Source organism: Caballeronia temeraria (assembly GCF_001544795.2).
Classification (GTDB): domain Bacteria; phylum Pseudomonadota; class Gammaproteobacteria; order Burkholderiales; family Burkholderiaceae; genus Caballeronia; species Caballeronia temeraria.
On the sequence record NZ_FCOI02000011.1, the window covers coordinates 1 to 114819 of the forward strand.

A 114819-nucleotide genomic window follows, 5' to 3' on the forward strand; every position below is an offset into this window, starting at 1 on the left:
TGCTAACTCGTCCATCTCACTGCGTCCGCCACACGTTGGTTTCCCTTGCATGCCCGGCGGCAGCGCGTAGCGCTGTGCCGGAACTCTTTCGTGCTGAACCAGTGTGCTTAACGTTTTCGGGCGGCAGACCGTGCGCGATCCAAGCCGGGTCGGGCCTATGAGGGCACTTTTTAGGCGAGTGCCGCCGTGGACGAGAGAACTACCCAACGTGCGTGTGACCGCGGGCCTGAACGAGCTGCTTTCTTTGGTTACTTTCTTTGCAGCAGCAAAGAAAGTGACTGCCGCCCCGCACAGGGGCAGTGCTAATAGACCACAACGAAAACGGGATCCGGCGATCTAATTTTCCGCCTATCGTTAAGAGCGCCGAGAAGGATATCTGGCGAACACAAGCTATATCCGGGTAATTCCCGATCCACGCGTCGCGACCGAGACGTCCAAAACCCCATAAGGCGCACGAATTGCGCCACACCGCAGATGCCTTGACTTTCGCCCGAGCGAATACGATCATTCGATCACAGACAGAGCAAATGTTCACTTCACCCGCATTGGCCGCCATTGCGGGTCACTGCGACCAGCCGTCCGCGAAGAACGGGCGCACCGCCAATCAGAGGAAGAGACAACATGACTAGCGAAGCCAACGTGATCCTGCACATCGGCGCCGGGTCCTTTCATCGCGCGCATCAGGCGTGGTATCTGCATCGACTGAACGAGACGGGCGACACAAGCTGGTCGCTCGCCGTCGGCAATATTCGCGGCGACATGAACGCCGTGCTCGACGCCCTCGCCGCGCAAAACGGCGAATACACGCTCGAAACCGTCACGCCGAAGGGCGAGCGCGAGTACGAAACCATCCGCGCGATCAAAAAGGTCGTGCCGTGGTCGGCGGACCTGGCCGAACTCATCGCCGTGGGCGCGGACCCGAAGACGAAGATCGTGTCGTTCACCGTCACCGAAGGCGGCTATTACCTCGACGAGCACGACAAACTCGACACCGCGAACGCCGATCTCGCCGCCGACCTCAAAGGCGCAAAAACCACGATCTACGGCGCGCTCGCCGCGATCCTCGATGCGCGCATGAAGAACGGCGCGGGCAAAGTGTCGCTGCAGAACTGCGACAACCTGCGCAGCAACGGCGACCGCTTCAAGGCGGGCATGCTGGAGTTTCTGGAGCGGCGCGGCGAGACCGCGCTGCGCGACTGGATGATCGCGAACACATCGTGTCCGAACGCGATGGTCGACCGCATCACGCCGCGCCCGACGCCCGACGTCGCCGAGCGCGTGAAGGCCGCAACCGGCTTCGACGACAAAGCGCCGGTGATGGGCGAGAAGTTTATCCAGTGGGTGATCGAAGACAATTTCATCGCCGGGCGGCCCGCGTGGGAGAAGGTCGGCGCGGAAATGGTGGAATCGGTGCATCCGTACGAGGAGGCGAAAATACGCATCCTCAATGCGAGCCATAGCTGCATTGCGTGGGCGGGCACGCTCGTCGGCCTGCAATACATCCACGAAGGCACGCAGGACATGGAGATTCGCGCGCTCGCGGACGCCTACGTCACCGACGACGTCATTCCCTGCCTCACGCCGAGCCCGCTCGATCTGGCGAAGTATCGCGATGTCGTGCTCGACCGCTTCAGCAATCCGTACATCAAGGACACGAACCAGCGCGTCGCGGCCGACGGCTTCTCGAAGCTGCCGGGCTTCATCGCGCCGACGCTCTCCGAATGCTTCGCGCGCAAGGTCGATCCGGATTCGACCGCGATCCTGCCCGCGCTCTTCTTCCGCTTTCTCGAACGCTGGCACGAAGGCAAGCTGCCGTATGCGTATCAGGATGGCGTGATGGACCCGGCGGTCGCGCACGCGTTCTTCACGGCGCCCGATCCAGTCAAGGCGTTCACCGCCGACAAGCTCCTGTGGGGCAGCATGGCGCAGACCGAAGGGCTCGAGCGCGTGATGCGCAGCGCGATTTCGAAGGTCGATGCGTGGCTCGCCAATCGGCCATAAGCGCGACCATAACAGCGATGTTATCGCCACGTTAATCGCCAGCGTGAAGCGCGCGCCGCGCCGCTCGGGTAATGTGCTCATGGCGCGCCGTCGTGCATGGCGTTAAATTAGCGCCTCCCGCTGAATTGGCGTCACGCCTGGTTTCCGGCCGGGCTCGATCCCGGCAACGACAAAGGGTCCGTTCATGTACTTAGGCATCGACCTCGGCACCTCCGAAGTGAAAGTGCTGCTGCTCGCGAGCGACGGCAGCGTCATCGGCACGGCGGGCACGCCGTTCACCGTATCGCGTCCGAAGCCGCGCTGGTCGGAGCAGAATCCGCTCGACTGGTGGGAAGGCACGCGCGCCGCGCTCTTCAAGCTGCGCGAGAAGTTTCCCGATGCGTTCTCGCAGGTGCGCGGCATCGGCCTCTCCGGTCAGATGCACGGCGCGGTGCTGCTCGACTCGCAGGACAACGTGCTGCGCCCCGCGATCCTCTGGAACGACATGCGCAGCGACAAGGAATGCGCCGAGCTTTACGAACGCGCGCCGAACCTTCACGAGATCGCCGGCAATCTGGCAATGCCCGGTTTCACCGCGCCGAAGCTGCTCTGGGTGGCACACAACGAGCCGGAGATTTTCAAGCAGACCGCCTGCGTGCTGTTGCCGAAGGATTATCTGCGCATGCATCTGACGGGCACGAAGGTATCCGATCCATCGGATGCCGCGGGCACGCTCTGGCTCGATGTCGCGCGCCGCGACTGGTCCGACGAGTTGCTCGCCGCGTGCAGCATGTCGCGCCAGCAGATGCCGTCGCTTGCGGAGGGCAGCGAGCCGTCGGGCACGTTGCGGCCGGAGCTTGCGCGCGAATTCGGTTTGCGCGAAGGCGTGATCGTCGCGGCGGGCGGCGGCGACAATGCCGCGAGCGCGGTGGGCATCGGCGCGACCGATCCGGGCGATGGCTTTTTGTCGCTCGGCACATCGGGCGTGCTGTGCGTGATCGGCGATCGTTTCCGGCCGAACCCGGCGTCGGCGGTGCATGCGTTTTGTCACGCGATTCCGGATCGGTGGCATCAGATGAGCGTGGTGCTGTCCGCGGCGAGTTGCCTGCGCTGGGTGTGCAAGCTGACATCGACGGATGAGCCGACCTTGCTGGCCGAGATCGAAGCATTGCCTGCCGATGTGCTGCCTTCGGCGCCTTTGTTCCTGCCGTATCTGAGCGGCGAGCGCACGCCGCACAACGATCCGTACGCGCAGGGCGTGTTCTTCGGGATGACGCACGCGACCGATCGTGCGCTGCTCGGCTATTCGGTGCTGGAAGGCGTGACGCTTTCGCTGACGGATGGCCTCGACGCGCTGGAATCGGCGGGTACGCAGGCGCGGGCTTTGTCGATGCTCGGCGGCGGTGCGCGCAGCGCGTACTGGGCGCAGATGTTCGCCGATGCCTTCGATACCCCGACGCGCACGCACGGCGGCGGCGAGACCGGGGCGGCGCTCGGCGCAGCGCGGCTGGGGTGGCTTGCGGCCGGCGGCGATCCTTCGACCGTCCTTGCCAAGCCTGAAATCAAGCAGGAATTCACGCCGGATGCCGGGCGGCATGAGTTGCTGCGGCAGCGGTTGAAAGGGTTTCGGGAGTTGTATCAGCATGTCAGGCCGTTGTTTGATCCCGCGCGGCCTCGGTTGGCTTGATTTTGTGGTGCTGCTGGGCTTTTATGGAACGTACGGGTTTGCTAGTTTTGTTGGTGGTGGGTCCCGGTTTCTTTGTGGTCTATTAGCACTGCCCCTATGCGGGGCGGCAGTCACTTTCTTTGCTGCTGCAAAGAAAGTAACCAAAGAAAGCAGCTCGTTCAGGCCCGCGGTCACACGCACGTTGGGTAGTTCTCTCGTCCACGGCGGCACTCGCCTAAAGAGTGCCCTCGAAGGACTAACCGGGCTTGGCTCGCGCACGGTCTGACAAGCTATTCGTTTCAGGGCGCTGGTTCAGCACGAAAGTGTTCCGGCACAGCGCTGCGCGCTGCCGCCGGGTATGCAAGGGAAACCAACGGGACGCATGTGCGGTGAGATGGAAGCGTTAGCGAAAAAGCCTGGACGGACCCGATTGACCCATCGGTCGCGAAGCGGGCCGGAGCTATTTGGTGCTGAACCGGTTTGCTGTGCGGTGCGATGTGGCAGACCGTGCGCGAGCCAAGCCCGGTTGGGCCTTTGAGGGCGACACTTAGGCGAGTGCCGCCTGGGACGAGAGAACTACCCAAATTGCGTGTGACCGCGGGCCTGAGAAGCTGCTTTCTTTGGTTACTTTCTTTGCAGCAGCAAAGAAAGTGACTGCCGCCCCGCACAGGGGCAGTGCTAATAGACCAAAAAGAAAACGGGACCCAGCGACAAAAATAAACCACCTCCACAACCCCCAAAGAAACCAAAGCAAAAAAACCAAACACAGTGCCCAAATCCACCGAAAAACTTGATCTCGCGACGCGCGCAGCGTGGCTCTACTACGTCGCCGGCAACACCCAAAACGAGATCGCCGAAAAGCTGCAGATCTCGCGTCCGGTGGCGCAGCGGCTCGTCGCGTTCGCGGTCGAAAAGAACCTGATCCGCGTCCGCGTCGATCATCGCATCGCGGATTGTCTGTCGCTCGCGAAAGCGCTCAGCGACCGCTACGGTCTCGCGATGTGCGAAGTCGTGCCCATCGACGGCGATGCGCCCGAACAGGTCGACCGCAAGCTCGCCGTCGCGGGCGCGCAGGTCATGGAGCGCTATCTGCTCGAAGAAAAGCCGCTCGTCGTGTCGATCGGCAGCGGGCGCACGTTGAAGGCGTGCGTCGCGCAGATTGGGCAGATCGATCGGCCGCAGCATCGCTTCGTGTCGATGGTCGGCGCAATCGCGCAGGATGGCTCGTCGAACCGCTATGACGTCGCGCAGCAGCTATCGGAGAAAACCGGCGGCAAGCACTTCATGCTGCCCGCGCCGCTCATGGCCGATAGCGTCGCCGAGCGCGAGCAATGGGTCAGTCACCGGCTGTATCGAATCGTCGGCGAGCTGGCGCAGCAGGCGGACGTGGCGTTCGTCGGCATCGGCAATGTGGGCGTGAATTGCCCGCTGCATCAGGACGGCTTCATCACACGCACGGAAGTCGACGAAATGATGTCGGCGGGCGCGGTCGCCGAATGGCTCGGCCTGCCGATCGATGGCGACGGCCGACGCGTACAGTCGAAGACCGGCGCGCGCGCGACGAGCCTCGAACTCGACTCGCCACCGAAGCGCCCGACGATCGGCTTCGCCGGCGGCGAGCGCAAGCGCGAGGCGCTGATCGCGGCGCTGAAGGGAAAATGGCTGTCGGGACTCGTGACCGACGAGCTATGTGCGAAAGCGGCGCTCGAAGCCTGACGGCTCAGAAGTCGATTTCGGCTTCGACTTCCTGCCCGACTTCCAGCGCGACGCCCTCGCCTTCCAGGATGATCGCGTTCTTGCCGAAAGTGAGCGCGCCGTCGAACTGATCGCTGCCGCGATACGCGCTCATCGTGTCGAGCGGCTCATGCGGCCATGCCGGATTCGGCGCGCCCGTGTCCTGATCGATCGACGGAATCGGGCAGCGCGTGCAGAGCTTTACAAGCCGCAACTGCACGTCGCCGATGCGCATTTCGCCGACGTAGTCCTCTTCGTAGGCATCGAGTCCTTCGATCACGAGATTCGGACGAAAGCGATTCGCCGCGATGCCCGGCGCGCCTTTCACCGACAAGCGCGCATTCAGATCGTCGAGCGATGCCTGCCCGACCACCAGCAACGGAAACTGATCCGCGAAACGCGTGTGCGTGGCGTGCGGCGCGGTCCATTCGTCGCTGACATCGCGACGCGACGACGGCGCGAATCGCGCAAGACGCGCGGGCGCACCGAGGAACGCGCTGAACCATTGCGCGGTGTGCTCGCCCGTGTCGAGCGCATCGACCGTGTCGCGCCAGACCGTTGCGCGCATCGGCTTCGCATCCACGAGCGATTCGGCGCGCAAGGGCGTGCGCAGCGTCGGCATGCCGGGCGCATCGATGACGAGATCGCCGGCATCGAACGCGGTGCGGATCAGCGCCATGCGCGCATGCGAGCGCTGCGTGAACATGCCGCCGGCCGGGTCGGTCACCATCCAGTGACGATCGTATTCGAGGCCGGTTTCGAAAAGCATCGCGCGACGCAGGGAAATGCCCGCGCAGGACTTGATCGGATAGACGAAGAGTTCGTTCAGGACGGGCATGGCGATATCGGGGAATCGGCGCCGGTCATCGGATGTGGCCGGTCAGAACCGGGATTATCCTACGCACCAAAAAAACACGGCGCCGTCCTCTCGAACGGCGCCGCGTCTGCCAGATTTGCAAAACCCTTAAGCCGCCGTCGCATGCTCCCGCATCCACGAATCGACGACCTTGCGCGTATAAGCCTGCCCTTCCGCATTGAACAAATGGCAATGCTCCGGCGACGCGCCGAGCTTCAGCTTCTCCCCGCGCGCGTGCTTCTCCAGCGGCGGAATGCGCGAGATCAAACCATCCGGCGCGACTTCGGTTTCCGCGTACAGATACGCCGCATCGCCGAGCGTTTCGACGGTCATCGCCGTCGCGGAAAGGCCGTAATCGCCCGCTTCCGCCGAATTCGGCTGCAGATGCTCGGGACGAACGCCGACCGTCACCGCATCGCCCGGCTTCGCGTTGCCCGGCAGCACGCCGACGAGTTGCGTCTCGCCCGTCGCGTACTTCACGAGCACGCCGTCGCTCTGAATCTGCGCGATCGTGCCCGACAGAAAGTTCATCTTCGGCGAGCCGATGAAACCCGCGACGAAACGGTTCGCCGGCGCGTGATACAGCGCGTTCGGCGTGCCGACCTGCTCGATGTTCCCCGCCGACAGCACGACGATCTTGTCCGCGAGCGTCATCGCTTCGACCTGATCGTGGGTCACGTAGATCATCGTCGTCTTGAGGTCGTCGTGCAGGCGCGCGAATTCCAGGCGCATCTTCACGCGCAATGCGGCGTCGAGATTCGAGAGCGGTTCGTCGAAGAGAAAGACCTTCGGTTTGCGCGTGATCGCGCGCCCGATCGCCACGCGCTGACGCTGCCCGCCCGAAAGCTGCTTCGGCTTGCGATCGAGCAGATGGTCGATGTGCAGAATCTTCGCGGCGTTTTTCACGGCGGCATCGATGGCCGGCTTCTTCTCGCCGGCGAGCTTGAGGCCGAACGCCATGTTGTCGTAGAGCGTCATGTGCGGATAGAGCGCGTACGACTGGAACACCATCGCGATGCCGCGTTTCGCGGGCGCCAGTTCGTTCACGCGCGCGTTGTCGATCATCAGATCGCCGCCGCTGATGTCTTCGAGACCCGCGATCATGCGCATCAATGTCGACTTGCCGCAGCCCGACGGGCCCACGAACACGACGAACTCGCCGTCGTTAATATCGAGGTTGATGTTGCGCATCACCTCGGTTTCTTCATAACGCTTGCTGATGTTGCGCAGTGTCAGGCTAGCCATGGTGTGTGTCTCCAGTCTTCATTAGCGATGCGATGAACGCCGTCGCTATCTGAGTTCGAACGTCGCGTTCTGCAGCCATTGCTCGACGAGCGCAGGCAGCCGCGTCATGTCGTCGAATACCACGTGCGCGCCCGCTTTTTCGAGCGCGCCAATCTGTCCTCCGGTCGCGTGTCCGCCGCCGATGAAACCGAGCACCGGCATGCCCGCCGCCCGCGCCGCCGTCACGCCGGTCACGCTGTCTTCGACGACGAGGCAGCGCAGGGGATCGATGCGCATCGCGCGCGCCGCCGCGAGATACACGTCGGGCGCGGGCTTCGGGTTCGCGACCATGTCCGCGCAAAAACGCCGCTCGCCGAAGAAGCGTTGCAGGCCCGTGCGCTGAAGGACGGCATCGACATAGGTGGAAAAGCTGTTGCTCGCGCACGCCTTCGTGAACGGAACGGCCGCGAGCGCCTCGGCAATGCCCGGCACGGCCGGCGCCTCGATCGCCGCCGCTTCGACCGCGCGCCGGATCGCGACGACCTGATCGTGCGTCAGCGTGCGGTTCACCGTATCGGCGGCGCTCGCGAGCACGGCCTCGATGCGCAGGCCGAGCAGCGGCATCACGACCGGCGCGACATCGACGCCCGGCCACAGCGCCTGCAATTCGCTCACAAGCATGCGCGCCGCCACCGCTTCGCTGTCGATCAGCACGCCGTCGCAATCGCAGATCAGCAGGCGATCTTCGACGTTGGCCTCTCTGGATGGAGTGAGATTCACGAGAGCGTCCTCACTTCACCGCGCCAAACGTCAGGCCGCGAACAAGCTGCTTCTGCGAGACCCAGCCGACGATGAGAATCGGCGCGACCGCGAGCAGCGAAGCCGCCGAGAGCTTGGCCCAGAACAAGCCTTCCGGACTCGAATACGACGCGATGAACACCGTCAGCGGCGCCGCGTTCGAGCTCGACAGGTTGATGCTCCAGAACGCCTCGTTCCACGACAGGATGATGAGCAAGAGACCCGTCGATGCGAGACCGGGCAACGCCATCGGCATCAGCAGATAGACGATTTCCTGCCACGTCGTCGCGCCGTCGATACGGCCCGCTTCCAGAATGTCCTTCGGCACTTCGTTGAAGTACGTGTAGGCCATCCATACGGCAATCGGCAGATTGATCAGCGTGTAGACGATGATGAGCCCGGACACCGTATCGAGCAGGCCCGTGTTCTTCCACAGCAGATAGATCGGCACGAGCACGCCGACCGACGGCATCATCTTGGTCGACAGCATCCACAGCAGCACCGACTGCGTTTTCTTGGTCGGGAAGAAGGCCATCGCGTAGGCGCACGGCACGGCCAGAATCAGGCAGAGCAGCGTGACGCCGACCGAGATCAGCACCGAATTCCACGCGAAGCCGAAGTAATTGCTGCGCGCGAACACCTCGCGGAAGCTGTCGAGCGTCGGCGTGAAGAAGAGCGACGACGAATACGCCTGCTGCTCGGTCTTGAACGCGGTGATCGTCATCCAGAAGATCGGGAAGAACAGCAGGATGGAAAAGATCCACGCGACGATGCCAGGCACCACGTTCTTCACGTGACCGAGCGCGGTGGTCCGCGGACGGCCGTTGACCGATTGCGTGCTCATGACTCGTACTCCCCTTTGAGGTTCTTCGCGAGCATTCTCACGAGGAAGAACGCGACGATATTGGCGAGAATCACCGCGAGAATGCCGCCCGCCGATGCCAGACCGACGTCGAACTGCTGCAGGCCGAGCGCGTAGATCAGGTACGACAGATTGGTGGTCGCGGTGCCGGGGCCGCCGCCCGTCGTCGTATAGATTTCCGCGAAGATCGACAGCAGGAAGATGGTTTCCATCATCACGACGACGGCGACCGCGCGCCTCAGATGCGGCAGCGTGATGAAGAAGAACATCGCGAACGGGCCCGCGCCGTCGATGCGCGCCGCTTCCTTCTGTTCCTGGTCGAGCGACTGGATCGCCGTGAAGAGAATAAGGAACGCGAACGGCAGCCACTGCCACGCGACGATCACGATCACCGCGAAGAGCGGATAGTCGGCGAACCAGTCGATTGGCTGCATGCCCATCGAACGCATCAGGCTGGCGATGAGGCCGTACACCGGATGCAGGATCATGTTCTTCCAGATGAGCGCGGAGACCGTCGGCATCACGAAGAACGGCGCGATCACGAGCAGACGCGCGATGCCCTGGCCGAAGAACTTGCGATCGAACAGCACGGCGAGCAGCACGCCGCCCACGACCGTGATGACGAGCACCGAGATGATCAGCGTCAGCGTGTGGCCGATGGACGGCCCGAACGCCGGATCGGTGACGAGGAACTCGAAGTTGTCGAAGCCCGCGAAACCTTTGACATCGGGATTCAGCAGGTTGTAGCGCGAGAACGAAAACCAGATCGTCATCGCGAGCGGAATGGCCATCCACAGGAAGAGCAGTCCGGTCGAAGGCGAGATCAGCCATCGCACTGACTTCGCGCGCCGCTTGTCGCGTTCGGCGGCGGACTCCTCCAGATGATGATCGGTGATGGGGGGATTCAGTTGACTCATCGTTTCACCTCTCGATGATGCTTCGCGGGCCGCATCAGGCGACGCGGCCCGTCACGACAACAATTACTTCTGATAACCCGCCTGCTTCACGGCGCGATCCGCCGCCGCGTTCGCGGCCTTCAGCGCGTTATCGACGCTCGTCTGACCGGCGACGACACCCGCGATCGACTGGCCGACCACCGTGCCGAACGACTGGAACTCCGGAATACCGACGAACTGGATGCCGCTATACGGCACCTTGTGCAGCGTCGCGTCGTTCGGATCGGCGGTTTCGATCGCCTTCAGCACGAAGTCGCCGAACGGCGCGGCCTGCTTGTACTCGGGGCGCGCGTAAGTCGACTTGCGCGTGCCCGGCGGCACCGAGGCCCAGCCCTCGTCCTTGCCGACCATCTCGATGTATTCCTTCGACGTCGCCCACGCGGCGAACTTCTTCGCGGCGTCCTGCTGCTTCGACGTCTTCGGAATCGCGAGCGACCACGACCACAGCCAGTGCGAGCCCTTCGGCGTGACGGCGATCGGCGCGGCCGCGAAACCGATCTTGTCCGACACCTGCGACTGCGACTTGTTGTAGAGCATGCCTGCGGCGACGGTCGCGTCGATCCACATCGCGCACTTGCCGGAGGACATCAGCGTGAGATTCTCGTTGAAGCCGTTCGAGCTCGCTCCCGGCGGGCCGTCGCTCTTCAGCAGATCGGCGTAGAAGCCGACCGCCTTCTTCCACTCGGGCGTGTCGAGCTGCGCCTGCCACTTCTCGTTGAACCACTCGCCGCCGAACGTGTTCACGACCGTCGACACGAACGCCATGTTCTCGCCCCAGCCCGCCTTGCCGCGCAGGCAGATGCCGTACTGGCCTTTGGACTTGTCGGTGAGCTTGTCGGCGAACTGCTTGATCTGGTCGTAGGTCGGCTGATCCGGCATCTTCAGGCCCGCGGCCTGGAACAGATCCTTGCGGTAGTACGTCATCGAACTTTCGACGTAGAAGGGCAGCGCATACAGCACGCCGCCCGACGAGAGGCCGTCACGCGCGGTCTTCACGACATCGTCGAGATCGTAGTTGGCGGGCAGGCCGGTCATCGGCGAAAGCCAGCCGCGCTTGCCCCACTGCGGCGCCTCGTAGGTGCCGATGGTGATCACGTCGAACTGGCCGCTGTTCGTGGTGATGTCGGTGGTCGCGCGCTGGCGCAGCACGTTCTCTTCGAGAATCACCCACTTGAGCTGGATGTCCGGATTGGCCTTTTCGAACGCCGGCGCGAGCTTCTTCAGCTCGATCATGTCCGGGTTGTTCAAGGTTGCGATGGTGATGGTCGTCGCCGCATGCGCCGCGAGCGGCACGAGCGCCGCTGCCGCGAGCGCGGCGGACAGCGCCCCGGTCACGAACGGAGCGCGGCGCGCGCGCGGTTGTGCTCGAACGATGCGTTGAGTGCGTTTCATTTGAGTTTGTCTCCTTTTTGTTGGCACGGGCGCCGCGATGGTCTCGCTGCTTGACCGCACGCGCCGTGGATGCCGCTGCCTGCTTTTGAGGGTGCGCGATCGTGGATCGCGTGTTGCCGGGGTTATCCTTTGCCGCACTTGCCTTCGTCGCCGTGGCGCCATCGACTCGACGCCGTTTCACTATAGACGGTGCTGCACGCGAGTGCGGTACATCAACTCATCCAGTTGCCGCCGTCGACGTTGATCGTCTGCGCAGTGATGTAGTCCGAATCCGATGACGCCAGAAAGAGCGCCGCGCCCGTCAGATCGCCCGGCACGCCCATGCGCCCGAGCGGCACTTCCTCGCCGACGAGCCGCTTCTTCTCGCCGAGCGGACGATTCTCGTAACGCGCGAAGAGCGCATCGACTTCTTTCCACATCGGGGTATCGACGACGCCCGGCGCGATGCCGTTCACGTTGATGCGCTCTTTGGCGAGCGCGAGCGCCGCCGATTGCGTGTAGCTGATCACCGCGGCCTTGGTCGCGCAGTAATGCGACACGAGCGCTTCGCCGCGCCGTCCGGCCTGCGATGACATATTGATGATCTTGCCGCCGCGCCCCTGCTCCACCATGCGTTGGGCGACGGCCTGCATCAGGAAGAACATGCCTTTGACATTGACCGCGAAGAGGCGGTCGTAGACGTCCCAGGATTCGTCGAGGATCGGGCGCATGTCGAAGAGCGCCGCGTTGTTGAAGAGAATGTCGATGCCGCCGAAACGCTCGACGGTACTCGAAACGATGCGCGCGATATCTTCGCGCTGCGTGACGTCGGCCTTGAGCGCGAGCACGCGCGCGGAGACGTCCGCGAAGCGCCGGGCCATGTCGTCTTCGTTCTTTACGTCGACGACGACGACGTTCGCCCCTTCCTCCAGATAGCGCCGCGCGACCGCTTCGCCGATGCCGCTCGCGGCGCCCGTGATGATCGCGACCTTGTCTTTCAGTCTCACCGATGTCTCCGATTCTTTCGCTTCGCTCTTCGCGGGTGAGCGAACGCTCCGCGAATGAACAATTGCTCTCTGTTTGATCGAATGATCGGCGCTGCGCGTGATCGTGTCAAGGCATCGGCACAGGTTTCGATGTTGCGACGCGCAAACGTCAAAAAACCTCGGGAAAACCCGTCTGGCAAAGGCGTTTGGATACGCGTGTTCGATGTTTCGCCTGCGGGCAAGAAACGGCTCGTCGCGCTCGCGTGGCGCAGGACGCCCTTTCGCACCGAACCCGATACCAACGACGCGCCCGACGACACCGACCTCGCGTTCGGCCTCCCCGATGGCTCGGTGAAATGGCGAAACAAAGCGGCCTTCCTGAAGGCCTGGAATATCGACCTCGACGCGCGAAGCTTGTCCGGCGCCGAAGCGAAACACACACCGTCGTGACACTCCACGTGCATCCGTCGACGATACGTTATATCATCTCGGAAACATCCGACGAGCGCTCCGCGCGCTCGTGCTTCAACCCTTTGCAGGGGCCGCGTCCGACGCGGCCGACATGACATGACCGCATCCGTCGAAACCATGCTGGCGCGCGCCGAAGCGCTCGCCGTCGAGCGCGGCGTCGCGCTCACGCCGCTTCGCCGTCAGGTTTATGAACTCGTGCTGAAGGCGCACAAGCCGATCGGTGCGTACGACCTCATCGACGCCATGGAGCCGCAGCGCGGCGCGCGCGTGCCGCCGACCACCGTCTATCGCGCGCTGGAGTTTCTCGTCGACAACGGCTTCGTGCACCGGATCGAATCGAAGAACGCGTTCATCGCGTGCTGCGATGCCGGCAAGCCGCACGAGAGCCAGTTCCTCATCTGCGACGAATGCGGCGAAACGCTCGAAATCCAGGGCCGCGAGCTCGCTTCGTCGCTGTCCGCGAGTCCGCCCGCGCACGGCTTTCAGGTGCATCACCAGGTCGTCGAATTGAGCGGACTGTGCGCCGATTGCCAGCGCAAGCATCGCGACGCCTGAGGCGCTTCGCCACGATAACAACGCATCCACAAAGGAAATCGATGAAATTCGCGCACGTCCTGACCTGCTTCGCCATCGCGCTCGGCTTCTGCAACGCGGCATCGGCGCAGACCGCGCGCGTGCCGGTGGTCGCGGCGGAGAACTTCTACGGCGACGTCATCCGCCAGCTCGGCGGCGACAACGTGCAGGTGACGAGCATCCTCAACAATCCGGACGAAGACCCGCATCTGTTCGAAGCCAGCCCGAAGACCGCGCGCGCGTTGCAGCAGGCCGCGCTCGTCGTCTATAACGGCGCGGACTACGATCCGTGGATGGACAAGCTGCTCGCGGCATCGAAGAGCAATGACAAGCGCACGGTGATCGCCGCGGCGAAGCTCGTCGGCAAGAAGGCCGGCGACAATCCGCACCTCTGGTACGACCCGGCGACGATGCCCGTCGTCGCGAAAGCGGTGAGCGCGTATCTCGTGAGCGCGGACCCGTCGCACAAGAGCGACTACGACGCGCGCCTCGCGGCCTTTCTCGATTCGATGAAGCCGATCGATGCGACCGTCGCCCGGATGAAGTCGCACTACAAGGGCGTGCCCGTCACGGCGACCGAGCCGGTGTTCGGCTATATGGCCGATGCGATCGGCTTCGAGATGCGCAACCAGCGCTTCCAGCTGGCGTCGATGAACGAGACCGAGCCGAGCCCCTCCGATATCGCCGCGTTCGAGAAGGATCTCCGCGAGCGCCGCGTGCACGTGCTCATCTACAACAGCCAGGCGACGGGCGCGCTGACGAAGCGTCTGCTCAACGTCGCGAAGGACGCGCATGTGCCGAGCATCAGCGTGACGGAGACTTTGCCCGCGAAGAAGACGTATCAGCAATGGATGCAGTCGCAGCTCGACGCGCTCGCGGGCGCGCTGCAAGGATGGCAACGATGAACGCGACGGTGACGACGCAAGCCGCGCTCGAAGTCGATCGGGTGACGCTCGCGCTCGGCGGGCGCGAGATTCTCAACGACACGAGCTTCACAGTCAAGAACGGCGAGTTCGTCGGCGTGCTCGGGCCGAACGGCGCGGGCAAGACCACGTTGATGCGCGCGCTGCTCGGGCTCGTGCCCGTGAAGAGCGGGACCATCCGCGTGAACGGCGAGGCGGTCGTGCGCGGCAATGCGTCGATCGGTTATATGCCGCAGATTCGCACGGGACTCGCGAACCGGCGCGTGCTCGGCCGTGATTTCGTCGCGATGGCGGCGGACGGTCATCGCTGGGGTTTGCCGCATCGTAACGCGCGCATCCGCGCCGATGTCGAGCGCGTGCTGGAGCTTGTCGGTGCGCATCAACTGGCTTCGCGTCCGTTGTCGGAGCTTTCCGGCGGCGAGCGCCAGCGTCTTTTGCTTGCGCAATGTCTGCTCGGCAATCCGCGTCTGCTTCTGCTCGACGAGCCGCTCATCAGCCTCGATCCGCGGCATCAGACGGGCGTCGTCGAACTTGTGCGGCGCGTGCAGCGCGAGTTGAACATCACCGTGCTGTTCTCGGCGCACGAACTTAATCCGCTGCTCAATTCGCTCGATCGCGTGCTTTATCTCGGCAGCGGCCGCGCGGCGCTCGGCACGGTCGATGAAGTCATCTCGAAGCCGGTGCTATCGCGTCTGTATGGCTCGCCCATCGACGTGATGCGCGTGAACGGCCGCATCTTCGTGATGTCGGGCGATGTCGAGATCGACAAGCTCGATCACGCGCACGAAGAAGGCGAGGAGCACGAACACGAACACGATCATGGCCATGAGCACGCTCATGATCACGGCCATAGCCATAGCCACAGCCACGTCAAATAGAAAGCGCAATGTTCGAATACGACTTCATGGTGAATGCATTCGCGGCGTCGGGGATCGTCGCGGTGCTGGCGGGGATCGTCGGGTACTTTCTCGTCTTGCGCGGACAGACGTTCGCGGGTCACGCGCTTTCGCACGTCGGGTTCACCGGCGCGACGGGCGCGGTGTTGCTCGGCATGCCGCCGCTTTGGGGGATGGTCGGGGTCACGCTCGCGGCAGGCGTCGGAATGGGCGCGCTCGGCGAGCGTCTCTCGGGACGCGATGTCGCCATCGGTGTGATTCTGTCGCTATCGCTTGGCTTTGGTTTGCTGTTTCTGCATTTCTTCACCGCGTATGCGACGCAGGCTACTGCGCTGCTCTTTGGCAATGTGCTCGGGGTGAGTCATGACACGCTTGTCGTGCTCGCCGGACTTGCGATCGTTAGCCTGGGCGCGCTTGGGTTCATCATGCGGCCGCTGCTTTTTGCGTCGTTGCAGCCTGAGCTCGCGGAGGCCAAAGGGGTGTCGTTGCGGCTCGTCTCCGTGCTGTTTCTTGCGATCACCGCGTTGGCGGTTGCGGCGTGCACGCAGATCGTCGGGGTGCTGCTCGTGTTCGCGTTGATGGTCGGGCCGGCGGCGGCTGCGCAGAATGTGACGACGCGGTTATCGTCAGGGTTCGTGCTTGCTGCACTTTTTGCGCTTGGGCAGGCTTGGGTTGGGCTTACGCTCGCTTATTACTCCGATTGGCCTACGAGCTTCTGGATCACTATGCTTGCCGCGCTGGTTTATGGTGTGAGTTTGATCGGGCGGCGGGGGCATTGAGGGTTTGGGTTTGGGTTTGGGTTTGGGGTGTCGCCGGATCCCGTTTTCTTTTTGGTCTATTTGCACTGCCCCTGTGCGGGGCGGCAGTCACTTTCTTTGCTGCTGCAAAGAAAGTAACCAAAGAAAGCAGCTCGATACGCCCGCGGTCACACGTAGTTTGGGTAGTTCTCTCGTCCGAGGCGGCACTCGCCTAAGTGTCGCCCTCGAAGGACTAACCGGGCTTGGATCGCGCACGGTCTGCCGCTTCGCACCGCTTCACTTGCTGGTTCAGCACCAATAGCTCCAGCCCGCTTCGCGGCCGATGGGTCAATCGGGACTGCACGTGCTTCTCTACTAGCACTTCCATCTCACTGCGTCTGCCACACGTTGGTTTCCCTTGCATGCCCGGCGGCAGCGCGCAGCGCTGTGCCGATGCTATTCGTGCCGAACCAGTGTGCTTAACGTTTTCGGGCGGCGGACCGTGCGCGATCCAAGCCCGGTTAGTCGTCCGAGGGCACTCTTTAGGCGAGTGCCGCCTAGGACGAGAGGACTACCCAACGTGCGTGTGACCGCGGGCCTCAAAAGCTGCTTTCTTTGGTTACTTTCTTTGCAGCAGCAAAGAAAGTGACTGCCGCCCCGCACAGGGGCAGCGCTAATAGACCACAAAGAAACCGGGACCCAGCGGGCAAAAAAAAACAAACCCAAAACCATCACCGACACAAAACCCGCGCATGATGCGCGACATGCTCCCCGACGAAGGTAGAGATAAAGAAGTACCCGTGATCATACCCATCATGCCGCCGCAAGACCAAACTGTGCCCAGCCGCAACAGCATTGCGCTCCAAAACATCGGGATACAACTGCTCGGCAAGAAACGGATCCGCCAGCCCTTGATCGACGAGAATACCGCCGTCAAACCGCGCCGCAGCATCGCCTTTGATCAGCTCGCTGGCATCGTAAAGCTTCCACGCTTCGCGATCATCCCCGAGATAGCCTGAAAACGCCTTCACACCCCAAGGACACATCGACGGCGCCGCGATCGGCGCGAACGCCGACACACTCCGATAAATATCCGGATGACGCAAAGCGAGCACGAGCGCTCCGTGCCCGCCCATCGAGTGGCCGAATATCCCGATCCGATCCTCACGCACCGGCAACTCGGCAAGCACCGTCTCACGCAACTCCTGCGTCACATACGAATACATGCGATAACGCCGCGCCCAAGGCTCACGCGTCGCATCGACATAAAAGCCCGCGCCAGCGCCGAAATCCCACGCATCCTTCTCGCCCGGAATATCCGCGCCGCGCGGCGAAGTATCCGGCGCGATCAACGCGATGCCGTGCTGCGCCGCGTAACGCTGCGCGCCCGCCTTGATCGGGAACGTCTCTTCCGTGCACGTCAGACCGGCGAGATAAAACAGCGCCGGCACTTTCGACGACGACGCAGCAGCCGGCAAAAAGACCGAAAAGCGCATCGGCAAACCGATGACCTGCGATTCGTGCCGATAGATACGCTGCACGCCATCGAAACAACGATGTTCTTCCACGAGTTCCAGCATCGCGTTGTCCTCGCTCAGTGGCTCAATAGCTCAATAGATGACGACGGAACGGATCGACTCGCCCTTCTTCATGAGATCGAAGCCGTCATTGATCTGCTCCAGCTTGAGATGATGCGTGATCAGATCGTCGATATTGATCTTGCCTTCCATGTACCAGTCGACGATCTTCGGCACATCCGTGCGCCCGCGCGCGCCGCCGAATGCCGAGCCTTTCCATTCGCGGCCCGTGACGAGCTGGAACGGACGCGTGCTGATTTCCTCGCCCGCCGCCGCCACGCCGATGATGAACGACTGGCCCCAGCCCTTGTGCGTGCATTCGAGCGCCTGACGCATCAGCTTCACATTGCCGACGCACTCGAACGAATAATCCGCGCCGCCATCGGTCAGTTGCACGATGTAATCGACGACGTTCTCCACTTCCTTCGGGTTGATGAAGTGCGTCATGCCGAACTTCTTCGCAAGCTCGACGCGGCCCGGATTGATATCCACGCCGATGATCTTGTCCGCGCCGACCATCTTCGCGCCCTGGATCACGTTCAGCCCGATCCCGCCGAGACCGAACACGACGACATTCGCGCCCGCTTCCACCTTCGCCGAATACACGACCGCACCGACGCCCGTCGTCACGCCGCAGCCGATGTAGCAGATCTTGTCGAACGGCGCATCTTCACGCACCTTCGCCACCGCGATCTCGGGCACGACGATGTAGTTCGAAAACGTCGATGTGCCCATGTAGTGGAACAGCGGCTTGCCATCGAGCGAGAAGCGCGAAGTCGCATCGGGCATGAGGCCCTTGCCTTGGGTCGAGCGAATCGCCTGACACAGATTCGTCTTGCGCGAGAGACAGAACTTGCACTGGCGGCATTCCGGCGTGTACAGCGGAATGACGTGATCGCCCTTTCTCAGCGTGCCGACGCCCGGTCCGACATCCACGACCACGCCCGCGCCTTCATGCCCGAGAATCGCCGGGAAGATGCCTTCGGGATCCGCGCCGGACAGCGTGTAGTAATCGGTGTGGCAGATGCCCGTCGCCTTCACTTCGATCAGCACTTCGCCCGCGCGCGGGCCTTCGAGATCGACTTCCTCGATCGTCAACGGCTTGCCGGCTTCCCATGCGATTGCTGCTTTCGTCTTCATCGTTCAGCTCCCAAGGTTAAGAATGTTTCAGCGCACGATATTCAGGACTTCGTAACATGCGCCCATCGTGTGATAGTCGGTCTTTCCCGCCGGGCTTTTCTCGTCGCTGTACTGGCGATTGTCGCGAGTGAGGATGCGATACCACGCGCCCCATTTGTGATCGACGAAATGCTCCCAGCTATAAGTCCACAGGCGGTCGTAATCGTTCCAGTAGCGTGCGGCGAGCGCGGCGTCGCCATCGCGTTGCGCGCGATCCGCAAGCAGCGCCGCCGCCGCGAACGATTCCGCCTGAACCCAGAAATACTTGTCCTCGTCGTAGAACTTGCCTTCGGTGTCGAAGCCATAGACCATGCCGCCGTGCTCGTGATCCCACGACAGTTCCAGCGCGCGGTCAAACAGCTCGCGCGCACGCGTGAGATGCCACGCCTCGGGCCGATGACGATCCAGAATCAGCAGCAGCTTCGCCCACTCGGTCTGATGTCCCGGCTGAAAACCCCACGGCCTGAAGATGTTGCTTCGATCGCCCTTGTTGTAATCCCAGTCGATCGACCAGTCCGGCTTGTAGTGTTCCCAAACGAGCCCGCCCGCGAGCGCGGCCTGACGATTCACCATGTTGTCCGCGAGCAGCGCCGCACGATCCAGATAGCGCATTTCGCGCGTCGCTTCGAATGCGGCGAGCAGCGCCTCGCACGTGTGCATGTTCGCGTTCTGCCCGCGATAGTCCGAAACCTTCCAGTCCGCGCTCGCCTCGTCCTTGTAGAGGCCGTGCTGCGCGTCCCAGAAGTGCGTCTCCATCAGGTTCCAGGTTTCGTCGAGATACGCGCGCGCTTCGTCGAATCCGGCTTCGACGGCCTTCGCATACGCGAGCATCACGAACGCGAGGCCATAGCAATGGTTGGTTGCATCGGTGACGTCGCGGCCGTTCAGCGTCCACGCATAGCCGCCTGTTTCCGGATTGCGATGAAACGCGCGCAGATAGTCGATGCCGTGCGCCACGCCGCCGCGATATTCATCGAGGCCGAAGTGCTTGTACGCCATCGCGTAGTTGAAGACGAAGCGCGTGCTCGACACGAGATGACGCGACGTGCGGTCGTAGATCGTGCCGTCGTTCTTGTAGAAGTGGTAGAAGCCGCCCGCCGGGTCCATGCAGTGCGGATGATAGAAGGTCATCGTGCGCAGCGCGTGATCGAGCAGGAACGCGCGCGAGCGGAAATCGGGATGTGACGGTGACGGTGCGGGCATGGCTGAGTTCGATGGTGTCGTGACGAAGCGAGCTTCAGTTACCGCTCATATGAAGCGCCGCTTCATAGTCCCCGGCGCGCGTGGCATCGGGATCAAAGGTACGAAAGTTTAAGCGGACTCGCGTCCGATCGCGAACCAGTCTTCGGTGCGCCTGTACAGATCGATGAAACGCGCGTGCCGTTCATCGAGCGATGCATCCGGACGCGGCGTCGCGGCTAGCGTCGACGTCGGCGCAAGCGACGCGAGATCGCCGATGCGCCAGTGCCCCGCCGCGATGCCGCCGAGCAGCGCCGCGCCGCGCGTCGCCGCGTTCGGGCAATCGACGGCGTGCAGCTCGACGCGCAACGCATCGGCGAGCAACTGGCGCCAGCGCGGATCGACCGAGCCGCCGCCCGCGAGCAGCATCGCATCGAGCGGCGTGCCGTTCGCGCGGATCGCGTCGAGTCCCGCACGCAATGCGAATGCCACGCCTTCGAACGCGGCGCGCATCATCGTGCCGCGCGTGTCGTCGAGGCCGAGCCCGAGCCAGCCGCCGCGCGCGTTCGGGTTCATCCACGGCGAGCGCTCGCCGCTCAGATACGGCAGAAAGCTCACGGATGCGCTCGCGTTCGCGGCAAAGGCGTCGTCGTAGGCGTCGCGCCACGACGCGTAGCCGAGCCAGCCGCGCACCGCTTCAAGCGCCACGCCGACGTTCTGCATCGCCGCCATGCGATACCAGGCGCCCGTCGCCGCACGATACGTGTGCAGGCCGTGCACCGGCGCGGGCGCATCGGCGCACATGACGACGATCTGGCCGCCTGTGCCGGTGGTGAGGAGCGCGTCGCCATCGGCGGACAGGCCGCTGCCGAGCGCGGCGCACGGCGTGTCGCCCGCGCCGGTGGCCATCGGAATGCCCGCTGCGAGGCCGAGCGCGGATGCCGCCGCCGACGACAACGCGCCGCCGTTTTCATGCGATGCCGCGAGCGGTGCGAACCACGCGCGCGGCAGGCCGAGCCGGTCGATGAGCGCCTCGTCCCATTCGCCGGATGGCTTCGCGAGCGCGGTCGCGCACGCGTCGGATGCGTCGGTGACGAACGCGCCGCCCAGCTTCGCGCGCAGCCAGTCCTTCGGCTGTAAAGCCCAGCGCGTCTGCGCCGCCGTCTGCGGCTCGTGCGACGCGAGCCAGCGCAACAACGGCCCCGCCATGCCGGGCGCGACCGGATTCGGCTGCGGCTCGCGCCAGGCGTCGAGCAGATCGCGGGCGCGCGTGTCGGGCCAGAGCATCGCGGCGCGCAGCGCGTAGCCATCGGCGGCGGTTGGCACGACGCCGTGCATCTGCCCGGAAAAGCCGATGCCGCGCACCGCTGCACGCTCGTTCGCGGGCAAGCGCGACGCCGCATCGACGAGCGCGGCGTACCACGCATCGACCGGCGTTTCGGCCCAGCGGGGTTGCGCGCTCGTCACCGAGTAAGCCGCGCTCGACGACGCGATTTCGCGCCCGCTTTCGTCGACGATCGCGAGTTTGAGCGAGCCCGTACCGAGATCGATGCCTAAAAAACGCATGGGATTTCGAGTCTGAAAAGACGTTAGGGAAAACGCGTAAAACCGGGGTTAACCCCGCCATCGCGCGATGAACACGAAAAAAGGACTATACGCGCGCCGTGATGCACATCATAACGACCGTCCGAAGATCGCGGCCTTCCGTCAGACGACGAATTTCCCTTGATAAGCGTCAAACCCCTTGTGGCAAGGGCCTGCGCGCGTCTGCCCCACCCGTGGCGCGCGAAACCCATATCGGCTCGCGAACGCGACGTATAGCGCCGCGTGGTCTTGTTCATGCGTGCCGATGCACTTAACTTGGAGGCCATTCAAATGGAAGTAGACATAGGAGAGAGACATGGCTTCAAGTTCGGTGAACCCGTCCGTGCATCCGTGCGACGAGCGGCTGCCCGCCGGTCAACTGCTGACGCTCGGCATCCAGCACGTTCTGGTGATGTACGCGGGCGCGGTGGCGGTGCCGCTGATTCTCGGCGCCGCGATGGGCCTGCCGAAAGACCAGGTCGCGTTTCTCATCAGCGCGGATCTGTTCTCGTGCGGCGTCGCCACGCTGATTCAGACGCTCGGCCTGTGGATTTTCGGCATTCGCCTGCCCGTCATCATGGGCTGCACGTTCGCCGCCGTCGGCCCGATGGTCGCGATCGGCACCAATCCTTCGCTCGGCATTCTCGACGTGTTCGGCGCGACCATCGCGGCGGGCGTGATCGGCATCTTTCTCGCGCCGATGATCGGCAAGCTCTTGCGCTTCTTCCCGCCGGTCGTGGTCGGCACCGTGATCGCGGTGATCGGCCTCTCGCTGATGGGCGTGGGCATCAACTGGGCGGCGGGCGGCATCGGCAATCCCGACTACGGCAATCCGGTGTTCCTCCTGCTGTCGCTCGTCGTGCTGTCGCTGATTCTGCTCATCAACAAGTTCGCGCGCGGTTTCATCGCGAATATTTCGGTGCTGCTCGGGATCGTCGTGGGCTTCGTGATCGCCGCGATGCTCGGCCGCGTCAACATGGATGGCGTCGCGCATGCGCCGTGGGTCGGCATCGTGCTGCCGTTTCACTTCGGCATGCCGCATTTCGATGCGCTCTCCGTCGCGACGATGGTCATCGTCATGTTCGTCACGTTCATCGAATCGACGGGCATGTTCCTCGCGGTCGGCGATCTCGTCGAGCGTCCGGTGGATCAGAAGGCGCTCGTGCGCGGCCTGCGTGTCGATGGTCTCGGCACGCTGATCGGCGGCATCTTCAACTCGTTCCCGCATACGTCGTTTTCGCAGAATGTCGGCCTGATCGGCGTGACGGGCGTGAAGAGCCGTTTCGTCTGCGCGACGGGCGGCGTGATTCTCGTCGTGCTCGGCCTCTTTCCGAAGATGGCGCAGGTGGTGGCGTCGGTGCCGCCGTTCGTGCTCGGCGGCGCGGGCATCGTGATGTTCGGCATGGTCGCGGCGAACGGCATCAAGACGCTGTCGCGCGTGGACTTCTCGAAGAACCAGCACAACCTGTTCATCGTCGCGGTGAGCGTGGGGATGGGCATGGTGCCGGTCGTCGCGCCGAAGTTCTTCACGCAACTGCCGCATGCGCTGGAGCCGATCCTTCATAGCGGGATTCTGCTGGCATCGGTGACGGCGGTGGTGTTGAACATCGTATTCAACGGCGTGCGCAAGGAACGCGATGCGCGCCGTGAAGCGCATGAAGCCGCGCATGAGTTCGAAGGCGCGGCCCATGCGGGGGACGCGCACTAAAAAAGTTTGGGCTGTGCTTGCGTTGAGCGCCGCGGTGAGAGCCGCGGCGTTTTTTTTGTCTCTATTTCGCCGACGCCCGGGCGCCGGTGATCGAACGCCCGGGACGCGATGCGTCAACCGCGTGACGGCGAATCGCCATCCCGCGCATCCACCGCGCGCGGCACATCGCCCGTGCGTTCGATCCACCCGCCGCCCAGCGCCTGATACAAGCTCACGAGATTCGCCAGCCGCTGCGTGCGCGCGACGATCAGAATCTGCTGCGCCGCGTAGAGATCCTGCTGCGCGGTCAGCACGCCGAGATAGCTATCGACACCCTGCCGATACCGCAGCGCCGACAACTCCAGCCGGCGCTGCTGCGCGGCCGTATCGCGCTCCAGCGCGGCGATCTGCTGATCGTATGTCCCGCGCGCGGCGAGCCCGTCGGCGACATCGCGGAAAGCCGATTGAACCGCCTTCTCGTATTGCGCGACTTCGATCTTCTTTTCGATATTCGCGAGATCCAGATTCGCGAGGTTCTGCCCGCCTTCGAAGATCGGCAGCGTGATCGCCGGCGCGAAACTCCATGCCGCCGAGCCCGCCTTGAACAAGCCGCCGAGCGTCGGACTCAGCGTGCCGAAGCTGCCCGTCACCGAGATGCTCGGAAAGAACGCTGCCCGCGCCGCGCCGATATTCGCGTTCGCCGCGAGCAGATTCTGCTCGGTCTCCATGATGTCCGGGCGACGCAGCAGCAGATCCGACGGCAGGCCCGCCGGAATGTCGGCGAGCAGTTTCTGGCCGTCGAGCGGCATGCCGCCCGGCAAGTCATCGGGCATCGGTTCGCCGAGCAGCAGCACGAGCGCGTTGACGTCCTGCGCTCTCGCGCGCTCCTGCGCCTGCAGATTCGCCGCCGCGCTTTCCATCACCGTGCGCGCCTGGCTCAGATCGAGCTCCGACGCCGCGCCGTGATCGAACTGCAACTTGACGATGCCGTAGGAATCGCTCGCGCTCTTGAGCGTCTGCCGCGTGACGGCGAGCAGGTCATCGGCTTGCAGGACTTGCAGATACTGCGCCGCCACCTGCGACACCAGCGAAATCTCCGCCGCCTTGCGCGCATACGCCGTCGCGAAATACTTCGCGAGCGCCTGATCCTTCAGGCTCTGCACGCGGCCGAACAGATCGATCTCCCACGACGCATTCAGCCCCACGCTATACGTGTTCGAAATGGTGTGGTTCAAGAGCGACATATCCGCCGGCGTGCGCGACTTCGACTGGCTGCCTTGCGCCGCGAGCGCCGGGAACAAACCGGAACGCGCGATGCGATATTGCGCCTGCGCCGCCTGCACGTTGAGCATCGCGACACGCAGATCGCGATTGTTCTTCAACGCGATATCGATGAGCCGCTGCAGCCTTGCATCGACGAAGAAATCGCGCCAGCCGATATCCGCCGCGGCCACGCCGTGCGCGCTGCGCGCGCCGCCATCGCCTGCGCCCGGCTGGGTCGCGTAGACGCCGTCCGCCGGAAAGCTCGCCGACACGGGCGCCGCGGGACGCTCGTACTTCGGCGCCATCGTGCAGCCGCTCGCCAGCATGGCGACGGCCATTGCCATCAAGGAAAATCTACGCATATCAATGTCCTTCGTTGCCTTGTTGCGCGCGGCGCTGTGCGTCGTAACGCGCGAGCGCGGCATCCGCGTCTTCCTTGTCGCCGCCGAAGCGCGAGCGCACGACGACGAAGAACATCGGCACCATGAAAATGGCGAGAAAAGTCGCGGTCACCATGCCGCCGATCACGCCCGTGCCGATCGCGTGCTGGCTGCCCGAGCCCGCGCCGTTGCTGATCGCGAGCGGCATCGTGCCGAGAATGAATGCGAGCGATGTCATCAGGATCGGACGCAAGCGCAGACGCGCCGCTTCCATCGCCGCTTCGATCGGTCCCATCTTTTGCGAGAGCTGGAGATCGCGCGCGAACTCGACGATCAGAATCGCGTTCTTCGCCGACAAGCCGACCGTCGTCAGCAGGCCGACCTGGAAGAACACGTCGTTTTCCAGTCCGCGCAGCGATACGGCGAGCAACGCGCCGATCACGCCGAGCGGCACGACCATGATCACGGAGAACGGAATCGACCAGCTCTCGTAGAGCGCCGCGAGGCACAGGAACACGACGAGAATCGAAATGCCGTAGAGAATCGGCGCCTGCGAGCCGGACTGGATCTGCTGATACGACAGCCCCGTCCATTCGTAGCCGATACCTTCCGGCAGCTTCGCCGCGAGCGCTTCCATTGCGGCCATCGCCTGGCCGGTGGATTTGCCCGGCGCCGCGACGCCCTGGATTTCCATCGACGAGAGGCCGTTGAAGCGCTCGAGCTTGGGTGAGCCGAAGCTCCACTCGCCCGTCGCGAACGACGAGAACGGCACCATCGAGCCCGACGCATTGCGCACGTACCAGCTATTGATGTTCTCCGGCGACATGCGGAACGGCGCATCGCTCTGCATGTAGACCTTCTTGATGCGGCTGTCGGTATCGAGGAAGTTGTTCACATACTTCGACGCCCACGCGATCGAGAACGTCTGGTCGACCATCGCCGGATCGACGCCCTGCGCGAGCGCCTTCTGCCGGTCGATGCTCACCTTGAACTGCGGCGCGTCGTTCAGGCCGTTCGGTCGCACCTGCGCAAGCGCCGGGTCCTTCGCGGCCATGCCGAGCAGCATGTTGCGCGCTTCCATCAGCTTCGCGTGGCCGAGGCCCGCGCGATCCTGAAGCTCGAAGTCGAAACCCGACGCCGTGCCGAGTTCCGGAATGGACGGCGGATTCACCGGAAACACGAGCGCATTCTTGTAGCCCGCAAACGCGCCGTAGGTGCGGCCCACCAGCGCCTGAATCTTGTCGTTCGCGCTCGTGCGCTGGCCGAACTCCTTCAGCCGCACGAAGACGAGCCCCGAGTTCTGGCCGTGCCCCGCGAAGCTGAAGCCGTTCACGGTGAACACGGAATCGACGACCGCGCTTTCCTTCTTCAGCAGATAGCCCGCGACATCGTCCAGCGCGCGCTGCGTCATTTGCTGCGTCGAGCCGGCGGGCGTGGCCACCAGCACGAACATCGTGCCCTGGTCTTCATCCGGCAGGAACGCCTTCGGCAAGCGCGCGAACAGCATGCCGACCGCCACGATGAGCACCAGATAGAGGATGAGCCAGCGCCCCGAACGCCTGATGACGTGCGCCACGCCGCCGTGGTACTTCTGCTGGCTCTTCGCGAAGGTGCGGTTGAACCAGCCGAAGAAGCCCGTCTTCTTGTCCTCGTGCCCCTTCGGAAGCGGCTTCAGCATGGTCGCGCACAGCGCCGGCGTGAGCACCATCGCGGTGAGGACCGAGAGGCCCATCGCCGAGACGATGGTCAGCGAGAACTGACGATAGATCGCGCCCACCGACCCGCCCGTGAACGCCACCGGCACGAACACCGCCGCGAGCACGAGCGCCACGCCGATGAGCGCGCCCGTGATCTGGCCCATCGCCTTCTTCGTGGCTTCCTTCGGCGAAAGGCCCTCTTCCGTCATCACGCGCTCGACGTTTTCCACGACGACGATCGCGTCGTCCACGAGCAGACCGATGGCGAGCACGAGCCCGAACATCGACAACGTGTTGATGGTGAAGCCCGCCGCCGCCATGATCGCGAAGGTGCCGAGCAGCACGACCGGCACGGCGATGGTCGGAATGAGCGTCGCGCGCAGGTTCTGCAGGAACAGGTACATCACGAGGAACACCAGCACGATGGCCTCGATCAGCGTCTTGATCACGTCGGAGATCGACTGCTTCACGAACGGCGTGGTGTCGTACGGGTACTTCACGACGAGACCGTGCGGGAAGAACTTCGAAAGCTGGTCGATCTTCGCGCGCACGAGGTTCGCGGTGGCGAGCGCGTTCGCGCCCGTCGCGAGCTGAATGCCAAAACCGGCCGCCGGCTTGCCGTTGTACTGCGTCTCGAAGTTGTAGCTCTCGGCGCCCAGACCGACGCGCGCCACGTCGCGCAGGCGCACCTGCGAGCCGTCCTGATTCACCTTCAGCAGCACGTCGCCGAACTGCTCGGGCGTGCGCAGGAGCGTCGCCTCGGTGATGGTGGCCTGCATCGACTGGCCGGGCACGGCCGGCACGCCGCCGAGCTGGCCGCCGGCGACCTGCACGTTCTGCGCGCTCAGCGCGGTGTTCACGTCGACCGGCGTGAGGCTGTACTTGGCGAGCTTGTTCGGATCGAGCCAGATGCGCATGGCGTACTTCGAGCCGAAGAGCGTGACGGTGCCCACGCCGTTCACACGGCTGACCGGGTCCTGCACGTTCGACGCCACGTAGTTCGCGAGGTCGTCGCGGGTCATGCTGCCGTCTTCGGAGACGAACGCGAGCACGAGCAGGAAGCTGCTGCTCGATTTCGTCACGCTCGTGCCGAGCTGCTGCACGACCTGCGGCAGATTGGGCGTCGCCAGTTGCAGCTTGTTCTGCACCTGCACCTGCGCGATGTCGGCGTTCGTGCCCGCCGCGAAGGTCAGCGTGACGGTGGCGCTGCCGCTGTCGTCGGAGGTCGAGGACATATAGAGCAGATGGTCGAGACCGCTCATCTGCTGCTCGATCACCTGCGTGACAGTGTTTTCGACGGTCTGCGCCGACGCGCCCGGATACGTCGCCGATACCTGGATCGCGGGCGGCGCGATGGTCGGATACTGCGCGACCGGCAGCGTCGAAACCGACGCGAGTCCCGCCAGCATCAGAATGATGGCGATCACCCACGCGAAGATCGGGCGATCGATGAAGAACTTGGCCATGAAGCGTGTCCCCCGTCCTTACGCGCCGGCCGTGCCAGACGCAGCGGACGCGGCATCGGCCTCGGCGGGCGCGGCGGGCAGATGCGCGGGCACCGCCTTCACTTCCATGCCCGGACGCGCCTTGTCGATGCCCTCGACAATCACGCGGTCACCGGCGTTCAGCCCGCCGTCGACGACCCAGTTCTGACCGTGCGTGCCCGAGGTCACGAGCGAACGCACGGCAACCTTGTTGTCCTTGCCGACGATCAGCGCCTGCGCGGTGCCCTTCTGGTCGTGCGACACGCCTTGCACCGGCACGACGAACGCCGCCGGATTCACGCCCTCCTCGATGCGCGCGCGCACGAACATGCCCGGCAGCAGCACGCGGTCCTTGTTCATGAAGACGGCGCGCACCGTCACCGATCCCGTGGACGGATCGACGGTCACATCGCTGAACTGGAGCTTGCCCTGCTCCGGATAGACGCGGCCGTCCTCGAGGATCAGCGTGACCTTCGCGGCATTCGGGCCGCTCGTCGAAAGACGCCCTTCCTGCATCTGACGGCGCAGCTTGAGACCGTCGAGGCTCGATTGCGTGAGATCGACGTACATCGGATCGAGCTGCTGGACGGTGGCCATCAGCGTTGCCTGCGACGCCTGCACGAACGCGCCCGGCGTCACCTGCGAGATGCCGACCTGCCCCGACACCGGCGACGTGACATCGGTGTAGCCGAGGTTGATCTGCGCGGTGGCGATGGCGGCCCGGGCAGACGCGACGTCAGCTTCGGCCTGGCCTTGCGCGGCGATCGCGTTGTCGAAGTCCTGCTTGCTGACTGCGTTCGCCGCGACGAGCACCTTGTAGCGTTCGGCCTGCGCGCTCGTCGAAACGAGATTGGCATGCGCCTTGGCGAACGACGCCTTCGCGGTATTCAACTGCGCGAGGTACGGCGCCGGATCGATCTTGTAGAGCCGCTGCCCGGCCTTGACGAGACTGCCTTCGGTGAATTCGCGCCGCAGCACGATGCCGTCGACGCGCGCGCGCACCTGGGCATCGACGAAGGCGCTCGTGCGGCCCGTGAGTTCGGTGATGACCGGCACCGCGGCCGGTTCCATCGTGATGACGCCGACTTCCGGCGTGCGCTGCGGCATGGCGGGAGGCTTTTCCCCGCAGCCGGCCGCGAGCAAGGCAGCCGTCGTGACACCGATGAGGCGGTATGGAATCCGTTTGAGACGCATGGAACGCAAACCTCTGTGATTACTGGAGATGGAAGGCGCGCGCGTGCTCGCGTTCACGGCGGGCCGGAGACGGGACTGGCCGCTTTCATGGGAAAGCAACCATATTTTTGGGATAACTGAATGTAGTGCGACGAACGCGGCGCATTTCGTGAGCGACTGTTCCCAAAGGATCGATGGAAACGGCCGCGCCGCCATGCTTGCGACAAGCGGCCGATTATAGATATCGACCGCAGTGAGGAAGCCTAAACAACAGGCGTTTGTGTGAAATTTTGATGGAGTTCAACCAAATATGCCGAACCCGCGGAAGGAGGGAAACTTCGTTGCGACATCACTGCTCGCGGTCAGGAAAAGCGCACAAAAAAGCCCGGCGCGCGGCCGGGCTTCATTTGCATCACATCGAGTCGAATCAGCTCGCAGCCGGCGCCGACGCCGGCTGCGGCGCGCTTTGCGAGCCGTAATCGACCGGCGCATCGGCGGGACGCGGTGCATCGCCGGAACGCTCGATCCAGCCGCCACCCATGAACTGATACAGATCGACGAGGTTGGTCAGGCGATTCAGCCGCGCCGTGATCAGCAGTTGCTGCGCTTCGTACAAGGCCGTCTGCGCGGTCAGCACCGCGAGATAGCTGTCGACGCCATTGCGATACCGCAAATCCGACAACTCCAGCCGCCGGCTCTGCGAATTCACGAAACGTTCGAGCGACTTGATCTGCTCGTCGAAGGTGCCGCGCGCGGCGAGGCCGTCCGCGACTTCGCGGAACGCGGTCTGGATCGCCTTCTCGTAGTTGGCGATCTCGATGCGCTTCTGCACGTTCGCCAGATCGAGATTGGCCTTGTTCTGGCCGCCCTCGAAAATCGGCACCGAAATCTGCGGCGCGAACGACCACGCCGCCGACCCCGGCTTGAACAGACCGCCGAGCGTCGGCGAGAGCGTGCCGAAACTGCCCGTCAGCGAGACGCGCGGAAAGAATGCCGCGCGCGCCGCGCCGATGTTCGCGTTGGCCGCGAGCAGCGACTGCTCCGCCGCAGCGATATCGGGACGGCGCGTCAGCAGATCGGACGGCAGGCCGGCGGGAATGTCGGACAGCAGATTCTGCGTGTCGAGCGGCATGCCGGCCGGCAGATCGGCGGGCAACGGTTCGCCCACGAGCAGCACGAGCGCGTTTTCCGCCTGCGCGCGCAGACGCGACTGCGTCTGCAGATTCGCCTGCGCTTCCTCGACCACGCCTTCGGACTGACGCAGATCCAGTTCGGTGCCGGTGCCGTTCTCGTATTGCAGCTTGGTGATGCGAAACGACTCCTGCGCCGTCTTGAGCGTGTTCTGCGTGACGACGAGTTGATCGTCGTAGGCGAGCATCGTCAGATACTGGTCCGCCACCGACGACACGAGCGCGATCTCCGCCGCCTTGCGCGATTCCGCCGTCGACAGATATTGCGCGAGCGCCTGATCCTTCAGGCTGCGGATGCGCCCGAAGAAGTCGATCTCCCACGACGCGTTCAACCCGACCGAATACTCGTTCGAGATCGTGTTGCCGAAGAAGGACAGATTCTTCGGCGTGCGCTGCTTGGTCTGCGACGCGGCGGCATCGAGCGTCGGGAAGAGACCCGCGCGCGTGATCTGATACTGCGCGCGCGCGGCATCGACGTTCAGCACCGAGACGCGCAGATCGCGGTTGTTCTTCAGCGCAAGCTCGACGATCTTCTGCAGGCGCGCATCCGCGAAGAAATCGCGCCAGCCGATGTCCGGCGCGCTCTGCCCGTTCGCGGTGCGGCCGTTGCTCGCGCTCGAACTCGCATCCGGCTGGTGCGCGTACACGCCGCCTTCGGGAAAGGTCTGCGTGACGGGCTCGGGCGGGCGCTCGTATTTCGGCTGGAGCGTGCAGCCCGCGGCGAATACCGCCACGGCGGCCGCGATCAAGGAATGTTTAAGCATCTCAGTGTCCTTCCTTACCGTTCGTGCCTTCGATGCCGCCGGACGAACCCGGAGCCGGCACATCCTTGCCCTTACTGAACTTGCTGATAACGACGAAGAACATCGGGATCATGAAGATGGCGAGGAAGGTCGCGGTCAACATGCCGCCGATCACGCCGGTGCCGATCGCGTGCTGGCTCGCCGAGCCCGCGCCGTTACTGATCGCGAGCGGCAGCACGCCGAGAATGAAAGCAAGCGACGTCATCAGGATCGGACGCAACCGCAGGCGCGCCGCTTCCATCGCCGCTTCCACCGTCGACATGCCCTGAATCCGCAGTTCACGCGCGAATTCCACGATCAGAATCGCGTTCTTTGCCGACAGACCCACGGTCGTCAACAGCCCGACCTGGAAGAACACGTCGTTTTCCAGACCGCGCAGCGTCGCCGCGAGCAGCGCGCCCAGCACGCCGAGCGGCACGACCATGATGACCGAGAACGGAATCGACCAGCTTTCATACAGCGCCGCGAGACACAGGAACACGACGAGAATCGAGATGCCGTAGAGAATCGGCGCCTGCGAACCCGACTGGCGTTCCTGATACGACAGACCCGTCCATTCGTAGCCGATGCCCGCCGGCAGCTTCGCCGCGATCGCTTCCATCGCCGTCATCGCCTGGCCGGTCGATTTGCCCGCCGCGGCCGCGCCCTGGATTTCCACCGCCGAGATGCCGTTGTAGCGTTCGAGCTTCGGCGAACCGTAGGTCCAGTTGCCCGTCGCGAACGCGCCGAACGGCACCATCGTTCCGGCGCCATTGCGCACGTACCACTTGTTCAGATCGTCCGGATTCATGCGGAACGGACCGTCGCCCTGCACGTAGACCTTCTTGATCCGGTTGTCGACGTCGAGGAAGTTGTTCACGTACTGCGATGCCCACGCGACCGAGAATGTCTGATCGATGTCCGATACGGCGACGCCGAGCGCACTCGCCTTCTCGCGATCCACATTCACCTTGAACTGGGGCGTGTCGTTCAGGCCGTTCGGACGCACCTGCGCGAGCGTCGGGTCCTTCGCGGCCATGCCGAGCAGCATGTTGCGCGCTTCCATCAGCTTCGCGTGGCCGAGGCCGCCGCGATCCTGCAGCTCGAAGTCGAAGCCCGCCGCCGTGCCGAGTTCGGGAATCGAAGGCGGATTGACCGGGAAGATCATCGCGTCCTTGTAGGGCGCGAAGTGCATGAACATCCGCCCGACGAGCGCCTGCACCTTCTGGTCGCTGTGCTGACGATCCGCGTAGTCCTTCATCCGCACGAACACGAGACCGGAGTTCTGGCCGCGGCCCGCGAACGAGAAGCCGTTCACCGTGAACACCGATTCGACAATCGACTTCTCGTCCTTCAGCAGATAGTCCTGCACGTCCTTCAGCACGTGCGCGGTGTACTCCTGCGTGGAGCCGGACGGCGCGTTCACCAGCACGAACATCGTGCCCTGGTCTTCATCGGGCAGGAACGACTTCGGCAGGCGCAGGAACAGCATGCCCACCGCAACGATCACAACGATATAGATGATGAGCCAGCGTCCCGAGCGGCGAATCACGTGCTGCACGCCGCTGTGATACTTCGCCTGGCTCTTGTTGAAGTTGCGGTTGAACCAGCCGAAGAAGCCCTTCTTCTCGGGCTGATGCCCTTCCGGATGCGGCTTCAGGATCGTCGCGCACAGCGCCGGCGTGAGAACCAGCGCGACCAGCACGGAGAGCACCATTGCAGCTACGATCGTCAGCGAGAACTGTCGATAGATCGCCCCGACCGAGCCGCCCGAGAACGCCACCGGCACGAACACCGCCGACAGCACGAGCGCCACGCCGACGAGCGCGCCGGTGATCTGGTCCATCGCCTTGCGGGTCGCCTCGCGCGGCGATAAATGCTCTTCCGACATCACCCGCTCGACGTTCTCCACGACCACGATCGCATCGTCCACCAGCAGACCGATCGCGAGCACGAGACCGAACATCGACAGCACGTTGATCGAGAAGCCCACCGCCGACATGATCGCGAACGTGCCGAGCAAGACGACCGGCACCGCGATCGTCGGGATGATCGTCGCCCGCAGGTTCTGCAGGAACAGATACATCACGAGGAACACGAGCACGATACCTTCGATCAGCGTCTTGACCACTTCCTCGATCGACAGGCGCACGAACGGCGTCGTGTCGTACGGATACTTCACCACCAGTCCGTGCGGGAAGTACTTCGACAGGTCGTCGATCTTCTGGCGCACGAGCTTCGCGGTCTGCAGCGCGTTCGCGCCCGTCGCGAGCTGGATACCGAAGCCGGCCGTCGGCTGTCCGTTGTACTTCGTGTCGAAGTTATAGTTTTCGCCGCCGAGCTCGATTCTCGAGACATCCTTCAGCAGCACGCGCGAGCCGTCCTGATTCACCTTCAGCAGGATGTTGCCGAACTGCTCCGGCGTGCGCAGCAGCGTCGCTTCGGTGATGGTCGCCTGGAGCATCTGCCCCGGCACCGCCGGCGTCCCGCCGAGCGAACCCGCCGCCACCTGCACGTTCTGGTTCGTGATGGCGTTCTTCACGTCCACGGGCGTGAGCGAGAAGTTCGTGAGCTTGGTCGCATCGAGCCAGACGCGCATCGCGTACTGCGAGCCGAACAGCGTCGTCGTACCCACGCCGTCGATACGCGAGAGCGGATCCGCCACGTTCGACGCCACGTAGTTCGCGAGGTCGTACTTGCTCATGCTGCCGTCTTCGGACACGAACGCGAGCACGAGCAGGAAGCTCGAACTGGACTTCGTGACCTTCGTGCCGAGCTGCTGCACGACTTGCGGAAGCAGCGGCGTCGCGAGCTGCAGCTTGTTCTGCACCTGCACCTGCGCGATGTCCGGATTCGTGCCCGCAGCGAACGTCAGCGTGACGGTGGCCGTGCCCGAGTCATCGGAGGTCGACGACAGATACAGCAAGTGGTCGAGGCCGGTCATCTGCTGCTCGATCACCTGCGTCACCGTGTTTTCGACGGTGCTCGCGGATGCGCCCGGATAGGTCGCGCTGATCTGGATCGCAGGCGGCGCGATCGTCGGATACTGCGCGACCGGCAGCGTGAAGATCGACGCCATCCCCGCCAGCATCAGGATGATCGCGATCACCCACGCGAAGATCGGCCGATCGATAAAAAACTTTGCCATGTAACAGGCTCCCTTTTATTGCGCGCCCGATGCAGCGGGTGCAGCCGATGCCGCTTGCGCACCGCTCGCGCCGCTGGCACTGGCCGGTGCGGACGCCGCCTGCGCATCCGATGCGCCGGCTACGGGATACGGGAATTTCGCGTCGACCGGCTTCACCTGCATGCCAGGCTTCGCCTTCTCCACGCCGTTCACGATCACGCGGTCGCCCGGGTTCAGGCCGCTGTCGACCACCCAGTTGTTGCCGAAAGTGCTGCCCGTGACGAGCTGGCGCAGTTCCACCTTGTTGTCCTTGTTGACGACGAGCGCCGTCGGCGTGCCCTTCTGGTCGTGCGTGACGCCGATCTGCGGCACGACGAGCGCGTGGTCGTTCGTGCCTTCCTGAATCCGCGCGCGCACGAACATGCCCGGCAGCAGCACGCGGTCCTTGTTCTGGAAGATCGCGCGCACGGTCACCGAACCAGTGCTCTGGTCGACGCTCACGTCGGAGAACTGGAGCTTGCCCTGCTCGGTGTAGGTGCGGCCGTCTTCGAGCGTCAACGTGACCTTCGCAGCGTGAATGCCTTCGGTCTGCAGGCGGCCTTCCTGAATCTGGCGGCGCAGGCGCAAGCCTTCGACGCTCGATTGCGTCAGGTCGACGTAAATCGGATCGAGCTGCTGCACGGTCGTGAGCAGCGTCGCGGCGCTCGCCTGCACGTAGGCGCCCGGCGTGACTTGCGACAGACCGGTGCGCCCGGAGATCGGCGAGACGACGTCGGTGTAGCCGAGGTTGATCTGCGCCGTATCGACCGATGCCTTGCCCGCGGCGATGTCCGCCACGGCCTGGCCCTGCGCGGCGACGGCGTTGTCGTAATCCTGCTTCGACACGGCATTGGCCGCGACGAGGATCTTGTAGCGCGACACGAGCGCGTTCTGCGACGCGACGTTCGCCTGCGCCTTCGCGAGCGACGCCTTGGCGTTGTTCAGCGCGGCGATGTACGGCGCCGGATCGATCTTGTAGAGCCGCTGACCGGCCTTGACCTCGGCACCTTCCGTGAACTCGCGGCGCAGCACGATGCCGTCGACCCGTGCGCGCACTTGCGCGACCAGATAGGCGCTGGTGCGGCCCGGCAGATCGACGACGACCGGCACGCTCGTCGGCTGCACGGTGACGATGCCCACTTCGGGCGTTTGCGGCGGAGGCGCTGATTGTTTTTGCCCGCACGCTGCCAGGAACACGGCAGCCGTCGCGGCGGTGATTAAGCGGAGTGGAACCCGTTCGACGCGCATGGAGCGACCTCTGTCTAAGACTGAGAGTGAAGTTTGGGTGCGCGGCGGCCTTCCCCGGGCAATGCCGCGCACGAGCGTCCTTCAGGACGCTGTGAATACACCAACTTCTCCGACGAGTGAGCTGCGCCGTGAGACAGCGGACGGCGCGTTCATGCCCGTGCGCGACGCTCGGAGGCGTCGCCCGTGGCCAAAGGACGGCCGAACGGGCAATGGAAACGAAAGCTTATTCGAAATCCGCCCGCCGGATGAATTTGTGAATATTCGTGAACGGGTGGTATTGTATATACATTCACGAATGAATGTAAAAAACCGTACGTGTTTATCCCCATTGGCCGCGAGAGAAATTCGCTCAGGGGAATCGATTACGGTCGACGAACATTCGACAAAGCCGCGACTCAAGCGGCTCTCACAAGGCAGGCAGCGGGAGCAGACGGCCAACGGGCCGCAGGATATGGTCAGACGAACCAAGGAAGAAGCGCAGGCAACGCGCAACCGCGTGCTCGACGCGGCCGAGCGCGTCTTCTACGAGAAAGGCGTGTCGCGCACGACGCTCGCGGACATCGCTCAGGCGGCGGGCGTCACGCGCGGCGCGATTTACTGGCATTTCGCCAACAAGGGCGATCTCTTCAACGCGATGTTCGACCGCAGCCTGCTGCCGCTCGACGAGCTCGTCGCGACCACGCTCGACGGCAAGGAAGAAGATCCGCTCGCGCGGCTGCAAGAGCTTTTCGTCTGGTGCATGCGCAATATCACGGCCGACGAGCAGCGCCGCCGCGTCTTCGACATCCTTTTCATGAAGTGCGAATTCGTCGAGGAAATGGGGCCGGTGCGCGAACGGCATCAGAACAATATGCGCGACGGCATGGAGCGCATCGAGCGCGCGCTGCGCAATGCCGTCGAAAAGAAGCAGCTTCCCGCGACGCTCGACACGAACCGCGCGACGGCCATGCTCCACTGTCTTTTCACCGGCATCCTGCACGATTCGCTGATGCTGCCGGACATCGTTCATCCGGAGCGCGACGCCGAAGCGCTCATCGACGCATGTTTCGACGCATTGCGTTGCAGCGCGTCGTTGTTGTTGCCGGCGGGCGAATAGCGTCTACCGCGCCCCGACCTGCTGCGCGAAATACGCGAACAGCGCGATACACACGAGCATCGCCGCCCACGCCCAGACGGGCAAGCCGAGCGGATGCGGATCGTGAGAGTGATCGCGGTCATGATGCCCGAACCCGTGTCCATGCAACCGATGCCGCAGCACGCCGCTCGCGTGGGCATCGGCGGAAGGCGTGCGCATCGCGCCCGGACGACGCGAGAACGCCGCCGACATCACGCCCGGCCGCAAAAACACATGGCGGCGGCCGGCGCTCTCGTCTGCCGCGCGCATCGACGGCAAACCGTGTTTCGCGCGCACCACTTCGCAGAACTCGGCGAAGAATTCGTCGGCGCCCTCGCGCAACGCGTTTTCGATCTGGCGCGCGGGCAAGCCGGCGAGCGGCCCTGACACCGTCGCCCAGACCGTGTATTCGATCCACGTCGACGCGCCGTCGTCGTCGGGATTGAGCGCAACCGCGATCTGACCGCGCAACGAGCCGACGCCCTCGCCGCGCGCTTTGAAGCTCAGCGTGCGTGCGTAGACGGCATTGTCGGATTCGATGGTGTCGTCTGGCTCATGCGCCGCCTGACGCGTGCGCCCCGCGGCGTGCGCGCGGATCTCGTAGCGCGCCCGCAGCGCGCCGAGCGGCACGATCAGCGTGAGGACATATTCGCCGCCGGGCGTGCGCGTGAACGATTCGCAATTGTCGAGGCTCGCGCGCAGCAGCGCGAGATCGGACAGCGCCTCCCGGACGTGCGCCGGATCGAGCGGAACGCACAACGCATCGGTGACTTCCATTCGAGCCTCCGGGACCAGGATCGCATGCGTTCGTTATGTCTGAGCGGACGTCGGGTGTCTGTTCGGCTGCGCGCCTATGAAGTTTCGTCGATGCGATCGACGCGCGAACCGTAAAACGCGAGATAGCCCTTGATTTTCACGGCGGCGTCGAGCGGTGCTTCGTAGCTCCACGCGGCGTTTTCGACCGGGCCGTCCTCGGTCAGCAGATGATAGTGCGTGGCCTCGCCCTTCATCGGGCAATGCGTAATGTGGATGGAGCGCTCCAGACGCGCCATGTTCACGTCCGCGCGCGGGAAATAATGCACTTTCTCCGCGCCCGCCTCGACGAGCGTGAGCGACGCGTGCGTGTCGGCGTAGGTCACGCCCTGATGGATCACGCGGCAGCGCCGACCGTTCGGCGTGATCTCGATGTGCTGCGCCGTTGCATGCCCGTCGTTCAGTTCCGTGCCCATCGTGCCGCGCCTCCCGCGTGAGAACCGACATCTCAAGAAAAAAGCCACGAGTCATCGAGTACCCGTGGCTTGATTATGAGACAAACTTCCGATGCTGCGTGAGTGCTTTCGAGATGGCCCGGGCGTTTCCCCTTCGACGCCCGCGCTTATTGAATGTTCCAGTGGAACGCCGCCTTGGCCTTGCCCGGCCCGGCGACCGTCACCGCCTGTTTTTTCTCCTGATCCTTGTACTTCGCGTAGACCGTGTAGCTGCCCGGCGGGAGCTTGACGAGCATGTACGGTCCCATTGCGTCCGTAGCGAGCACTTCGCCGCCCTTGCCGCCGACGATGCGCACATGCACATCCGCCAGATAGTCGGCCGTCGGACCGGTGAAACGCAGCGACAGCGGCCAGTGCGCCTGTTCGCGCAACAATGCGCGCGATTCGTCCAGGCCGACGCCGCCGGAGGTGTACGAAACGTCGCCTTGCTGCTGGATCTGCGGCAGGCCGCCGCCGTTGGTGTTGCCGGCGCTCGACGAATCCGTCGCCGTGCCGCCCGCCGTCTGCGCCCAAGCGCCGCCCGCCATGCCCGTGCCGACCGCCGCAACGAGAAGTGCGGCCATCAGCTTGCCCGTGGTTCTGCTCGTCATGTTTTCGCTCCTTTATCCGATGCCGCCGCGCCGTTCAACGCCGGCGACGTCACGCCCGATGCGCCGACACGACGCGATGGGGCACCGGGAACCACAGAGCATGGTTCGTGCCCGCATCGCACGTGCCGGCGCCCGCGCGTCAGCCGAGATCGACCGGAACGAAGATCTGCGCATCGTCGCGCTGGATCAAGAGCGCGATGCTGTCGCCGGCGTGCTGAACCATCGTCTTCAACTGCTGCACCGATGTCACCGCCTGGCCGTTCACGGCGAGGATCACGTCGCCCGCCTGGATGCCCGCGTTCGCCGCCGCGCCGCCCGCCTGCTGCACGAGCAGCCCGCGCGAGAGCGAGTCGTTCTGCCGCTCCTCCGGCGTGAGCGGACGCACCGCGACGCCGAGACGCGCATCCTGCGCCGAGCCGCCGTCGTCGCCGCTTGCGTTCGCGCTCGCGGTTTTCGCGTCCTTCAACGCGCCGATGGTCACGCTCAGATCCTTCGATCCCTTGTCGCGCCACACCGTCACCTTGGCGGACGTGCCCGGCGCGAGACCCGCGACCTGCGACGGCAGCGAGGTCGAATCCGCCACCGGCACGCCGTTGAGCGCGGTGATCACGTCGCCGGGTTGCAGGCCCGCTTTGGCTGCCGGTCCGCCCGGCTCGATCGAGCTGACGAGCGCGCCTTGCGGCGACTTCATGCCGAACGAATTGGCGAGCGTCTGGTTCATGCCCTGCACGGTCACGCCGAGACGGCCGCGATCCACGTGACCCGTCTTGATGAGCGCGTCCTTGACCTTGATCGCCTCGTTGATCGGGATGGCGAACGAAAGACCCTGGAAGCCGCCCGTCTGCGAATAGATCATCGAGTTGATGCCGATCACTTCGCCTTGCAGATTGAAGAGCGGTCCGCCCGAGTTGCCCGGGTTCACCGGCACGTCGGTCTGGATGAACGGAGTGTAGTTCTCGTTGGGCAGCGCGCGCGACTTCGCGCTGATGATGCCCGAGGTCACGGTGTTGTCGAAGCCGTACGGCGAACCGATCGCGACGACCCATTGCCCGACCTTGCTGCCGTTAGGATCGCCGATCTTCACGGTCGGCAGATCCTTCGCGTCGATCTTCAGCACGGCGACGTCCGACTGCTTGTCCGCGCCGATGACCTTCGCGCGGTACTCGCGCTTGTCCGTGAGCTTCACGGTGACGATGTTGGCGTTGTCGACGACGTGCGCGTTCGTCAGGATGTAGCCGTCGCTGCTGACGATGAAGCCCGAGCCGAGCCCTTCGCTCGGACGATCCGCGTTCGGGCCGCCATCGCCGCCGCCGAAGCCGGGCATGCCGCCGAAGCGCTTGAAGAACTGGTAGAAGGGATCGTCGGGGTCCATCGGGACCTGATTCATGTTGCGGCGATTCGACGTCTGCTTCACGACATGCTTCGCGCTGATGTTCACGACGGCAGGACCATAGGTCTCGACGAGACCGGAGAAATCGGGAACGCCTGTCTTGGCCGCAGCTTCGGCGGGCATCATGGCCGCCGCCTGCGCGGGCGCGATGACCTGCGGCGCGGGCACATTGTTGTGTCCTGCCACGTAGCCCGCCGACAAGGCAACGGCAACAGCCGCCGCAACGGCGCTGCGGGTGAGAATCTTTGCTTTCATCGTGTGCTCCTGACGAGGGGATGCGCTTTGCGAAGAGCGCGCTTTATCGATGGAGCAAGATTACGGGGTGTCGCTTAAACCGCTCTTAAAAAATGAAAAAGGGCGTCTGTTCTTGTGAACGGACGCCCCTGGCACTGCGATTTGCTGCTACTGCTACTGCTACTGCGACATCTACTTCTGCTTCGGCCTGCATACTGCTGGACTACGTGGAACGTTACTGCGTGACTACTACGACTGACTTCAATTTCCCTACTGCGGCTTACTTCTACTGCGATTGCTGCACTACATGAAACGTCCTGCATTACTTCGACACCTCAACCAACTTCAACCTTCTAACTTCAACCTTCTTATGACTGCTTGCTGGTCCAGAACCCTCAACCAACAGGGAAGATAGTAGCGATTGGACATGCACGATCGAAGTGGAAAAATCTGAAAGAAAGCGTCGCTAAAAGAAACGGTGCGAACGCGATATCAAAACGTGACGGAGACCTTCAATCCGCCCGCCTGCGATTCCCCGAGCGCGACCGCCGCGCCATTCTGGTCCGCGATGCGCTTGACGATCGCGAGCCCGAGACCGCTGCCCGACACATCCGTGCGCGGCCGATTCGCGCTTTCGCCCACGCGATAAAACCGGTCGAACACGCGTTCTCGTTCTTCTTCGGGAATGCCCGGCCCGCTATCGGAGATGTCGACGACAGGATGCCCCTCGTTCGCCCTCAGACACACATCCACGCGGCCGCCGCGCGGCGTGTACTTCGTCGCGTTATCGATGAGATTGTTGAACATCACGCGCAGCGAATCGGGATCGCCTTCGACGGTCGCGGGTTCGCTCGCCTCGATGCCCAGATCGACGCCGCGTTCCTGCGCCACCAGCACATAGCCGCGCACGCACGATTCGAGCAGCGCGGCGAGATCCACCGATGCCAAAGCCGCTTTGCCATCCGGCTCCGATCGCGCCAGCGCGAGCAGTTGCTCGGCGAGCCGCGTCGCGCGCGCGATGCCTTCGTGCAAGTCTTTCAGCGCCTCGCGCCTTGTTTCGTCGTCCTGCGCACGCGCGACGAGCTGCGCCTGAATCTGCACCGCCGCGAGCGGCGTGCGCAACTCGTGCGCGGCATCGGCGACGAAGGCCTTTTGCGTATCGAGCGCCGCCGCCAGCCGCGACAGCAGCGCATTCAGCGCGCGCACGACCGGCCGCACTTCCTGCGGCAGACGCCGGTCGGACAACGGATCGAGCGCTTCGGGATGACGCGTGTCGAGCGCGCGCGTCACGCGCTGCAACGGTGCGAGCCCGAGGCCGACAATCACCCAGATCGCGAGCCCGAGCAGCGGCAGGAGCAGCACGAGCGGCCACAACGTGCGCCACGCGACGCCCGCCGCGACGCGGTTTCTGATCGACAGCGGCTGCGCGAGCTGCACGACGTTATCGCCGACGATCGCGCTATATACGCGCCATTCGCCGCGCGGCGTCATTTCGGTGGAGAAGCCGAGTTCCGCGTGCGGCGCGAGCGGCACGCGCGGATGCGAGAAGTACATCAGCGCGCCGTTGCGATTCCAGATCTGGATGACGACGCCTTCATCGCTTTCGCTGCGCGAACTGAGCACCGACGAAAACGGCTCCGACGGCAACGCGGCCGCGATCTGCTGCAATTGGTAATCGAAGAGTTCGTTGGCCTCGGCGAGCGCCTGCCGATAGATGAGCCAGCCCGCAAAACCCACGCCGACGATCACGAGCGCGAGCAGCCAGATCAGCAATTGCCGGCGGATCGACCGCATCAGGCGTCCTTCGCGACCATGTAGCCGAGGCCGCGCACGTTGCGGATGAGATCGGCGCCGAGCTTCTTCCTCAGCGAATGGATATACACCTCGACGGTGTTGCTGCCGATTTCCTCGCCCCAGCCGTAGATTTTCTCTTCGAGCTGGCTCTTCGACAGCACCGCGCCGGGCCGCGCCATCAGCGCTTCGAGCAATGCGAACTCGCGCGCCGACAGCGACACGGGATTGCCCGCGAGCGTCACCTGATGCCCGACGGGATCGAGCGTCAGTTCGCCGTGCCGCACGAGCGATTCGCCGCGCCCCGCATGACGGCGGATCAGCGCCCGCATGCGCGCGCCGAGTTCGTCGAGATCGAAGGGCTTGACGAGGTAATCGTCCGCGCCGGCGTCGAGTCCTTTCACGCGATCCGCGATGGCGTCGCGCGCCGTCACGATCAGCACCGGCAGCGAATTGGCGCGGGCGCGCAAGGTCTTCAGCACGTCGAGGCCGTCGCGCTTGGGCAGGCCAAGATCGAGCAGCATCAGGTCGTAGGGCTCGCCCGAGACCGCGGTGAGCGCGGCCTCGCCGTCCTGCACCCAGTCGACTGCAAAGCCGTCCGCGCGCAGCGCACGGCGCACGCCTTCGGCGATCATCCGGTCATCTTCGACAAGCAGGATACGCATGGCACTCGTCTGTTCGTGGTTATGTGGGGCAGCCTGAGAGCCTTCCGGGCTTCGACCCATTGTAGCCGCGCGGGCTCGCCACAGGCTTAAACGGGACTTAACGGCGCGGATCGTCCACTTTCAGAGGACAACCGCGTTGTCGCGCCCGAAGCGCCGAGCGTGGCGGATTTTTGCCCGTACGATTTCCGCAAGCCAGCTTGTCTACAATAGCCGCTTCCCGCGCGGCGCGATTCCGTCCGGCCACGCGCCGCCGCTCGCTATTCAGCCCAGAACAACGCTCGTCCATGCCGCTCGCTTTTCGTTCCGCTTCTCGTTCCTTGCCTCGTCGAATTTCTTCGTTCGCGCTCGCCGCGGCCTTCGCCTGCGCCGCGCTCGGCCCTGCGCCCCACGCCTTTGCGCGCGGCGGCGGCTCGAAAGCCGATTCGCAGGGTCACGCGCCGCAGCGCGCGGCCATCGGCGGAGCGAAGTCCAAGTGCGCCAAGGCCGAACGCGCCGCGAAAGCGAGCGTGCCGGCCGGCCCGCTGCCCGCATCGGTGATGACGGCGCTCGCGCGCGCGCATGTCCCGCTTTCGTCGATGAGCGTGGTCGTGCAACGTGTCGGCGCGCCGGTGCCGCTCGTCTCGGTCAACGCGAATGAGCCGATGCTGCCCGCCTCGACGATGAAGCTCGTCACCACCTTCTCCGGCCTTTCGATCCTCGGCCCGGACTATCGCTGGAAGACGACCGCGTACGCCGACGGCCAGGTCGACGCGCAAGGCATCCTGCACGGCAATCTGTACATCCAGGGCACGGGCGATCCTAAGCTCGTGCCGGAAGAGCTGATCGATCTCGTCGATCAGATCCGCAAGAACGGCATCACGGGCATCGACGGCGCGCTCGTGCTCGACAAGCGCTACTTCGACGCGTCGACGCGCGATCTGCCCGCGTTCGACAACGACGACAGCGCGCCCTACAACGTCGGCCCCGATCCGCTGCTGTATGCGTTCAAGTCGCTCTCCTTCACGTTGACGCCGAGCGCGGACGGTCAGGTGTCCATCGACGTGCTGCCGCAGCTCGCGCAACTTCAGATCGACAACGAACTGCGCGTCACGCGCGGCGCGTGCGTCGGCTCGCTTTCGGCGGCGTCGCCGAGCGTCGCGCAGACGCAGGGCGGCTTCGTGCAGGCATCGTTCATCGGCGACTATCCGCTGCGGTGCGGCTCGCGCACGATCAACGTCGCGGCGCTCGATCATTCCACTTTCTTCGCGGGCGGCTTCCTCGCGCTCTGGAAGCAGGCGGGCGGCACGTTCCAGGGCGCGACGCGCGAAGGCCCGACGCCGTCGAATGCGCGGCTCGTGGGCACGCATCGGAGCCCGGTGCTGTCGGATGTGGTCCGCGACATCAACAAGTTCAGCAACAACGTGATGGCGCGCAACCTGTTTCTCACGATCGGCGCGGCGCAACTGAAACCGCCCGCGACGACGGCGAAATCCGCGTCGGCGATCCAGACGTTCCTTAAGCGCAGCGCCCTGCCGATGGACGGCCTCGTGCTCGACAACGGCTCGGGCCTGTCGCGCGACGAGCACATTTCCGCGACCTCGCTCGCCGATCTGCTGATGGCCGCGAATGCGAGTCCGGTCGCGCAGGTGTTCGTGGAATCGCTGCCGATCGCGGGCGTCGACGGCACGATGCGCAACCGTCTCACCAACGCGGGCGCGCTCGGCAATGCGCACATCAAGACGGGCACGCTGCGCGACGTGCGCGCGATCGCGGGCTATGTCGGCGCGGCGAACGGCGAGAGCTATGTCGTCGTGAGCTTCATCAACGATCCGCGCGCCGAGGCTGCGCGCGCCGCCCACGATGCGCTGCTCGAATGGATTTACGAAGGCGCGCGCCGACCGGGCGCGGAGGACTGAACGGGCACGGGGAATCGGTCGGCACCGAAGATTTCTTCTACGAAGTCGCGTTCGGAATGACGCGCCGCGCGTGTACGCTGTCGGGCACGGCGCTCGGCCGGAAGCTTCGCGCGTCAGGACGGACGCGCGGCATCGCTTAAACTCGCAACTGGCGGCACGAAGACCGCGACGCGGTCGGACGCCGTAATCAAACTAGAAAACAGGTAAGTAGGGAGACGAGGTCATGAAGAAGCAACGCTCGACGCGCGCCGCACTGGTGCGCTTTGCCCAAGTCGCGACGGCCAGCGCGGCCTTTGCCCTGATCGCCGCGTGCGGCGGCGGCGGCGATGACAACAATTCCACGCCCGCGGGCGGCGTGAAACTGCAAGTAGTGTCGTTCGGCGACAGTCTTTCCGATGTCGGCACATATGCGCCGGTCGCGGCCGCGAACTTCGGCGGCGGGCGATTCACGACGAATCCGGGTCAGGTCTGGGTGCAGAACGTCGCGCAGTATTACGGCGATACGCTCACGCCGGCGATGACGGGCGGATTTGGCGTGGCGCCGCAGACGCAATCGGGTTTGGGTTATGCGCAGGGCGGCTCGCTGGTGACGAATCCGATCGGCATCAATCACGTGTCGAACGATCCGGCGAACTACACGGGCGCATTGACGGTGCCGATCGTGCAACAGGTGACGAACTATCTCACCTCACACGGCAGCTTCAATTCGGGGCAGCTCGTGATCGTCAATGGCGGCGGCAACGATATTCTCTATAACTTCCAGCTGGCCGTGGCCGGCGCGATCACGCCTGCTCAGGCGAGTGCGGCGATCGGCAAGGCGGCGATCGATCTGGCGGGCGTGATCGGCAAGATCGTGCAGAGCGGCGCGACGCATGTGCTGGTGTCGAACGTGCCGGACATCGGCACGACGCCGCAAGGCATGATGGTTTCGGCGGCGAACCGTGCGTTGCTCACGCAGGCATCGCTGGGCTTCAACCAGGCGCTTGCGGCGGCGTTGACGCAAAGCGGGCTGATGTCGAAAGTGATCTATCTCGACATCGTGCCGGTGCTCGCCAATGTCACGGCGAATTTTGCGCAGTTCGGCTTCACGGTGTCGAACACCGGAACGGCTTGTAACCTGCAGGCGATGGCGGCGGCGGCGCAGAAGTTCGGCGAGCCGAATCCGCAGGCGTTCGCGACTTCGCTGTTCTGCTCGCCCGAGACGCTGACCGTTGCGGGCGCTGATCAGACGTATATGTATGCGGACACCGTGCATCCGACGACGCATCTCGGAGCGCTCTACGCGCAGGCGGCGGAGCAGGTCGTGGCGAAGTCGGGGTTGGGGAAGTAAGGGGTCTGATTTAACGATGGAAAAAGCCGCTCGGTCGAGGAATCGCCGGGCGGTTTTTGTTTGACGTCGCGCAAGGTCGATCTCCGCCCGCGGGGGAATCCTCGCCGCGTCGCTCCGCTTCGCTGCGCGCCACGTCGACCGCTCAAGCCGGCGGCTGGGACGGCCATCGGATCGACGAGTGTCGAAACCGCACCGCCGGATAGCCAGCCATGAGAGGAGGCGATCGGGGTGCGTGGATGCCACTTCCAGCCGTTTCCGGGCTGCTGAAGCGGTCGCGAGACTTTCAGAAAGGCAAAAACTGAGCCGCCCGATAGCTCGACGGCTGGAAAAGGCGCGTGTTGAATTTGCGTGGAGATGCAGAATGACTCAAATGTTTAGCCCGCCTCACCCGGGCGCAACGCTTCGGGAGGACGTACTCCCGGAGCTCCATTTAACGGTGACTCAGGCGGCCGAGCAGCTCGGCGTAACGCGCGTCGCGCTGTCGCGCGTGTTGAACGAGCACGCTGGTATCTCGCCGGAAATGGCCCTTCGGATCGAGGGCTGGCTCGGCGTGGAGAACGGCGGCCGCGCGGATCTCTGGCTGGCTCAACAGACGGCCTACGACCTCTGGCAGGCACGCTCAAAGGGCATGCCGAAGGTCGAACGCGTTCACGCGTAACCGTCATCCATCACATCGGGGGCGCCGCGCGCGCCCTTTTTGGTGTATCTCCGCGCACGCGGAGGAACCCTGCTCACGGCTCGATTCCAAAAGACCACGTCGGGTCTATCTCCGCACACGCGGAGCAACCCCTAGATCATAACCCTTTGACCCAAAAGCAAAATCCCCACAACCCATCTTCACAAATCGGCGCGAAAACCCGCCTTCACTCCTCCGCTTCAAACGCGGCCGCCGCCCGTCCAAGCCTGTCGTTAACCGCGATCCACTCCACCGTCTCCGGCAGCTTCTCGATCAGAATCCGTTCGACATTCGCCCGATCCAGCGCCCGCAGCAACCCATAAAGATCCCGCGCATAACTCTGCGGATCCTCCGGCGCCGCCACAAAATGCACATTCGCCGCATGCGCCCACTCGCCCGCGCTCGACGCCCGCGCAACCAGCGCAACCTTCTTCCCGCTCGCCCGATCCTGCGCCGATAGCAGCGGCGCGATCAACGCAAACGGCAACAGCGCCAACGGCGTGCGCGGCGCGTAATGCGCCTTCAGCGTGCCCGATGCGCGCGGCGCCGTCGCATCCGATCCATCCGGCAACGTCGGCGCCACGCCGATCACATCCGCGATCTGCTGCGGACTCACATGCCCCGGCCGCAACAGCGCCGGAAAACCACGCGACAAATCCAGAATCGTCGATTCGATGCCGACATCCGCCGCGCCGCCATCGACCACGTGCACGGCGTTGCCGAACTCCTCGCGCACGTGTTGCGCGGTCGTCGGACTGACATGGCCGAAACGATTCGCCGACGGTCCCGCGACGCCGCCCTGCTTGCCCGTCCCCATCCGCCGCCGATGAAACGCCGACAACAACTGCTGCGCCACCGGATGCGACGGACACCGCACGCCCACCGAATCCTGCCCGCCGCTCACCGCCGCCGGAATATGCGCGGCGCGCTTCAGAATCAGCGTCAACGGGCCGGGCCAGAAGGCATCGATGAGCTTTTGCGCATCGGCGGGCAACTCGCGGACCCAATAGCCCGGATCGGCTTCGGGCGCGAGATGCACGATCACCGGATGATTCGCCGGCCGCCCCTTCGCCGCATAAATACGCGCGATGGCATCGGGATTCTCGGCGTCGCCGCCAAGCCCATAAACGGTCTCGGTCGGAAACGCGACGAGTTCGCCGGCATCGAGCAGGGCCGCGGCTTCGTCGATCTGCGCGGCGCTCGGATAGATGATGGTCATTGCTTCTACTACGAAATAACTCAGTCGAGCGAGATATGCAGCATGCGCGCGCAGTCACGCGCCGCCGTGCGCGCTTCTTCGAGCGTCGCCGCCGTGAAATTGATGTGGCCCATCTTGCGGCCCCGGCGCGCCTCTTCCTTGCCGTACAGATGCAGGCGCGCAGCCGGCATCGCCGCGACTTCGGCCCACGCGGGCGCGCGCGCCTTGGCGCCATCGAACCAGATATCGCCGAGCAGATTCAGCATCGCGGCCGGCGAATGCTGACGCGTGTCGCCGAGCGGCATGCCGGTCATCGCGCGCACCTGCTGCTCGAATTGACTGGTGGCGCAGGCATCGACCGTGTAATGCCCGGAATTGTGCGGGCGCGGCGCCATTTCATTCGCGATGAGCGAGCCATCTTCCAGCACGAAGAATTCGACGCACAGCACGCCGACATAACCGAGCTTCGCGGCGATGGTCAGCGCGGCGTCCTGCGCCTGCGCGACGAGCGCATCCGATGCATCCGGGGCGGGCACGACCGTCTTCGCGAGAATGCCGTTCACGTGCACGTTCTGCGCGAGCGGAAACACCGCCGATTTGCCGTCGCCGCCGCGCGCGATCAGCACCGACACTTCGTACTTCAACGGCATGCGCTTTTCCAGCACGCACGGCACGCCCGCGAGCGACGCATGCGCGTTGCGCACTTCCGCGACGTTGCGCACGCTGACCTGGCCCTTGCCGTCGTAACCCAGACGCGCGGTCTTGAGAATGCCCGGCAAGACGGCGGCGATCTTCTCGTCGGGCAACGCGGCGAGCGCTTCCGTCGATTCGATCACGACATGCGGCGCGACCGGCACGCCCGATTCCGCGATGAAACGCTTCTCCGCGACGCGATCCTGCGCGATCGCCACGCAGCTCGCCGCCGGACTCACGAACGTGCACGACGCGAGAAATTCGAGGCTCGCGGACGGCACGTTCTCGAATTCCGTCGATACCGCCGCGCACAGGCGGCCGAGCTCGGTGAGCGCGGCCTTGTCGTCATAGGCGGCGCGGATGTGGCGATCCGCGACGGCGCCCGCGGGGCTCGTCTCGTCGGGATCGAGGACGGCGACGCGATAGCCCATCGACTGCGCGGCGAAGCAGAACATGCGGCCGAGCTGGCCGCCGCCGACCATGCCGAGCCAGGCGCCCGGCAGGATGGGAGAAATCGGGGAGTTTTGTGGGTTCATCGTGGCTGAACGTGGGCTACGTGGCGAGTTGGGATCACCGCAGGAATTACAGCGGCGGCAGCGTCATGTCCCGCGCCGCCTGATTCTGCTTCACGCGGAAAGCGGCGAGCGCATCGGCGAACTTCGCATCGGTTGCGCTCAGCATCGATACCGCGAAGAGCGCCGCGTTCGCCGCGCCCGCCTCGCCGATGGCGAACGTCGCGACCGGCACGCCCTTGGGCATCTGCACGATCGAATGCAACGAATCGACGCCCTTCAGATACTTGCTCGCCACCGGCACGCCGAGCACCGGCAGCGTGGTCTTCGCGGCCAGCATGCCCGGCAGATGCGCCGCGCCGCCCGCACCCGCGATGATCGCCCGCACGCCGCGCTCGCGCGCGCTTTCCGCGTAGGCGAACATCTCGTCCGGCATCCGATGCGCCGAGACGACCTTCGCCTCGTACGGCACGCCGAATTCCTGCAGCATCGCGACGGCATGCTTCATCACGTCCCAGTCGGAGCTGGAGCCCATCAACACGCCGACGAGCGGCGCTTCGTTTTTGTGTGCTTCGTTCGTCATCGGTTCGAATCCCTTCAGTCGAGCGTCTTGCCCGTGAGACGCTGCAACGCCTCCTGATACTTCTCCGACGTCTTCGCGATCACGTCGTCCGGCAGCTTCGGCGCGGGCGGCTCCTTCTTCCACGGCTGGGTTTCGAGCCAGTCGCGCACGAACTGCTTGTCGAAGGACGGCGGATTCGTGCCGACCTGATAGCCATCGGCGGGCCAGAAGCGCGACGAATCGGCGGTCAGCACTTCGTCCATCAGATACAGATCGCCCTTGTTGTCGAGACCGAACTCGAACTTCGTATCCGCGATGATGATGCCGCGCGTCGCCGCGTACTCGGCCGCTTCCTTGTACAACTGGATGGAAATGCGCTTGATCGTCGCGGAAAGCTCCGTGCCGATGCGCCGTTCCATCTCATCGTAGGTGATGTTTTCGTCGTGATGGCCCATTTCGGCCTTGGCTGCCGGCGTGAAGATCGGCTCGGGCAGCTTCTGCGCGTTCTGCAGGCCCGGCGGCAGTTCGACGCCGCATACCGCGCCCGTCGCCTGATAGTCTTTCCAGCCGCTTCCTGCGAGATAGCCGCGCACCACGGCTTCGACGAGAATCGGTTCCAGACGCTTCACGACGACCGCGCGGCCTTTCACCTGCTCGACTTCGTCGGCGGCGACGACGGTTGCCGGATCGACGCCCGTGTTGTGGTTCGGCACGATATGGCCGAGCTTTTCGAACCAGAAATCGGCCATCGTGTTCAGCACGCGGCCCTTGTTCGGAATCGGTTCGCCCATGACGACATCGAATGCGGAAAGGCGGTCGGTCGTCACGATCAGGAGCTTGTCCTGACCGACTGCGTAGTTGTCGCGGACCTTGCCGCGGCCGAGCAGCGGCAGCGATTTGATCGTGGATTCGTATAGCGTGGACATCGTCATGTACCGAAGAAGGGCTGAAATGATGAACCCCGCGCCTCGGTCACGAAGCGCGGGGAAAGAAACGCGAACGGGTTCCGAACCCGGAACCCGTTGATTTTACTTTACAAAACCGGCCAGATTCAGATCAGTCTCATTTCACGATCTGAGCAAGCGCGCCGGACTTGTACTTTTCGGCGATCTTGTCGAGCGAAACCGGCTTGATCTTGCCGGCCATGCCCTCGCAGCCGAACTGCATGTAGCGCTGGCGGCAGATTTCCTTCGCCGCTTCGCGCGCGGGCTTCAGGTAGTCGCGCGGATCGAACTTCGACGGATTCTCGAACAGATAGCGGCGGATCGCACCGGTGATCGCGAGGCGCAAGTCCGTATCGATATTCACCTTGCGCACGCCGTGCTTGATGCCTTCCTGAATCTCTTCGACCGGCACGCCGTAGGTTTCCTTCATGTCGCCGCCGAATTCGCGGATTTCAGCCAGCAACTCCTGCGGCACCGACGACGAACCGTGCATCACGAGGTGCGTGTTCGGAATGCGCTGGTGAATTTCCTTGATGCGGTCGATGGCGAGGATATCGCCCGTCGGCTTCTTGGAGAACTTGTACGCGCCGTGCGACGTGCCGATGGCGATCGCGAGCGCATCGCACTGCGTCTGCTTGACGAAATCGGCGGCCTGCTCGACGTCGGTGAGCAGTTGCTCGCGCGTCATCGTGCCTTCGGCGCCGTGGCCGTCTTCCTTGTCGCCCTTCATGGTTTCGAGCGAGCCGAGCACGCCCAGCTCCGCCTCGACCGTGACGCCGATCGAATGCGAAAACTCCACGACCTGCTTCGACACCGCGACGTTGTACTCGTAAGACGCGACCGTCTTGCCGTCGGCTTCGAGCGAGCCGTCCATCATGACGCTGGTGAAGCCCGAGCGGATCGCGGCCATGCACACCGCGGGCGACTGACCGTGATCCTGATGCATCACGACCGGAATATGCGGATACGACTCGACCGCCGCTTCGATCAGATGACGCAGGAACGCTTCGCCCGCGTACTTACGCGCGCCGGCGGACGCCTGCATGATGACGGGCGCATTGACTTCGTGCGCCGCCTGCATGATTGCCTGCACCTGTTCGAGATTGTTGACGTTGAACGCCGGGAGGCCGTAACCGTTTTCCGCAGCGTGATCCAGCAGTTGACGCATTGATACGAGAGGCATTGTGATGAGACTCCATAAGTGAAACGAATTCTGCAGCGCGCTCGATTCCGCTCTCGGGCGGTTTTCGGCTTTTAGAGCATCGACTGACGAAAACAGCTTCGTCGTCTTGCGCGCTCAATGGCGCGAGCGCCGCTGCTGGCACGGCGCTCGCCCCGGACTTGCGGAAAAAACGCGCGGTGCTTGACCGCGCAGCGTTCTCAAAAACCGCTTAAAAGTGATCGCCCACGCGCACGATCTTCAGCGTGTTGGTGCCGCCCGCCTGGCCCATCGGCTCGCCGACGGTCAGCACGACCATGTCGCCGCGCGCCGCGTAACCCTTCGACACGACCGCTTCCAGCGCCTGATTCAGCGCGGCGTCGCGATCCATGTTGGTGTCGACGTGCAGCGGCGTCACGTTGCGGTACAGCGACATCGTGCGTTCGCTGGACACGCGCGGCGTCAGCGCGAAGATCGGCACGTGGCTCCAGTGACGCGACATCCACAGCGCGGTCGAGCCGGATTCCGTCAACGCGACGACGGCCTTCGCGCCCAGGTGATACGCGGTGAAGAGCGCGCCCATGGCGATGGACTGGTCGATGCGCGTGAACGTGCGGTCCAGAAAATCGCGATCGAGCTGCGACTCTTCCGACTTCTCGGCTTCGATACACACGGCCGCCATCGTCTCGATGGTCGTCACCGGATACTTGCCGGCGGCGGTTTCGGCGGAGAGCATCACGGCGTCGGTGCCGTCGAGCACGGCGTTCGCGACGTCGGACACTTCGGCGCGCGTCGGCACGGGCGCGTGGATCATCGATTCCATCATCTGCGTGGCGGTGATCACGAGCTTGTTCGACTCGCGCGCCATGCGGATCATGCGCTTTTGCAGCGCCGGCACCGCCGCGTTGCCCACTTCCACCGCGAGATCGCCGCGCGCGACCATGATGCCGTCCGACGCGTCGAGAATGCCCTGCAGCGCCGGAATGGCTTCCGCGCGCTCGATCTTCGCGATCATCTTCGGCTTGATGCCGTACGGCGCGCCCGCGATGTTGGCCAGTTGCCGCGCCATTTCCATGTCGGTCGCGTTCTTCGGGAACGACACCGCGACGAAATCCGCGCCGAGCGACATCGCCGTCTTGATGTCCTCCATGTCCTTCTCGGTCAGCGCGGGCGCGGTGAGGCCGCCGCCTTGGCGGTTGATGCCCTTGTTGTTCGAGAGCTCGCCGCCGACCTTCACCGTCGTGTGAATCTCTTCGCCGATCACGCGCACCACGTCGAGCACGATGAGACCGTCGTTGAGCAGGAGCACGTCGCCCGCGCGCAGATCGCGCGGCAGATCCTTGTAGTCGAGACCGCAACGCTCGTTGTTGCCGAGCGTGCAGTTCGCGTCGAGGATGAACGGATTGCCCGCGACGAGCATCGTCTTGTTGTTCTCGAACTTGCCGACGCGGATCTTCGGGCCTTGCAGATCCGCCATGATCGCGACTTCGCGGCCCACCTGACGCGCCGCCTCGCGAACCATTTCGGCGCGCTGGCGATGATCGTCGGCGGTGCCGTGCGAGAAGTTGAAGCGGACGACGTCGAGGCCCGCCTGCAGCATTTGCAGCAGGATGTCCGGACTCGTGGAAGCCGGGCCGATGGTGGCAACAATCTTGGTAGCGCGATGCATGTCTTTCCTCGTCTCTGTAGGAACGCCCGTGTTGAGGCTGCGAGCACGTTGCGCTTGCAGTGAGGTATTGCTCACCGGTTGCGCGCGCGCGCCGGATCGTGCCGGCGTCGCTTTGTCGATATCTTTCAGGGCATGGGCGGGCACGCCGCCAATGATGACCGGAGGCGTGGCCGGCACGGCGGCCTCGCCCTCGGATGATGCTGTTTCTGGTTGAGCCGCTTCCGCGATCACCAACGCTGCTTCAGCGGCGGCGTCGAGCGCGCCGCTGTCGATCACGTCCTGCGTCACATCGTCTTGCGCGCCGCCGGCTGCTTGCGCGCCCTTCTTCCCTGCTTTCGCCGGATTGCCTCGGGCCGCCAACGCCTCAAGCCCCGGCGCGCGATTCGAGCACTTCGACCGCGGGCAGCGTCTTGCCTTCCAGGAATTCGAGGAACGCGCCGCCGCCGGTCGAGATGTAGCTCACCTTGTCGGCGATGTCGTACTTCGCGATGGCCGCGAGCGTGTCGCCGCCGCCGGCGATCGAGAACGCCGACGAATTGGCGATGGCTTGCGCGAGCGTCTTCGTGCCGTTGCCGAACTGGTCGAACTCGAACACGCCGACCGGGCCGTTCCACACGATCGTGCCGGCCGTTTCCAGTTGCGCGGCGAGCGCCTTGGCGGTGTCCGGACCGATGTCGAGGATCAGGTCGTCGTCGGCGACATCGGCGACGGGCTTGGTCTCGGCCTTCGCGGTCGCGGCGAATTCCTTGGCGGTGACGACATCGCTCGGAATCGGCACCGATGCGCCGCGCGTGCGCGCCGCGTCGATGATCTCCTTCGCTCCGCCGACGAGATCGGCTTCGGCCAGCGACTTGCCGATCTCGAGATCCGACGCCAGCATGAACGTATTGGCGATGCCGCCGCCGACGATCAGCTGATCGACCTTCTCGGCCAGCGACTTGAGGATGGTGAGCTTGGTCGACACCTTCGAGCCCGCGACGATCGCGACGAGCGGACGCTTCGGGTTGCCGAGCGCACGGCCGAGCGCGTCGAGTTCGGCGGCGAGCAGCGGGCCGGCGCACGCGACCGGCGCGTACTTCGCGATGCCGTGCGTCGTGGCTTCGGCGCGGTGCGCGGTGCCGAATGCGTCGTTCACGTAGACGTCGCAGAGCTTCGCCATTTTCTGCGCGAGGCCGTCGTCGTTCTTCTTCTCGCCCTTGTTGCAGCGGCAATTTTCCAGCAGCACGACATTGCCCGGCTGGACCTGGACGCCATCGACCCAGTCGGCGACGAGCGGCACGTCGCGGCCGAGCAGCTCGGACAGACGCTTCGCGACCGGCGCGAGCGAGTCTTCCGGCTTGAACTGGCCTTCGGTCGGACGGCCGAGGTGCGACGTGACCATCACGGCCGCGCCTGCGTCGAGCGCCGCCTTGATCGCCGGGACCGAGGCGCGCACGCGCGTATCTTCGGTGATGTTGCCGTCATCGTCTTGCGGCACGTTGAGATCCGCGCGGATGAACACACGCTTGCCGGAGACTTTGCCTTCGGCGATCAGATCGGTGAAACGCAGTACTTTCGTCATGGGAGTCAACGTAGATAAAGAAGCGGTTCGGGCGGGAACGGCCGTCGGGGCGGGCCGGTTCGTGGAGTCGCCGCGCGCGGGCCGCCGGGCAGGACGGCTCGCGCGCGGTTCAAGCTGGGGGCGAAGGACGCGCGGCGAAGCCGAACGCGCGTGCGGGAAGCGGGAGAAAGGGATCGGACAGATGAATCCGGAGATGCGCGCAAACCCTGCCCGGGCGCGGCGCTGCAGCCTGGAGCGATAGTTTGCAAAACCGTAGCGCGGTGACTGCCGGACACACTTTCGACCTCGCTCACTCGGGAAAGACCCTCATTTTAACCGATGAACCCGGCCGCTTTTAGCGTGCAATCGTTGATGACGCGTATTTGCCGCGCCGCGGGCGTAATCGTCACGCTGCGGTCACGCCGCGAGCCGCAGCAGCGTGAACACCAGCATGCCGACGGCGATCGTGCCCATCATGCCGCGCCGCCACAGGTAATACGCGAGCCCCGCCGCCGACGCCCACAGCGCATGATTCGACAGCGCGATCGAAAAGCCCGCGGGCGTTTCCAGCAGATCCGGCACGACGACGCCCGCGAGCGCCGCGGCCGGTGCATAACGCAAGACGCGCTGCACGCGCGGCGGCAGCACCATGCGCTCGCCGCCGATCAGAAAGAGCGCGCGCGTCACCGCCGTGACGAAGCCCATGCCGATGATCGCGAGCCAGACTTGCACGGCGTTCATCGGCTGCCCCTCGTGGCGTGTTTCGGCGCAACCCGCTCGGCGATGACATCCGCGAGCGTGCCGGCGAAGAGCGCCGCGAACACCGCGAGCGGCAGGCCGAAGCGATACGGCAGATCGAACGCCAGCAGCGCGACGACGCTCGCCACGGCGACGGCCGCGAGCGTGGAACGCGTCGCGATCGCCGAGACGATGAGCGGAATCAGCGCGAGCGTGCCGGCGAGTTCGAGGCCCCAGTTATCGGGGATGAGGCTCGCGAGCAGAATGCCCAGCACGGACGAGCTTTGCCACGACAGCCAGCTCGATATCGCGAGTCCCCAGAAGAACGCCTCCTTGCCTGGCTGCCAGCCGGCCGGGAAATTCCGCTTCGAAAACATCAGATAGATGATGTCGCCGTTGAAATAGCCGAGCACGAGACGCCGCTTCAGCGGCAAATAGGAGAAATGCGGCGCGAGGCCCGCGCTGAAGATGACGAAGCGCAGATTGACCATCGCGGCGGTCAGCAGAATGGTCCAGAGCGGCAGCTTTGCGGCGAAGAGCGGCAGCACCGCGAGCTGCGACGAGCCCGCGTACACCGCGAACGACATGCCGAGCGCCTGCGGCACGGTGAGCACGGACTTCGTCATTGCGACGCCGGTCACGAGGCCCCACGAAAAGGTCGCGAGGACGGCGGGAGAGAAGGTGCGCACGCCCTCGAAAAACGCGCGGCGATTCGTGTCGGGCAGCCGGTCGAGCATGAGCAGATGCGAGGCGATCAGGACCACCCGTGATGCCACTGCGCGGCCTCGATCGATTGCGCGATGGATCGGAAAAAACCGGGAAAATCGGGAATGGTGAGCGGCGCCGTTGCGTTCCGCTGTTTTCAGCGGACGGCGAAAGGCAAATTATAGCGTCGTGAAAGGCGCGCCAAGATCGGTTTCGTCGTGAAAAGACGCTAAAATGACGGTCTTTTACCGCCTTTGCGCCCTCGAAGCGCGCGTTGCCCGGCACGCGCCGGCAATCGACCGCACGCCCCGATGCGCACGAGCGCCGCCGCCCCGGACGTTCGGGCGGCTTGCCCCGAATCACTTGAACGAGACAGCTAGGAGAACCGTATGTCAATGGCCGACCGCGACGGCAAGATCTGGATGGATGGCAAGCTGATCGACTGGCGTGATGCCAAGATCCACGTTCTGACCCACACGTTGCACTACGGCATGGGCGTATTCGAAGGCGTGCGCGCGTACAAGACGGCGCAGGGCACGGCCATCTTCCGCCTGAAGGAACACACGAAGCGCCTGCTCAACTCGGCGAAGATCTTCCAGATGGACGTCCCCTTCGACGCCGCGACGCTCGAAGCCGCGCAACTGGAGGTCGTGAAGGCGAACGCGCTCGAAACCTGCTACATCCGCCCGATCATCTGGGTTGGCTCGGAGAAGCTCGGCGTGTCGGCCAAGGGCAACACCATTCACGTGGCCATCGCCGCGTGGCCGTGGGGCGCGTATCTCGGCGAAGACGGTCTCGCCAAGGGCATCCGCGTGAAGACGTCGTCGTTCACGCGCCATCACGTGAACGTGTCGATGGTCCGCGCGAAGGCGTCCGGCTGGTACGTGAACTCGATTCTCGCGAACCAGGAAGCCGTCGCGGACGGCTACGACGAGGCCCTGCTGCTCGACGTCGACGGCTACGTCTCCGAAGGCTCCGGCGAGAACTTCTTCCTCGTGAACAACGGCAAGATCTACACGCCGGATCTCGCGTCGTGCCTCGACGGCATCACGCGCGACACGGTCATCACGCTGGCGCGCGACTTCGGCATTCCGGTCATCGAAAAGCGCATCACCCGCGACGAGGTCTACACCTGCGACGAAGCGTTCTTCACCGGCACCGCCGCCGAAGTCACGCCGATCCGCGAGCTGGACAACCGCACCATCGGCAGCGGCAAGCGCGGGCCGATCACGGAGAAGCTGCAAAGCGCGTTCTTCGACGTCGTCGGCGGCAAGAACGAGAAGTACGCGAGCTGGCTCGCGAAGGTCTGAGTTTTTAAGCGTAGGCGGCGGGCTACGGTCCGCCTCAACCCGCACATCAGGAAAAGAGATAGCAATGAGCGACCTGAAGGAAATGCCGCTGGTGGAATTGTCGGCGAAGGACCTGCCCGCCTTCTGCCCGAACCCGAAGATGCAGCGCTGGAGCACGCATCCGCGCGTGTTCATCGACGTGACGCACGGCGAAGCGCGCTGCCCGTACTGCGGCACGCGCTACAAGCTGAAAGACGGCGAAGTGCTCAAGGGCGGTCACTGAAGAATCGAACCGGGCGTTGGCCGCGCCCGCCCGCTTGCGCCGCGAACCTGCCGGCGCACATCAAACCCACGACAATCGACGACTCGCCCCAAGACGGCGAGCCGCGTTTATTTTGAGATCGGATAACGACAGATGCGCCGTGCGCTGGTTATAGCACCGAACTGGATCGGTGACGCATTGATGGCGCAGCCGCTCTTCACGCTCTTGCGCAAGCTTCATCCGCGTATCGCGATCGATGCCGTCGCGCCCGCCTGGGTCGCGCCCGTGCTCGAGCGCATGCCGGAGATCCGCGACGTCTACGCGACGGACCTCGCGCACGGCAAGCTGCAACTGCTGCGCCGCTGGCAGCTCGCGAGCGATTTGCGCGATGTCGGCTACGACGCCGCCTACGTGCTGCCCAACTCCGTCAAATCCGCGCTGATTCCGTGGATGGCGGGCATCAATTTGCGTATCGGCTACAAGGGCGAGAGCCGCTACGGGCTCTTGAACGTGCGCCACGCGAATCCGCCGAAGACCGAGCGTCCGCCGATGACCGCGCATTACGCGGCCCTCGCCTACGCGCCGGGCGCGAAGCTGCCGTTCGTCGACCGCTTCGCGCAGCCCGAAGCCGCCGCGCGGCCCGACGCGCAGACGCTGCCCGTGCCGCGTCTCGAATCCGATCCGAACGAAGCCGCGCGCGTCTCGACGCGCTTCAATCTCGACACGCGCGCGCCGCTCGTCGTGTTCTGCCCCGGCGCGGAATACGGTCCGGCCAAGCGCTGGCCGCCGGAGCATTTCGCGTCGCTCGCGCAGTTCATCGCGCAGTCGTTTCCGTATGCGCGCATCATCGCGCTCGGATCGAAGAAGGATGCGCCGATCGCACAGGCGATCGCGGAGCGCGCGCCAATGGTGCGCAACCTCTGCGGCCAGACTTCGCTCGGCGAGGCGTGCGCGCTGATTTCGCGGGCGAGCGCCGTCGTTACGAACGATTCGGGCCTGATGCACGTCGCGGCCGCGTCGCGCCGTCCGCTCGTCGCGGTCTACGGCTCGACCGATCCGCGCCACACGCCGCCCTTGTCCGATCTCGCAAAGGTACAATGGCTGCACCTTGAATGCAGTCCGTGCTTTGCCCGCGAGTGTCCGCTCGGCCATCTGAACTGCCTTCGCGAACTCTCGGCCGAACAGGTCTTCGGCGATGTGCGCGGTATGCTGCTCGCGCATCGCTGATGTTGCGCTCACGCGTCGAAAACGCGTGTTCGTAACGGGGTTTCCGGCCGTGTGTGCGGGTGCGGACACGCGAATGTCTCCGAACGGAGGCATGCTTTGACCAATGACCGATGCAGCGCGCCGTTTTGTCGTGCCGCCACGAGCGGCAAACTTGCGGCGTGAAGCATCGAATGCCAGAGACCCACGAGCCATGCCACGTTTCGCCCGCCTCTTCGAAGCCGCCGCCGATACTCTCAACGCTTACTATCAGGCAGTCGCGGACAACAGCATCGACAGTGTGATGTCGTTGTGGATCGACGAGGAGTTCGCCACCTGCGTGTGCGCGGACGGCACGCATCTGCACGGGCTGGAAAGCATCCGCGCCGGTCTCAGCAAGCAGTTCGAGACGCAGGCCGTGACCATCGAGCCGCTGGATATCCGCGTGTACGACAGCCTGGGCACGGTCGTGTACGCGATCGCCGAGGCGCATCAGCCGGCCGAGCCCGCGAGCACGCCACGCATGATCTACACGACCTACGTGATGGTTCACGAGCGCGGCGAGTGGCGCATCGCGCATATCCACGCGAGCGAGATGCCGCTCGAAACCGCGGGCCAGTTTGCCGCGAAGATGCGTCACGGTCAGGGACCGCTGCATTGAAGCATTGAAGCGCTGAAAGACGTCTGTCGGGGAGGGGCCATGAAGCGCGATCCGTTGTTGAAGCACGATTCGTCGTTCGTGGACAAATCGCCCGGCGTGGTGCTGAAAGAAGCCGCGCGGCTCGTCGCGCCCGGCGCCGCCGAATGGCTCTACCGCGCGCCGCGCTGGCTGCCGACGAGCCACGCGCAGACCATCGTCCCGGCGCTCTTCGGCCGCAAGCCCGACGTGCATTACCGGCGCGAGCGCTGGAACACGCCCGACGGCGATTTCATCGATCTCGACTTTCTCGCGCACGAACCGGGCGATCCGCACGATCAACCCGCCGCGAACGCCCCGCTCTTCGTGCTCTTTCACGGTCTCGAAGGCAGTTCCGACTCGCACTACGCCCGCACGATGATGGCCGCCGCCCGCGCGCGCGGCTGGCACGGCGTCGTGCCGCATTTCCGCAGTTGCAGCGGGCCGCTCAACCTGCTGCCGCGCTTCTACCATCTCGCGGACAGCGCCGAAGTCGACTGGATTTTGCGGCGGCTCGCAGCGGTGCATCCCGGGCCGATCGTCGCTGCGGGCGTCTCGCTCGGCGGCAACGTGCTGCTGCACTGGCTGTGCGAGCGCGGCAAGGATGCATCGATTCTCAGTGCGGCGGCCGCGATCTCCGCGCCGCTCGACGTGCACGCGGGCGGCCTCGCGATCTCGCAGGGTTTCGGCATGGTCTACACGCGCAGCTTCCTGAAATCGCTCAAGAAGAAGGCGCTCGCGAAGCTCGGCCAGTATCCGGGCCTTTACGACCGCCACGCCGTGCTCGCCGCGCGCACGCTGTATGAGTTCGATAACGTCGTCACCGCGCCGCTGCACGGCTTTCGCGACACCGATCACTACTGGTCGACGGCGACGACGCGCGCGCATCTGAAGCACATCGAAGTGCCCGCGCTGCTGCTGAACGCGCGCAACGATCCGTTTCTGCCCGAGTTCGCGCTGCCGTCGAATGCGGAAGTGTCCGAGCGCGTCACGCTCGATCAGCCGAATCACGGCGGCCACGTCGGCTTCATGACGGGACCGTTTCCGGGCCGGATCGACTGGCTGTCGCTGCGTGTGTTCGGTTATCTGGAGAACTTCGTTTCGTGAACCGTCATGGATGAAATCGTCAAGCAGGCGCTCGCCAAATGGCCCAACGTGCCGCATTGCACGGGCTGGCTGCTGCTCGACCGGCGCGGTCAGTGGCGCATGCGCGATGACGCCGCGCAAGCCGCTGGCGAACTCGGCACGCCGATCCGGCATGAGGCGCTGCTCGGCTTCATCAACCGCAACTATGAAAGCGATGCCGACGGCCAGTGGTTCTTCCAGAACGGCCCGCAACGCGTGTATGTGGAACTGGTGTACACGCCGTGGATCGCCCGCCTGCACGCGACGGACGGCGTCTTGCGCCTGACCGATCAGGCCGGCGCGCCGTTCGAGCCGGCGCAGACGTGGATCGACGATGAAGGCGGCATTCTCTTTTCCGATGACGCGAAGCCCGCGCGCATCGCCGCCCTGCACGACCACGATCTCGACCTGTTCGCGAACCACGCCTCGCTCGACGATGCGGGCAAGAGCGGCATCTTCCACTGGCGCGACGGCGTCGATCTCACCGTGCGGCCGATCGCCCGCGCCGATGTCGCGACGCGCTTCGGTTTCATCGCCAGTCCTGCTGAACGCGCCGCCGCGAAGAAAGACTGAGCTAGCCGTTCTTCTCCAGTTCGCGCTCTTCCTTGTAACGCGTCTCGAAATCGTGCAGACGCGCGGCGATCGTCGACAGATCGTAGAAACTCGCGGTCTTCACGTCGCGCGCTTCCTTCAGTTGCCGGATCGCGGATAGCCACGCGCCGTCGAGCGCGAACTTCTCGGCCATCGCCTGATGTTGTTGCAGCGGATCGTTCAGACCCGCGCTCGCCTGCGCGAGATAAAGCCACCAGTCGGGCCGCGCCGGCTCCGCGCGGGTTTCGCGGCGGGCGAGCGCTTGCGCCTCGGCGAAGCGGTGCGCGGACAGCAGCGCCTGCACATGCACGTCGATGGCCGCGTGCGACTCCGGCCAGCGCTTCTGCGCGATATCGGCGAGGCGGATTGCGTCGTCGTTGCGTCCCGCGCGGCGAGCGATATCGGCGGCGAGCACGTCGAGGCTCGGCGTGCTGCGCAGCGGTTGCGGCGCGGGCTGCGGTTTCGCCGCCGGAACCGAGCGCGCTTCGACGCGAACCGGCGGCAACGCGATATCGCTGCTCGCGTACGGCGCATTCGCCGTGGTGGATTCGGGCTGCCGCGCGTTACCGAGCGTCAGCGCGGCGCGTGCGTTGTTGAGCGGCGTCACGGTCATCGATGCATCCGCGTTGCGCAGCGATTGTCCCCCGCTCTTTTTGGCCACGGCGACCGGCGGCGCAGCGCGATCATCCTGATGCACTTGCGCCGATGCCGCCGCGCTGCTCGCCTCCTCGCCCTCGAACAGCTTGCGCGCTTTGGCGAGCGCGTCGTTGGCTGCGTCGTAATTGTTCATCAACGATTGCGCGAGCGCGATCCCATACCAGTTCGACGCGGGATTGAGCGCCGTCTGATCCTCGATTTCCGTTTTCAGCCGGCTCGCGACCTCGCGATAATCGCTCGCGAAACTCACCTGCAGCACGCGCGCGCGGGCACGCACGAACGCATATTCGGGCGATTGACGCGGCTGCCGGTACGGCACGCGGCGCGCGCGGCCTTCCATATCGGCAATGCGATCGGTCGTGAGCGGGTGCGTGCGCACGTAGGGCGGCACGCCGTTGTCGGCCATCGCCGAGCGGTCGAGACGCTCGAAGAACGCCGCCATCGCGTAGGGATCGTAGCCGGCGGCGGCGAGCATCTGGAATCCGACGCGATCGGCCTCGTGCTCGGCCGCGCGCGAGAAGCGCAACTGGTTGTCGACGGCGTACGCCTGCCCGCCCATCGCGATGCCCATGCCCAGATCGCCGCTATGCGCGAGCAGGCCCGCGAGCAGGCCGGCGACCATCGCGGCGAGCGCGGCGTAGGTGCTCTTTTCCTGCGTGCCGAGCATCCGCGCGATGTGACGTTGCAGCACGTGCCCCATCTCGTGGCCGATGACGGACGCCAACTCGGATTCCGTCTGCGTCGCGGCGATCAGGCCGGTGTTCACGCCGATGAAGCCGCCGGGCATCGAAAACGCGTTGATCTGGGCGTCGCGCACGGCGAAAAGGTCGAAATCCGGCCGATACCCGCCGAGATACTGGGTGGCCGCCGCGGTGGAAAGCTTCGACGAGATCGAATCGAGGTAGTCGCGCAGCAGCCAGTCGTCGAGATAGTCGGGATCGGCGCGCACTTCGCGCATCATCTTCTCGCCGACCTTGCGCTCGGCCTGTGGCGTGAGCGAACCGCCGGAGCCGTCGCCGAGATCCGGAAGTTGCACCGACGAAAGCGGCGCGCGCAGTCCGGACAGCGTGCCGGGACGGTTCGCGAAACGGCTTTCGGCGCCGCCATAGACGCCGAACACGCCTTCCGCGACATTGGCGGGCACTTCGCCGCCGCTGCTTTCCTGCGATGCGCGCAGTTGCGAGGCGGCGAGCGTGCCCGTCGAGCTTGCCGAAGACGAGCCGGATTGCGCCAGCGCCGCGGGCGGCATGGCGAGGGTGACGCACAACAGGCAGACGAGCGCGCGGCTCGGACGTGTCGAATGCATGGCGCGAAACGGACGAAGCGCCGATGGTCGGCTCGGAAATAAAAACGAGCTTATCGTATCAAGTGTTGCGCGCGATGCGTTTCAGGTCGGCCAATCCGTGTGGTTTCGCGGAAAAAAGCGCGCATTCACGCTGTTATGATAGGCGCCCATTCGAAGGAGACGCTATGTCCGGACTCACCCATTTCGATGCCGCCGGCGAGGCGCACATGGTCGATGTCGGCGCGAAAAACGAAACGCGCCGTATCGCTGTTGCGCGCGGCTCGATCGCGATGCTCGCACCGACGCTCGCGCTGATCCGCGAAGGCCGCGCGAAGAAAGGCGATGTGCTCGGCGTCGCGCGCATCGCCGCGATTCAGGGTGCGAAGCGCACCGCCGATCTGATTCCGCTGTGTCATCCGCTGGCGCTGACGCGCGTGGCGGTCGATTTCGAGATCGATGAAGCGCTGCCCGGCGTGCATTGCGAGGTGCGCGTGGAGACGGTCGGGCGTACGGGCGTGGAGATGGAAGCGCTGACCGCCGTGCAGGTCGGGTTGCTGACCATTTACGACATGTGCAAGGCGGTCGATCGGGGGATGACCATCACCAATGTGAAGGTCATGGAGAAGCATGGCGGGAAATCGGGGGATTGGGTGGCGGACGATCGCGCGTCGCCGGCACCCTGATCTCACTTACTCCTCGTCATCGTCGTCCGAAGGCTTCTCGTCCGGCAGCGGCACGCCATACAGCTTCACCAGATCTGCCTTGAACGAAGCCAGCGGCTTGCCCGCATCATCGGCCATGTCGTAGACGGCCAAAAGCTGCTTCGGCCAGTCGTGCAACTGCGTCGAGAAGATCTTCAGACGCGCCATTGTGTCGAGCGCTTCCGCTTTCTGCCCGGCGAGCGCCTGAAGCACCGCATAGCGACGCAACACGGTCTCGCCCGGCAACAGCGCAATCGCCTTTCGATGCGCCGCGAGTTTCTCACCGATATTCTGCGCGTTGATCGGCAGCAGCGTCGCCGCGCCGTACTCGCCCCACGCCGTGAACAGGAACGACGGATTGTCGCGATACTGCTCCGCCGGCCGCGAGCCGTAATACAGCACCTCGGCGCGGTTGTAGTCGCGCAAGGTCGGATACAACGCCGCGAGCCCGCCAAGCACGAGCACGACGTACAGGCCATACGACAGCGGCCGCGCGACCAGCCGCAAAGGCCGCGTCTCCAGCAAACCGATGACGAGCATCGCCGGCATCAAGAAGAACATGTACTGCTGCGGATATTCGACGAGCGCATGCATCATCAGCACGCCGAGCAGCGAGAGCGCAAAAATGCGCGCCGGCGTCTGCGGCGCACGCAGCACGCGAATCAGCCAGAACACGACGCCCGCGACCAGAATCGCCACACCGAGCGCACCCGTTTTCGCGAGCAGGTCGATGAAAATGTCGTGCGCATTGTTCGCGATCTCGACGCCGCCCAGATCGCGCACGAGGTCGAACTGATAACGCGGAAACTCGCCCCAGCCGACGCCCAGCAGCGGATGCGTCTTGAACATCGTCCAGCCGTACTTCCAGAGCGCGAGACGCGGCGCGATCTGACTCGCTTCCTGCATGCGCTCCGCCGCCGACTGCGCCAGCCCGAAGCCGTAGCGCACGTTCGCCCAGCGCACCGCCGCGTTCACCCCGAAGAAGACAAGCGCGAGCAGGACCGGCACGATCCACGCGCGGACATCGCGGCGCCCGGGACCGTCGAAGCCTTCCGAGGCGATCGGCCGTCCGATCACGAAAGCCATCCAGAAACCGGCGACGACGATCACCGCCGTCTGCAGCCACGGCCCGCGCGACACGGTGAGCGCGAGCCCGAGCGAATACACCGCCGACAGAATCAGCCACAACACGACCGGCAGCCGCCGCGACTGCACGAAGTAAAGCGCGCCCGCCAGCGCGAACGCGATCACGGTCGCAAGATGATTCGCCTGCGCCATGTTGCCGAACGGACGTCTTTCGATCATCACGTTGTACGCGACCACGAACGGCGTGAACTTCACTTCGAGATGCAGCAACTGCACGATCTGACAGAAGACCGCGAACAATCCGCCGACCATCAACGCCGCCGCGCCGATACGCAGCGTCTTCTCGCCCAGCCCCGCCCGCACGAGCCCAAATCCCGTATGCACCGCGACGAACGACGCGAGCAGGTACGCACCGCCGAGCCAGTTCATCGACGGCTGCGCGATCGGCAACAGCACCGTCTGCGCGACGAGCAGCGCACCGAACGCGAGCGGCATCAGCGCGACGACCGGCGACGCGAATGGCACTTTCGGCTCGGACACGCGCACGAGCAGCGCGACCGTCGCACCGAGCGCCAGATAAAGCGCGAGCGCGCTGTATTCGGCGTAGAAGGTCGGAATCGGATACGTATGGTTGACGACGCCAAAAGGAATCGTCAACGCAAGGCAAAGGACGGCGAAACAGAGAAAGCGCGCGTATTGGGAAGGCATGAGGGACTGGGAATCTCGGCAACCGGCGCACTATACAAAACTTTGCCCCCGCTGTCCGTCGAACCGCCGGAATTGCTACGAAATCGCTGCCTTTCTCGCAAAAACGACGGTGCGAACGCGCGGCAGCATCGTAAATCGTGCCGCCGCGCCTCGTCTCATGCACGTTCGTCTTTCGCGTGACTTACGCGCGGCATTCCGGGGGCGCGAGATTTGGCGGCAAGGTCGCCGCTTGTGCGGGCGTTGGGCCGGCGCCCGGCGCGGGCAACGACGATTCCGTTTTCGCGCCGGCGAAGCACTCCCACGTCACCGATCCGGCCTGCACCGCGCCACGCAGGAGCGCGACGCGCGAAGTCGGCGTATCGGCGTTATCGGGCGTCGATGGCACGAGCACGAGCGTGTTCGAGCCCGCGGGCGCGACGCGCGTCGTGTATGCGATCGTGATCTGCCCGTTGTCGCTGTCGACGTGGATCGACTCCACGTTGCGCGTGCCCGGCGGCGCCGCGAAGCCGCCCGCGAGATCCGCGCCGCTCGACGCATTCTCCGCCACCGCGAGCCGCGCGCCCGCCGCGAGCGTCATGCCCTCGCCCACGCGGCTTCGCGCCAGATAATCCTGATACGCCGGAATTGCATACGCCGCGACCACGCCGACGATCGCAAGCACGATCATCAGCTCGATCAGCGTGAAGCCGCGCATCAGTGCATCCTTCGCACGCCCATACCACCACGCGCGCGGTTCACGCGACGCGTCCAGAACACAAACCAACGTTGTCATTGCCGCTCCCAAAAATACAGAAAAGCGCCCTTTCCGCGCGATGCGGTCAGGACGCTTCGATCGTATTGAAGGAGCGGGTCGCGCGGCAGTCAGCCGAACGGCCTAGGAGAATTCAACTCGGCGCGCGATTGCCTTCGCCGAGCGCGCGCCGTTTGAGCAGCCAGCCCAGCGCGACGACGAAGAACGCGCCTGTGGCGCGGGCCAGGTATCCAACGAGCTCCGTATTGAGCGCGGGCCATCGGTCGATGAACGGATCGTCGATGATGAGACCGCCCGCGATCCATCCGAGCAAGCCCGCGCCGAGCAGCACGACAACCGGAAAACGGTCGAGCAGCTTCAGCACCAACGTGCTGCCCCACACGATGAGCGGAATGCTCACGATCAGGCCGAAGATCACCAAGGTCAGCCGATGACGCGGATCGGCAGCTTCGGCCGCGCCCGCAATGGCGATCACGTTGTCGAGGCTCATCACGGCATCCGCGACGATGATCGTCTTCACCGCCGCCCACAGCCGTTCGGATGCGTTGATCTGATGCTCGTCGTGATCCGGCTGCATCAGCTTCACGCCGATCCACAGAAGCAGCATGCCGCCCAGGAACTTGAGAAACGGAATGTCGAGCAGCAGCACCGCGAACGCGATCAGCACGACGCGCAGGACGATCGCGCCGAGCGTGCCGAACACAATGCCGCGCGTGCGCTGCCGATCCGGCAGATTGCGGCAGGCGAGCGCGATCACGACAGCGTTATCGCCGCCGAGCAGGATGTCGATCACGATGATCTGAACGACTGCGCCCCAATGGAGCGTCGAGAAGAATTCGAGCATGAGGCAGCAATAAAAAAAAGCGAGGAAGCAGCGCTCCCTCGCTTTTCATCGACCAGTTTTTGGCAATTCACGAAAGGAATCAGTAAGAGTACCAAACCCTCGCGTAATTTGCCCGCTTCCCGATCAGAGAACCGACTTCAGCAGACGCGCCATTTCCGACGGATTCTTCGTGACCTTGATGCCGCACGCGTCCATGATTTCGAGCTTGGCATCAGCCGTGTCCGCACCGCCCGAGATCAGCGCGCCAGCGTGGCCCATGCGCTTGCCCGGGGGCGCCGTCACGCCCGCGATGAAGCCGACGACCGGCTTCTTCATGTTGTCCTTGATCCAGTAAGCGGCGTTCGCTTCGTCCGGACCGCCGATCTCGCCGATCATGATGACGGCGTCCGTTTCAGGATCGTCGTTGAACATCTGCATCACGTCGATGTGCTTCAGACCGTTGATCGGATCGCCGCCGATACCGACCGCCGACGACTGGCCGAGGCCCAGCGCCGTCAGTTGGCCCACTGCTTCATACGTCAGCGTGCCCGAACGCGACACGACGCCGATGCGGCCCTTCTTGTGGATGTGACCCGGCATGATGCCGATCTTCAGCTCGTCCGGCGTGATCGTGCCGGGGCAGTTCGGTCCGAGCAGCAGCGTCTTGCGATTTTCGCGGCGCATGCGGTCCTTGATTTCGAGCATGTCGCGAACCGGAATGCCTTCCGTGATGCAGATCGCGAGATCGAGATCGGCCTCGACGGCTTCCCAGATCGCAGCGGCTGCGCCCGCGGGCGGCACGTAGATCACCGAAACGGTCGCGCCGGTTTCGGCCTTCGCTTCCTTGACGGACGCGTAGATGGGAATGCCTTCGAAGTCTTCGCCCGCGCGCTTCGGGTTCACACCCGCGACGTATGCTTCACGGCCGTTCGCGTATTCGCGGCAGGCGCGCGTGTGGAACTGGCCGGTCTTGCCGGTGATGCCCTGCGTGATGACCTTCGTGTCTTTGTTGATCAGAATCGACATGTAGTGACCTCTGTTCGTTTGGCGTCGCCATGCAAAAAGCCAGGCGCCGCCATTCGTATCTGGTGGAACGCTCTCTTAAGGCAGCAAGCGAAACGCGCTTACTTGCCTTCGGCTGCCGCAACGACCTTCTGCGCGGCTTCTTCCATGCTGTCCGCCGAGATGATCGGCAGGCCCGAGTCAGCCAGCATCTTCTTGCCGAGGTCTTCGTTCGTGCCCTTCATGCGCACGACGAGCGGCACCTTCAGGTCCACGGCCTTCGACGCAACGATCACGCCTTCCGCGATCACGTCGCAGCGCATGATGCCGCCGAAGATGTTCACGAGGATCGCCTTCAGGTTCGGGTTCTTGAGCATCAGCTTGAACGCTTCGGTCACCTTCTCGGTCGTCGCACCGCCGCCGACGTCGAGGAAGTTGGCCGGCTCGCCGCCGAACAGCTTGATGGTGTCCATCGTCGCCATCGCGAGGCCTGCGCCGTTCACGAGACAGCCGATGTTGCCGTCGAGCGAGATGTACGCGAGGTCGAACTTCGACGCTTCGACTTCAGCCGGATCTTCTTCGTCCAGATCGCGATACGCGACGATTTCCGGATGACGGAAGAGCGCGTTCGAATCGAAGTTGAACTTGGCGTCGAGCGCGATCACCTTGCCGTCGCCGGTCACGATCAGCGGGTTGATTTCCGCGAGCGATGCGTCGGTTTCGAAGAACGCCTTGTAGAGGCCTTGCAGGATCGCGCGTGCTTGCGGGATCGATGCGTCCGGAATGCCGATCTTGCGTGCGAGGTCATCGGCGTCTGCGTCCTGCAGACCCGTCGACGGTTCGACGGCGAACTTGTGCAGCAGCTCGGGCGTCTTTTCCGCGACTTCTTCGATGTCCATGCCGCCTTCGCTCGACGCCATCACGACGATCTTCTGCGAAACACGGTCGAGCACGAGGCCGACGTACAGTTCCTTCTTGATGTCCGCGCCTTCTTCGATCAGCAGGCGGTTCACCTTCTGGCCTTCGGGACCGGTCTGGTGCGTGACGAGCTGCATGCCGAGGATCTGGTTCGCGTATTCGCGGACCTGCTCGATCGACTTGGCGACCTTCACGCCACCGCCCTTACCGCGGCCGCCGGCGTGAATCTGCGCCTTGACGACCCAAACCGGGCCGCCCAGCTCTTCCGCGGCCTTGACCGCATCATCCACCGAGAACACGGGTTTGCCGCGCGGGACCGCGACGCCGAATTTCCGCAGGATTTCCTTACCCTGGTACTCGTGAATCTTCATGCGTGATTCCTTCAGTCTGAGAGTTGGAGTGAACTTCTGTTTATTGAACCGCTGATTCTTCGATTCTTGTTTGAATTCCGTACCTGCGCGCAAACGCTGCCTGCGCGCTATGAGGCGGACTTTGTCTCCGGTCTGTCTTGTACCGCTGTTCCGGATTGGGATTGTTCGGTGGGCGCGTGGCCGAACCAGCGCGGGTAATGTTCCTTGACCGCGGGTCCGTCGAAACGCAATGCATGGCAGCGGCCGAGTTGAAACGGCGGCTCTTCCTGCTTTCCGTCGACGTGGGCCTGGTCGAACGGATTGCCGTCCTCGATCTTCCAGACATCGCCCGCGAATGCCTGAATGGCCGCGGTCGGCAAGATACCGCACAACTCGGTGAGATGCGTGCAGCCGGCGGTGCCGCGCAGCAGCGTGGTGGCTTCGCGGCGAAAACTTTTGAGCAGATTGAGCCCGATGAGCTGGCGATAAACCGGATTGGACTCGGCGCACAAACCGCCATAGGGCGACCAGTCGGACGACGCTTCGACGTCGACGATGGTGAGCCCGCGGTCGATGGTAATGCGCAGCCAGAGTTCATGGATCGGCAGGCCGTGAGGCCGGACGCCCGTCGCGAGCTTGAAGTCGCGCGGCTTTTCATCGGTTAAACAGGCTTCGATATCCCACAGGCCGTCATCGCGTTCGAACGCTTCCACTCGAATCGCGCGGCGATGGCGCAATTGTCGGGGAGCGGGAGGCGAGAGAGGCATGCTGGAGTGAGCCGGTACGGGGAAAACCGTGGAATTTTAGCATATTGGGTATTTCGAGCCGCGCATGCGCCTGACGAATGGAACGTGCGTGCGGATCGAACGCGCGCGGCGCTCAGTCGTCGACGATTTCTTCGGCCCAGTCTTCGTCGCCGCCCTTCAGGATCTTGCCGATCGTGCCGCTCGAAAATCCCCGCGCCGCCAGGAAGCGCGCCTGCTTGGCACGCTCGGCCGGCGTCTCGGGCACCACACCGTATTTCTTCTCCCACACGGCATGGGCGCGCGCGGTTTCGGACTGCGCGAGCTTGTCGGCGGTTTCGCTGATGAGCGTATCGCCGACGGCGTGACGCTTCAGTTCGCTAATGATCCGGCTGCCGCCCATGCGCGACGCCCGCCGATGCACGACGCTCTCGACGAAGCGCTCGTTCGACAGCCAGCCATCGCGCTCGAGACTGTCGAGCAGCGATTCGAGCGAATCGGCTTCCTCGACATACGGACGCAGCTTGCGCGACAACTCCGCGCGGCTGTATTCGCGACGCGACAGGAACGCGAGCGCGCGGCCCTTCAAGGAGCGTTGCGGACGTTTGGGATTGTTGGCTTCACTCGCCGATGTCTTGCGCGCGCGCTGGCTGGAGCGGCTATAGACGGAATCGCCGAATTCGGCGGACTCGGCGGGCGGCGCTTCGGAAGGCGCACATTGCTCGAAGGGCTCGAATGGATCGGCGTCTTCGAATGGATTGGCGAAGGAATCTGAAGCTTCCGGCGCGCGATCAGCGGGAGACGCCTTTGGCTGTTCCGTCGCTTGCCGCATCAACGCGCGAGCTTGTTCGAGTCGCGCGGCACGATCACCCGCGCCGACGCTGCGTTCAGCGTCTTTGGCCGGCTCGAAAACGCGACGCGCCGGCGCGAATGATTTCGCGCCGGCGCGTTCCTTGTTGCTGCGCTTGAAGCCGCCCGATTTCGAAGACGCACCGCGCCGCTCGCTGCTTCGTTCGTAGCGATCGACGGATTCGGAACCGTCGCCGGTTCCTTCATCCGCCGTGTCTGTCTTCGAACCGAACCGGCGCTTCTGCATCTTCCTTCAGGCTCGATGCTTACTCGTCGTCGGCCGTTGCAGCGCCCGCGACAACCGCTTCGCCCATTGCCGCCACGCCCAGCGATTCGCGGATCTTGTTCTCGATCTCGCGCGCGATGTCCGGATTCTCGCGCAGGAATTCGCGCGCGTTGTCCTTGCCCTGGCCGATGCGATCGCCGTTGTAGCTGTACCAGGCGCCGGCCTTGTCGACCAGCTTGGCCTGCACGCCCAGATCGATGATTTCCCCCTGACGCGAAATGCCTTCGCCGTACAGGATGTCGAAGATGGCTTCGCGGAACGGCGGCGACACCTTGTTCTTCACGACCTTCACGCGCGTTTCGTTGCCGATGACTTCGTCGTTCTTCTTGATCGAGCCGATACGGCGAATATCCAGACGCACCGACGAATAGAACTTCAGCGCGTTACCGCCCGTGGTGGTTTCCGGGTTGCCGAACATCACGCCGATCTTCATGCGGATCTGGTTGATGAAGATGACGAGGCAGTTCGTGCGCTTGATGGTGCCGGTGAGCTTGCGCAGCGCCTGCGACATCAGACGCGCTTGCAGACCCGGCAGCGAGTCGCCCATTTCGCCTTCGATTTCCGCCTTCGGCACGAGCGCCGCGACCGAGTCGATGACGATCATGTCGATGGAGCCGGAGCGCACCAGCGCATCCGCGATTTCGAGCGCCTGCTCGCCCGTGTCCGGCTGCGAGATCAGCAGTTCGGGTATGTTCACACCGAGCTTGCCCGCGTACTGCACGTCGAGCGCGTGTTCCGCGTCGATGAACGCCGCCGTGCCGCCGAGCTTCTGCATCTCCGCGATCACCTGCAACGTAAGCGTGGTCTTGCCCGACGACTCCGGGCCGTAGATTTCCACGACACGGCCGCGCGGCAGACCGCCGACGCCGAGCGCGATGTCCAGACCGAGCGAACCGGTGGACACCACCTGAATGTCTTCGACCGCCTCACCTGCGCCGAGCCGCATGATCGACCCTTTGCCGAATTGCTTTTCGATCTGCGAGAGCGCGGCGGCCAGGGCCTTGCTCTTTTCCGCAGTCATGCCAGCCGGGCCTTTCTTGCTTTCTTCCATGAATCGTCCTTTGCTATGATGAACGGCGTCTGAGGCAGTGTTCACGGGCTTTTCCGCTGCTCGATCAAGCATACGAAACCACCCTTTCCACTCACGCAGACACTGTATAAAAAAACAGTAGTTTTTGCAAGTACGTTGCGCGTGGGCGCAGCTTTTTTTCCACGCCGCACGAAACACGCAAAAACCACGCACACCTTGGAGACCGCCGCGCCGGGCGACACACGGTGCCGGCAATGCCGATGCGCTTCATCGCGCATGCATGGCGTACACAGGCGCACACGACGATGCGAATCCTCATTGCCGAAGACGACAGCATACTCGCGGACGGCCTCGTCCGATCACTCCGCCAATCGGGATACGCCGTCGACCATGTGAAGCATGGTGTCGAGGCGGATACCGCCCTTTCCCTGCAGACTTTCGACCTGCTGATCCTCGACCTCGGCCTGCCGCTCATGTCCGGTCTGGAGGTGCTGCGCCGCCTGCGCGCGCGCAATTCGCAGATGCCCGTGCTGATCCTCACCGCCGCCGATTCCGTCGACGAACGCGTGAAAGGTCTCGACCTCGGCGCGGATGACTATATGGCCAAGCCCTTCGCGCTCAACGAGCTCGAAGCGCGCGTGCGTGCGCTCACGCGGCGCGGCGCGGGCGGCGGTCCGGCCGTGGTCAGGCACGGCTCGCTGTCCTTCGATCAGATCGGGCGGATCGCGACGATCGGCGATCAGGTCATCGATTTGTCCGCGCGCGAGCTCGGCGTGCTCGAAGTGCTGCTGCAACGAACCGGCCGGCTCGTATCGAAGGAGCAGCTCGTCAATCACCTGTGCGAGTGGGGCGAGGAAGTCAGCAACAACGCGATCGAGGTCTACGTGCATCGGCTGCGCAAGAAGATCGAGCCGAGCGGCGCGAAGATCATCACGGTACGCGGTCTCGGTTACACGCTGGAGAAAGCCGCCGCCGCGGGCAATGGCGCGAGTCCGCCGCATGCCGGCGAATCCGCCGGCCATCAATATAAGTAGGCCGCATGGCGTCGCCCGTTTCCAACGAAACCCGGAGAAATGCGGAAGCGGACGACGATTCCGACGCCCGGCGCGACGCGCGCTACGCCAATCCGTTCGCCCCGCCCGACGAACTCGAGCCCGACACCGAAACGCATCCGCGCTCGCTCTTCGGCGAGATTCTCGACTGGATGCTCGCGCCGCTCCTGCTGCTCTGGCCGATGAGCATCGCGGTGACGTATCTCGTCGCGAAGTCGATCGCGAACGGGCCGTTCGACCGCGCGCTCGAAGCCGACGCCTACGTGCTCGCGCGCCAGATTCAGCCGGTCAACGGCGTCGCGGAGCTGCGTCTGCCCGACGCGACACGCGATTTCCTGCGCGCCGACAACGTCGACAGCGTGTTCTTTCAGGTGCTCGGCACGCGCGGCGAGCTCGTCGGCGGCGACCGCGACATGCCGCTGCCGCACGACGACGACCGGCCGCAGCCGGGCATCGTCGAGTTTCGCGACGATGTGCTGCGCGGCAACGACATCCGCGTCGCGTATACCACGGTCGATCTGCCCGGCCTTGCGCCCGGACGCGATCCGCACAGCACGCAGCCGGTGCTCGTGCAGGTCGCCGAAACGCTCGACAAACGCAGCCAGCTCGCCAACGACATCATCAAGGGCGTGATCCTGCCGCAGTTCGTGATCCTGCCGCTCGCGATCATCCTCGTGTGGTTCGGGCTGTCGCGCGGGCTCGCGCCGCTGCACGCGCTGCAGTCGAACATCCGCGCGCGCCGCCCCGACGATCTCTCGCCGCTCCAGGCGGGCAGCGCGCCGCCGGAGATCGCGCCGCTCGTCGCGTCGTTCAACGATCTGCTCACGCGACTCGAACAGAACATGGAGTTCCAGAAGCGTTTCATCGCCGATGCCGCGCATCAGATGAAGACGCCGCTCGCGGGCCTGCGCATGCAGGCGGAACTGGCGATGCGCCAGGATGTATCGACGGAAGTGCAGCGCTCGCTCGAACAGATCGCGATGAGCTCGGAACACGCCGCGCGCCTCGTCACGCAACTGCTCGCGCTCGCGCGCGCCGAGAATCGCGCGACGGGACAGATATTCACGCGCATCGTGCTGACCGATCTCGCGCGGCTCGCGGTGCGCGACTGGGTGCAGGCCGCGCTCGCGAAACGCATGGACCTCGGCTATGAAGAGCCGCCGTTTCCGGTCGAAGTGGAAGGCAACGTCGTGATGCTGCGCGAGATGCTCTCGAACCTGATCGACAACGCGATCCGCTACACGCCGGCGGGCGGGCGCATCACGGTGCGCGTGCGGACCGACGACAACAATCTCGATCTCGTGCATCTCGAAGTCGAGGACACGGGGCTCGGCATTCCGGCGGCGGAACGCGGGCGCGTGGTCGAGCGCTTTTATCGCATTCTCGGACGCGATGGCGACGGCAGCGGGCTCGGCCTTGCCATCGTCAAGGAGATCGCGGCGATGCATGGCGGCGCGCTCGCCATCGAGGATCATGTGTATCAGGAAAGCCCGCGACTCGCCGGGACGCTCGTCAGGGTCAGCCTGCAGCGGGTTTTTCCTGCCCGGGACAAACCCTGAGCGCGGACGCTTCAGATTCGCATTTCGGGCGCGAGAAGAAAGAGAATAGAAGAACTTAAACGATCGTTCGCTTCACATATCTGTCAATTCCGCGCAAATCCCGTTTTCGCACGCTGAACGAGCCCGGATACGCCGCGTCAGAACGCCGTAAGTTTTCGTTCCAATAATCCTTTGCACCGGAGCCGCCCTTATCGCGGACCGATGTAATCGATAATCAAAACAGGAGACGATGCATGGCTACGGTCGAAGGTCGCGTGTCACACGCACCGATGACGGCGGAGGAGAAGAAGGTCATCTTCGCCTCGTCGCTCGGGACGGTGTTCGAATGGTATGACTTCTATCTGGCGGGCTCGCTCGCCGTCTATATCAGCAAGACGTTCTTCTCGGGCGTCAATCCGACGGCCGGCTTCATCTTCACCCTGCTCGGCTTCGCGGCGGGCTTCGCGGTGCGTCCGTTCGGCGCGATCGTGTTCGGGCGGCTCGGCGACATGGTCGGGCGCAAGTACACGTTCCTTGTAACCATCGTCATCATGGGTCTGTCGACGTTCCTGATCGGCTTCCTGCCGGGCTATGCGTCGATCGGCATCGCGGCGCCGGTCATCTTCATCGCGATGCGGCTCTTGCAAGGGCTCGCGCTCGGCGGCGAGTACGGCGGCGCGGCGACGTACGTGGCGGAACACGCGCCTTCGAACAAGCGCGGCGCGTGGACGGCGTGGATCCAGACGACGGCGACGCTCGGCCTCTTCATCTCGCTGATCGTGATTCTCGCGGTGCGCACGGCCGTCGGCGAAGAACAGTTCGGCGCATGGGCGTGGCGCATTCCGTTCCTCGTGTCGATCCTGCTGCTCGCCGTGTCCGTGTGGATCCGGATGAAGCTGCATGAATCGCCGGTGTTCGAGCGCATCAAGGCCGAGGGCAAGACTTCGAAGGCGCCGCTCACGGAGGCGTTCGGCGAGTGGAAGAACCTGAAGATCGTGCTGCTCGCGCTCTTCGGTCTGACGGCGGGTCAGGCGGTCGTGTGGTACACGGGCCAGTTCTACTCGCTCTTCTTCCTCACGCAGACGTTGAAGGTCGATGGCACCAGCGCGAACATCATGGTCGCGGTGGCGCTTCTGATCGGCACGCCGTTCTTCGTGTTCTTCGGGTCGCTGTCGGATCGGATCGGGCGCAAGCCGATCATCATGGCAGGTTGCCTGATCGCCGCGTTGAGCTTCTTCCCGCTCTTCAAGGCGCTCGCGCACTACACGAACCCGACGCTCGAAGCCGCGACGCAGAAGTCGCCCATCGTCGTCATCGCCAATCCGGACGAGTGCTCGTTCCAGTTCAATCCGGTGGGCACGTCGAAGTTCACGAGCTCGTGCGATATCGCGAAGAGCGCGCTGTCGAAGGCCGGTCTGAACTATGAGAACGTGGCGGCGCCGGCGGGCACGCTCGCGCAGATCAAGGTCGGCGAAACGGTGGTGAACACGTACGACGGCAAGGCCACCGATGCGAAGGCGCAGGGCGCGGCGTTCGACAAGACGCTCGCCGGCACGCTGAAGAGCGCGGGCTATCCGGCGAAGGCCGATCCGGCGCTGATCAACTGGCCGATGGCGATCGTGGTGCTGACGATCCTCGTGATCTTCGTGACGATGGTCTACGGCCCGATCGCGGCGATGCTGGTGGAGATGTTCCCGGCGCGCATCCGCTATACGTCGATGTCGCTGCCGTATCACATCGGCAATGGCTGGTTCGGCGGCTTCCTGCCGGCGACGGCCTTCGCGATCGTCGCGGCCAGGGGCGATATTTACTCGGGCTTGTGGTATCCGATCGTGATCGCTTTGATCACTTTCGTGATCGGCATGCTGTTCGTGAAGGACACGCGCAAGTCGAACGTGTACCACGAGGATTAATCGACGGGCTTCTGCGCGATTTGTTCAATAAATCGCGCAGAAGGGGTTGACACCCGCTTCGACGCTCGCCATAATCTCGTCTTCTTTCGGCGAATTAGCTCAGTCGGTTAGAGCGACGGAATCATAATCCGCAGGTCCGGGGTTCGAGTCCCTGATTCGCCACCAGCTTCAAGAAAAAGCCGCTGTTCCACAAGGACAGCGGCTTTTTTGTTTTCCGCACGGCCCCCGCCTTTCCGCGTCGCGCTCATGCTTAAATAGCGCGTCCGCTCCCTCAAGCATCCAGAACGTGTCCACCTTCGACCAACTCGCCGCGACCATCCGCGAGCGATTCCCCGACCTGAGCCCGCAGTTCCAGGCCGGCGCCGCCTTCCTGCTCGACTATCCCGACGAAGTCGCCGTCCTCTCGATGCGCAAGGTCGCGGAACGCGCGAAGGTCCAGCCCGCCGCGATGGTGCGGCTCTCCCAGCAACTCGGCTTCCCCGGCTGGAACGAATTGCGCGAGATCTTCGTGAGCCGCGTGCGCACACGCCCCGAACCGCTGACGACGCGCGCCCGCTCGCTCGTCAAAGGCGGCGCCGACGATCATCTGAGCCGCGATCTCGCGCAAGCGCAATCGCACAATCTGGAACTCACGCTGGCGCAGAACGCGCAAGGCGTCGTCGAAGCGGCGAAGACGTTGAAGAAGGCGCCGCATGTCCACGTCGCGGGCTTCCGGTCGTGCTATCCCGTGGCGTTCAGCCTGCTCTACGGCTATCGGCTCTTTCGCCCGTCGGTGAGTCTTGTCAGCGGCGAAGCGGGCACGCTGGAAATGCAGCTGCGCGGCATCGAGAAAAAGCACGCCGTGGTCGTCGTCAGTTTCGCGCCGTATTCCGTCGAAGCCGTGCGCGTCGCGCAGGCGGCGATCGAGCGCGGCGCGAAACTCATCGCGCTCACCGATAGCGCCGTCTCGCCCATCGCGTTGAACGCGGATCACACGCTGATCTTCTCGCACGAATCGCCGTCGTTTTTCCCGTCGCTCGTCGCGGCATCGGCGCTGGCGGAGATGCTCGTCGCGCAACTGCTCGCACTCGAAGGCAAGGACGCCGTCGCGAATCTGGAGCAGGCCGAAGCCGCCCTGCACGCGCAAGGCGCCTACACGGCAAACTAGACGATCAAGCCGGTCGAGCGTTGCATCACACGCGATGTTGACAACATATGTTGTTATAGCGCTAGAATGCTACATCGCGTGTTGCACGCGCCTCCGCATTCGAAAGGCACAACCATGACCACGGTATTTCATCGCGCGCCGCGCGCCAAGCTTCCCGTCGCGGTACGCGGCGACGGCATCGAGATCGTCGATTCAACCGGCAAACGCTATATCGACGCATGCGGCGGCGCGGCCGTGTCGTGTCTCGGACACAGCCATCCGCGCGTGATCGACGCCATCCAGCGGCAGGTGCAGCAGTTGCCGTACGCGCACACGTCGTTCTTCACAACCGAGCCCGCCGAGCAACTCGCCGACCGGCTCATCGATGCCGCGCCCAAGAACCTCGGTCACGTCTATTTCGTCTCCGGCGGCTCGGAAGCGATGGAAGCCGCGCTCAAGCTCGCGCGCCAGTATTTCGTCGAGAAAGGTGAGCCCGCGCGGCGGCATTTCATCGCGCGCCGGCAGAGCTATCACGGCAACACGCTCGGCGCACTCGCGATCGGCGGCAATGCGTGGCGTCGCGAACCGTTCCTGCCGATTCTCATCGAAGCGCATCACGTCTCGCCCTGCTTCGCGTATCGCGAGCAGCACGCGGGCGAAACCGACGAGGCCTTCGCGCAACGCCTCGCCGACGAGCTCGAAGCGAAGATTCTCGAACTCGGCGCGGAATCGGTGGCGGCGTTCGTCGCGGAAACGGTCGTCGGCGCGACGGCGGGCGCGGTGCCGCCGGTGCGCGAATACTTCCGCAAGATTCGCGCGGTCTGCGACAAGTACGGCGTGCTGCTGATTCTCGACGAAGTCATGTCCGGCATGGGCCGCACCGGCTATCTGTTCGCGTGCGAGGAAGACGGCGTCGCGCCCGATATTCTCGCGATCGCGAAGGGTCTCGGCGCAGGCTATCAGCCGATCGGCGCAACGCTCGTCAGCAACGAGATCTTCGATGCGATCGTCGGCGGCTCGGGCTTCTTTCAGCACGGTCACACGTATATCGGTCACGCGACGGCGTGCGCGGCGGCGCTCGAAGTGCAGAAGGTCATCGCTGAAGACAAGCTGCTCGACAACGTGAAGGCGCGCGGCGAACAACTGCGCACGCTGCTGCGCGAGCGTCACGCGAACCATCCGTTCATCGGCGATGTGCGCGGCCGCGGCCTCTTCACCGGCGTCGAACTGGTGCAGGATCGCGCGGGCAAAACGCCGTTCGATCCGAAGCACAAACTGCACGCCGTCATCAAAAGCGAGGCGATGAAACGCGGCCTCATGGTGTATCCGATGGGCGGCACCGTCGATGGCCGCATCGGCGATCACGTGCTCATCGCGCCGCCGTTCATCACGACGAGCGCGCAGATCGAGACCATCGTCGAGCGGCTCTCCGATGCAATCGACGGCGCACTTTCCGTTATCCAGTGAGAACGAACATGAACAAGCGCCTTCCCGACTTCCAGATCGCCACTGCATCCGACGAACAGAAAGCCGTTCTGCACGACATCCTGAGCGGCCCGCGCGGCAATCTCAACGGGCCGTTCCTCGGCTGGATTTTCAGTCCGGAACTTGCGCAGCACGCGCAGAAACTCGGCGCGTTCTGCCGCTACAACACCGGCCTGCCGCTGCGCCTGTCCGAGCTCGCGATTCTCGTCACCGCGGCGCGCTGGCGCTCGCAGGCGGAATGGCACATTCATCATCCGATCGCGCTCGATGCCGGTCTGCCCTCCGATCTCACCGAAGCGCTGCGCACGGGCAACACGCCGACTTTCGCCGATGCCGACGACAAGCTCATCTTCGACTTCGCCACCGAGCTTTACGACACGAAGCGCGTGAGCGATGCGACTTATAACTCCGCCGTCGCGCGCTTCGGCCATACGGTCGTGGTGAATCTCGTCGGCTTGCTGGGCTATTACGCACTCGTCGCGATGACGCTCAACACCTTCGGCATGCGCGCCGAAGGGCAAACGGATCTGCCCTTCGCGGAATGACACGAACCCGATGAAGCGTTATTCGAACGCCTTGTCGTTCGGTTCGGCGTAGAGCTTTTGCATCGTCTCGCTCATCGGGAAATCGAAGTTGATGTTCTTCGGCGGCACCGGCTTCATGAACCACTTGTCGTACATCGTCTTGATTTCGGGGCTTTTCATCACTTGACTCATGGCGTCGTCGACGAGCTTTTTGAACTCGGGATCGTCGCGGCGCATCATGAATCCATACGCTTCCGACGACTGCGGCGTGCCGACGAGCACCCAGTCGGACGGCTTCTGCGTCAGCGAGCGCGTGCCCGCGAGCAGCACGTCGTCCATCATGTAAGCCACCGCGCGGCCGGTTTCGAGCGTCGCGCGCCCTTCCCCGTAATCCTTCGCGCTGATGATGCTCATGTTCATCTTCTTCTCTTCGTTCATTTTGCGAAGAATGCGCTCGGACGTCGTGCCCTGATTCGTCACGACGGTCTTGCCCGCGAGATCGGGAAAGTCCTTGATGCCGGAATCCTTCTTCGTCAGCAGACGCGTCGTCGCGACGAAGAACGTGTCCGAAAACGCGACCTGATTCTGCCGCGACGTGAGATTCGTCGTCACGCCGCATTCCAGATCGACCGTGCCGTTCTGCACGAGCGAAATCCGATTTTGCGACGTCACCGGAATGAAGCGCACGCGCAAATCCGGATGCTCCGTCTTTGCCTTGACCGCATCGATCACCTTGTTGCACAAGTCCTGCGAAAAGCCGATGACGTCGTTGTTCGCATCGACATACGAGAACGGCACGGACGTCTCGCGATGCCCGATCGCGATCAGGTTGACGCTCTGAACCTTGGCGAGCGTCGACGGGCCGTTCTGGCCGTAGCTCATGCCCGTGACAAGCGATAACGCAACAGTCGATGCAAGCAGCAACGTGAATTTCATGGCGGTCTCTTTTCAAATGAATTGATACATATGTTGCCATCGACAAAAATAACGCAACATATGTATTCACCCTAGGCGGCATCACATGTCCGCGCGCTGCGACGTTTACTTACAAATGTCACAGCTCGCGCGTCCACCGCCGTCGTCGCGCGGCGTTATAGCTGGCAGGCACCCACAGGAGTCGCTGCCATGAACGCCGCATCCGAGATTCAATCGAAGCCGTCCCGCATCCATCCGCTCGTCGCGGCCGCCGCCGTGTCGGTCATCCTCGCGTGCGGAACCGGCGTCGCCGCGATGACAGGCCTGCTGCCGTCGTCGAAGGCAACGGCCACGACGGTCACCGCCTCGCCGCTCGTCGATGCGCAAACGGCCCGGCCCACGACGGTCGCGCAGGCGTCGCAGCCGGTGACGCCGCAGGCCGCATCGCTGCCGCGCGCGGTGCGCGGGCATCATCCGACGCCGGTGCGCAGGTCTGCATCGGCGCCGGAAAACACGTCGTACGCGCAGCCGCCCGCGCCCGCCTACGATCCGTACGCGGGCGAAGTGACCGCCGTCAACGCCGTGCAGACCGCGCAGCCGACGACCGGCCTCGGCGCGATCGGCGGCGCGGTGGTTGGCGGACTCGCGGGCACGCAGATCGGCAACGGCCGCGGACGCACGGCGGCGACGATCATCGGTGCGATCGGCGGCGGCCTCGCGGGCAATCAGATCGAGCACGTCGTCCACAAGACGACGACCTATCAGGTGCAGGTCCGCATGAGCGACGGCAGCGTGCGCAGCTTCAACTACGACGCCGCGCCGGGCGTGGCGGTCGGCCAGAAGGTGCACGTCGCCGGCGAAACGTTGACGCCCGCGTGAGCACCCGGCCGCGCGTCTTAAGAAACACCTAATTTTTCAATGCGATGATGCTTTCAACGTCAAACGCATCCAACGCATTCAGCGTCCCGGCGCGAGCGACTGCCTCGGCCCACGCGAACACCTCTTTCGGGAACCCTGCCGTGAAGAAGAAATCGACGAACATGAAATCCGCCCGCCCCGCGATGTCGCCCTTGCTGCGCGCGCTGACCTACAGCCGCGCCGCACGCGAACCGATGATCGACGCCATGTTGCTGCGTTGCTACGTGGCGCTCGACGCGTTTCATCGCGGACAAGGCACGCATGCGCTCTTCATGACGCTGTGCCGTCACATGCTGGTCGCGGAGGAGTTGTGCCAGCTCGGCCACGCGCCGGAATTCGAGGACGACATCACCCTCGCGCATGAAGCGCTCGTCGAACTGGACGAGCGTCATTCGGCGCAAGCCGTCTGGACGCTCGACGCCGATCAGCACGCGCGCCTGTGCACGGCGCTCGCCATTTTCGAGGCGCAACTGGAAGACGCGACGCTCGAACATATCGCGCAGGCCGAAGCGCGCATGGTCACACAATCGCTCGTCGCGGCGAACATGCGTTCGGGCATCGGACAAGCGGAAACGGTGTCGTCGGCAGGCTGAAAAATCGCTTCGCGGGTCGGGACTTTCCCGCGTGTGCTTATCATTTTGCGAATGTGTTTGCGAGCGTACATTCTTAGGAATGGCTATTCGCAATACTTATTCCAGCGCACGGGGGGAAGCAGTAGAACGCGCTGAGAGACCGACAAACAGGATGGGCGGCACTCGATCGGGTCGTGGTTAAAAGCAAAGCGCAAGAATAAGAAAGCAAAGCGCGCGCTTTTGGCAACGGCACGGCGAGTCGCAGGCGAAGGAGGCCAGCGCCCCGACAATGAAGCTCAAAAGCCGGCATGCGCCGGCTTTTTCTTTGGTGCTTCGATGTCTTCCTGCTTCGAAACCGGATCAGCGGATGCAGGCGAAAAGGGTCCGCGCGCATTCGCCGCACCAGTAGCGCGACACCACGTCGGGGCGTGCGTCCCACATGTGGCCGTACGCGCACTGCCAGCTCAACGGCGTCGCGGCATCGACATAGCGGCGCGAGAGCAGCCTTCCGCCGCGGACTTCCGCGACTTCGTGCAGACGCTTCGTCTCCAGCGTGCGCCGCTCGGACGCGCAATTCAGACAGCGCACGTTCTGCGCGACGTCGAGGGAGCTGTCCCATCGATGCCCGCGATCGCAGTCCCAGCCCGCAAATGCCTTCGCGCCGCCGTCCAGCAGCGCCTGCTCGCGATAGCGCGACGCTTCGTCCATCAGACGAAGGCGCGTGCCGCAGATAGTCGAACCGCTCGAATCGCTCATCGTTGTCATGCCCTGAAATCAGCGCTGGCCGCCGCGGATCGCTTCGGAACGCGAGGTTGTCACTACGGTGCCGTCCGGCCCGAAATGGGCGTTGAACATGGCGTCCTGATTCACGCCGTCTTCGAGCCAGTGCCAGCTCCAGACGCGCTCCTTCTTCAGGCGATACTCCGCGATCTCGGTCGGCTTGCCGAGCAGTCTGCGCACTTCGTCCATCGTCATGCCGGGGCGCACCTTCGCGAAGTTCGCGGCGGTCAGCACCTGCGTCACGGAGACGAACAGGCCGTTCGCATCCAGATCGACCATATAGGTGTTCGTGCCTGCCGGCCCGCGCGGATACTCGAAGCGCTTGCTGCCGTCGGTGAACGTGCGCTCGGTTTCGGGCTCGCCCATCTGATCGCGAATCTGCGCCTCGGTCGTGACGCCGGGCTGCAGATTCTTGAGCAGCAGATTGTCCGGCTTCACTGCATTGAAAAATGCCTTGAGCTTGTTCAACCCTTCCTCGCTCTGCTGCTGATCGCAGCCCGATAGCAGCGATGTCAACGACGCCACGGCCAGCGCGGCGATCACGATCTTCTTCACCTTCGACTCCCTTCTTGCCCGCGCCGAATCAGCCGCCCGCCGCGCCGAGCAGCGGCACCGGATCGACCGCGGTTCCCGACTTTCTCACTTCGAAATGCAGCTCCGGCGTGCCGCTCGGTCCGGTGCCCATGTCCGCGATGGTGGCGCCTTGCTTGACGGTATCGCCTTCCTTCACGAGCAGTTTCTCGTTGTACGCGTACGCGGTCAGATAATCGTTGCTGTGCTTGACGATGATCATGCGCCCGTAGGTACGCAGCCCGCTGCCCGCATACACGACCTTGCCCGACGCCGCCGCCTTGACCGGCTGCCCGACCTTGCCTTCGATATCGATGCCCTTGTTGCCGCTCGCGCCGAATTTGCGCACGACATCGCCGTGCGCGGGCCAGACGAACGTGCCCTTGGGCGCGGTCGCGCTGACCGCGGCCTGATGCTCTTCGCTCGCTGCGGCAGGCTTTTCAGTCGCGGGCTTTTGCGCGACGGATTTCTCCGGCGTCGGCAGAAGCGGCGGCTGCGCGATCTTCGGTCCGCTCGTCGCGGCACTTGCGCCCGGCGGCACCACACGCAACACCTGTCCGACGTTGACCTGCCTGCTTTCTGGCAGCGTGTTCCACTTGGCCAGATCGTCGGGCTTCTGCTTGAAGGTGCGCGAAATGGCGTAGAGCGTATCGCCCGGTTTCACGCGATAAAAGCCCGGCTCGACCGGCGCGGCCACGGCCGGTCCGAGCGGCACGACGGGCGCGGGCGTCACGCCCGGCGACGCGCTCTGAATGACCGGCGGCGCGCTCAACGCCGAATTCTCGACGATGGGCGCAGGCGTGCGCGGCGTCGATGTACATCCCGCCAGCGCCGCGACGATGCCCGTCACGAGCGCCATGCCCGCGATCGCCCCGCGCGAGTTCGATCCGAAACCTTTCTTGTGCATCACCAGCAGCTTTCTCATGCTCGTTGTCTTGAACTTTTTCAACTTGTCAGCCGCGCGACCCCCACGCGGCGTCTTCTCTAGGCGCAAACGTTGACTGCCACGCCGTAAATAGTCGCGCCGCCGCATCGGAGGATGCCACAGCCGGACAGCGACGCCACGCATGCGAGCGCGATCGATACCGCCGATACCACGCGCGCCCGCTCACGCCACTTCAATCTCAAATTCTGAAGAAACACAATCCCGCCAGCATAAAACATTACAGAAACAAATTCGTCTCAGTGATCTAAACGACACACTTCGCGAAATGGCCGACCCAACCCTTTGGCATTCTAAATTTTTGACGTAAACCGCCGCGGCCACGCGCCGTCTGTCGTCCGGACCGTGGCAGCAAGACTGCATTGACAATCCTTGACACTTCGCAGTCCCCCGCCGCAGTCATTTCCGCTACATTGCCCCGCGCCCGGATACAGGTTCTGCCTGCGTCCCGCATCCCCCAATCCGACAGGAGTCTCAACGCATGGAAATCATCTACAGCCTGATCATCGGCGGTGTGGCCGGCTGGCTCGCCGGTCTCATCATGAACGGCAGCGGCTTCGGCGTGCTCGTCGACATTCTCGTCGGCATCGTCGGCGGCGTGATCGGCGGATGGATCTTCGGCAAGCTCGGCGTCTCGCTCGGCGCCGGCGTCTTCGGCACGTTGATCACGGCGGTGATCGGCGCGGTCGTGCTGCTGTTCGTCATCCGGCTGTTCCGCCGCGGCTAAAGCCGCTTCAGGCACCCGCGAGGCCGGCATTCGACGGCCTCGCGGCATCCTTCTTCCTCACGCCTTCGAATTGCGGCGGCTCATCTTCCACAGCGCGCCGATCGCCACCGGCACGACAGCCGCGCCGATCCCCACCAGCACGATCACGTTCAGATACTGCTTGATGAACGGAATGTTGCCGAAGAAATAGCCGAGCAACACGAGCAGCAGCACCCAGATGAGCGCGCCCAGAATATTGAAGAGCTGGAAGCGCCCGTGGCTCATCGACGACACGCCCGCGACGAATGGCGCGAAGGTCCGCACGACCGGCACGAAGCGCGCGATCACGATGGTCTTGCCGCCGTGCTTCTCGTAGAAGTTATGCGTTTTCTGGAGCGCGGCGCGGTCGAGAAAACGTTCGAGCACGGGAATGTTCGTGTCGAACACCTTGGGCCCGATGGCGCGGCCGATCCAGTAGTTCACCGTGTTGCCCGTCACCGCCGCGATCAGCAGCAGCGCGATCAGCGCGAACAAGTCCATCTCGTGCGACGCCGCGAACGCACCGCCGATGAACAGCAGCGAATCGCCCGGCAGAAACGGGAACACGACGAGCCCTGTTTCGCAGAACACGATCAGGAACAACACCGCGTAGACCCAGGCGCCGTAATTCTGGATGAAGACACCCAGCGATTTGTCGATGTGAAGGATGAGTCCCAGGAATTGCAGCAACGTATCCAAAAATCTTTCCTCGAAAAGTAAGCCCGCGCCGGGAAAAGGGCGCGTCGGCATTGAGTGCGGGAGTCGCGCCATGATACCGAAGTGGCGCGTCGCGCCGGTTAAAAAACCCGTCTTCAGACGCCATCGTGCGACGCGTTGGCGGGCATGGACGGATGCGCGCGATGCCGCCGGCGGCGAAACGGGCGGAACGTTGCGAATCGTTATAATTTCGCCATGTCCGACCTCAACGAAACCTCCGCTGGCGCTTTGACAGCCGATGACGGGCGCCGTTCGCGCGCCATCGCCCCGCTGCCCGACCAGCTCATCAGCCAGATCGCCGCGGGCGAAGTGGTGGAGCGGCCGGCATCGGTCGTCAAGGAGCTGCTGGAAAACGCGCTCGACGCGGGCGCCACGACGTTGCGCATCACGCTCGACGAAGGCGGCGTGAAACGCATCGTGGTCGCCGACGACGGCTGCGGCATTCCTCCGAACGAACTGCCTCTCGCGCTGATGCGCCACGCGACGAGCAAGATCCGCTCGCTCGCGGAGCTGGAAGCCGTCGCGACGCTCGGGTTTCGCGGCGAAGCGATCGCGTCGATCGCGTCGGTCGCCGAGCTGTTCATCACGAGCCGCACCGAGAGCTGTCCGCACGCGACGCGCATCGACGCGCAGACCGGGGCGCTGTCGCCCGCTGCTGGCACCGTCGGCACGACGATGGAAGTGCGCGAGCTGTATTTCAACACGCCTGCGCGCCGCAAGTTCCTGAAAAGCGAGCAGACCGAGCTCGGGCATTGTCTCGACGTGATTCGCCGCACGGCGCTCGCGCGGCCCGATGTCGCGATTTCGGTGATGCACAACGGGAAGGCCGTCGAGCACTGGAACGCGAGCGATCCGCAGACGCGCGTCGCGAAGATTCTCGGCGAGGTGTTCGAAACCGCGCATCTGCCGCTCGACGAGCGCGCCGGGCCGCTCGCCGTCTACGGTTGCGCGGGCCTGCCGACCGCGAGCCGCGGCCGCGCCGATCAGCAGTATTTCTTCGTGAACGGCCGCTTCGTGCGCGACAAGCTGCTCACGCACGCCGTGCGCGCCGCGTATGAAGACGTGCTGCACGGCAATCGCTATCCGGCCTACGTGCTGTTTCTCGATCTGCCGCCCGAATCCGTCGATGTGAACGTGCATCCGTCGAAAATCGAAGTGCGCTTTCGCGATTCGCGCTCGATTCACCAATACGTTTTCCACGCCGTGCAGCGCGCGCTGGCACGGCACGCGGGCGCATCGCCGGAAACGACGGCAGGCGGCCATGCGGCGCAATTGCAGCCGACCGGGCCGGCGTCGTTCAGCGCGAAGCCGTTCGCCGGCGCGCCCGACGCGCTCACGCTGAAAAGCGAGAACGGCACGAACTGGATGCGCCAGTCGCGGATGACGCAGGGCACGCTGCCGGTCGCGCAGCCGCTCGCGCTGTATGACGCGCTCTTCGGGCGCAAGGACACGGGCGCGGGCACGTCGCAGGCGGCGACGACCGTCGACACGCCTTATCCGACGTTGAATGAGCGGCCATCGGCGCCCTTGATGGCGAACGACAGCGCGCTCGATCACGCCGATGAACAGCCGCTCGGCTTCGCCGTCGGGCAGATTCACGGCATCTATGTGCTGGCGCAGAACGCGCGCGGTCTCGTGATCGTCGACATGCACGCCGCGCACGAGCGCATTCTCTACGAGCAGTTCAAGCACGCCCTCGCCGATCGTGCGATCGCGGTGCAGCCACTGCTGATTCCCGTATCGATGACGGCCGAGCCTGTGGAGATCGGCATCGTCGAGGAGGAGCGCGAGACGCTCGATGCGCTCGGCTTCGATCTCGCGGTGCTGTCGCCGACATCGATCGCGATCCGCGCCGTGCCCGCGTTGCTGAAAGACGCCGATCTGCAATCGCTCGCGCGCGCCGTGCTCGCCGATCTGCACGCGTATGGCGGCTCGCGCGTGCTCACGGAACGTCAGCACGAATTGCTCGGCACGCTCGCGTGTCATAACGCGGTGCGCGCGAATCGCCGCCTCACGCTCGACGAGATGAACGCGCTCCTGCGCCAGATGGAAGCAACCGAGCGCGCCGATCAGTGCAATCACGGCCGGCCGACGTGGTATCAGCTCACGCTCACCGATCTCGACCGCCTTTTCATGCGCGGACAATGAGCCATTCCGCTTTGCCTGTGGCCTGTCTTCTGGGGCCGACCGCGTCGGGAAAGACGGCGGCCGCGCTGGCGTTCGCGGCGCGGCATCCGGTGGAAATCGTCAGCGTGGATTCGGCGCTCGTCTATCGCGAGATGGATATCGGCACGGCCAAGCCGAACGCCGGCGAGCGCGCAGCGGCGCCGCATCATCTGATCGACATCATCGATCCCGTCGAGACGTATTCCGCCGCGCAGTTTCGTGCGGACGCGCTGCGGCTCGTGGGCGAGATCGTCGCGCGGGGCAATGTGCCGTTGCTGGTCGGCGGGACGATGCTGTACTACAAGGCGCTGACGCAAGGCCTGAACGATCTCCCGACCGCCGATGCCGACGTGCGCGCCGCACTCGACGCCGATGCCGCCCGCGACGGCTGGCCCGCGCTGCACGCAAGGCTCGCGACGGTCGATCCGCAAACGGCCGCGCGGCTCGCGCCGAACGACTCGCAGCGCATCCAGCGGGCGCTCGAAATTTTCATGCTGTCCGGACAGCCGATGTCCGCGCTGCTCGCCGCGCCGCGCACGCAGCATGTGGACACGCCGTATCGCTTCGTGCCGATCGCGCTGGAGCCATCGGATCGTGCGGTGCTGCATGCGCGCATCGCCGCGCGCTTCGATGCGATGCTCGCGCACGGGTTCATCGACGAAGTTCGCGCCTTGCGTGCTCGCGGCGATTTGAATCTGTCGATGCCGTCGATGCGCTGCGTCGGGTATCGGCAAGCGTGGGAATATCTCGACGGCGGGACGGGCTATGACGAGATGCGCGACAAGGGCATCTTCGCGACGCGGCAGTTGTGCAAGCGGCAACTGACGTGGCTCAGGGCGATGCCGGAGCGAGCGGTCGTGGATTGCTGCGCGGGGGATGCGACGGAGCGCGCATTGAACGCGATCGAAACGGTGCAGAAAGTCTGAAAAGCAGACTGAAACCTTGCGCGACATCGTATTGAAAGATTAGCATTTTCCTCGTTGCCTACATGGCAGATCGCATTTCTAAGCGATTGATTTCGCTTAACTCCTTCGGAATGCGAATCTATTGATTGCAGGCAAGCGTTCCGTTTCGAAAGCGGAATCGGTTCAAGTCAACGAGGAAAATAATGTTGTCAGGAAAGCAGTCTATTGCGAAGCGTGCCGCGCGTATGCGTTTGATGCCCATTGTCAGTTTGTTCATCGCCGCAGCGTTGAGCGGCTGCGGCGGCTCGGATGGAGCGGCAGGCGGCGGCGATATCGCCAGCGTGGCAAAGAGCGCCGGCGCGCCCGAGGCCGCGTCGGGAGCCGTGGCCCAGACAAGCAACGCGTCGAGTTTCTTCGACGGAATCTTCAACACGACATCCGGCGCCGGGTATTACATTTTTGGATGGAATTCCATTCTGAGCCCCGACACGGGGGGAGCGCTCGGTGAAACCGGAATCACGCGCACGCGATTCGGCGTGATTGACGGCTCCGACACTACGCTGCGTCAATCCTATGTTCCGCTCACGGGGAACGACACGCTGCAGTACAGCAAGATGGTGTACATCACGGCTGAAGGCGCGTTCCCGGCGGACAGCCTGCCTTACGACGATCTCGGCCCGCAAACGAAGATCTTCCAGCGTTTGCCGGATGGCTTCGATTTCGGTGTGAAGGGAATGTCGACGCCGCTTTATCGTGTGACGTTCGACGTGCAAGACGTATCGGGTCAGTCGGTAAAGTCCGTGGTGAAACTTTTCCAGGGGGGTGATCCCGTCGTGCCTGCGCCACGCGTCCCTTCGCCGCTCCCGCGACCAACTAGCATCCAGGACGTGCAAGTCATGGTGGACTACATCGCGAATCCGCTCACTGTAAACATGCCGCGGTTGGTCTTTCCTTCGTCAGACGCCACGGTGATGCCTGCAGGCTCGCAAGTGTTCGTGCCAACATACACCGCTCAAACTCAGTTTCTTCGGGTTGATCTGTCTAGAGTGTTTTTTAACGGCACGATTCAGGACTATCGAAAAAATACTGGCTTTCGTCCGCTGACCGAGTCCATTTGGTCCGGTGGCTATCAATATGCTTCTCCATATGGTCTTGGCCTCGATAACGGTCTCTTCCGAACCAAAGATGGGGGATATGTCGTCGAGTATCAAGGTAAGGTCTATGCTGCAGAGTTGATCCCTGCAGGAGAGCGCCTGACCGCGCCGGTCAAAGGTAACGCGACGACGACGGGTGCGTATCATGTGACGGCTCCGCGCCCTGCGTTCAATAAGATCGCCGCCGCATTTCTTACGAGGCAGCTCGGAACCACTCCCGAGCAAACTCACAACGTGATGTACATCCCGTCCAGTTGCTACCATCCGGAGGGTACGACATTCACAAGTAGCTGCGGCTACTGAATCAAACGCTGCATTTAGAAAAGCGCGACATGTCAGCTTGCCTTAACTCACCTGGGTCTTAAAGACGGATTGGGCACAACACCAAGTCCAACCTGACCAGCCCGCCAAAAACAAAAAACCCTCGCGCAACGCGAGGGTTTTTTTCCTTTCAACTCAACGAGACCGGGCGATCAAACCACCACCGTCTGCGCCTCCCCTTCCTTGCTCTCGCGCACGACGCCGATCTTCCAGACCTGCTCGCCCGCGCCCGACAGCAAACCGATAGCCGCTTCGGCATCTTCCGCCGCGACGATCACCGCCATCCCGATGCCGCAATTGAACACGCGATGCATCTCCGCATCCGCCACGCCGCCGTGCTTCTGCAGCCACGCGAACAGCGGCGGCAGCGGCCACGCGCGATGATCCAGCTCTGCCGTCAGCCCTTCGCGCAACACGCGCGGAATATTCTCGACGAGACCGCCGCCCGTGATATGCGCCATGCCCTTCACCGTGATGCTCTGCATCGCCGACAGCAGCGGCTTCACGTAGATGCGCGTAGGCGCCATCAGCGCGTCCGCGAGCGAACGGCCGTCGAAATCGGCGTTCAGGTCCGGATTCGCGCGCTCGATGATCTTGCGCACCAGCGAATACCCGTTCGAATGAATGCCGCTCGACGCGAGTCCGAGCACGACATCGCCCGGCTTGATCGTGCTGCCGTCGATGATCTTGCTCTTTTCCACCGCGCCGACCGCGAAGCCCGCGAGGTCGTACTCGCCGTCCGGGTACATGCCCGGCATTTCCGCCGTCTCGCCGCCGATCAGCGCGCAGCCCGCCAGTTCGCAACCCGTCGCAATGCCCTTCACGACGTCCGCGGCGGTGTCGACATCGAGCTTGCCGCACGCGAAATAGTCGAGGAAGAAGAGCGGCTCGGCGCCCTGCACGAGGATGTCGTTCACGCTCATCGCGACGAGATCCTGGCCGACCGTGTCATGCCGGTTCAGCGTGAACGCGAGGCGCAGCTTCGTGCCGACGCCGTCCGTGCCCGACACGAGCACCGGCTCCTTGTACTTCTTCGGCACCTCGAAGAGCGCGCCGAATCCGCCGATGCCGCCCAGCACGCCGTCGCGCATGGTTTTCTTGGCAAACGGCTTGATCCGGTCGACGAGCGCGTCGCCCGCGTCGATGTCCACGCCCGCGTCGCGATACGACAAACCTTGGGTCGAATCAGTGGAATTCGGGGCGGATTTCGGTTGATTCATGGGGGAAGAGCTCGAAGGTCGGTAAAATGCGATTTTACCCGATGATGACCCGTCGACGATCGGCGGACCGGATTTTCCCGCGTACGCCAGAATCCGCGAAGGCACTTTTTTCGAGATCGAAAGCTATCTCGAAAGCGCCCGAGCCATTGGCGTAAAGCCCGGCCCGCCGCGGCTTTGCGCGTTTACCCGCGGATCATCCGGCAGTTTTCAAGATACGCCCGACTCAAGGCCCGACGATACCGATCTCCCGTGCAACGCCAACTGACGCTCGATCTGGGCACGCCGCCGCCCGCCACCTTCGACAACTTTTTCGCCGCCGGCAATCATGAACTGATCGCGCGGCTGCGCGCGCTCGAAGGCGCGCTCGCGGCCGGACCCGTCGCCGACCGCACGTTCTATGTGTGGGGCGAGCCGGGCAGCGGCCGCAGCCACCTGCTGCAGGCGCTCACGCACGAGGCGAACGGCCATGCGCGCTATCTCAGCCCGCAAAGCGCGCTCAACGCATTCGGCTTCGATCCGCGCGTGACGCTCTACGCCGTCGACGACTGCGACCGCCTTTCGCCCGCGCAGCAGATCGCCCTCTTCAATCTTTTCAACGAAGTGCGCGCGTATCCGGCGAGCGCGCTCGTCGCCACCGGCAACGACGCGCCGCTCGCGCTCACCGTGCGCGAAGACCTGCGCACGCGCCTCGGCTGGGGTCTCGTGTTCCATCTTCAGCCGCTGTCCGACGAAGCGAAAGCATCGGTGCTGAAGCACGCGGCGCGCGAACGCGGCATCGTGCTCGCCGAAGATGTTCCCGGCTATCTGCTCACGCATTTTCGCCGCGACATGCCGAGCCTCATGGCGCTCCTCGACGAGCTCGACCGCTTCTCGCTGGAGCAAAAGCGCGCGGTGACGCGCGCGCTCCTGCGCACCATGCTCCAGCAGTCCGGCCGCGCCGCGCCGCTCGTTCCCGTCGCGGCGCCGGAAGAGACGCCCGGCGATCCGATCATCCCCGAATCCGGCCGGGCCGCGCCGGACAACGATCCGACCCGCTTCAAGTAGAATGCGCACCCATGAACCTCGCCCTCTTTGATCTCGATCACACGCTCATTCCCACCGACAGCGACCACGAATGGGGCCGCTTCATGGTGAAGCTCGGCATCGTCGACGCGGATTCGTTCGCGCGTCAGAACGATGCCTTCTACGCCGACTACAAGGCGGGCGTGCTCGATATCAACGCGTATCTGCACGCGATGCTCGCCCCGCTCGCGAAATATTCCCGCGAGCAACTGACCGACTGGCACGCGCAATTCATGCGCGAGGTGATCAATCCGCGCATCGTGCCGGCGGCCGTCACGCTCGTGCGCGAGCATCAGGACGAGGGCGATCTCTGCTGCCTCGTCACCGCGACGAACGCCTTCATCACCGCGCCGATCGCGGAAGCATTCGGCATCGAAACGCTGATCGCCTGCGAAGTCGAAACGGTCGACAACCATCCGGCGGGTGCGCTCACCGGCCGGCCGACCGGCACGCCGAGCTATCGCGAAGGCAAGATCGTGCGCGTCGAGCAATGGCTCGCCTCCATCGGCAAGAAGCTCGACGACTTCAAGCACAGCTATTTCTATAGCGACTCGCACAACGACATCCCGCTGCTCGAGCGCGTCACCGATCCGGTCGCGACCAATCCCGACGATACCCTGCGCGCGCATGCGCAAGCCAAAGGCTGGCGCATCCTGAACCTGTTCGACACACGTGATTAAAAAACTCATCCGCAAGCTGTTCGGGCAAGAAAGCGCCTCGGCCGACGAAGGCAACGACGTCGCCGCCGCTGCGTCCGAAGCCGCGCCGAAACCCGCCCGCAAGAGCACGCGCAAGAAAGCCGCCGCGCCCGTGAAGCGCGACCCGAACGTGCCGGTCATCCTGTCATCGGACATACACGGCATCGATCCTTCGCTGATCTCGAAGAACGCGGTTCGCGTGACCGACGGCCTGCAACAGGCCGGGCATCGCGCGTTCATCGTCGGCGGCGCGGTGCGCGACCTGCTGCTCGGCGTCGCGCCGAAAGACTTCGATGTCGCAACAGACGCCACGCCCGATCAGGTGCAGAAGCTCTTTCGCCGTGCGCGCATCATCGGGCGGCGCTTTCAGATCGTGCACGTGCAGTTCGGGCAGGAGATCATCGAGACCTCGACGTTCCGCGCGCTCATGGACGTGCCGCCGGAGCCGTCCGCAGAACCGCCGCGGCGCCTGAAGCGCGGCGAGCTCGACAGCCGCACGCACGCCGTCGATGCAAGCGGCCGCGTGCTGCGCGACAACGTCTGGGGCGAGCAGCACGAAGACGCCACGCGCCGCGACTTCACCATCAACGCGATGTACTACGATCCGGCCACGCAAACCGTGCTGGATTATCACGACGGCATGGCCGACATCCGCGCGCGCCTGTTGCGCATGATCGGCGATCCGGCCACGCGTTATCGCGAAGATCCGGTGCGCATGCTGCGCGTCGTGCGTTTCGCGGCGAAGCTCGGCTTCGAGATCGACGAAGCCACGCGCGCGCCGATCAAGGATCTCGCCGATCTGATGAACAACGTGCCGGCCGCGCGTCTCTTCGACGAGATGCTCAAGCTCTTGCTGTCCGGCCATGCGCTCGCATGTCTCACGCGGCTGCGTCAGGAAGGTTTGCATCACGGCGTCCTGCCTCTGCTCGACGTCGTGCTCGAACAGCCGCACGGCGAGAAGTTCGTCACGCTCGCGCTCACCAGCACCGACGAGCGCGTGCGCGCGGGCAAGAGCGTGTCGCCCGGCTTCCTGTTCGCCACGCTGCTGTGGCACGACGTGCAGACCCGCTGGCAGCAATACACGGCGAACGGCGACTATCCGGTGCCCGCCTTGCATCGCGCGATGGACGACGTCCTCGACATGCAGACGGAAAAACTCGCGATCCACAAGCGCTACTCGTCCGACATGCGCGAGATCTGGGGTCTTCAGCATCGGCTGGAAAAGCGCGGCCGCAGCGCGCTGAAGCTGCTGGAACACCCAAGATTCAGAGCGGGGTATGATTTCCTGCTGCTGCGTTGCGAATCGGGCGAGCTGGATGCGGCCATCGGTGAATGGTGGAGCGACTTCATCAGCGGCGATCACGCCGAGCGCGAAACGCTGCTGTCGCAAGGCGGCAAGGATCGCAACGCCCCGAAGAAGCGCCGGCGACGCAGCAACGCGAAGCGCCGCTCGGGCGAAGGCGCACACGACGAGCAAGCCGCACAAGGCAACGATGGCGAAGCGGCATCGAGTGCGGCGAACAGGCGCGAAGGCGCGGACGACGAGTAACGCCGGTTTTGGTTACAGTAGCGAAGAGCGACGTTGCTTTCCTGCTCTTCGCTGTGACCCACGCGTAGGACTTCTGCCATGACGATTGCTTATCTGGGCCTGGGGGCGAATCTCGGCGATGCGCGCCAGACCCTGAAGGACGCAGTCGTGTGTCTCGCCCAGCAGCACACGATCACCGTGCTCGCGAAATCGAGCGTCTATCGCACTGCGCCGATCGACTCGTCCGGCGACGATTACTTCAATTGCGTCGTCAAGCTCGAGACGAGCCTGCCGGCGCGGTCGCTGCTGCGTCTGTGTCATCACATCGAGTTGCAGTTCGGGCGCGAGCGGCCGTATCGCAATGCGCCGCGCACGCTCGATCTCGACATCCTGCTGTACGGCGCATCGAGCATCGACGAAGCGGATCTCGTCGTGCCGCATCCGCGCATGACCGAGCGTGCCTTCGTGCTCGTGCCGCTCGTCGAGCTGGAGCCGGATCTCATTCTTCCGCAGCGCGGCCGCGCGGATGCGTTCATCGAAACAGTCGCCGATCAGCGCATCGAAAAAGTCGCGACATGCCAGTGCATGGTCGCGGCACAGCGCGACAGCGACGCAACCGCCACTCCTTCCACCAAGACAGATTGCCGATGAGCGTTCCGCCACTCACCGTCACCGCGCCGCAACTGCGCCCGCCGCATCGCTACATTGCGATCGAGGGGCCGATCGGCGTCGGCAAGACCACGCTCGCGACGCTGCTCGCCGAACGCTGGTCGATGCGCACGCTCTTCGAGCGCCCGCAGGACAATCCGTTTCTCGAGCGCTTCTATCGCGACACCACGCGTCATGCGCTCGCCACGCAGTTGAGCTTCGCGTTGCAGCGCGCATCGCAGACGCAGGAAGCCGCCGATATCGTCACGGGCGGCGCCACGTTGATGACCGACTTCCTCACGCAAAAGAGCGAGCTCTTCGCGCGTCTCACGTTGCCCGACGACGAGTTCCAGCTCTACAAGGGCGTCGCGTCGCGCATTCGTGAAAGCGCGCCCGCGCCCGATCTCGTCATCTATTTGCAGGCGAGCCCGGAAGTGCTCTTCTCGCGCATCCAGAAACGCGCGCTGCCGATGGAGCTGCAAATCTCCGATTCGTATCTGCGCGCACTCTGCGATGCTTACAACGAGTTCTTCTATCACTACGACGCGACGCCGCTGCTCACGGTGAACGCGGAACACCTGAACCCGCTCGCCTCCGATGACGACCTCGCGCTGCTGATCGAGCGCATCGGGGCCATGCGCGGGCGCAAGGAATTCTTTGTCAAAGGCGTGTCGGTCTGAACTCGCAGCCCGGCCGCGCTCTCTTCAGTGAAACGATCATGACGTATCTGCAGGAAACGAATCGCGCGACGATCACCGTCCCCAAGCTTCAAACCATGCGCGAAAACGGCGAGCGCATCGCGATGCTCACGTGTTACGACGCGAGCTTCGGCGCGCTGCTCGAACGCGCGGGCGTCGATGTGATGCTGATCGGCGATTCGCTCGGCAATGTGCTGCAAGGCCACGGCACGACGCTGCCCGTGACGCTCGCCGACATCGCGTATCACACGGCGTCGGTGGCGCGCGGCAACCGCAGCGCGCTGATCGTCGCGGACATGCCGTTCGGCACGATCGGCTCGAAGGAGGACGCCTACGCGAACGCCGTGCAACTGATGCGCGCGGGTGCGCAGATGGTGAAGATCGAAGGCGGCGAATGGCTCGCGGAGACCGTGCGCTTTCTCGTCGAGCGCTCGATTCCGGTGTGCGGGCACGTCGGCCTCACGCCGCAATCGGTGCACGCGTTCGGCGGCTTCAAGGTGCAGGGCAAGTCCGAGGCCGCGGCCGAGCAGATGAAGCGCGACGCCATCGCGCTCCAGCACGCCGGCGCGCAACTGCTCGTGATCGAAGCCGTGCCGACGCTGCTCGCGCGCGAAGTCACCGAAGCGCTCGCGATTCCGACCATCGGCATCGGCGCGGGCGTCGACTGTTCGGGGCAAGTGCTCGTGCTGCACGACATGCTCGGCATCTTCCACGGCAAGCGGCCGCGCTTCGTCAAGGATTTCATGCAAGGCCAGCCGAGCATTTTCGCGGCCGTCGAAGCTTACGTGCGCGCGGTGAAGGACGGCAGCTTTCCCGGTCCCGAGCACACGTTCTGAGCGAACGCGGCCCCGTGCGGGCCGCGCTTCACGATCTGAGTTTTCTCGTACATACTGGCGAACTTCTTGCGCATACGCTGCCGATAGTCACCAAAAAAAAGCGAGAACGATCATGTGGCACACCCTTCCCGATGAATATGTCCGTGCCCAGCTGGCTGTGGGCTCGCTCGTCGCGCTGGGCGTGGCGCGCGTGGTGGCGGCGGGAATCGGCGCGCAGCATGGCTGGCGCATCGCCGCGGTGACGCGCTGGTTTATCGGCGCGGCGGTCGTGTTCTGCCTGCCGCAGTTGCTCGAAGTGATCTTCGCCGCCGATTCGCACACGGCGTTCGTCGAGCTGCAAGGCAAGATCATCGGCTGCGCGGTGGCGCTCTTCTGCGCGCCGATCGTCAGTCACCGGCTCGGTTACGAGTAAGGGCGCGCATCGCCGGCTTCATCCCGCGAGCGCCGATCCCGGCACGCTATGCGACAGCACCGCCGCCGCCACGAAAACACCCGCGATCATCAGCGCTTCCACGCGCATCACGTTGATCACCGTATGCGCGTCCATCGTCGATGCCGAGCGTGACAGGCGCGGCAACGCCGACCATCGGTTGAGCGCGCCGAACGCGAGCGCCGCCGCGACCAGCAGCAATTTCACGATCAACGCATGACCCCACGTGCTCGCGGTGAGCACCGCCGGCGAGCCGCCGATGCCGCGCCACGCGTTGAACACGCCCGTCAGCACGACGAACGCCACCGCGACCGACGCCGCCCGCGACATGCGCGCGACCGTGCGAATCAGGAACGCGCGAGCCAGCGAGGTATCGAGCGCCGGCGACACGAACGCACCCGCGATGACGATCCCGCCCCACGCGGCCGTCGCGAGCAGATGCAGCGTCTGGACCGCTTCGGCGAGCGAGAACGCGCCGGCATCGGCTGCATGGCCGACCGCCGACTTGCCCGCCGCGACGATCAGCGCCGCGAGAAGCGCCAATCCGGACCGCGAAGCCGATAGCGACATCGACAGTGCGCCGCACGTCGCCAGCAACAACAGCACGCTGCCCGCCAGCGCCACCGACCAGCCGATGCCCGCATGCGTGCCCGTCGCGACGAGCCACAACGCATCACCCGCCTGCGCGATCGGCGCGCCGCTCATCGCCGCCGCTTGCAGCCATAGCGAAGCGAAGTTGCACACGACGAGCGCGATCGCCGCGCTCAGGCCGCTCAAGGCCGCGCGCCGCCAGCCGTGCCGCGCGGGCGATACGGTCGCGAACGCCTGTTCGCGCGCGAGCCACGCGTTCAGCAAAAGCGCGCCGAGCGCGCAGGCAAAGGCGAGATCGGCGAGCGCGGCGAGTGTCGTTTGTGCAAGCCAGAGGGAATCGTCGTTCATCTTGCGGAACCGGGCGCGACGAGAATGCGCATTGCTGAAGGGGGCTTATCGAAGGAATCCGCGGAGTCTAAACGAGCTTTCACGGTGCAGCACAGCATCGAACGTGAGCGAAACGCCTTGAATTTTTGCCGGACGCTTCCGAAACTGCATGAAGCACATCGGCCGGGCGTCTTGCATCGAAGTCCAATATTTGTCGAAAGGCAATGAAGCGCCGACGCCTATGAAGTTCGTCGCGGGCGGTCAATAGCCGCGCGGCATATTGTCGCGAATGTGCTGCAGCGGGACTTAGAGCGAGATTGTGTCAAATAGTCATCATCATGCATCGATGATAGAATGCCGCGTCGCATCAGAGGCTCGTCGAGCCGCTGTGGCCGTGGTCCGCCACCCACCGCCCCCTGCGTGGCCGTGGTTCGCCACCTTCGCACCGAGCCGCACGAAGCTCGGCAGGTCCCCGAATTTCATGGAGTGTCGCGTGTTTTCAAGACGCATTTTTCGTCCGCTGCTCGCTATGGCTTTTGCCTCGGCTCTGGTAGGCAGCGCTGGCGTTTTCAGCTCCGCCGCGCAGGCGCAGAACCAGCCGATCGCACCGGACACCATGGCCGCGCGCGTGCAAGGCTGTACCGCGTGCCACGGTGTTCACGGTGAAGGCACGGACAACGACTACTTCCCGCGTCTTGCCGGCAAGCCTGCCGACTATCTGTACAACCAGCTCCAGAATTTCCGCGAAGGCCGGCGCAAGTATCCGCCGATGAACTACCTCGTCACGTATCTCTCGGACGATTACCTTCATCAGATCGCGACGTACTTCTCGAACCAGCGTCCGCCGTATCCGCCGCCCGCGAAGTCGAACGTCTCGTCTTCCACGCTCGCGCGCGGCCAGCAGATCGTGCTGAACGGCGATGCATCGAAGAACATTCCCGCGTGCGCGGCCTGCCACGGCAAGGGTCTGACCGGCATGCAGCCGGCCATTCCGGGTCTCGTCGGCCTGCATTCGGACTACATCAGCGCGCAGGTCGGCGCATGGAAGTCGGGCACGCGTCACGCGAAAGCGCCCGACTGCATGCAGCAGATCGCTTCGCGCCTGACGGATGACGACGTGACCGCCGTCGCCGCATGGCTCTCTACGCAAACCGCACCCGCCAACCCGGTGCCCGCGCCTGCTGGCTCGTTGAAGATGCCGCTCAAGTGCGGCAGCGAACTGCAATAAGGCGTCTGGAGCGACAACATAATGAAACGCAAGTCCCTGTTCGCACTTTCCTCGGCTGTCGTGGTGGCAGCCGTCGCAGCCGGCGCCGTCCTCTGGTCGGGCGGCGACAATCTGCATTCGGGCGGCGCCATCGCGGCGACGCCGGCCGACAAAGCCGCGCTCGTCAAGCAAGGTGAATACCTCGCGCGCGCCGGCGACTGTATCGCGTGCCACACGGTGCGCGGCGGCAAGGAATTCGGCGGCGGCCTGCCGATGGCCACACCGTTCGGCACCATGTTCACGCCGAACATCACGCCGGACGATCAATACGGCATCGGCAAGTGGACGTCGGACGACTTCTATCGCGCGATGCACACGGGCCGCTCGAAGGACGGTTCGCTGCTCTATCCGGGCTTCCCGTTCACGAGCTACACGAAGGTCACGCGCGCCGACTCGGACGCGATCTACGCGTACCTGCGTTCCGTGCCGCCGGTCTCGGAACCGAGCCGTCCGCATGAACTGCGCTTCCCGTTCAACAACCGCAATCTGCTGATTGGCTGGCGCACGCTGTTCTTCTCGGAAGGCGAGTACAAGCCGGACCCGACCAAGTCGGTCGAATGGAACCGTGGCGCGTATCTCGTCGAAGGCCTGGGTCACTGCGGCATGTGCCACACGTCGATCAACGCGATGGGCGGCCCGGTCAACTCGGCGGCCTTCGCCGGCGGCCTGATCCCGCTGCAGAACTGGTATGCGCCGTCGCTGACGTCGAACAAGGAAGCCGGTCTGGGCGACTGGGACCTGAAGGACATCAACGACCTGCTGAAGACCGGCGTGTCGCAGCGCGGCGCGGTGTTCGGTCCGATGGCCGAAGTGGTCCACAACAGCCTGCAGTACATGAACGACTCGGACATCAACGCGATCTCGACGTATCTCAAGTCGATCCCGCAGAAGAAGGAAGCGCCGGAAGTCATGCAGCTGGAAACGTCCGAGAAGTTCGGCGGCGAACTGCAGACGCTCGGCAAGAAGGTGTACACCGAGAACTGCGCGAAGTGCCATCAGGAAAATGGTCTGGGCAAGCCGCCGGCGTACCCGCCGCTCGCCAACAACCAGTCGATCCAGATGCCTTCGGCCGTCAACCCGATCCGCATGACGCTCAACGGCGGTTATCCGCCGAGTACGGAAGGCAACCCGATGCCGCACGGCATGCCGCCTTTCGCGCAGTCGCTGTCGGATACGGAAGTCGCCGCAGTCGTGACGTACATCCGTATGTCGTGGGGCAACCACGGCACGCCGGTGTCGCCGCAGCAGGTCAGCAACCTGCGTTCGGCGCCGCTCGACTGAGGTCCGCGGGAAGCATCGGCCAGGAGAGCGTACAATACGCTTTGGGGCGCAGCCTTCGTAGTTGGGGCCGCGCCCTTTGTCTTTTGGTGGACGGGATTCATGCACGCAGGCGAACGGTTCAACAGCATCAGCCACATGATCGGCGCGCTGCTGTCGGTGGCGGGTCTGGCTACGCTCGTCACGATGGGCGCGCTGGAAGGTGACGCGTACAAAGTCGTCAGCTTCGCGGTGTACGGCGCGATGCTCTGTGCGCTCTACGTCATCTCCACGCTGTATCACTGCGCGCGCACGCCGCGCATGAAAGCGGTACTGCAGAAGTGCGATCACTCGGCCATCTACTTGTTGATAGCCGGCAGCTATACGCCGTATACACTAGTGACCTTGCGTGGCCCCTGGGGCTGGTCGCTCTTCGGCGTGAGCTGGGGGCTCGCGGTGCTCGGCATCACGCAGGAACTGACGCTCGGACGCCGAACCCGCAGCGTATCGATGGTGCTGTACGTGTTGATGGGATGGCTCGCGCTCGTCGCCGTCCGTCCGCTCGTCACGGCGTTGCCGCCCGCGGGAACCGCGTGGCTGGTGGCGGGCGGCGTCGTGTACACCGCCGGCATCTGGTTTTTCATCAACGACGAGCGCATCCGGCACGGACATGGAATCTGGCATCTGTTCGTGCTCGCAGGCAGCCTGTGCCAGTTCGTCAGCGTCGCGCGCTACGTCGCGTGAGCGCCGGCTGGAACGGGCGCCGCAGCGTCGAAGTGTCCATCGATGCAACTTAGCGCCAGATGACGTGTCTTGATAGCACGTCGAACCTCGCGGTAATGCCGGGCGATCGCTGATCGCCGAATGGCCGCCGCCCGATTTTTCTTCGAGCGATGCACATGCGCTCTGCCGGCCGAACCACGATTCGCCGCAGCCTGAATCGCATGCGCGCCGCCCGGCACAACGAATAAGTATCCAATTTATGTCTTTTGATTCACTCGGCCTGTCCGAACCCCTGCTTCGCGCCGTCAACGAACTCGGCTATTCCAGTCCCACTCCGATCCAGCTTCAGGCGATTCCCGCCGTTCTGAAAGGCGGCGACCTGCTCGCGGGCGCGCAGACCGGCACGGGCAAGACCGCCGGCTTCACGCTGCCGATCCTGCAACGTCTGTCGCAGCTCGCACCCGCCACGGGCGGCGCGAAGCGTCCGGTCCGCGCGCTGATCCTCACGCCGACGCGCGAGCTCGCCGCGCAGGTCGAGGAAAGCGTGCGTGCGTACGGCAAGTATCTGAAGCTCAAGTCGACCGTGATGTTTGGCGGTGTCGGGATCAATCCGCAAATCGACGCGTTGAAGCGCGGCGTCGATATCGTCGTGGCAACGCCGGGGCGTCTGCTGGATCACATGCAGCAGAAGACCATCGACGTTTCGCAGCTCGAAATTCTGGTGCTCGACGAAGCCGACCGCATGCTCGACATGGGCTTCATCCACGACATCAAGCGCGTGCTCGCGCGTCTGCCGGCGAAGCGTCAGAACCTGCTGTTCTCGGCCACGTTCTCCGACGAGATCAAGGCACTCGCCGACAGCCTGCTCGACTCGCCCGCGCTGATCGAAGTCGCGCGCCGCAACACGACCGCCGAGACCGTCGATCAGAAGATCCATCCGGTCGATCGCGATCGCAAGCGCGAGATGCTCACGCATCTGATCCGCGGCAACAACTGGTTCCAGGTGCTCGTGTTCACGCGCACGAAGCACGGTGCGAACCGTCTCGCCGAGCAACTGGCGAAGGACGGCATCAGCGCGCTCGCGATTCACGGCAACAAGAGTCAGTCGGCCCGCACGCGCGCGCTCAGCGAATTCAAGGCCGAGACGCTGCAGGTGCTGGTCGCAACCGATATCGCGGCGCGCGGCATCGACATCGATCAATTGCCGCACGTCGTCAATTTCGATCTGCCCAACGTGCCGGAAGACTACGTGCACCGCATCGGCCGCACGGGTCGCGCGGGCGCAGAAGGCGAAGCGGTGTCGCTCGTGTGCGTGGACGAGCATCAGTTGCTGAAGGATATCGAGCGCCTCATCAAGCGGCCGATTCCGCGCGAAGTGATTCCCGGCTTCGAACCGGACCCGACCGCGAAGCCCGAGCCGATCCAGCGCCGCAGCCAAGGGCGCGGCCAAGGACAGGGTCAAGGACAGGGTCAGGGGCGTCAGAATCCGCGCAACGGCGAGGCACGTTCGAATGGCGATGCACGCCCGAGCAACGAAGCGCGACGCAACGGCGAACCGCGTCGCGAAGGCAGCCGTCCGAACGGCGAAGGACGCGGCGCACGGCCGGCGAAGCCGAACAACGGCGGCGCCCAGCCTTCCCGCGAAGCGCGCAATCACGGCAAACCGGCCGCGAACGCAGGCTCGACGCCGCGTCGTCAGGAACCGGCTCAGGCGGGTCACGTCGCGAATTCGCGTAAGCCGGGCGGCAATCCCGGCGCGCTGCTCGGCGGACGACGCGACGCCATGCGATCGGGCGATCGCGGCCGTTGAGTCTTTCGATGTGATCCGGCGCGGCGCGCGAGCGCGTCGTGCCTTTGCTTCACGCGGCGGCGCTCGCCGCCTGCTTCAGCCAGTCGAGTTGCTCGCGCCAGCGTGCGAGCGCCGATTGCGTATCAGTCAGTTCGAAGCCGATTCCGTTCGTGAGTCGCGCATATCCCACCCGCTGAACTTCACCGCTTTCGATCGTGCCGACGAAGCACGCGAGCGGCACGTCGTCGAGCGGCACGCGGCGCACATCGAGATGGACCTGATAGAACGCCTCGTCGAAAACGAAAGCGAGCGTCGCGCGTCCGGTTGCGATCACGGCCTGCGCGGTCCGCGACGACGGCCACAACGCGAACGCGAGCGTGCGCGCATCCGGAGCCAGCAGTTCGCCCGCGCTCAACAGCGCCGTCCGCACCCGATGCGCATGATCGGCCGCGCATAAGGACGCGGTGAAACCGTCATTGGCGTGGGCGAGCGTGCCGTCGAAGCGTGCGCGCAACGCCAGCGGCCATTCATCGAAAACGGATTGCGAGGCGAGCGATGGTTGCGGCGCGGTGTGATCGGTCATAGAAAGATGCCGGCTGTGCGCCGGCATCGTCGGGCAAGGTTAGCGGAAGAACAATTGCGTCATCTTCGAGAGCGGGTAATGCACGCCGGGCTGGATGCGCGCGGGCAAATCGAGCGGCTTGAGCAGCATCTTGATCGCCTGATCCGCCGACAGATTGCGCCGAACCAGCGCATTCACGCGCGCCGACAGTTCGCGGTTATATTCCGTGTCCTGCGCACGCTCAGGATAACGAATGGCGAAGACGTGCCGCAGCGCGATCTCGGAATCCTCGCTCTTCAGTTCGACCACACGACGCACGAGCGCGCCGAGCACCGCGATGCGGCCATTGCCCTCGATCTTGTTCCACTTCTTGAAGAAATGGAAAAAGTGCTTGTAGTGCCGCACTTCGTCGGTGCGGATGTTGTCGGTGATCTCCTTGAGCACCGGTTCGTCCGAGCAATCGTTGATCGCGCGATACAGCGTGGCCGTGCCGGTCTCGACCACGCAGCGCGCCACCATTTCGAGCGCGCGCTTCTTCTCGAACTCCTCGTAGGAACACGTGAGCGAGTATTCGTCGAAAAAATTCCTGAACGCCGTGTCCCAGTCGAATTCCGGCCACACGTGATTGATATAGGTCTTGAGCGCCCTGCCGTGCTGCATCTCCTCAGGCTCCCACTCATTGTTGAGCCACGCGGAGATTTCGGGATCGTCGTGAAAGTACTTGCTCAGGTTGCTCGTATAGAGGTCCGTGCCGCTTTCGATAAACGAGCAGGCGCACAACAACAAAAGAAGATGCTCGTTGGATTGCGCCTTCTGACGATCGATCCGGGTGAGATCGATGTCTTCGATGCGCCAGGGCATCACATGGGTACTGTCTGTATGCATATATCGCGCTCCGAGGCTGGACTGAACGCGCCATCGGCCAGGAAGAGACGGCCGAGGTTCAGGCGACGCCGTGAACGGTTCGATCCCAGCGTCCTCAACTTGAAATGTCAGCGGCTTGTTTTCCATCTTAGCCGCCCTGCAACGAGTTTGCAGACATGGGGACAGACTCACGCGCGGCGCGCCAGTTCCACGCGTGCCAAATTCTTACGACTCCCGGCGAGCGGTAATCAATGCGTGACAGCATTAAATGTGCCGATTGCGTCTCGATCGCGGTGAAATGCAAAAGGCGGCCGAAGCCGCCTCGATTATTTCGAACGATGTTCGTCGCAGACGCGTTGTTACGTTTTGCGACGTGCCACGTGCATGCGCCAGGCGACGATCGCCAGCGAAATACCGGACAGCACCGCGGCCAACAACACGTAGTAGCTCGGCGCGAGCTTGTCGCCGGTGACGTGGATGAACGCTTCGACGATCGTCGGCGCGAAACCGCCGAACAGCGTGACGCCGAGCGCGTAACCGATCGAGAGCCCTGTGGAGCGCACGCGCGTCGGGAAGATTTCGGACATGAGCGCGGGCATCGGGCCGGAGTACGCGGCTTTCAGAATGCCCGCGACCGATTGCAGAACGACCAGCGACGCGACCGTCGGATGTGCCTGCAACCACGCAAACATCGGATAAATCGTGGCGCCCATGAAAATCGACGTGCCGAGCATGATGCGGATGCGCCCGATCCGGTCGGATAGCGCGCCCATCAACGGCGAGAAAATGAACTGGAGTCCGCCATTGAGCACCACGACGGCGAACGAAGCGGTCGCCGGAAGGTGCAACTGCTTGACCGCGTACAGCGGCATGTAGAGCTGCAACACATACACGCCGACGGTCGACTGCGCGACGATGCCCACGGCGAGCAAAAGATTCAGCCATTGATTCGCGAAGGAGATGCCTGGCGCGCTCGTCGTCTTCTGAGCCGCGCGTGTCGCGAGAAATTCGGGCGTTTCGTCGAGATGCGAGCGGATGTAGTAGCCGACCGGTCCGACGAGCAGACCGAAAACGAACGGAATGCGCCAGCCCCAGCTTTCGAGTTGCGGCTGCGGCAGCCAGGCGCTCAGAACGGAGCCGAACGCCGCGGCCATGATCGCGGCGAGTCCCTGACTCGCGAACTGCCAGCTCGCGTAGTAGCCGCGCCGCGCTTCGCTGTGCTCGACCATGAACGCGGTCGCGCTGCCGAACTCGCCGCCGACAGCGAAGCCCTGCACGAGACGCGCGAGCAGGATCAGCAGCGGCGCCGCGATGCCGATGTGCGCATACGAAGGCATGACGGCCATCGTGAACGTGCCGACCATCATCAGCAAAATGGCGAGCGTGAGCGCGGCCTTGCGGCCTTTGCGGTCGCCGTAGACGCCGAGCACGATCGCGCCGAGCGGGCGCATCAGGAACGAGATGCCGAACGTGCCGATGGCGAGCATCGTCGAGAGCCACTCGTCGTGCGACGGGAAGAATGCCTTCGCGATGACCGTCGCGAAATAGCCGTAGACGAGGAAGTCGAACCACTCAAGCGCGTTGCCGATCGACGACGAGAACACGATGCGGCGGATCATCGCCTTCGATGGCGCCGCGATCGGCGCGGGCGGCTCCGCATTCGTCGCTGCTGCGCCTGGATAAACGCGTTCGTTCATGACTCTCCCTTCCCCTCTTCGATGTCGTAATGTCACGCCCCGTGGACGAGGCACAGGCGCGCGCATCCCCTCGCCTGCGACATTGCGGCGATCGGGTGCGTTTGTTTTTATGGACGGAGGCCGGCGGATGTCCCGGCCTCCGAAAGCTGCGTCAGAACCCTGCGGCGAGTCCGTCGCGCCGGCTGTCGCTCGCGGCGACATATCCGCGTTCCGGGTCGTTACGGTCGAGCTTCCAGATGTACTGGCCCGAGCCGAAGTCCATGTACGGATCGTCGACGGACTTGATCGTGTGGCCCAGGCCTTCGAGCGCGCGCGCCGTTTCCAGATCTAGCGTGGCTTCGATGTCGATCGTGAAGTCGCGGTTGACCTTCCAGCGCGGCGCGTCGCATGCGGCCTGCGGCTGCTGGCCGTAGTCGAGCATGCGCACGACGGATTGAAGATGGCCTTGCGGCTGCATGTCGCCGCCCATGACGCCGAAGCTCATCACGGCTTCGCGCGTGCCTTCGACTTCCTGCGTGAGGAACGCCGGAATGATCGTATGGAACGGACGCTTGCCGCCTTCCACGACGTTCGCGGACTTCGGATCCATCGAGAAGCCGCAGCCGCGGTTTTGCAGCGAAATGCCCGTGGCCGGAACGACCACGCCGGAGCCGAAGCCCATGTAATTCGACTGGATGAAGCTCACCATCATGCCGCGCTCGTCCGCCACCGACATGTAGATGGTGCCGCCCGCCTTCGGCATGCCGAAGTCGAATTGCGTCGCCTTTTTCGGATCGATGAGCTTCGCGCGTTCGGTCAGATAAGCGTCGTCGAGCATCTGCTCGGGCGTCACTTCCATTGAGCGCGGATCCGCGACGTAGCGATAGACATCGGCGAAAGCGAGCTTCATCGCTTCGATTTGCAGATGCTGCGACTCGATGCGATCGACTTTCAGCGCGCTCACATCGAACTTGTCGAGGATGCCGAGCGCGATCAGCGCCGCGATGCCCTGTCCGTTCGGCGGAATCTCGTGCACCGTGTAGCCGCGATAATCCTTGCTGATCGGTTCGACCCAATCCGCGCGATAGTTGCGCAGATCGTCCAGGGTCAGCGCCGCGCCGCCCTCGCGCGCAAACGCCGCGATGCGCTCGGCGAGTTCGCCTTCGTAGAACGCGCGCGGGCCGTGTTGCGCGAGCAGGCGCAACGTTTTTGCGTGACCGGGAAAGCGCACGAGCTCGCTCACTTCCGGCGCGCGGCCGCGCGGCATGAAGACATCGGCAAAGCCCGGCATGTCCTTGAGTTCCGGCACCGCCGCCGCCCATTTGTAGGCGACGATGCTCGCCACCGCATGACCGCGCTCGGCGATCTCGATGGCGGGTTCCATGAGATCCGCGAACGGCAGCGAGCCGAACTTCGTATGCAGCGCTTCCCAGCCGGCGATGACGCCCGGCACCGTCACGGCGTCCCAGCCGCGCTTGGGCTGGCGCGCGAGGCCGTTTTCCTCGCCGTACTTGCGCCGGAAATAGTCGACGTTCCACGCCGCCGGCGATACGCCCGATGCATTCAGCCCGTGCAGCTTGCGGCCGTCCCAGACGAGCGCGAAAGCATCGCCGCCCAGCCCGCACGATACCGGTTCTACGACGGTGATGGCAGCCGCAGCCGCGATGGCTGCATCGACGGCATTGCCGCCCTTCCACAGCATGCGCAGACCGGCTTGCGCGGCAAGCGGATGAGACGTCGAAACGATATTGCGGGCGAACACCGGCAGGCGCGGCGTGGGATACGGGTTTTGCCAGTTGAAGCGAGTCATTGAATGAAGTCCGAAATTCCAGCGGGCAGAGCGTCCCGGGCGACTCTGGAGGTCGGCCGGGCAAAACAGGAATATTGCATTGTCCACTTAATCGAAAACAAATTCATTTATCGTATAAATTAATGAGATATGCGCATGAGTTGTTCGCGAGTTCCGTTTCACGACGGTCCCTCACGCAGCCGATCTTTGTGTGCGCCGCCGCACGAACCTCAAGTCATTTCTTCGAATGCGCGCCAGCGGTGGACCGCTTCCACTGCGCAAAAAAGTCAAAGCCAAAATTTTCACTGCAAATTTGGCACTTGTCAGACGCTTGCCTACAATCCCAATTCCCGGCATGCGCAGCATAAAAACGACGCGTATGCCCGGCCGTTTTCAGTTTTCCCGTACAACGTTTCGAAGCAAAAGATCCGGCTTACAAAGCCGGCTCCCTATGCCGTTCGGTCGTCATGGAGAACACAATGCTGAGTCCGCACGAATTTGCCACGCTGCTACTGGTTCAGGAAGCGCCTAATCAAGTCGACATGGAACGCGAAGAGCTCGACGCCCTGCTCGAACGTCAGCTCGTCCAACTCGAAAATCTCGCATCGGGACGTCAACAATGGCGCCTCACCGCCACCGGCGATTCCACCGTCAAGGCTTTCAAGCGTTACTCGTAGTTCGCGGCAGGACTCAGGGCGCGGCCCAGGGCCGCGTCCGCATCATCTTTCCTTTTCTCGTAGCTTCGCCGAGTCGCGTCAGCCGGCACGCAGTGTCGGGTCTACTGCCGCGCGCCAGCTCAGGGCCTGCGCCCGCTGATCCAGGAAGAAGTTCGCCCATGCGGCTTGCGCCTCTGGACCAGGATTCGCCCGATAGGCGCCATACCGCTGCGCAATCCCCGCCTGGAACGCGCAGAACCGCTCCTTCGACAAACCGCCGCGCCGCTCGGCCACATAGGCGTCATAGAACGCCGAGTAGACCGATTGCGCGTCCGCGCCGTAGTCGACCGGCGTCGATCCGCACATGTCCTGCAGCGCACCGAACGACGGCGCGCCCATCGATCCGTCCAGGCTCGGCGTGCCCACGCAGCCCGCCAGCAACGCCGCGCTCAACGCGCCTGATACCAACAGCATTCGCATCGCATTCACCCTTCGATCGATTTCGTGCCGCCAGTATCGGACGAACGGAAGGGCCGCGCCACTCGGCCGAATGGCATAGGCCGATCGACGATCGACAGAGACATGTCGCGCGGCTTATGCCGTTCGGCCAGGTTGTCCGCATGCCGTCACTCCGATAGATTGCGCAAACGGACATCGCACGTTGCCCACGGCGCCGATGTCCGCCCGAACCGGAGGAGACCATGCAGGATCAGTACGTTCTCGCGCTCGACCAGGGCACCACCAGCTCGCGCGCCATGCTGTTCGACAGGAGCGGCAACATCGTGTCGATGGCGCAGAAGGAGTTCCAGCAGATCTATCCCCAAGCGGGCTGGGTCGAACACGATCCGCAGGAAATCTGGTCGACGCAGGCCGGCGTCGCAGCCGAAGCCGTCACGCGTGCCGGCGCGAGCGCTGCATCGATCGCGGCGGTCGGCATCACGAATCAGCGCGAAACCACGATCGTCTGGGACCGCGAATCGGGCAAGCCGGTCTATAACGCGATCGTCTGGCAGGACCGTCGCACGGCCGGCTTCTGCGACGAACTCAAGTCGCGCGGGCTCGAAGCGATGGTGCGCGCGAAAACCGGCCTGCCCATCGACGCCTATTTCTCGGCGACGAAAATCCGCTGGATTCTCGACAACGTCGAAGGCGCGCGCGACAAGGCGAAGCAAGGGCGCCTCGCGTTCGGCACCGTGGATAGCTGGCTCGTGTGGAATTTCACGCGCCGGGGCTTGCATGTCACCGACGTCACGAACGCGTCGCGCACCATGCTCTTCAATATCCACGAACGGCGCTGGGACGACGAACTGCTCGACGCGCTCGATATTCCCCGCAGCATGCTGCCGGAGGTGCGCACGTCGTCGGAGGTGTACGGCACGACGCAAGGCACCGTATTCGCCGCCGATATCCCGCTCGCATCGCTTGCCGGCGACCAGCACGCCGCGCTCTTCGGCCAGATGTGCACCGAGTCCGGCATGGTGAAAAACACATACGGCACCGGCTGCTTTCTCGTCATGAACACGGGCGACAAGCCAATCGAATCGCGCAACAACCTCGTCACGACGATCGCCTGGCAGATCGGCGATCAGGTGAACTATGCGCTCGAAGGCAGCATCTTCATCGCGGGCGCGGTCGTGCAGTGGCTGCGCGACGGCCTCGGCCTCATCCGGCACGCGAGCGAAGTCGAAGCCCTCGCGCGCGGCGTGACTCATAGCGACGGCGTCTATCTCGTGCCGGCGTTCGCGGGTCTCGGCGCGCCGCACTGGAACGCGCGCGCACGCGGCACGCTCTTCGGCGTCACGCGCGGCACGACATCGAGCCATATCGCGCGCGCGGCGCTCGATTCGATCGCCTATCAGTCGCTCGACGTGCTCAAGGCGATGGAAGCGGACTCGGGCATGCGCATCGGCGAATTGGGTGTCGACGGCGGCGCCTGCGCGAACGATCTGCTGATGCAATTTCAGGCCGATATCCTCGGCGTCGATGTCGCGCGCCCGCGCATCGCGGAAACGACGGCGCTGGGCGCCGCTTATCTTGCGGGGCTCGCGGTCGGCTACTGGAAGGACGTCGACGAACTCAAGGCGCAATGGCAACTGGAGCAGCGGTTCACACCGTCCATGCCGAAACAGCACATCGACGCGTGCCTCGCCGGATGGCAACGCGCGGTCAGGGCGGCAAAGGCGTGGGCGGACAGCTAGCCAATCTTGAATGTCGTTTTCCGGAACGCGCCGCCGTGCGGCGGTGCAAAAAACGCCGACGTCCTGTATCCTGAAAAAGCTGGCGAGCCTTTCGCTTGCCGGCATTCAGTACGTCTTCAGGGCGGGGTGCAATTCCCCACCGGCGGTATGTGGCGAGGCTTCACGGCCGGACCACGAGCCCGCGAGCGCCCGCGCGAGCATCATGCGCGGGGTCAGCAGATCTGGTGAGACGCCAGAGCCGACGGTCATAGTCCGGATGAGAGAAGATGTGCAGATGGTCATGTCCGTTCCCCTTGGCGATTTCCGCATCGCCCGAACCGGACGACGCCGCGCCTTCTGGCGCGTCGCCGTGGGGTGCCGTTCTGTCTGTTTGCAATGCCCTGAAACGTTTTTCGCCTAAATTTTCCGCGAGAGCGTTTCACATGTCCCAGACCCAAGTTAGCAGCCTGTCGTTCGCCGCACCCGCCGTCATCGCAGACGACGCCTTCGCCGATCTCCCCCAACTCGCATCGTTCGACGTTCCGCCGCGCATCGCCGCCGCGCTCGACGCCATGCGCGAAGGCCGCCCGGTCGTCCTGCAGGACGATGACGACCGCGAAAACGAAGCCGATCTGATCGTCGCCGCCGAAAAAGTCACGGACGCCACGATGGCGCTTCTGATCCGCGAATGCAGCGGCATCGTGTGCCTGTGTCTGCCGGACGACACCGTGCGCGCGCTCGAACTGCCGCCGATGGCCGCCGCGAACGGCAGCCGCTACGGCACGGCGTTCACAGTGTCGATCGAGGCGCGCGAAGGCGTGACGACCGGCGTGTCCGCGGCGGATCGCGTGACGACCATCCGCGCGGCCATCGCCGATCAGGCGAAGCCTGCCGATATCGTGCGGCCAGGCCACGTTTTCCCGCTGCGCGCGATGCCCGGCGGCGTGCTCGCGCGGCGCGGTCACACCGAAGGCACCGTCGATCTCGCGATTCTCGCCGGTCTCAAGCCCGCGGGCGTGCTGTGCGAGCTAATGAATGCCGACGGCACGATGACGCGCGGCGAACAAGTCGAGCGTTTCGCAAAGGAACACGGCCTGCCGATGCTCACCATCGCGGAACTGGCCGAATTCCGCGCGGCGCTGGCGGCCGCGCGTGAATCGGTCGAAGAAGCGGCGTAAGAATCCGCTCAAGAATCAGGACAGCACATCGCCGAAATCCCCGCGCACGCCCGCCGCGACGAGCGCGGGCAGTTCGTCCATGTGCTTCATGATTCGCGTGATGCCGGTTTCGCGCAGCACTTGCGCATAGCCCGACGGAATGTGGCTCGCGCCGACGAACGCGATGGTCTTCATGCCCGCCGCGCGCGCCGCCGTCAATCCGGCGACGCTGTCCTCGACAACGAGGCAGCGCTCCGGCGCGATATCGAGCGTGCGCGCCGCGAGCAGATAGACATCGGGATAAGGCTTCGGCCGCTCGACCTGCTGCGCGCTGAACACGCGCGCGCCGACGACTTCGTCCAGTCCCGCGCGCCGCACCGATGCGCGCACGCGCTCCATGCGGCTGTTCGAGACCACCGCCACCGGCAGGCCGCAGCCTTGCAGCGCGGCGCGCACGCCGGCGATCGGTCCGACCGAGCGCGCGAGCTCAACGGCGACGCGCGCCTCGATCGTATCGACGAAATTCGGCGGCATCACAATGCCGAACTTCGTTTCCAGGTGGGTCAGGAAGCGCGAAGTCTGCTGCCCGAAAGCCGTCTTGACGGCCGGTTTGAAGTCGATGCCGGGAAACGTCTCGGTGAGCACGTCCAGCATCACGCGATCCGCGATGACTTCGCTATCGACGAGCACGCCGTCGCAATCGCAGATGAGATGATCGATCATGATGGCTCGAATTACGTTGAGCCAACATGATAAGCGTTCAGCAAGCGTCGGCTGCTTTTACTTCGGAAGGAATGCGCGGCGCGTCGAGTCGCGCGGCGAACCACGTCACCCCGAGCGCGGCGAGCGCGACCGCAGCGGCCGCCCACGGCAGCGCGTCGAGGCCGTGACCGTGCGTCAGCACCGCGCCGCCGAGCCACGCGCCGCCCGCGTTGCCGACGTTGAACGCGCCGATATTGAGCGTCGACGCGAGATTCGGCGCGTCCTTCGCCTTCTCGACGACGCGCGTCTGCAAAGGCGGCACCGTCGCGAACGCCGCGATGCCCCAGACAAAAATGGTCAGAATCGCGCCGGTCTGGCTGTGGCTCGTCTTCGCGAACACCGCCATCACGATGGCGAGCGCGAACAGAATGCCCATCAGCGAGGGCATCAGTGCGCGGTCCGCGAGCTTGCCGCCGATCGTATTGCCGATCGTCAGGCCAATGCCGAAAAGCACCAGAATCAGCGTCACGGCGCGCGGCGAGAAACCGCCTACCTGTTCGAGAATCGGCGCGATGTAGGTGAACACAACGAACACACCGCCGAAACCGAGCACCGTCATCGTGAGCGCGAGCCAGACCTGGCCGTCGCGCAGCACGCGCACTTCCCGTCCGAGGCCGCTCGGCGCGGCGTCATGCCGGTTCGGCACGAGCGCCGTCACGCCGAGCGCGGAGAGCACGCCGAACCCGGCGACGATCCAGAACGTCGCGCGCCAGCCCAGCTCCTGTCCGACGAACGTCCCGAACGGCACGCCCAGCACGTTCGCGAGCGTGAGCCCGGTGAACATCAGCGCAATGGCGCTCGCCCGCTTTTCCGCCGGCACGAGCGACGCGGCCACGACCGCGCCGATGCCGAAGAACGAGCCGTGCGCGAACGACGTCACCACGCGCGCGACCATCAGCAAACCGTAGTTCGGCGCGAGCGCGCACAACACGTTGCCGACGATGAACACGAGCATCAGCATTTGCAGCGCGAGCTTGCGCGGCATCTTGCTCGTCAGCACCGCGAGCAGCGGCGCGCCGACCGCGACGCCGAGCGCGTAGCCCGTGACGAGCAGACCCGCCGACGGAATCGTCACGGAAAGATCGTGCGCGACGTTGGGCAGCAGGCCCATGATGACGAACTCCGTCG

Annotated in this window: 102 protein-coding genes, 1 tRNA gene and 1 riboswitch (1 of these 104 only partly in view); of the genes, 47 read left to right on the top strand and 56 right to left on the bottom strand. The window is 64.3% G+C overall.

Annotated elements, in window-relative coordinates:
* The first annotated feature begins 621 nt into the window (after positions 1 to 621).
* The 3 genes from dalD (at position 622) to AWB76_RS17165 (ending at position 5362) form a co-directional block, all read left to right on the top strand.
* Positions 622 to 2001 (top strand): D-arabinitol 4-dehydrogenase, encoded by a 1380-nt coding sequence (dalD, locus tag AWB76_RS17155; protein ID WP_061161341.1) that lies wholly within the window; start codon positions 622 to 624, stop codon positions 1999 to 2001.
* Between the two features lie 184 nt (positions 2002 to 2185).
* The gene (xylB, locus tag AWB76_RS17160; RefSeq protein WP_061161342.1) at positions 2186 to 3667 is read left to right on the top strand and encodes a xylulokinase; all 1482 of its coding nucleotides are present in this window, start codon (positions 2186 to 2188) and stop codon (positions 3665 to 3667) included.
* Positions 3668 to 4414: 747 nt separating this feature from the next.
* Entirely contained in the window at positions 4415 to 5362 is a 948-nt protein-coding gene (locus AWB76_RS17165; protein ID WP_061161343.1) for a sugar-binding transcriptional regulator, read from the top strand.
* Between the two features lie 4 nt (positions 5363 to 5366).
* Here AWB76_RS17165 and AWB76_RS17170 read toward each other — a convergent pair whose 3' ends face one another.
* The 7 genes from AWB76_RS17170 to AWB76_RS17200 all read right to left on the bottom strand — a co-directional run bounded on the left by AWB76_RS17170 (position 5367) and on the right by AWB76_RS17200 (position 12454).
* Positions 5367 to 6218, bottom strand: coding sequence for an MOSC domain-containing protein (locus AWB76_RS17170; RefSeq protein ID WP_061161344.1), 852 nt, complete (start codon positions 6216 to 6218; stop codon positions 5367 to 5369).
* 126 nt (positions 6219 to 6344) lie between these two features.
* Complete coding sequence (locus AWB76_RS17175; protein ID WP_061161345.1) at positions 6345 to 7481, bottom strand: ABC transporter ATP-binding protein; 1137 nt, start codon at positions 7479 to 7481, stop codon at positions 6345 to 6347.
* Between the two features lie 45 nt (positions 7482 to 7526).
* A complete protein-coding gene (locus AWB76_RS17180) occupies positions 7527 to 8240 on the bottom strand; it encodes an HAD family hydrolase (protein ID WP_061161346.1) in 714 nt (237 codons plus the stop codon).
* A 10-nt stretch (positions 8241 to 8250) separates the two neighbouring features.
* Positions 8251 to 9102, bottom strand: a complete 852-nt coding sequence (locus AWB76_RS17185; protein ID WP_061161347.1) for a carbohydrate ABC transporter permease — start codon at positions 9100 to 9102, stop codon at positions 8251 to 8253.
* Positions 9099 to 10037, bottom strand: coding sequence for a carbohydrate ABC transporter permease (locus AWB76_RS17190; RefSeq protein ID WP_061161348.1), 939 nt, complete (start codon positions 10035 to 10037; stop codon positions 9099 to 9101). Before AWB76_RS17190 ends, AWB76_RS17185 begins: the two co-directional genes overlap by 4 nt.
* Before the next feature lie 63 nt (positions 10038 to 10100).
* Positions 10101 to 11468 (bottom strand): ABC transporter substrate-binding protein, encoded by a 1368-nt coding sequence (locus AWB76_RS17195; RefSeq protein ID WP_096031320.1) that lies wholly within the window; start codon positions 11466 to 11468, stop codon positions 10101 to 10103.
* A 212-nt stretch (positions 11469 to 11680) separates the two neighbouring features.
* On the bottom strand, positions 11681 to 12454 hold the full coding sequence (locus tag AWB76_RS17200; protein WP_061161349.1) for an L-iditol 2-dehydrogenase: 774 nt from the start codon (positions 12452 to 12454) through the stop codon (positions 11681 to 11683).
* 81 nt (positions 12455 to 12535) lie between these two features.
* On the opposite strand from AWB76_RS17200, the gene AWB76_RS17205 reads away from it, so the two are divergent.
* The 5 genes from AWB76_RS17205 to AWB76_RS17225 all read left to right on the top strand — a co-directional run bounded on the left by AWB76_RS17205 (position 12536) and on the right by AWB76_RS17225 (position 16075).
* Positions 12536 to 12883, top strand: coding sequence for a hypothetical protein (locus AWB76_RS17205; protein ID WP_061161350.1), 348 nt, complete (start codon positions 12536 to 12538; stop codon positions 12881 to 12883).
* A 117-nt stretch (positions 12884 to 13000) separates the two neighbouring features.
* Complete coding sequence (locus tag AWB76_RS17210; RefSeq protein WP_061161351.1) at positions 13001 to 13459, top strand: Fur family transcriptional regulator; 459 nt, start codon at positions 13001 to 13003, stop codon at positions 13457 to 13459.
* A 41-nt stretch (positions 13460 to 13500) separates the two neighbouring features.
* Positions 13501 to 14382 (top strand): metal ABC transporter solute-binding protein, encoded by an 882-nt coding sequence (locus AWB76_RS17215; protein WP_061161352.1) that lies wholly within the window; start codon positions 13501 to 13503, stop codon positions 14380 to 14382.
* A complete protein-coding gene (locus AWB76_RS17220) occupies positions 14379 to 15278 on the top strand; it encodes an ATP-binding cassette domain-containing protein (protein WP_061161515.1) in 900 nt (299 codons plus the stop codon). Before AWB76_RS17215 ends, AWB76_RS17220 begins: the two co-directional genes overlap by 4 nt.
* 8 nt (positions 15279 to 15286) lie before the next feature.
* Positions 15287 to 16075, top strand: coding sequence for a metal ABC transporter permease (locus AWB76_RS17225; RefSeq protein ID WP_061161353.1), 789 nt, complete (start codon positions 15287 to 15289; stop codon positions 16073 to 16075).
* A gap of 689 nt (positions 16076 to 16764) precedes the next feature.
* On the opposite strand, the gene fghA is transcribed toward AWB76_RS17225, so the two are convergent.
* From fghA to AWB76_RS17245, 4 genes are all read right to left on the bottom strand, one after another.
* The gene (gene fghA, locus AWB76_RS17230) at positions 16765 to 17613 is read right to left on the bottom strand and encodes an S-formylglutathione hydrolase (protein ID WP_061161354.1); all 849 of its coding nucleotides are present in this window, start codon (positions 17611 to 17613) and stop codon (positions 16765 to 16767) included.
* Positions 17614 to 17643: 30 nt separating this feature from the next.
* Positions 17644 to 18750: an S-(hydroxymethyl)glutathione dehydrogenase/class III alcohol dehydrogenase gene (locus tag AWB76_RS17235; protein ID WP_061161355.1), complete on the bottom strand. Its 1107-nt coding sequence runs from the start codon at positions 18748 to 18750 to the stop codon at positions 17644 to 17646.
* Positions 18751 to 18777: 27 nt separating this feature from the next.
* On the bottom strand, positions 18778 to 19992 hold the full coding sequence (locus AWB76_RS17240) for an AGE family epimerase/isomerase (protein ID WP_061161356.1): 1215 nt from the start codon (positions 19990 to 19992) through the stop codon (positions 18778 to 18780).
* A gap of 108 nt (positions 19993 to 20100) precedes the next feature.
* Positions 20101 to 21534: a xylulokinase gene (locus AWB76_RS17245; RefSeq protein WP_061161357.1), complete on the bottom strand. Its 1434-nt coding sequence runs from the start codon at positions 21532 to 21534 to the stop codon at positions 20101 to 20103.
* Between the two features lie 334 nt (positions 21535 to 21868).
* Between AWB76_RS17245 and AWB76_RS17255 the strand changes: the two genes are divergently transcribed.
* Positions 21869 to 23260 carry a nucleobase:cation symporter-2 family protein gene (locus AWB76_RS17255; protein WP_061161359.1) on the top strand — a complete coding sequence of 464 codons (1392 nt, stop codon included), beginning with the start codon at positions 21869 to 21871 and terminating at the stop codon, positions 23258 to 23260.
* Between the two features lie 113 nt (positions 23261 to 23373).
* Here AWB76_RS17255 and AWB76_RS17260 read toward each other — a convergent pair whose 3' ends face one another.
* From AWB76_RS17260 to AWB76_RS17285, 6 genes are all read right to left on the bottom strand, one after another.
* Complete coding sequence (locus tag AWB76_RS17260; protein ID WP_061161516.1) at positions 23374 to 24864, bottom strand: efflux transporter outer membrane subunit; 1491 nt, start codon at positions 24862 to 24864, stop codon at positions 23374 to 23376.
* Position 24865: 1 nt separating this feature from the next.
* Positions 24866 to 28045, bottom strand: coding sequence for an efflux RND transporter permease subunit (locus tag AWB76_RS17265; protein ID WP_061161360.1), 3180 nt, complete (start codon positions 28043 to 28045; stop codon positions 24866 to 24868).
* A gap of 18 nt (positions 28046 to 28063) precedes the next feature.
* Positions 28064 to 29257 (bottom strand): efflux RND transporter periplasmic adaptor subunit, encoded by a 1194-nt coding sequence (locus tag AWB76_RS17270; RefSeq protein ID WP_061161361.1) that lies wholly within the window; start codon positions 29255 to 29257, stop codon positions 28064 to 28066.
* A gap of 406 nt (positions 29258 to 29663) precedes the next feature.
* Entirely contained in the window at positions 29664 to 31190 is a 1527-nt protein-coding gene (locus AWB76_RS17275; RefSeq protein WP_061161362.1) for an efflux transporter outer membrane subunit, read from the bottom strand.
* A gap of 1 nt (position 31191) precedes the next feature.
* Complete coding sequence (locus tag AWB76_RS17280) at positions 31192 to 34356, bottom strand: efflux RND transporter permease subunit (protein ID WP_061161363.1); 3165 nt, start codon at positions 34354 to 34356, stop codon at positions 31192 to 31194.
* Between the two features lie 15 nt (positions 34357 to 34371).
* Positions 34372 to 35622, bottom strand: coding sequence for an efflux RND transporter periplasmic adaptor subunit (locus AWB76_RS17285; RefSeq protein ID WP_061161364.1), 1251 nt, complete (start codon positions 35620 to 35622; stop codon positions 34372 to 34374).
* A gap of 451 nt (positions 35623 to 36073) precedes the next feature.
* Between AWB76_RS17285 and AWB76_RS17290 the strand changes: the two genes are divergently transcribed.
* Positions 36074 to 36718, top strand: a complete 645-nt coding sequence (locus tag AWB76_RS17290; protein ID WP_061161365.1) for a TetR family transcriptional regulator — start codon at positions 36074 to 36076, stop codon at positions 36716 to 36718.
* Positions 36719 to 36721: 3 nt separating this feature from the next.
* Here AWB76_RS17290 and AWB76_RS17295 read toward each other — a convergent pair whose 3' ends face one another.
* The 6 genes from AWB76_RS17295 to AWB76_RS17320 form a co-directional block, all read right to left on the bottom strand.
* Entirely contained in the window at positions 36722 to 37513 is a 792-nt protein-coding gene (locus AWB76_RS17295) for an SRPBCC family protein (RefSeq protein WP_061161366.1), read from the bottom strand.
* Between the two features lie 74 nt (positions 37514 to 37587).
* Positions 37588 to 37965 (bottom strand): DUF427 domain-containing protein, encoded by a 378-nt coding sequence (locus tag AWB76_RS17300; RefSeq protein WP_061161367.1) that lies wholly within the window; start codon positions 37963 to 37965, stop codon positions 37588 to 37590.
* A 146-nt stretch (positions 37966 to 38111) separates the two neighbouring features.
* Positions 38112 to 38594, bottom strand: a complete 483-nt coding sequence (locus AWB76_RS17305) for a hypothetical protein (RefSeq protein WP_061161368.1) — start codon at positions 38592 to 38594, stop codon at positions 38112 to 38114.
* Positions 38595 to 38733: 139 nt separating this feature from the next.
* Positions 38734 to 40239 (bottom strand): DegQ family serine endoprotease, encoded by a 1506-nt coding sequence (locus AWB76_RS17310; RefSeq protein ID WP_061161369.1) that lies wholly within the window; start codon positions 40237 to 40239, stop codon positions 38734 to 38736.
* A 471-nt stretch (positions 40240 to 40710) separates the two neighbouring features.
* On the bottom strand, positions 40711 to 42012 hold the full coding sequence (locus tag AWB76_RS17315; protein ID WP_061161370.1) for an ATP-binding protein: 1302 nt from the start codon (positions 42010 to 42012) through the stop codon (positions 40711 to 40713).
* Positions 42012 to 42674 carry a response regulator gene (locus AWB76_RS17320; protein ID WP_061161371.1) on the bottom strand — a complete coding sequence of 221 codons (663 nt, stop codon included), beginning with the start codon at positions 42672 to 42674 and terminating at the stop codon, positions 42012 to 42014. Before AWB76_RS17320 ends, AWB76_RS17315 begins: the two co-directional genes overlap by 1 nt.
* Before the next feature lie 284 nt (positions 42675 to 42958).
* On the opposite strand from AWB76_RS17320, the gene dacB reads away from it, so the two are divergent.
* From dacB to AWB76_RS17335, 3 genes are all read left to right on the top strand, one after another.
* Complete coding sequence (dacB, locus tag AWB76_RS17325; RefSeq protein WP_061161372.1) at positions 42959 to 44569, top strand: D-alanyl-D-alanine carboxypeptidase/D-alanyl-D-alanine endopeptidase; 1611 nt, start codon at positions 42959 to 42961, stop codon at positions 44567 to 44569.
* Between the two features lie 223 nt (positions 44570 to 44792).
* Positions 44793 to 45899 carry an SGNH/GDSL hydrolase family protein gene (locus AWB76_RS17330; RefSeq protein WP_061161373.1) on the top strand — a complete coding sequence of 369 codons (1107 nt, stop codon included), beginning with the start codon at positions 44793 to 44795 and terminating at the stop codon, positions 45897 to 45899.
* A gap of 361 nt (positions 45900 to 46260) precedes the next feature.
* Positions 46261 to 46557 carry a HigA family addiction module antitoxin gene (locus AWB76_RS17335; RefSeq protein WP_061161374.1) on the top strand — a complete coding sequence of 99 codons (297 nt, stop codon included), beginning with the start codon at positions 46261 to 46263 and terminating at the stop codon, positions 46555 to 46557.
* Positions 46558 to 46762: 205 nt separating this feature from the next.
* On the opposite strand, the gene AWB76_RS17340 is transcribed toward AWB76_RS17335, so the two are convergent.
* From AWB76_RS17340 to AWB76_RS17380, 9 genes are all read right to left on the bottom strand, one after another.
* The gene (locus tag AWB76_RS17340; RefSeq protein ID WP_061161375.1) at positions 46763 to 47794 is read right to left on the bottom strand and encodes an L-threonylcarbamoyladenylate synthase; all 1032 of its coding nucleotides are present in this window, start codon (positions 47792 to 47794) and stop codon (positions 46763 to 46765) included.
* A 20-nt stretch (positions 47795 to 47814) separates the two neighbouring features.
* Entirely contained in the window at positions 47815 to 49002 is a 1188-nt protein-coding gene (locus AWB76_RS17345; RefSeq protein WP_061161376.1) for a 5-(carboxyamino)imidazole ribonucleotide synthase, read from the bottom strand.
* A 46-nt stretch (positions 49003 to 49048) separates the two neighbouring features.
* The gene (gene purE, locus AWB76_RS17350) at positions 49049 to 49561 is read right to left on the bottom strand and encodes a 5-(carboxyamino)imidazole ribonucleotide mutase (RefSeq protein ID WP_061161377.1); all 513 of its coding nucleotides are present in this window, start codon (positions 49559 to 49561) and stop codon (positions 49049 to 49051) included.
* Positions 49562 to 49575: 14 nt separating this feature from the next.
* The gene (locus tag AWB76_RS17355; RefSeq protein WP_061161517.1) at positions 49576 to 50466 is read right to left on the bottom strand and encodes a phosphoribosylaminoimidazolesuccinocarboxamide synthase; all 891 of its coding nucleotides are present in this window, start codon (positions 50464 to 50466) and stop codon (positions 49576 to 49578) included.
* 136 nt (positions 50467 to 50602) lie between these two features.
* The gene (gene fba, locus AWB76_RS17360; protein WP_061161378.1) at positions 50603 to 51667 is read right to left on the bottom strand and encodes a class II fructose-bisphosphate aldolase; all 1065 of its coding nucleotides are present in this window, start codon (positions 51665 to 51667) and stop codon (positions 50603 to 50605) included.
* Between the two features lie 208 nt (positions 51668 to 51875).
* Positions 51876 to 53312, bottom strand: coding sequence for a pyruvate kinase (gene pyk / locus AWB76_RS17365; protein WP_061161518.1), 1437 nt, complete (start codon positions 53310 to 53312; stop codon positions 51876 to 51878).
* 364 nt (positions 53313 to 53676) lie between these two features.
* Positions 53677 to 54873, bottom strand: a complete 1197-nt coding sequence (locus AWB76_RS17370; RefSeq protein WP_061161379.1) for a phosphoglycerate kinase — start codon at positions 54871 to 54873, stop codon at positions 53677 to 53679.
* A 396-nt stretch (positions 54874 to 55269) separates the two neighbouring features.
* Positions 55270 to 55593 carry a branched-chain amino acid transport AzlD family protein gene (locus AWB76_RS17375; RefSeq protein WP_061161380.1) on the bottom strand — a complete coding sequence of 108 codons (324 nt, stop codon included), beginning with the start codon at positions 55591 to 55593 and terminating at the stop codon, positions 55270 to 55272.
* Positions 55590 to 56327 (bottom strand): AzlC family ABC transporter permease, encoded by a 738-nt coding sequence (locus tag AWB76_RS17380; RefSeq protein WP_061161519.1) that lies wholly within the window; start codon positions 56325 to 56327, stop codon positions 55590 to 55592. The genes AWB76_RS17375 and AWB76_RS17380 overlap by 4 nt, the downstream gene beginning before the upstream one ends.
* Before the next feature lie 357 nt (positions 56328 to 56684).
* On the opposite strand from AWB76_RS17380, the gene AWB76_RS17385 reads away from it, so the two are divergent.
* The 6 genes from AWB76_RS17385 to AWB76_RS17410 all read left to right on the top strand — a co-directional run bounded on the left by AWB76_RS17385 (position 56685) and on the right by AWB76_RS17410 (position 61423).
* Entirely contained in the window at positions 56685 to 57605 is a 921-nt protein-coding gene (locus AWB76_RS17385; protein WP_074171368.1) for a branched-chain amino acid transaminase, read from the top strand.
* 64 nt (positions 57606 to 57669) lie between these two features.
* The gene (locus AWB76_RS17390) at positions 57670 to 57867 is read left to right on the top strand and encodes a zinc-finger domain-containing protein (RefSeq protein WP_008351333.1); all 198 of its coding nucleotides are present in this window, start codon (positions 57670 to 57672) and stop codon (positions 57865 to 57867) included.
* A 132-nt stretch (positions 57868 to 57999) separates the two neighbouring features.
* Positions 58000 to 59073: a lipopolysaccharide heptosyltransferase II gene (gene waaF / locus AWB76_RS17395; protein WP_061161382.1), complete on the top strand. Its 1074-nt coding sequence runs from the start codon at positions 58000 to 58002 to the stop codon at positions 59071 to 59073.
* 190 nt (positions 59074 to 59263) lie between these two features.
* Positions 59264 to 59710, top strand: a complete 447-nt coding sequence (locus tag AWB76_RS17400; RefSeq protein ID WP_061161383.1) for a nuclear transport factor 2 family protein — start codon at positions 59264 to 59266, stop codon at positions 59708 to 59710.
* A gap of 39 nt (positions 59711 to 59749) precedes the next feature.
* Positions 59750 to 60832, top strand: coding sequence for a YheT family hydrolase (locus AWB76_RS17405; RefSeq protein ID WP_061161384.1), 1083 nt, complete (start codon positions 59750 to 59752; stop codon positions 60830 to 60832).
* A 6-nt stretch (positions 60833 to 60838) separates the two neighbouring features.
* On the top strand, positions 60839 to 61423 hold the full coding sequence (locus tag AWB76_RS17410) for a DUF2946 family protein (RefSeq protein WP_061161385.1): 585 nt from the start codon (positions 60839 to 60841) through the stop codon (positions 61421 to 61423).
* A gap of 1 nt (position 61424) precedes the next feature.
* Here the strand turns inward: AWB76_RS17410 and AWB76_RS17415 are convergent, their stop codons facing one another.
* Positions 61425 to 63404, bottom strand: coding sequence for a M48 family metalloprotease (locus AWB76_RS17415; RefSeq protein WP_061161386.1), 1980 nt, complete (start codon positions 63402 to 63404; stop codon positions 61425 to 61427).
* Between the two features lie 164 nt (positions 63405 to 63568).
* On the opposite strand from AWB76_RS17415, the gene moaC reads away from it, so the two are divergent.
* Positions 63569 to 64066 (top strand): cyclic pyranopterin monophosphate synthase MoaC, encoded by a 498-nt coding sequence (gene moaC, locus AWB76_RS17420; RefSeq protein WP_061161387.1) that lies wholly within the window; start codon positions 63569 to 63571, stop codon positions 64064 to 64066.
* A gap of 6 nt (positions 64067 to 64072) precedes the next feature.
* Here the strand turns inward: moaC and AWB76_RS17425 are convergent, their stop codons facing one another.
* From AWB76_RS17425 to recA, 8 genes are all read right to left on the bottom strand, one after another.
* A complete protein-coding gene (locus tag AWB76_RS17425; protein ID WP_061161388.1) occupies positions 64073 to 65878 on the bottom strand; it encodes a PglL family O-oligosaccharyltransferase in 1806 nt (601 codons plus the stop codon).
* 181 nt (positions 65879 to 66059) lie between these two features.
* On the bottom strand, positions 66060 to 66650 hold the full coding sequence (locus AWB76_RS17430) for a pilin (RefSeq protein ID WP_061161389.1): 591 nt from the start codon (positions 66648 to 66650) through the stop codon (positions 66060 to 66062).
* A 112-nt stretch (positions 66651 to 66762) separates the two neighbouring features.
* The gene (locus AWB76_RS17435) at positions 66763 to 67473 is read right to left on the bottom strand and encodes a TerC family protein (protein ID WP_061161390.1); all 711 of its coding nucleotides are present in this window, start codon (positions 67471 to 67473) and stop codon (positions 66763 to 66765) included.
* Positions 67474 to 67596: 123 nt separating this feature from the next.
* Positions 67597 to 68478, bottom strand: a complete 882-nt coding sequence (sucD, locus tag AWB76_RS17440; protein WP_061161391.1) for a succinate--CoA ligase subunit alpha — start codon at positions 68476 to 68478, stop codon at positions 67597 to 67599.
* A 98-nt stretch (positions 68479 to 68576) separates the two neighbouring features.
* The gene (gene sucC / locus AWB76_RS17445; RefSeq protein WP_341845299.1) at positions 68577 to 69758 is read right to left on the bottom strand and encodes an ADP-forming succinate--CoA ligase subunit beta; all 1182 of its coding nucleotides are present in this window, start codon (positions 69756 to 69758) and stop codon (positions 68577 to 68579) included.
* Positions 69759 to 69850: 92 nt separating this feature from the next.
* On the bottom strand, positions 69851 to 70489 hold the full coding sequence (locus AWB76_RS17450; protein WP_061161393.1) for a DUF2889 domain-containing protein: 639 nt from the start codon (positions 70487 to 70489) through the stop codon (positions 69851 to 69853).
* A gap of 112 nt (positions 70490 to 70601) precedes the next feature.
* A complete protein-coding gene (recX, locus tag AWB76_RS17455; protein ID WP_061161394.1) occupies positions 70602 to 71561 on the bottom strand; it encodes a recombination regulator RecX in 960 nt (319 codons plus the stop codon).
* A gap of 19 nt (positions 71562 to 71580) precedes the next feature.
* The gene (recA, locus tag AWB76_RS17460; protein WP_061161395.1) at positions 71581 to 72651 is read right to left on the bottom strand and encodes a recombinase RecA; all 1071 of its coding nucleotides are present in this window, start codon (positions 72649 to 72651) and stop codon (positions 71581 to 71583) included.
* A 284-nt stretch (positions 72652 to 72935) separates the two neighbouring features.
* On the opposite strand from recA, the gene AWB76_RS17465 reads away from it, so the two are divergent.
* From AWB76_RS17465 to AWB76_RS17495, 7 genes are all read left to right on the top strand, one after another.
* On the top strand, positions 72936 to 73664 hold the full coding sequence (locus AWB76_RS17465; protein ID WP_061161520.1) for a response regulator transcription factor: 729 nt from the start codon (positions 72936 to 72938) through the stop codon (positions 73662 to 73664).
* Between the two features lie 5 nt (positions 73665 to 73669).
* Positions 73670 to 75241 (top strand): sensor histidine kinase, encoded by a 1572-nt coding sequence (locus tag AWB76_RS17470; protein ID WP_061161396.1) that lies wholly within the window; start codon positions 73670 to 73672, stop codon positions 75239 to 75241.
* A gap of 233 nt (positions 75242 to 75474) precedes the next feature.
* Positions 75475 to 77133: an MFS transporter gene (locus AWB76_RS17475; RefSeq protein ID WP_061161397.1), complete on the top strand. Its 1659-nt coding sequence runs from the start codon at positions 75475 to 75477 to the stop codon at positions 77131 to 77133.
* Positions 77134 to 77221: 88 nt separating this feature from the next.
* Positions 77222 to 77298: transfer RNA gene (locus AWB76_RS17480), tRNA-Met, on the top strand.
* Between the two features lie 121 nt (positions 77299 to 77419).
* Positions 77420 to 78280, top strand: a complete 861-nt coding sequence (locus AWB76_RS17485; RefSeq protein WP_061161398.1) for a MurR/RpiR family transcriptional regulator — start codon at positions 77420 to 77422, stop codon at positions 78278 to 78280.
* A gap of 114 nt (positions 78281 to 78394) precedes the next feature.
* Positions 78395 to 79726 (top strand): aspartate aminotransferase family protein, encoded by a 1332-nt coding sequence (locus AWB76_RS17490; protein WP_061161399.1) that lies wholly within the window; start codon positions 78395 to 78397, stop codon positions 79724 to 79726.
* Between the two features lie 8 nt (positions 79727 to 79734).
* Positions 79735 to 80289 carry a carboxymuconolactone decarboxylase family protein gene (locus AWB76_RS17495; RefSeq protein WP_061161400.1) on the top strand — a complete coding sequence of 185 codons (555 nt, stop codon included), beginning with the start codon at positions 79735 to 79737 and terminating at the stop codon, positions 80287 to 80289.
* An 18-nt stretch (positions 80290 to 80307) separates the two neighbouring features.
* Here AWB76_RS17495 and AWB76_RS17500 read toward each other — a convergent pair whose 3' ends face one another.
* A complete protein-coding gene (locus tag AWB76_RS17500) occupies positions 80308 to 81204 on the bottom strand; it encodes a glutamate/aspartate ABC transporter substrate-binding protein (protein WP_061161401.1) in 897 nt (298 codons plus the stop codon).
* 189 nt (positions 81205 to 81393) lie between these two features.
* Here AWB76_RS17500 and AWB76_RS17505 point away from each other — a divergent pair, with 189 nt between their 5' ends.
* Positions 81394 to 82062 (top strand): glycine zipper 2TM domain-containing protein, encoded by a 669-nt coding sequence (locus AWB76_RS17505; protein ID WP_061161402.1) that lies wholly within the window; start codon positions 81394 to 81396, stop codon positions 82060 to 82062.
* 28 nt (positions 82063 to 82090) lie between these two features.
* On the opposite strand, the gene AWB76_RS42720 is transcribed toward AWB76_RS17505, so the two are convergent.
* On the bottom strand, positions 82091 to 82225 hold the full coding sequence (locus tag AWB76_RS42720; RefSeq protein ID WP_279616423.1) for a hypothetical protein: 135 nt from the start codon (positions 82223 to 82225) through the stop codon (positions 82091 to 82093).
* Here AWB76_RS42720 and AWB76_RS17510 point away from each other — a divergent pair.
* Positions 82203 to 82694 (top strand): hypothetical protein, encoded by a 492-nt coding sequence (locus AWB76_RS17510; RefSeq protein ID WP_082864459.1) that lies wholly within the window; start codon positions 82203 to 82205, stop codon positions 82692 to 82694. The two genes, AWB76_RS42720 and AWB76_RS17510, sit on opposite strands and share 23 nt — an antisense overlap.
* A 339-nt stretch (positions 82695 to 83033) precedes the next feature.
* Here the strand turns inward: AWB76_RS17510 and AWB76_RS17515 are convergent, their stop codons facing one another.
* The 3 genes from AWB76_RS17515 to AWB76_RS17525 are packed head-to-tail and all read right to left on the bottom strand — an operon-like array spanning position 83034 to position 84948.
* Complete coding sequence (locus AWB76_RS17515; RefSeq protein WP_244173388.1) at positions 83034 to 83429, bottom strand: hypothetical protein; 396 nt, start codon at positions 83427 to 83429, stop codon at positions 83034 to 83036.
* An 18-nt stretch (positions 83430 to 83447) separates the two neighbouring features.
* Positions 83448 to 84008, bottom strand: coding sequence for an outer membrane protein assembly factor BamE domain-containing protein (locus AWB76_RS17520; RefSeq protein WP_082864460.1), 561 nt, complete (start codon positions 84006 to 84008; stop codon positions 83448 to 83450).
* A gap of 28 nt (positions 84009 to 84036) precedes the next feature.
* Entirely contained in the window at positions 84037 to 84948 is a 912-nt protein-coding gene (locus tag AWB76_RS17525; protein WP_061161405.1) for a peptidoglycan DD-metalloendopeptidase family protein, read from the bottom strand.
* 499 nt (positions 84949 to 85447) lie between these two features.
* Between AWB76_RS17525 and AWB76_RS17530 the strand changes: the two genes are divergently transcribed.
* Entirely contained in the window at positions 85448 to 85693 is a 246-nt protein-coding gene (locus AWB76_RS17530) for a GlsB/YeaQ/YmgE family stress response membrane protein (RefSeq protein WP_061161406.1), read from the top strand.
* Between the two features lie 57 nt (positions 85694 to 85750).
* Here the strand turns inward: AWB76_RS17530 and AWB76_RS17535 are convergent, their stop codons facing one another.
* On the bottom strand, positions 85751 to 86410 hold the full coding sequence (locus AWB76_RS17535) for a DedA family protein (RefSeq protein ID WP_061161522.1): 660 nt from the start codon (positions 86408 to 86410) through the stop codon (positions 85751 to 85753).
* 213 nt (positions 86411 to 86623) lie between these two features.
* Between AWB76_RS17535 and mutL the strand changes: the two genes are divergently transcribed.
* The 3 genes from mutL (at position 86624) to AWB76_RS17550 (ending at position 90956) form a co-directional block, all read left to right on the top strand.
* Positions 86624 to 88576: a DNA mismatch repair endonuclease MutL gene (gene mutL, locus AWB76_RS17540; RefSeq protein ID WP_061161407.1), complete on the top strand. Its 1953-nt coding sequence runs from the start codon at positions 86624 to 86626 to the stop codon at positions 88574 to 88576.
* Positions 88573 to 89520 carry a tRNA (adenosine(37)-N6)-dimethylallyltransferase MiaA gene (miaA, locus tag AWB76_RS17545; protein WP_061161408.1) on the top strand — a complete coding sequence of 316 codons (948 nt, stop codon included), beginning with the start codon at positions 88573 to 88575 and terminating at the stop codon, positions 89518 to 89520. The genes mutL and miaA overlap by 4 nt, the downstream gene beginning before the upstream one ends.
* A gap of 182 nt (positions 89521 to 89702) precedes the next feature.
* A complete protein-coding gene (locus AWB76_RS17550) occupies positions 89703 to 90956 on the top strand; it encodes a hypothetical protein (protein ID WP_061161409.1) in 1254 nt (417 codons plus the stop codon).
* Between the two features lie 170 nt (positions 90957 to 91126).
* Here AWB76_RS17550 and purM read toward each other — a convergent pair whose 3' ends face one another.
* Positions 91127 to 92194: a phosphoribosylformylglycinamidine cyclo-ligase gene (gene purM, locus AWB76_RS17555; protein WP_061161410.1), complete on the bottom strand. Its 1068-nt coding sequence runs from the start codon at positions 92192 to 92194 to the stop codon at positions 91127 to 91129.
* Between the two features lie 249 nt (positions 92195 to 92443).
* On the opposite strand from purM, the gene hda reads away from it, so the two are divergent.
* From hda to AWB76_RS17590, 7 genes are all read left to right on the top strand, one after another.
* The gene (gene hda, locus AWB76_RS17560) at positions 92444 to 93238 is read left to right on the top strand and encodes a DnaA regulatory inactivator Hda (RefSeq protein WP_061161411.1); all 795 of its coding nucleotides are present in this window, start codon (positions 92444 to 92446) and stop codon (positions 93236 to 93238) included.
* A gap of 11 nt (positions 93239 to 93249) precedes the next feature.
* A complete protein-coding gene (locus tag AWB76_RS17565) occupies positions 93250 to 93936 on the top strand; it encodes a histidinol-phosphatase (RefSeq protein ID WP_061161412.1) in 687 nt (228 codons plus the stop codon).
* The gene (pcnB, locus tag AWB76_RS17570; protein WP_061161413.1) at positions 93929 to 95503 is read left to right on the top strand and encodes a polynucleotide adenylyltransferase PcnB; all 1575 of its coding nucleotides are present in this window, start codon (positions 93929 to 93931) and stop codon (positions 95501 to 95503) included. Before AWB76_RS17565 ends, pcnB begins: the two co-directional genes overlap by 8 nt.
* Positions 95504 to 95581: 78 nt before the next feature.
* Complete coding sequence (gene folK / locus AWB76_RS17575; RefSeq protein WP_061161414.1) at positions 95582 to 96133, top strand: 2-amino-4-hydroxy-6-hydroxymethyldihydropteridine diphosphokinase; 552 nt, start codon at positions 95582 to 95584, stop codon at positions 96131 to 96133.
* Complete coding sequence (locus AWB76_RS17580) at positions 96130 to 96810, top strand: deoxynucleoside kinase (protein WP_061161415.1); 681 nt, start codon at positions 96130 to 96132, stop codon at positions 96808 to 96810. Before folK ends, AWB76_RS17580 begins: the two co-directional genes overlap by 4 nt.
* 38 nt (positions 96811 to 96848) lie before the next feature.
* A complete protein-coding gene (gene panB, locus AWB76_RS17585; protein ID WP_061161416.1) occupies positions 96849 to 97664 on the top strand; it encodes a 3-methyl-2-oxobutanoate hydroxymethyltransferase in 816 nt (271 codons plus the stop codon).
* Between the two features lie 112 nt (positions 97665 to 97776).
* Positions 97777 to 98076: a hypothetical protein gene (locus tag AWB76_RS17590; RefSeq protein ID WP_061161417.1), complete on the top strand. Its 300-nt coding sequence runs from the start codon at positions 97777 to 97779 to the stop codon at positions 98074 to 98076.
* Between the two features lie 18 nt (positions 98077 to 98094).
* On the opposite strand, the gene AWB76_RS17595 is transcribed toward AWB76_RS17590, so the two are convergent.
* Entirely contained in the window at positions 98095 to 99033 is a 939-nt protein-coding gene (locus AWB76_RS17595) for a CopD family protein (RefSeq protein WP_061161418.1), read from the bottom strand.
* A gap of 460 nt (positions 99034 to 99493) precedes the next feature.
* Here AWB76_RS17595 and AWB76_RS17600 point away from each other — a divergent pair, with 460 nt between their 5' ends.
* The 4 genes from AWB76_RS17600 to AWB76_RS17615 all read left to right on the top strand — a co-directional run bounded on the left by AWB76_RS17600 (position 99494) and on the right by AWB76_RS17615 (position 104069).
* Entirely contained in the window at positions 99494 to 100240 is a 747-nt protein-coding gene (locus tag AWB76_RS17600) for a c-type cytochrome (protein WP_061161419.1), read from the top strand.
* A gap of 21 nt (positions 100241 to 100261) precedes the next feature.
* Positions 100262 to 101560 carry a cytochrome c gene (locus tag AWB76_RS17605; RefSeq protein ID WP_061161420.1) on the top strand — a complete coding sequence of 433 codons (1299 nt, stop codon included), beginning with the start codon at positions 100262 to 100264 and terminating at the stop codon, positions 101558 to 101560.
* 99 nt (positions 101561 to 101659) lie between these two features.
* On the top strand, positions 101660 to 102280 hold the full coding sequence (gene trhA, locus AWB76_RS17610) for a PAQR family membrane homeostasis protein TrhA (protein ID WP_061161421.1): 621 nt from the start codon (positions 101660 to 101662) through the stop codon (positions 102278 to 102280).
* Positions 102281 to 102518: 238 nt separating this feature from the next.
* Positions 102519 to 104069 (top strand): DEAD/DEAH box helicase, encoded by a 1551-nt coding sequence (locus tag AWB76_RS17615; protein WP_061161422.1) that lies wholly within the window; start codon positions 102519 to 102521, stop codon positions 104067 to 104069.
* A gap of 49 nt (positions 104070 to 104118) precedes the next feature.
* Here AWB76_RS17615 and AWB76_RS17620 read toward each other — a convergent pair whose 3' ends face one another.
* From AWB76_RS17620 to ggt, 4 genes are all read right to left on the bottom strand, one after another.
* Positions 104119 to 104631 (bottom strand): hypothetical protein, encoded by a 513-nt coding sequence (locus tag AWB76_RS17620; protein ID WP_061161423.1) that lies wholly within the window; start codon positions 104629 to 104631, stop codon positions 104119 to 104121.
* Positions 104632 to 104670: 39 nt separating this feature from the next.
* Entirely contained in the window at positions 104671 to 105495 is an 825-nt protein-coding gene (locus tag AWB76_RS17625) for a ferritin-like domain-containing protein (protein ID WP_061161424.1), read from the bottom strand.
* Positions 105496 to 105833: 338 nt separating this feature from the next.
* The gene (locus AWB76_RS17630; RefSeq protein ID WP_061161425.1) at positions 105834 to 107171 is read right to left on the bottom strand and encodes an MFS transporter; all 1338 of its coding nucleotides are present in this window, start codon (positions 107169 to 107171) and stop codon (positions 105834 to 105836) included.
* A gap of 151 nt (positions 107172 to 107322) precedes the next feature.
* Positions 107323 to 108960 (bottom strand): gamma-glutamyltransferase, encoded by a 1638-nt coding sequence (ggt, locus tag AWB76_RS17635; RefSeq protein ID WP_061161426.1) that lies wholly within the window; start codon positions 108958 to 108960, stop codon positions 107323 to 107325.
* Positions 108961 to 109418: 458 nt separating this feature from the next.
* Here ggt and AWB76_RS17640 point away from each other — a divergent pair, with 458 nt between their 5' ends.
* The gene (locus AWB76_RS17640) at positions 109419 to 109616 is read left to right on the top strand and encodes a hypothetical protein (RefSeq protein ID WP_008351420.1); all 198 of its coding nucleotides are present in this window, start codon (positions 109419 to 109421) and stop codon (positions 109614 to 109616) included.
* A gap of 78 nt (positions 109617 to 109694) precedes the next feature.
* Here the strand turns inward: AWB76_RS17640 and AWB76_RS17645 are convergent, their stop codons facing one another.
* Positions 109695 to 110075, bottom strand: a complete 381-nt coding sequence (locus AWB76_RS17645) for a hypothetical protein (protein ID WP_061161427.1) — start codon at positions 110073 to 110075, stop codon at positions 109695 to 109697.
* Positions 110076 to 110296: 221 nt separating this feature from the next.
* Between AWB76_RS17645 and glpK the strand changes: the two genes are divergently transcribed.
* Both glpK and ribB read left to right on the top strand, forming a co-directional pair.
* Entirely contained in the window at positions 110297 to 111793 is a 1497-nt protein-coding gene (gene glpK / locus AWB76_RS17650) for a glycerol kinase GlpK (protein ID WP_061161428.1), read from the top strand.
* Between the two features lie 108 nt (positions 111794 to 111901).
* Positions 111902 to 112065, top strand: a riboswitch (FMN riboswitch).
* Between the two features lie 150 nt (positions 112066 to 112215).
* Positions 112216 to 112950 (top strand): 3,4-dihydroxy-2-butanone-4-phosphate synthase, encoded by a 735-nt coding sequence (gene ribB / locus AWB76_RS17655; RefSeq protein ID WP_061161429.1) that lies wholly within the window; start codon positions 112216 to 112218, stop codon positions 112948 to 112950.
* A gap of 15 nt (positions 112951 to 112965) precedes the next feature.
* Here the strand turns inward: ribB and AWB76_RS17660 are convergent, their stop codons facing one another.
* Together AWB76_RS17660 and AWB76_RS17665 are read right to left on the bottom strand one after the other, a co-directional pair.
* On the bottom strand, positions 112966 to 113652 hold the full coding sequence (locus AWB76_RS17660) for an HAD family hydrolase (RefSeq protein ID WP_061161430.1): 687 nt from the start codon (positions 113650 to 113652) through the stop codon (positions 112966 to 112968).
* A 37-nt stretch (positions 113653 to 113689) separates the two neighbouring features.
* A protein-coding gene (locus AWB76_RS17665; protein WP_061161431.1) for an MFS transporter crosses the window boundary here: on the bottom strand, positions 113690 to 114819 show its 3' portion. Its footprint extends 49 nt past the window's final position; the window shows 1130 of its 1179 coding nt (coding positions 50-1179); the start codon falls outside the window, past its right edge; its stop codon occupies positions 113690 to 113692.

What these genes read in the sequence shown, in the direction of transcription:
- AWB76_RS17495 (WP_061161400.1), top strand. Translation starts at nt 79,735, where the DNA reads ATGAACAAGCGCCTTCCCGACTTCCAGATCGCCACTGCATCCGACGAA.
- AWB76_RS17310 (WP_061161369.1), bottom strand. Translation starts at nt 40,239, where the DNA reads ATGAAAGCAAAGATTCTCACCCGCAGCGCCGTTGCGGCGGCTGTTGCC.
- AWB76_RS17405 (WP_061161384.1), top strand. Translation starts at nt 59,750, where the DNA reads ATGAAGCGCGATCCGTTGTTGAAGCACGATTCGTCGTTCGTGGACAAA.
- AWB76_RS17490 (WP_061161399.1), top strand. Translation starts at nt 78,395, where the DNA reads ATGACCACGGTATTTCATCGCGCGCCGCGCGCCAAGCTTCCCGTCGCG.
- AWB76_RS17225 (WP_061161353.1), top strand. Translation starts at nt 15,287, where the DNA reads ATGTTCGAATACGACTTCATGGTGAATGCATTCGCGGCGTCGGGGATC.
- AWB76_RS17430 (WP_061161389.1), bottom strand. Translation starts at nt 66,650, where the DNA reads ATGACAACGTTGGTTTGTGTTCTGGACGCGTCGCGTGAACCGCGCGCG.
- fghA (WP_061161354.1), bottom strand. Translation starts at nt 17,613, where the DNA reads ATGCTGGAACTCGTGGAAGAACATCGTTGTTTCGATGGCGTGCAGCGT.
- AWB76_RS17620 (WP_061161423.1), bottom strand. Translation starts at nt 104,631, where the DNA reads ATGACCGATCACACCGCGCCGCAACCATCGCTCGCCTCGCAATCCGTT.
- AWB76_RS17340 (WP_061161375.1), bottom strand. Translation starts at nt 47,794, where the DNA reads ATGACCATCATCTATCCGAGCGCCGCGCAGATCGACGAAGCCGCGGCC.
- AWB76_RS17385 (WP_074171368.1), top strand. Translation starts at nt 56,685, where the DNA reads ATGTCAATGGCCGACCGCGACGGCAAGATCTGGATGGATGGCAAGCTG.
- AWB76_RS17285 (WP_061161364.1), bottom strand. Translation starts at nt 35,622, where the DNA reads ATGCGCGTCGAACGGGTTCCACTCCGCTTAATCACCGCCGCGACGGCT.
- AWB76_RS17335 (WP_061161374.1), top strand. Translation starts at nt 46,261, where the DNA reads ATGACTCAAATGTTTAGCCCGCCTCACCCGGGCGCAACGCTTCGGGAG.
- AWB76_RS17390 (WP_008351333.1), top strand. Translation starts at nt 57,670, where the DNA reads ATGAGCGACCTGAAGGAAATGCCGCTGGTGGAATTGTCGGCGAAGGAC.
- dacB (WP_061161372.1), top strand. Translation starts at nt 42,959, where the DNA reads ATGCCGCTCGCTTTTCGTTCCGCTTCTCGTTCCTTGCCTCGTCGAATT.
- fba (WP_061161378.1), bottom strand. Translation starts at nt 51,667, where the DNA reads ATGCCTCTCGTATCAATGCGTCAACTGCTGGATCACGCTGCGGAAAAC.
- folK (WP_061161414.1), top strand. Translation starts at nt 95,582, where the DNA reads ATGACGATTGCTTATCTGGGCCTGGGGGCGAATCTCGGCGATGCGCGC.
- AWB76_RS17410 (WP_061161385.1), top strand. Translation starts at nt 60,839, where the DNA reads ATGGATGAAATCGTCAAGCAGGCGCTCGCCAAATGGCCCAACGTGCCG.
- AWB76_RS17255 (WP_061161359.1), top strand. Translation starts at nt 21,869, where the DNA reads ATGGCTTCAAGTTCGGTGAACCCGTCCGTGCATCCGTGCGACGAGCGG.
- miaA (WP_061161408.1), top strand. Translation starts at nt 88,573, where the DNA reads ATGAGCCATTCCGCTTTGCCTGTGGCCTGTCTTCTGGGGCCGACCGCG.
- AWB76_RS17530 (WP_061161406.1), top strand. Translation starts at nt 85,448, where the DNA reads ATGGAAATCATCTACAGCCTGATCATCGGCGGTGTGGCCGGCTGGCTC.
- glpK (WP_061161428.1), top strand. Translation starts at nt 110,297, where the DNA reads ATGCAGGATCAGTACGTTCTCGCGCTCGACCAGGGCACCACCAGCTCG.
- AWB76_RS17660 (WP_061161430.1), bottom strand. Translation starts at nt 113,652, where the DNA reads ATGATCGATCATCTCATCTGCGATTGCGACGGCGTGCTCGTCGATAGC.
- AWB76_RS17370 (WP_061161379.1), bottom strand. Translation starts at nt 54,873, where the DNA reads ATGACGAAAGTACTGCGTTTCACCGATCTGATCGCCGAAGGCAAAGTC.
- AWB76_RS42720 (WP_279616423.1), bottom strand. Translation starts at nt 82,225, where the DNA reads ATGTTCGTCGATTTCTTCTTCACGGCAGGGTTCCCGAAAGAGGTGTTC.
- AWB76_RS17450 (WP_061161393.1), bottom strand. Translation starts at nt 70,489, where the DNA reads ATGCCTCTCTCGCCTCCCGCTCCCCGACAATTGCGCCATCGCCGCGCG.
- AWB76_RS17605 (WP_061161420.1), top strand. Translation starts at nt 100,262, where the DNA reads ATGAAACGCAAGTCCCTGTTCGCACTTTCCTCGGCTGTCGTGGTGGCA.
- AWB76_RS17320 (WP_061161371.1), bottom strand. Translation starts at nt 42,674, where the DNA reads ATGCGTATCCTGCTTGTCGAAGATGACCGGATGATCGCCGAAGGCGTG.
- recA (WP_061161395.1), bottom strand. Translation starts at nt 72,651, where the DNA reads ATGGAAGAAAGCAAGAAAGGCCCGGCTGGCATGACTGCGGAAAAGAGC.
- AWB76_RS17290 (WP_061161365.1), top strand. Translation starts at nt 36,074, where the DNA reads ATGGTCAGACGAACCAAGGAAGAAGCGCAGGCAACGCGCAACCGCGTG.
- AWB76_RS17295 (WP_061161366.1), bottom strand. Translation starts at nt 37,513, where the DNA reads ATGGAAGTCACCGATGCGTTGTGCGTTCCGCTCGATCCGGCGCACGTC.
- waaF (WP_061161382.1), top strand. Translation starts at nt 58,000, where the DNA reads ATGCGCCGTGCGCTGGTTATAGCACCGAACTGGATCGGTGACGCATTG.
- recX (WP_061161394.1), bottom strand. Translation starts at nt 71,561, where the DNA reads ATGCAGAAGCGCCGGTTCGGTTCGAAGACAGACACGGCGGATGAAGGA.
- AWB76_RS17280 (WP_061161363.1), bottom strand. Translation starts at nt 34,356, where the DNA reads ATGGCAAAGTTTTTTATCGATCGGCCGATCTTCGCGTGGGTGATCGCG.
- AWB76_RS17275 (WP_061161362.1), bottom strand. Translation starts at nt 31,190, where the DNA reads ATGCTTAAACATTCCTTGATCGCGGCCGCCGTGGCGGTATTCGCCGCG.
- AWB76_RS17330 (WP_061161373.1), top strand. Translation starts at nt 44,793, where the DNA reads ATGAAGAAGCAACGCTCGACGCGCGCCGCACTGGTGCGCTTTGCCCAA.
- AWB76_RS17215 (WP_061161352.1), top strand. Translation starts at nt 13,501, where the DNA reads ATGAAATTCGCGCACGTCCTGACCTGCTTCGCCATCGCGCTCGGCTTC.
- AWB76_RS17305 (WP_061161368.1), bottom strand. Translation starts at nt 38,594, where the DNA reads ATGACGAGCAGAACCACGGGCAAGCTGATGGCCGCACTTCTCGTTGCG.
- AWB76_RS17625 (WP_061161424.1), bottom strand. Translation starts at nt 105,495, where the DNA reads ATGCATACAGACAGTACCCATGTGATGCCCTGGCGCATCGAAGACATC.
- AWB76_RS17245 (WP_061161357.1), bottom strand. Translation starts at nt 21,534, where the DNA reads ATGCGTTTTTTAGGCATCGATCTCGGTACGGGCTCGCTCAAACTCGCG.
- AWB76_RS17270 (WP_061161361.1), bottom strand. Translation starts at nt 29,257, where the DNA reads ATGCGTCTCAAACGGATTCCATACCGCCTCATCGGTGTCACGACGGCT.
- AWB76_RS17515 (WP_244173388.1), bottom strand. Translation starts at nt 83,429, where the DNA reads ATGAGCGATTCGAGCGGTTCGACTATCTGCGGCACGCGCCTTCGTCTG.
- AWB76_RS17500 (WP_061161401.1), bottom strand. Translation starts at nt 81,204, where the DNA reads ATGAAATTCACGTTGCTGCTTGCATCGACTGTTGCGTTATCGCTTGTC.
- AWB76_RS17615 (WP_061161422.1), top strand. Translation starts at nt 102,519, where the DNA reads ATGTCTTTTGATTCACTCGGCCTGTCCGAACCCCTGCTTCGCGCCGTC.
- AWB76_RS17205 (WP_061161350.1), top strand. Translation starts at nt 12,536, where the DNA reads ATGATCGGCGCTGCGCGTGATCGTGTCAAGGCATCGGCACAGGTTTCG.
- AWB76_RS17375 (WP_061161380.1), bottom strand. Translation starts at nt 55,593, where the DNA reads ATGAACGCCGTGCAAGTCTGGCTCGCGATCATCGGCATGGGCTTCGTC.
- AWB76_RS17590 (WP_061161417.1), top strand. Translation starts at nt 97,777, where the DNA reads ATGTGGCACACCCTTCCCGATGAATATGTCCGTGCCCAGCTGGCTGTG.
- AWB76_RS17345 (WP_061161376.1), bottom strand. Translation starts at nt 49,002, where the DNA reads ATGAACCCACAAAACTCCCCGATTTCTCCCATCCTGCCGGGCGCCTGG.
- AWB76_RS17190 (WP_061161348.1), bottom strand. Translation starts at nt 10,037, where the DNA reads ATGAGTCAACTGAATCCCCCCATCACCGATCATCATCTGGAGGAGTCC.
- AWB76_RS17260 (WP_061161516.1), bottom strand. Translation starts at nt 24,864, where the DNA reads ATGCGTAGATTTTCCTTGATGGCAATGGCCGTCGCCATGCTGGCGAGC.
- AWB76_RS17240 (WP_061161356.1), bottom strand. Translation starts at nt 19,992, where the DNA reads ATGCCCGCACCGTCACCGTCACATCCCGATTTCCGCTCGCGCGCGTTC.
- purM (WP_061161410.1), bottom strand. Translation starts at nt 92,194, where the DNA reads ATGAATCAACCGAAATCCGCCCCGAATTCCACTGATTCGACCCAAGGT.
- AWB76_RS17600 (WP_061161419.1), top strand. Translation starts at nt 99,494, where the DNA reads ATGGAGTGTCGCGTGTTTTCAAGACGCATTTTTCGTCCGCTGCTCGCT.
- moaC (WP_061161387.1), top strand. Translation starts at nt 63,569, where the DNA reads ATGTCCGGACTCACCCATTTCGATGCCGCCGGCGAGGCGCACATGGTC.
- AWB76_RS17525 (WP_061161405.1), bottom strand. Translation starts at nt 84,948, where the DNA reads ATGAGAAAGCTGCTGGTGATGCACAAGAAAGGTTTCGGATCGAACTCG.
- AWB76_RS17595 (WP_061161418.1), bottom strand. Translation starts at nt 99,033, where the DNA reads ATGAACGACGATTCCCTCTGGCTTGCACAAACGACACTCGCCGCGCTC.
- AWB76_RS17565 (WP_061161412.1), top strand. Translation starts at nt 93,250, where the DNA reads ATGAACCTCGCCCTCTTTGATCTCGATCACACGCTCATTCCCACCGAC.
- trhA (WP_061161421.1), top strand. Translation starts at nt 101,660, where the DNA reads ATGCACGCAGGCGAACGGTTCAACAGCATCAGCCACATGATCGGCGCG.
- AWB76_RS17640 (WP_008351420.1), top strand. Translation starts at nt 109,419, where the DNA reads ATGCTGAGTCCGCACGAATTTGCCACGCTGCTACTGGTTCAGGAAGCG.
- dalD (WP_061161341.1), top strand. Translation starts at nt 622, where the DNA reads ATGACTAGCGAAGCCAACGTGATCCTGCACATCGGCGCCGGGTCCTTT.
- AWB76_RS17355 (WP_061161517.1), bottom strand. Translation starts at nt 50,466, where the DNA reads ATGTCCACGCTATACGAATCCACGATCAAATCGCTGCCGCTGCTCGGC.
- AWB76_RS17550 (WP_061161409.1), top strand. Translation starts at nt 89,703, where the DNA reads ATGTTGTCAGGAAAGCAGTCTATTGCGAAGCGTGCCGCGCGTATGCGT.
- AWB76_RS17235 (WP_061161355.1), bottom strand. Translation starts at nt 18,750, where the DNA reads ATGAAGACGAAAGCAGCAATCGCATGGGAAGCCGGCAAGCCGTTGACG.
- AWB76_RS17210 (WP_061161351.1), top strand. Translation starts at nt 13,001, where the DNA reads ATGACCGCATCCGTCGAAACCATGCTGGCGCGCGCCGAAGCGCTCGCC.
- AWB76_RS17470 (WP_061161396.1), top strand. Translation starts at nt 73,670, where the DNA reads ATGGCGTCGCCCGTTTCCAACGAAACCCGGAGAAATGCGGAAGCGGAC.
- AWB76_RS17185 (WP_061161347.1), bottom strand. Translation starts at nt 9,102, where the DNA reads ATGAGCACGCAATCGGTCAACGGCCGTCCGCGGACCACCGCGCTCGGT.
- AWB76_RS17380 (WP_061161519.1), bottom strand. Translation starts at nt 56,327, where the DNA reads ATGCTCGACCGGCTGCCCGACACGAATCGCCGCGCGTTTTTCGAGGGC.
- AWB76_RS17425 (WP_061161388.1), bottom strand. Translation starts at nt 65,878, where the DNA reads ATGCCTTCCCAATACGCGCGCTTTCTCTGTTTCGCCGTCCTTTGCCTT.
- AWB76_RS17505 (WP_061161402.1), top strand. Translation starts at nt 81,394, where the DNA reads ATGAACGCCGCATCCGAGATTCAATCGAAGCCGTCCCGCATCCATCCG.
- AWB76_RS17415 (WP_061161386.1), bottom strand. Translation starts at nt 63,404, where the DNA reads ATGCATTCGACACGTCCGAGCCGCGCGCTCGTCTGCCTGTTGTGCGTC.
- AWB76_RS17315 (WP_061161370.1), bottom strand. Translation starts at nt 42,012, where the DNA reads ATGCGGTCGATCCGCCGGCAATTGCTGATCTGGCTGCTCGCGCTCGTG.
- AWB76_RS17175 (WP_061161345.1), bottom strand. Translation starts at nt 7,481, where the DNA reads ATGGCTAGCCTGACACTGCGCAACATCAGCAAGCGTTATGAAGAAACC.
- AWB76_RS17300 (WP_061161367.1), bottom strand. Translation starts at nt 37,965, where the DNA reads ATGGGCACGGAACTGAACGACGGGCATGCAACGGCGCAGCACATCGAG.
- AWB76_RS17195 (WP_096031320.1), bottom strand. Translation starts at nt 11,468, where the DNA reads ATGAAACGCACTCAACGCATCGTTCGAGCACAACCGCGCGCGCGCCGC.
- AWB76_RS17220 (WP_061161515.1), top strand. Translation starts at nt 14,379, where the DNA reads ATGAACGCGACGGTGACGACGCAAGCCGCGCTCGAAGTCGATCGGGTG.
- AWB76_RS17580 (WP_061161415.1), top strand. Translation starts at nt 96,130, where the DNA reads ATGAGCGTTCCGCCACTCACCGTCACCGCGCCGCAACTGCGCCCGCCG.
- purE (WP_061161377.1), bottom strand. Translation starts at nt 49,561, where the DNA reads ATGACGAACGAAGCACACAAAAACGAAGCGCCGCTCGTCGGCGTGTTG.
- AWB76_RS17465 (WP_061161520.1), top strand. Translation starts at nt 72,936, where the DNA reads ATGCGAATCCTCATTGCCGAAGACGACAGCATACTCGCGGACGGCCTC.
- AWB76_RS17475 (WP_061161397.1), top strand. Translation starts at nt 75,475, where the DNA reads ATGGCTACGGTCGAAGGTCGCGTGTCACACGCACCGATGACGGCGGAG.
- ggt (WP_061161426.1), bottom strand. Translation starts at nt 108,960, where the DNA reads ATGACTCGCTTCAACTGGCAAAACCCGTATCCCACGCCGCGCCTGCCG.
- pyk (WP_061161518.1), bottom strand. Translation starts at nt 53,312, where the DNA reads ATGCATCGCGCTACCAAGATTGTTGCCACCATCGGCCCGGCTTCCACG.
- panB (WP_061161416.1), top strand. Translation starts at nt 96,849, where the DNA reads ATGACGTATCTGCAGGAAACGAATCGCGCGACGATCACCGTCCCCAAG.
- AWB76_RS17265 (WP_061161360.1), bottom strand. Translation starts at nt 28,045, where the DNA reads ATGGCCAAGTTCTTCATCGATCGCCCGATCTTCGCGTGGGTGATCGCC.
- AWB76_RS17435 (WP_061161390.1), bottom strand. Translation starts at nt 67,473, where the DNA reads ATGCTCGAATTCTTCTCGACGCTCCATTGGGGCGCAGTCGTTCAGATC.
- AWB76_RS17630 (WP_061161425.1), bottom strand. Translation starts at nt 107,171, where the DNA reads ATGAACGAACGCGTTTATCCAGGCGCAGCAGCGACGAATGCGGAGCCG.
- sucD (WP_061161391.1), bottom strand. Translation starts at nt 68,478, where the DNA reads ATGTCGATTCTGATCAACAAAGACACGAAGGTCATCACGCAGGGCATC.
- ribB (WP_061161429.1), top strand. Translation starts at nt 112,216, where the DNA reads ATGTCCCAGACCCAAGTTAGCAGCCTGTCGTTCGCCGCACCCGCCGTC.
- AWB76_RS17645 (WP_061161427.1), bottom strand. Translation starts at nt 110,075, where the DNA reads ATGCGAATGCTGTTGGTATCAGGCGCGTTGAGCGCGGCGTTGCTGGCG.
- AWB76_RS17400 (WP_061161383.1), top strand. Translation starts at nt 59,264, where the DNA reads ATGCCACGTTTCGCCCGCCTCTTCGAAGCCGCCGCCGATACTCTCAAC.
- AWB76_RS17170 (WP_061161344.1), bottom strand. Translation starts at nt 6,218, where the DNA reads ATGCCCGTCCTGAACGAACTCTTCGTCTATCCGATCAAGTCCTGCGCG.
- xylB (WP_061161342.1), top strand. Translation starts at nt 2,186, where the DNA reads ATGTACTTAGGCATCGACCTCGGCACCTCCGAAGTGAAAGTGCTGCTG.
- mutL (WP_061161407.1), top strand. Translation starts at nt 86,624, where the DNA reads ATGTCCGACCTCAACGAAACCTCCGCTGGCGCTTTGACAGCCGATGAC.